This window comes from Ahrensia kielensis DSM 5890 (assembly GCF_000374465.1).
Taxonomy (GTDB): Bacteria; Pseudomonadota; Alphaproteobacteria; order Rhizobiales; family Rhizobiaceae; genus Ahrensia; species Ahrensia kielensis.
This window is the reverse complement of record NZ_KB894528.1, coordinates 978120-1093141: the sequence shown is the minus strand read 5'-3', so window position 1 is coordinate 1093141 and position 115022 is coordinate 978120. Positions and strand designations below refer to the sequence as shown.

Below are 115022 nucleotides of genomic sequence, written 5' to 3'. Positions count from 1 at the left end.
CGGTGGATGGAGTGTATCCACGAAGAGCATGAAAAAGGGTGCACAATGCCCGTAGTTCCCAAAATGGAGAGACCGCCCTTTATACCAAGGCGCGGGTTCCACGTTTTTTGCGCAAGTGCTTCGCCGCCCGGAATAGAAACGGTAATTTTGAAGTTCGGCGCAACGCTTTGCTCGGCGCAAATTTCGTGCACAATATTGGTCATGAGTTGGCGTGGTACGGGGTTAATCGCTGCTTGCCCGACAGGCAAAGGCAGGCCTTCAAGCGTAATTGTGCCCACACCTTCGCCTGCTGCAAACACGATGCCTATCTCTGATGGCTCAACTGTAACGCATATCATCGCGCCATGGGTAATGTCTGGATCATCGCCTGCGTCTTTAATGATTGCGGCTTGTGCAAAGTTACGCTCAAGTTTCTCTGTGGCGAGAGCAAAAGCAGGTTGTTCACCCTTGGGCAATGTGATTGAAACTGGATCAGGAAACTTGCCAGTGAGCAAAGCGGTCAACGCAGCTTTTGTTGCAGCCGTTGCGCACGCGCCTGTTGTCCAGCCGCGTCGCAAAGGACCGTCGGGTTTTCGCAAACCGGCATCCGGTTCATCTGCTTGTGGCATATTGTTCATAAGCGTTTTATACTCTGATGAGAGACTTACCGAAAGGTGTTTTAGACAATGTCGTTACAAGCCAATATAAGCGATGCACTGCGTGATCGTCTGCCTAATTTTGAGGCGGGACATGTTTGGCTTGTGGGCGCAGGGCCAGGCGATCCGGGGTTGTTGACGCTTCATGCTGCAAATGCTCTTAGCCAAGCTGATGTCGTGATCTATGATGCGTTGGTAAATGAGGAATGTTTAAAACTTGCCTCAAGCGATGCGCAATTGGAATATGCGGGTAAACGCGGCGGAAAACCTTCGCCAAAGCAGCGCGATATTTCGCTCAAGCTTGTTGAATATGCTCAAGCGGGTAAACGCGTTCTGCGTTTAAAAGGCGGTGATCCTTTTGTATTTGGGCGCGGCGGCGAAGAAGCGTTGACGCTTGTTGAACATGGTATTCCATTTCGAATCGTGCCGGGCATTACGGCGGGCATTGGCGGGCTTGCTTACGCAGGCATTCCGGTCACGCACCGTGAAACCAACCATAATGTGACATTTTTGACGGGGCACGATGCTACAGGCATTATGCCAGATGCAATTGATTGGGCTGGCGTTGCGCGTGGCTCCAAGGTCATCGTGATGTATATGGCGATGAAACATATTGATGTCATTGCAAAGCGTTTAATTGCTGAAGGGCGGTCAGCGGATGAGCCGATTGCCTTTGTTTGCGATGCTTCAACCGACAAGCAAAGTGTTTTAGAATCAACGCTTGGCAATGCTGCTAAAGATGTGGAAGCATCTGGTCTCAAGCCGCCGGCTATCGTTGTTGTTGGCGAGGTTGTTCGCCTTCGTAAAGGGCTTGATTGGAAAGGGGCATTGGAAGAGGGGCGCACGCTTGTGCCTGACCCGCTTGGTACTCGCGCTCAAGGTCAATCTGCATGAACGGTTTTATGATCGCTGCGCCGCATTCCGGTTCTGGAAAAACAACGGTGACGCTTGGTCTTTTGCGTGCGCTGCGCACTGCAGGCGTTGCCGTGGCACCTGCCAAGGCTGGTCCTGATTATATTGATCCGGCATTTCACGCTTTTGCCAGCGGCGAGCTATGTTTTAATCTTGACCCTTGGGCGATGCGCGATGATTTGATTGATGATCTTGCGCATAAGCATGGTGAAAATCGTCTGCTCATCGTTGAGGCGATGATGGGGCTTTTTGACGGTGCGGCTGATGGAACAGGAAGCGCTGCCGATCTTGCTGAACAGCTTGGGTTGCCGATTGTGTTTGTGGTTGATTGTGCGCGTATGGCGCAATCGATTTCTGCTCTTGTATCGGGCTATTTGAACTATCGGCCCTCACTTCGGTTTGCAGGAATTGTTTTAAACCGCGTTGGCAGTGCGCGTCACGAACAGATGCTGCGCGCTGCACTTGAACCGCTTGATGTTCCTATCCTCGGCGTTGTGATGCAGGATGCAGATTTGGCGCTGCCAAGTCGTCATTTGGGGTTGGTGCAAGCACGTGAGCATAAAAGCTTGGAAGGTTTTTTGAATAAAGCCGGTGAGATTATGGGCCAAAGCCTTGATCTTGATGCTTTGACGAAGCTCGATGCACAGCTCATCACCATTGCGCGGCCGCAATTATTGCCGCCGCTTGGGCAACATATTGCGATTGCTGTCGATGATGCTTTTGCCTTTTGCTATCCGCATATGGTGCAGGGGTGGCGTTCGGCTGGTGCAGAGATTTCTTATTTTTCACCACTTGCCGATGAAGGGCCGGAACGTGAAGCCGATGCTATTTTTCTGCCCGGCGGATATCCTGAACTATACGCAGCGCAGCTTGCCGCGACGAAGCATTTTAAACGGGCATTGCGCAATGCTGCCGACCGTAAGATTCCGATCTATGGCGAATGTGGTGGCTATATGGTGCTTGGAGAAGCGATTATAGATGCCGATGGCAAAAGCCACGATATGCTGGGGCTGTTGCCGTTGAAAACAAGTTTTGAAACACGCAAGCGCCACCTTGGATATCGCAAACTCAAGCCGCTTGATGGATCACCTTGGCAGTTTGATCTTAAAGGCCATGAATTTCATTATTCCACTGAAATTAAGCGCGGTGTTGGTGAGCCGCTTTTTGCGATGCGTGATGCGCTGGGCAATGATCTCGGCGAGGCGGGTTTACGGGTTGGCTCTGTTGCTGGCTCCTACTGCCACGTGATTGATCGGGCTTCTTGATGACTAAAGTTCAGCATGGCGGCGGCATTGATCGTGCAATAGCGCTTTATGGCGGGCATAAATCTGAATGGCTTGATCTGTCTACAGGGATCAATCCTACGCCTTACCCCATTCCTGATATGCCGAATGATGTTTGGCACCGCTTGCCAGACGAGAGCCTTTTAGAGGCATGCCTGATGGCTGCACGCAGCTATTATAAAGTGCCTGAAGACGCAGCTATCGTTGCGGCGCCCGGTACGCAAGCGATTATCCAACGACTGCCTGAATTGCTGCCTACGCCAGATATTGCCATCGTATCGCCAACCTATAACGAATATGAGCGCTGCTATACTAATGCGGGCGCGCAAGTGCACAAGGCAGCTGATTTTGATGCGGCGTTGAAAGCATCAAATGTAGTTGTGGTCGGCAATCCTAATAATCCTGACGGGCGTAGTGTTGGTGCAGATAAAGTAAAGCAAGGTGCTCTCTCGGGCGCACAAATTATCGTTGATGAAGCTTTTGCTGATGTCGCTCCAGATTGTTCGCTTGTGGGTGAGGCAGGCGGCTCCGGTTTGCTCGTGCTAAAATCATTCGGCAAGTTTTTCGGGCTTGCTGGTTTGCGTCTTGGGTTTGCGATTGGTGAGACAGCTAAAATTGATGCTTTGCGTATGTCGCTAGGTCCGTGGGCGGTGTCCGGCCCAGCGCTTTTTATAGGCGAAAAGGCCATGCGCGATAGTGTGTGGATTAATGAAGCGCGTTCGACCTTAAGTGCAAATCGCAAGCGGCTTGAGGCGATGCTAAGCGCCTATGATTTTGCAATCGAAGGCTCTACAGATTTGTTTGTTACGGCCTCACGTTCTGATTCAAGTGATGTTGCTAAGGTGCTGGCGCAGAATCATATTCTGGTGCGCGAGTTTGACTATGCGCCGGAATGGATACGTTTTGGATTTCCACCTCATAATAATGACTTTGCTCGTTTGGAAGCAGCGCTTACGCAAGCAGATTAAGAGAGCAGAAGCACGAAATGATATTGGGAACTTCAACATTTTTGATCTTGCTCATCGCGCTGATCATTGATCGTTTTGTCGGCGATCCTGACTGGCTGTGGCAGCGTTTTACCCATCCTGTTGTTGCTTTTGGCGCCGCGATTTCATGGGCGAATAAACGCTATAATCGGTTCACGCTTTCTGCCCTAGACAAAGAAAAGCGTGGCTTTGTTGTTATCGGTTTTTTGATGATTGCATCTGTCATAAGCGGGTGGATCATGTCTGAATTATTGCTTCGCTTGGGTGCTTTGGGGCTGGTTCTCGAGGCGATCACCGTGGCGATTTTTCTAGCGCAAAAGAGCTTGTCAGACCATGTTGGTTTGGTTGCCAAAGGGCTTCGAAAAAACGGATTAGCGGGCGGACGTTTGGCCGTTTCTATGATTGTTGGGCGCGATCCTCAGACCTTAGATGAGCCTGCCGTTTGCCGTGCTGCGATCGAGAGCTTGGCAGAAAATGCATCGGACGGTGTTGTTGCACCTGCGTTCTGGTACGCGATATTTGGCCTGCCAGGATTGCTTGCTTACAAAATGTTGAACACCGCAGATTCCATGATTGGCCATTTGAATGATCAATATCGCGATTTTGGCCGCGCATCGGCAAAACTGGATGATCTGGCAAATTATGTGCCTGCGCGATTAACCGGTGGGTTGATCGTCCTTGCTTCAACACCGCCGCGCTGGATTTTTAACCTCAAAACGATGCTTCGGGATGCATCGCTGCACCGTTCACCGAATGCGGGTTGGCCAGAAAGTGCGATGGCAGCAGCGACTGATTTAGCGCTCGGTGGCCCACGTATTTACGCAGGCGACATTGCTGACGAACCCTTCATGAATGATAGCGGCAACAAAAGCGCTTCAGCAGGTGACATTGAACGCGCCATTGTTATTTATTGGCGTGCGATGCTTATCGGGACAATTTTATTGGCGGGGCTCGTGCTCATTCAACACTTAATTGTTGGCTGAGCGCCGTTCTATTGCCTGTTGTAAATCGGGCGTTGCATCAACAAGCATCTGCGCTGCCTGTGTTTGTGGATTGTCGAGAATATCGGCTGTGCGGCCTTGTTCAACAATTTTTCCTTCGTCCATCACCATAACTTCATGAGTAATAGCGCGAGCAACACTCAAATCATGGGTGATGAACAAAAACGCGATGCCAAGATCGTCATTGAGCTTTGCTAGCAAATCCAACACTTGCGCACGGATTGAGACATCAAGAGCTGACACGGGCTCATCTGCGACTATGAGTTTTGGCCGTGTGATGAGCGCACGGGCAATAGCGATGCGCTGGCGCTGGCCGCCGGAAAATTCATGCGGATATTTTTTCATCGCATCAGCCTGCAGGCCAACTTCTGTAAGCGCACCTGCAATGCGTTCACGTTTTTGATTTCTTGTGAGATTCTCATCTTCAAGAAACAATGGTTCTGCAACCAGCCATTCCACGGTTTTTCTGGGATTAAACGAGCCGTAAGGGTCTTGGAAAACAACTTGCATATGACGCCGGCTGGCGCGCATAGCGTTGTCATCAAGATCGGTGGTTACCTTGCCATCAAATTGTATCGCTCCGTTTGTTGGCTTGCTGAGGCCCAATATCATGCGCGCGAGCGTAGACTTGCCGCAACCAGAACGACCGACCAATCCAACTGAACGTCCATTCGCAATGGAGAATGAAACATTGTTGACGGCGGTGAAATCTGGCGCGCGTGAAACGAAACCTGTTCTGCGCCCATTATAGGTTTTGTTGAGCTCGTTGATTTGGAGCAGGGGCTCTGCGGCCGGTTTTTGTGCGCGGTTTTGCCAAGCTGGAATATGGACAGAGGCTTTTGCAAGCTGCGCAGTGTAGGGATGTTTTTGCTCTTTGAGAACTTGAACGGTTGGCCCAGTTTCTTCCACCACGCCTTTACGCATAACAGTAATGTCGTCGGCAACATCGGCAACGACACCCAAATCATGACTGATCAAAATGAGCGCCATATCATTATCAGCAACCAGCTCTTTAAGCAGGTCCAATATCTGTGCTTGCAGCACAACATCAAGGGCTGTGGTCGGTTCATCCGCAATCAGCAGCTTAGGGTTCAGCGCTGTGGCGATGGCGATCACAACGCGCTGGCGCTGCCCGCCAGATAGTTCGTGCGGATATCGATCAAGCGGGTATTTCGATGAAGGTAATCCTACGCGGTCGAGCATATGACGCGCACGTTCTTCGGCCTCGGCACGCGATACATTTGTGTGCCAGCGGATACCTTCGCTGATTTGTTCACCGATCGTTTTAACCGGATTGAGCGCTGTCATGGGTTCTTGAAATACCATGCCAATTTCGTTTCCACGCAACGAGCACATGGACTTTTCGCTCATATTTAAGAGATCTTTGCCATCGAACTCTATCAGCCCGCCGAGTTTGCAGACTTTAGGTAAAAGCTGCATCACTGACAGTGCGGTGAGTGATTTTCCAGAGCCACTTTCACCAACAATGCCAACAATTTGTTTGCGCTCTACCTGCAAATCAATGTCGTGCAAAATCTTAGTTTCAGCGACTTTTAGGCTTAGATCTTTGATTTTTAAAAGAGGTGAAGCCATGTTAGCGCTCCCGCTGTAATCTTGGATCAAGCAGGTCGCGAAGACCATCCCCAAGCAGGTTCAATCCAAGGACTGTCACAATGATAGCCACGCCGGGAATAATCGCCATATGAGGGGCAATTGACATCATCGTTTGCGCTTCATTGAGCATACGCCCCCAAGACACATCCGGTGGTTGTGTGCCCAATCCGACATAAGACAGGCCAGCTTCTGCCAAGATGCCAAGCGAGAATTGGATGGTGCCCTGAACAACCAAAATATTTGTAATGTTTGGCAGGATATGTTCGCGGGTAATGCGTACAGCGCCTTTGCCAGAAGCGCGCGCTGCTAAAATATATTCACGTGACCAGATGGAGAGCGCTGCACCGCGTGCTACGCGGGCAAAGACGGGAATATTAAATATACCGATTGCGATGATGGCATTGGTGGCACTGGGGCCAAAAATCGCAGTAATCATAACGGCTGACAACAGCGCAGGAAAAGCAAAGATAATATCTGATGAGCGCATCAGTAATTCATCAACAAAACCGCGCTTGGCAGCTGCCCAGCATCCCAACGGAACGCCGATTAATATGCCAATGCCGACAGCAAAAAAGGCAACAGCAATGGAGTTACGCGCACCCACCATAACCATAGAAAATATATCGCGTCCAAAATGATCTGTGCCGAGAAGGTAAGTGAGGTTCGGCGCTTTAAGGCGGTCAGCTATGATGAGCTTAGTTGTGTCAAACGGCGTCCAGACAAAGGATATTAGCGCGATTGCGAGAATAAATCCGGTCAAGAAAATGCCGACCAAAAAGTTTTTATTGCGCAGGGCGTTTTTCAAAATGTGCGCCAGCCTTCAGCTTCAGCGTTGTGTACTTGATCATTCATCGATCATCCCTCCCGTCTTAGGCGCGGATCTGCCCAAGCATAGGCAAGATCGACAAGAAAATTGATGAGAATGACGGAGGCAACAAGCAGAACAACAACGGACTGCACCACCATCAAATCAAGGCGCTGAATTGATTGAAACACAAGACGTCCCAATCCAGGTAGATAGAATACATTTTCAATAATGATCGTTCCGGCGAGGAGGAACGCAAATTGTAACCCCAAAATGGTCAAAACAGGAATAAGTGCATTGCGTAGTGCATGGTGCCATAGCACGTGTTGTGCTGTCAGCCCTTTTGCACGCGCTGTCCTAATGTAATCCTCTGCCATTGTGTCTAGCAGTGCAGAGCGCGTTACCCTTGATAGAATAGCCGCCTGCGGCAAGGCGAGGGCTATTGCGGGCAGTAGCAATGATTTTAGTGCTGGCCAAAGCCCTGTGTCCCATCCTGGAAAGCCACCAGCGGGCACAAGCCGGAATGAAATCGCAAAAATATAAACCAGCAAAATCGCGAACCAAAAATTGGGAATAGCAATGCCCACTTGGGTGATTGCCATCGCGGTTGTATCTGTTGCGGTGCCGCGCCGTGACGCAGTGAAAATGCCAACCGGAATTGCGATCACAGTCGAAAGTGTCAACGCTATGAGAGCCAATGGAAGGGATACAACAACACGCTCAGCGATGAGGCTGCCGACTGCAGCGCCATAAGTATATGAGTAGCCGAAATCACCAACCATCATACCGCTCATCCAATTTAAGTACCGTTGAAGAAGCGGAACATCGAGACCGAGCTGACTGCGAAGCGCCGCTATTGAATCGTCTGTTGCATTAATGCCGAGCATTAATTGTGCCGGATCACCGGGAATAACTTGCAGCATTGCAAAGATGATTACACTCGCCACCCAAAGTGTGAGCAAGACGATTAGCAATCTTCGCACGATGTAATAGGCCATGGTCAATCCAATGCAGAAAGGAACACACGATGATTGGGAGGATACATTGCTGCACCCTCCCAGTGAGTGGACATCATTCGGACCAGCTAACGCCTGTCACGTCATTTGCTTGAACCGGTGAGTTTTCCCATAGGCCGTTCAATTTAGCGTCCCAAACGCCATTCTTAGCCAATTGGAAAAGATAAACATTTACAGCATCATCGGTGATGATCTGCTGAGCCTGACGGTATAAATCAAAACGTGCTTCTTCTTCAGCTGTGACGTTCAGCTTAGCAATGAGTGCTTTGAAATCAGGGTTTTCATATTGGAAATAATAGTCATCGCGGGCATAGATATCGATGTCATTGGGTTCGGTATGTGACACGATAGTCAGATCGTAGTCCTTGCCTTTGAAAACCTGCTCCAGCCACTGACCCCATTCCAGCGGAATGATTTCCAAATCAATGCCAACTTCACGTAATTGAGAGGCAATGATTTCGCCGCCGCGACGTGCATAAGATGGTGGTGGCAATTTTAGCGTTGCTTTTATACCGTCTGCAAATCCAGCCTCGGCAAGCATCGCTTTTGCTTTTTCTGGATTATATTCATAGGTCTCTGACAACTCTACATAAGCAGGGTTGTGCGGCGCAAAATGCGTGCCAATCGGCGTGCCCAGACCAAACATTGCACCATCAATAATCGCTTGGCGGTCGATTGCATGTGCCATCGCGCGGCGCACCATTATATTATCAAATGGTGGTTTTTTATTGTTGGTCGAAAGGATCGTTTCACCTTCGGTCGAGCCTATGGCAACGATAAAGCGCGGATCTGCCTCAAACTGCGCGATAGCTTCTGGCGCAGGCAAATTTGGAAATGCTTGAACATCGCCGGCCAAAAGCGCTGCAGTGGCAGCAGCAGGATCAGGAATAAAACGGAAAGTTACTTTGTCGAGTTTTGCCTGCTCGCCCCAATAATTTTCGTTACGCGAAAGAGTAATTGCTGAGCCGCGCTGCCAGTTATCTAGTTTAAACGGGCCAGTACCTACAGGGTTTTCTTTATTGGTATCTGCGCTTTCAGGCGCAACAATTACAGCGTCGCCCCAGCCCATATTATAAAGAAATGCGCCAGAAGGTTCTGATAATGTTACAACAACTGTTGTCTCGCCCGTCGCTTCAACTTTTTCGATTGCTGAAAAAAGTGCCTTTTGAGCGTTTGTTGAATCTTCAGCGCGTGCACGATCAAGCGAGAACACCACATCAGAGGCATCAAGTGTCGTGCCGTCGTGGAACGTTGCACCTTCACGCAATTCAAATGCATAGGACAAACCATCTTCAGAAATTGTCCACTTTTTAGCGAGCCCTGCCGTTATTGCACCATCAGGACCAATACGGGTCAGGCCTTCAAAAACATTGGCATAGACAACTTCGTCAATGGCTGCAGCGGCTTCTGCTGTTGGATCAAGACCTGGCGGCTCTAGCACCATGCCAATGGTCAAATCCATGCGGGCTGCAAGTGCAGAAGATGAGAATAGGATGGCGGCTAATCCACCGAGTAAGATAGGACGTAAAGTCATTGAAATTCCCCCGTTAATTAAAAAAAGTCTAAGCAGGAAGGCCCAGCTTTGAAAAGGCTTGTCTTTTATTTTAACCAATAAGCCCCGTCTTTATGCAACTAATCATGGATTATTTTGTTATATATAGTCTGATTAAGAAACCTAGGAGGGGATTATGTTTTCAATTTATTCAATATCATCCGTGTGGCTGGCAATTATTCTTGGCGGCATTATCGGCTGCGTAGCGACCGCATTTGTTGCTAATGCGCTTAAAGGTGTTCCGGTTAAAGCGGTTGCAGGAAACTGGGCAAAACATGTTTGGTCGATCATATTTATGGTTCCTGTACCATTGTTAATAGGCTTGCCTGCCGGATGGATCATTGCATTCTTATGGTTGGTTTTAGCGCCTACAATTGCTTCGAAAATATATTTTGGCCCAAAAGATCTTCCTTTTATAACGCTTTGTACATTTCATGCCGGTTTTGCTGTTGCGGGATTGATTATCTACGCGCTCCTATCCCGCACTCTTTAAAGTTTATGTGATAAAAGCACGTGGACTGCATTCGCCATAACTTTAGCGGATTGCACCATGTCCTCGATGCCAATCCATTCGTCTGGCTGGTGCGCTAGATCAATCACACCTGGCCCATAAGCAATGCAGTCATGCAAGTGACCAATGCGAGCAATGTGTTTTTGATCATATGTGCCCGGTGAGATGACATAGTCTGGTTCTTTGCCAAACTCATCGCGGATTGCGTCTGCAACAGCCCGTACAACAGGCGCATCACGGTCTGTCATTGTTGGTTCAACAGACCAGAGTTCGCGCAATGAATAATCGAATTTAGGGCGGCTCAATTTTAGCTGATCAAGTATGCTGACAACTTCATTGCGAACGTCTTCGACGTTTTCTTCCAATAGATAACGGCGGTCGATGGTCATCTTACAGCTGTCGGGAACATTGGGTGAGGGTAAGCCAGTAAAGCCATCCGTCTGCCCGCCCTGAATACCATTGATATTCATTGTCGATTTACGAGCACCTTCAGGGACCACAGGCATTTCAGTTTGTTTTTGTGCAAGTGCTGGAAAGAGATCTTGCTCAAAACGCTCCATTACAGCGCCCATATGGCGCACGGCGCAATCGCCCAGAAACGGCATTGACCCGTGTGCGATATGACCGTGCGTCTCAATTTCTGCCCACCATACACCGCGGTGTCCAAGGCAAATACGGTCTTTGTTGAGTGGTTCAGGAATGATGACGTGATCAACGCGCGGCTTTGAAAACATGCCTTTTTCAGCCAGATAGGCGACACCGCCAAAGCCGCCGGATTCTTCATCTACCGTGCCAGAAATTTCGATTGCACCTGAAAAATCAGGAAAGCACCATATATAGGCTTCGGCAGCGATAATAGAGGTCGCCAAGCCCCCCTTCATATCACAAGTGCCGCGCCCAATGATTTTCCCATCATGAACGGCTGCGCCGAAAGGATCAAAAGTCCAGCCAAATCCTGGCGGAACAACATCGATATGGGAGTTGAAGTGAACGGTTTTTCCCGGACGTTTGCCTTCGCGTCTACACACCACATTGATGCGGGGATATGTATCGGTATGGCCTGGATAATCGACGGCTGTGAAAAACTCACAATGAAAACCGGATCGTTTCATCCGCTTTGCAATATATTCGACACACGGCCGATAAGCATCACCGGGAGGATTGATCGTCGGAAAACGAACCAAGTCTTGAGTTAGGGCGACTAAGTCATCGCGTGAATCATTTATATATTTTGAAAGATGCTGTAACATAAATATATACTGCCTAATGTTTAATATTGTGCAAGTAAAAAAGCGAAAGAAAAGATGGCGTTAACGATTTAATTAGCTTTTTTTGACCTTTTTAAAAATCTGACGTAACGTAATTTTGGGGAAGGTTAAGTTCGTTTAGGAGAGTTAAATGGGGAAGTTATTAGGCGCAATTACATTGTCGATTGCAATCGTTTTATCGGGTGTCAGCACATCCTTGGCTGCGAAGTTGGTTGCCTATGTAGATATTTCAAGTCAGACGATGACGGTGAAAAAGAATGGCAAAACCATGCACCGCTGGAAGGTCTCCACGGGCAGGAAAGGTTATAGAACGCCGCACGGTACTTATAGTCCGAAGCGCATGCATAAAATGTGGTACTCGCGAAAATATGACAACTCGCCGATGCCATATTCAATCTTTTTTCGCGGCGGGTATGCAATTCACGGCACGAATTATGTGAGCCGATTGGGCCGCGTGGCATCGCATGGCTGTGTTCGCCTAAAAACCGCCAATGCAAAACGGCTTTATGATCTGACACGTCAAGTTGGCGCTCGTAATATGCGCGTTGTTATCAAGCATTAATATTGGTTGTGGCGGTCTGATGTTGAGTGACCGCTCGCCCTATATTATTTGCTTGGATTTTCAGAATTGCTAATCCAGCGCCGGTGCAACCACATCCATTGTTCCGGCGTTTCGCGGACCCAGCGCTCAACAACGTCGTTGAGCATTTGGGCTGATTGAGCAACATCAACTTCATTATTGTCGTCGCGTGGCAAAACCAGTTCTTCTTCTAAGATCAAGCGGAAGCGGCCACCGGGAAGCCGGATGCAGCGGGCAGGGTATACGGGCACATTAAACTGGCGCGCAAGTTTTGGTAGCAATGGGTTCGTGCGCACTGGGCGGCCGAAAAACTCACTGACAATGCCGCGCGCGAATTTTTGATCAACCAAAACGCCAACCGATTGGCCGTTATCGAGCGCACGCGCAAGTCCCCAAGCAGCACCGGCCTTTGATGGCACAAGGTGCCCCATTTCAGTGGTGCGTGATGCGAGCAAACGTTCTGCAATATATGGATTGTTCGGCGGTCTAAACAGGGCTGTTACTTCAAGACCATAGGTTGCGGCACAAATTGGAAGAAGTTCGAAATTGCCGACATGACCGGTAAAGAAGATGCACGGCTTGCCTTCGGCATGAAGGCGGCGAAAAATATCTTCGCCCTCAACTTCGACAAGACCGACTTTATCTGAGTCAGGGTCATAATCAAAAAGCTGATCTAGATAGATATATTCGGAAATTAGGCGTCCAATATTGCGCCACATACCGCGTGCGATTTTTTTTATTTCTGCATTGTCCTTTTCAGGAAAGGCTTGAGTGAGATTTTCGATCACCATTTTATGACGTGGCAGGAAAGGCCCGATGAACTGCAATAGCTTTGCGTTGAGTGTCATTGCCGATTTCATTGGCAATAAACGCAGCGCGCCAAGCATTGCAAAAGACACTTTTGCCTCAAGCCAATAGCGCACATGCTTTAGCTTTGTTTTGGCTTTGAATATCTGGATTTTCCAGCTCATGAGTACTTATCAGGAAACGCGTAGAATAATTTTGCCAAACACATCGCGTGTTTCCATACGCTCAAGTGCTTTGCCAATGCCTGCAAAATCAACTTCAGTGTCGATAACAGGATGCACGATACCGCGTGCCATTTTCTGCATAGCATCTTCCATATTGCGCATATTACAGCCGAAAGACCCGATAAGGCGCAATTGCTGCTGGAAAAGCATCATAAGGTTCATGGATGTGGAGACGCCTGATGTTGAGCCGCAAGTGACAAGTCTGCCGCCGCGCTTCATGCAAAGCATTGAGCCTGCCCAAGTGTCTGCGCCCACATGTTCGAACACGACATCGACGCCTTTTTTCTTCGTCAGCTTGCGTACAACGCCTTCAAACCGGTCTTCGCGGTAATTGATAACGTGATCAGCGCCGAGGGTTTTTGCTGGTTCTATTTTCGCGTCAGAGCCAACGGTTGTGATGACTGTGCAACCCATCTTTTTGGCAAGCTGAATTGCTGCTGAGCCAATGCCAGAGCCGCCAGCATGGACAAGAACTGTTTCACCCGGTTCAAGTTTAGCATTGTCAAAAAGCATGTGCTCGACGGTGCCAAAAGTAATGGGTGAGACAGCTGCGCCAATTTCATCAACGCCGGGAGGGGCAGCGACAAGATTGCGCGCTGGCATATTGACCAATTCCTGCGCAAAGCCATCTAAGTGGAAGCCATGCACGCCGCCAACATGTTCGCAGTGATTGTCGCGGCCTTCTTTACATGCGCGGCAAAGGCCGCAGGTGCGTGCACCAAAGATGGAGACAAGCTGGCCTGGCAAAAAGTTAGAGACGCCTGGGCCAACAGATTCAACAATGGCAGAGGCTTCTGCGCCAACGGTGAGGGGCAATTTGCGTTTTGCAAAAGCCATGCCGCGCCATCCCCACACATCAATATGGTTTAGTGCTACCGCTTTAATACGTAGTTGAACTTCTCCCAGACCCGGTGCATCCGGTTCCGGTACTTCAACAAGTTCAAGTTTACGGTCTTCGACAAGCTGTAGCGCGCGCATTAGCCACCTATTATTGTTTAACTGTTTGACGAAAGGCTCTAAGCGGGTTCGCGCCCGATGACAAGGCAGGCATTTTGTCCACCAAACCCAAATGAGTTGGACAATACGCGTTTCACATCAGCATCGCGCTTCTCATTTGGCACCGCATCCACCTCAAGAGCCGGATCTGGATTGAGATAGTTTATGGTTGGCGGAAGAACGCCGTTGCGAATTGTGAGCAGTGAAAATACGGCTTCAATTGCGCCTGCGGCTGTCAATGTATGGCCAATCATCGATTTATTGGAGGATATTGGTGTCCCGCCAAGTCTATGGCCAAAAATGGATGTGAGTGACATGCACTCCATCTTGTCATTTTCGGGCGTGGATGTGCCATGCGCATTGATATAGTCAATTTCGTCTGGCGTTACGCCTGCATCGTCAAGGGCGGCAAGAACGGCAGCAATGGCTGGTGATCCATCTGGTTTTGAGCGCGTGCGGTGGAAATCGTCGGCGCATTCGCCGCAACCTTCCATAATGCCCAGAATTTTTGCGCCGCGTGCTGTGGCAGCTTCTAGTGTTTCAAGAACCAGTGCGCCTGCACCTTCTGCCATGATGAAACCATCGCGGTCTTTCGAGAAGGGCTTGGAGGCTTTTTCTGGCTCGTCATTTTGCGTTGAAAGCGCTGAAAGCAGCGAGAAACGAATAAGTGCTTCGGCTGTCACAGAACCATCAGTGCCAATGGCAATGGCGCGATCAGTCTCGCCGCGGCGAAGGGCTTCAACGCCTGTTTGAATAGCCGTCGCGCCCGAAGCGCATGCTGTTGACAATGTGACAGGAAGGCCGCGTGAACCAATACGATCTTGCAGGCGGCGCGCTGTTGCCGCAAATTTAACCGATGCTGAGAACGAAGGATGCTTACTTGATTTTGCTGCGAGAAGCAGGCGATCATAGCTTTGAACACTCGGTGTAAGCTCAGCGCCTTCAGCGTTTAATTGAAAGCGATGTTGCCATTCAAGTTCAACGGGCGGTGCGGCAAGGAAAAGTTGGCCGCCAAAATCGCTTGTCGAAATGCCCGCTTCGTCTATGGCTTCAATGGCTGCAGCTTCCGCCAATGTATAGGTGAGGGCGGCAGAGCCTTCTTCGGGTGCTGTCATAAAATCGACAGTACCAGCGATAGTTGTTCGCAAGTGATCTTGCGGGAAGCGGGTAATTTTGTGGATGCCTGAAACGCCGCTTGTAAGCTTGTCCCAGTTATCTTTTTTACCGCGTCCAAGTGAGGAAACAACGCCAACGCCAGTTATAGCAATGATTGGGCGACCATTTTTATCGGTGAACTTTGACATTATGCTTTGCCTCCGTTCGCAGGTGTTAGAAAAGCTGCGCCTTCTGCGTCTTCATATCCAAGACTTAGAACGCCAACACGCTCTGGCTTTTGACTGATGGCAACCTCAAAGCGGCTATCCATTTGTTCAATTGGTTTTTCGTGATGCAGGCTCAAAGCGGCCAATGCGATGGCGAAGGGAAATTGCACTTCGCGCATATGACCAACGGCTGAAGCAACGCCGCGTACTGGCACGGCTTTAAGTGATGAATTTAGAAATTCTTTTTCAATTTCAGTGCGTTGCTTTGCGCCAGATGCTGCTGAAATGATGTAGCTTGCATTTGCTAGTTTTGTCGCACTGCTAATTCCGCTTAAGCGTTCAGCGGTTGCAGTTTGATCCGATTTACCTTGATCGGCCTCAACGCTTTCAAGTGTCGCATAAATACGAGCGCCGCGCGCTTCGGCATGGCTACGTGATTCCAAAACGAGAAAAGTGCCGCCTGAACCGGTTATAAGGCCGCCGCCATCACTGTCTTCACGTTGCCAAACAGACGTCCAGCCATCGCGCTTTAAATGATGCTCGATTTCATATCCAAGCAACATATCTGGATGTTCAGCGTTGAACGAAGCGCCAACAAGCGCGTGTGTGCTCTGACCTGAGCGAATACGGGCCGCAGCAGTGCGCACGGCAGAAATGCCCGCGCCCTCCTCGCCCATGAAAGTGCGTGAGGAGCCTGTTACTTTATGCACAATAGAAATGTTGCCAGCTAACAGATTGGAAAGCTGGGCTAGAAACAATGTTGGACGTAGCTCTGTCGTCAATTTTTCATTGACGATGATCGACGTGTCCGTTTCACCTTTGCTTGCTTCTGCAAGGATCATTGTGTCGACATCAACGTCGCGCTCACCGCCTGCGGCCGCAACGATCATATCCATAGTCGACGTAAATTCGAGGCTGTCCTTTAGGCCAGCATCATCAAGCGCCAAACCGGCAGTGTAGGTGCCGATACGTTGCCACGCCTCCATCTGGCGTTGATCGCGCCTAGAGATTTGCTCTGCCCAATCGATTTCGGGCAGAGGATGCACGGTGTAGGGCGAAAATTTTTCACTATCAAATACAGGCGCAGCGCCCGATGAAAAATTGTCCCAGTTTTGCTGAGCGCCTACACCCAGTGCCGAAACCATTCCGATACCGGTAATTACAACGTCACGACCGTCCATGTTCTGTTCGTTCATGGTTGACCCTCCGACTATCGAATTTTCATTTCAAGTAAATAAATTTTGTCAATTAAGCAGATTTTGCCGCGACGAGTTCGTCAATTTTACCGCAAAGATTCTTCAACACGAAATATTCTTCGGTTGGAACTTTGCCGTCGTTGACATCCTGCGTCCACTTTTCAAGCGGGATTTTAATGCCAAATTCTTTGTCGATAGCAAAAACGATATCAAGGAAATCAAGGCTATCAATGCCAAGATCATCAATCGTGTGGCTTTCTTCTGTAATTGTCTCGCGGTCAATTTCACTTGTATCCGCAATAATGTCTGCCACTTTGTTAAACGTGTCTGCCACGGTGTTATCCTTCTGATTTCATATGCACCGCGAATAATTCCCGCGCGCCTACTTATTGTTTTGGTTGCCGCGTATCTAAACGGTTTCGCGCGCAAGTAAAAGACTCAAGACGACTTTCTGGTCGATCAATCCAAAGTTCATTGACGCATCTAATGATTGCCTTACAAGGATGCAATTAAAATAATCTGCAAAAATGCCTTATCTGGCGGGAGAAAATGCTATGTCTACCGGTAATCAGTTCCTTCGCGAAGAAAATTACATCGATGGCGCTTGGCTTGCTGCTGATAGTGGGCAAACCATTGCTGTGAATAATCCAGCAACTGGTGCGACCATTGGAACTGTGCCGAATTGTTCGACGGCAGAGACTGAGCGCGCGATTGATGCGGCCGCCGAAGCCTTTAAGACTTGGCGTAAAACCACTGCGCTAGAACGTGCCAATATTTTGCTGAAAATGCATGATCTGGTTTTGGAAAACCAAGAAGCATTGGCACAATTATTGACGATGGAGCAGGGTAAGCCAATTGCAGAAGCACGGGCTGAAGTTGGTGGTTCTGCTGCTTATTTGCGTTGGTTTGCAGAAGAAGGTCGCCGTGTTTATGGAGATCTTGTGCCCAGCCCGATTGCTTCGCGCCGTTTAATGGTGATGAAGGAGCCTGTGGGGGTTGTTGCCGCGATTACGCCTTGGAATTTTCCATCGTCGATGATTCCGCGCAAGCTTGGACCGGCATTGGCCGCTGGCTGCACGATCATCATTAAACCATCAGAATTTACCCCCTATTCTGGTATCGCTTGGGGGCTGATTGCAGAGCAGGCGGGTGTTCCTGCTGGTGTTGTCAATATTCTGACTGGCGATGCTGCCGCTATCGGCAAGGCACTATGTGCAAGCGAAGCCGTGCGTAAGATCAGCTTTACGGGCTCGACTCGCGTTGGCAAAATATTGCTTTCTCAATCTGCAGATACGGTCAAAAAAGTGTCGATGGAGCTTGGCGGTAATGCGCCCTTTATCGTGTTTGATGATGCGGACATTGATGCCGCGATCACAGGTGCGATTGCTGCAAAATTCAGAAATGCAGGGCAAACATGTGTTTGTACCAACCGTTTTTACGTTCAGGCAGGCATATATGACAGCTTCGTCAAGAAGTTGACTGAGGCAGCTGGTGCGATGAAAGTTGGCGAAGGCAATGAGGATGGTGTGGTTCAAGGACCACTCATCAATGATGCAGCACTTGCTAAAGTTGAAGAGCTGGTTGGAGATGCCGTTGAAAAGGGTGGTGACATCACCGTTGGCGGTAAACGTCATGAACTTGGCCAAACATTCTTCCAGCCGACCGTGATTGCCAATGCAACGCAAAATATGCGGTTTTCAAAAGAAGAGATTTTTGGCCCTGTAGCGCCCGTATTCAAATTTGAGAAAGAAGAAGAAGCGGTTGCAATGGCCAATGATACTATTTTCGGTCTTGCGAGCTTTGTTTATACGCAAAATCTTGGGCGTGCATGGCGCATGATGGAAGAACTCAAATACGGCCTCGTTGGCATCAATGAAGGTGTAATTGCTACGCCAGAAGCACCATTTGGTGGGTTAAAACAATCTGGCCTTGGTAAAGAGGGCGGCCATCAGGGCATTGATGATTATCTTGATGTTAAATATGTCGCTGTTGGCGGTTTGGGAATGTAATGGTTGAGACAACAAATATAGAAGACTGGGGAATGACAAAGAGTGGTTCTCCTGTCAAAAAAATCGCATTGCATAATGGCGCTCTTACCGCGTCAATAATCACTTATGGCGCAGTGGTTCAGGATTTGCGGCTCCAAGGGCACAATTCACCGCTCGTTCTTGGTTTTGATAGGCTTGAGGCTTATGAAAATAACCGTGCTTATTTTGGTGCAATTGTAGGGCGCTGCGCAAACCGAGTGTCAAATGGCACGTGCACAATTGCGGGCACTGAGTATCAACTGGAACGCGCTGAAGGAGACGTACATCATTTGCATGGCGGTCCTAATGGTTTTTATAGCAAATGTTGGGACATTGTTGAGGTCAGCGAAAGTGCCGTCAAACTCCAGCTTGTAAGTGAAGACGGAGAGGCGGGCTACCCAGGAAAACTTATTGCAACGTGCACTTATCGTTTAACTGATGACAATGCGCTGAGTATTAAACTTGAGGCGCAAAGCGACAAAGCAACGCTCTGCAATCTTACTAATCACAGCTATTTCAATCTGGAAGATGGTGGCAGTAATGATGTTAGTTTGCACCGTTTAAGGGTGGATGCAGATCGCTACCTTGTGGCAGACGAAACAATCGTGCCAACAGGTGAGATCGCTGACGTCAGCCAGACTTTATATGATTTTCGTGTGTTGCGTCCGATTGGCGACTTTAAAAATTATGATCATAATTATTGTCTTGCCGACACGCGCCGCCCGCTGACTGAAGTTGCGCGCGTGTCTGCGCCTTCTTCCGGCGTGGAAATGGATGTTTTAACAACAGAGCCGGGTGTTCATTTTTATGCAAGTGGGGGCTTAGCTGTTTTAGATGCTGGTTTGGACGGCCGTGCTTATAAGCTGGGCTCAGGTATATGCCTTGAAACACAAATTTGGCCAGACGCTATAAATAATGCTGCTTTTCCCACATCTGTGTTGATGCCTAATGAGGTGCTTACTCAGCATACAATATATAGGTTTTCTAAGGTGAGCTAAGAAGTGAAGTCAATTCTGGCTTGGTTTATTCAACTTGGTGCGACTTCATCGCTGGTGTTGATCGGTTGACCATAAAATATGTTTCATTTACTCCACTTTCCAGCGAGAAATTATAGTTCTTCAATTTAAGTTGGTACTCAGTTGGGTCGTTTTTCATTTAAAGCCGCTGTCGGCCTGTTTGCCGGACTTTGCTTAGTACCGATTGTAGCTGTCGCCATTTCAGCGTTAACGGGTACATTTGATACATGGGCTGGGCTGGCAACCACCGTCATGCCGCGCTTTATTTGGGCAACGGTTCAGCTTATCTTTTTCGTCGGCCTTGGTTCTGCGGTTATCGGCACGTCAACGGCGTGGCTTGTTACAACCTGCCAATTCCCCGGCCGCAGACTGTTTGAGTTTTTATTGGCTTTGCCGCTTGCGTTTCCCGCTTATGTTTTGGCTTACGCCTATACGGATTTATTGGACCATCCCGGTGCCGTACAGTCCTTGCTGCGTGATATTACCGGATGGGGGCCGCGCGATTATTGGTTTCCTGAAGTACGCTCTTTGGGCGGTGCAGCGCTTATGTTGATGTTTGTGCTGTATCCTTACGTGTATTTGCTCGCACGCGCTGCATTTTTGCGTCAATCGCCGACGGCATATCTTGCCGCGCGAACACTTGGCCATAGACCATGGTCTGCGTTTTTACGTGTTAGTTTGCCTGTTGCGCGCCCAGCCATCGCTGGCGGCGTTATTCTGGTTTTGATGGAAACTGTCGCTGATTTTGGCACTGTTGCGCATTTCGGTGTGCAAACATTTGCGACAGGTATCTATCAAGCATGGTTTTCGATTGGTGATCGGTCTGCTGCTGCTCAGCTGGCATTTTGTCTTTTGATTGTTGCTCTATTTTTGGTCTTTCTGGAGAAAGCGCAACGCGGTGCTGCAAAACATCATGAGGCAGGCAAACGTGTTGAGGCCATGGCGCCGCATCACTTGAAGGGCTGGCAGTCTTTCTTTGCTTTTGTCATCTGTGTGGCACCGATTCTTTTTGGTTTTCTCATTCCGTTGATCGTTTTGACACAAATGGCGATTGAGTCAGGCCAAAACCCATTCACATCGCGCTATGTGCATTTCATTGCCAATTCGCTCACCGTATCGTCAATTGCAGCGGTGTTTACAGTCATTGGTGCTGTTTTGGTTGGTTATTGGTCGCGGCTTTATCCAAGCCGCTGGGCCGAGCGGTCCAAAATGCTGGCAGGGCTTGGCTATGCCATTCCAGGCGGCGTGATTGCGGTTGGCTTGCTCGTGCCGATGGCTGCTTTCGACAATGCGCTTGATGCATTCTTGCGGGAGAAATTTGATATTTCCAGCGGCTTGTTGCTCTCAGGTTCAATCATCATTTTGATTTTCGCCTATGCCGTGCGGTTTATGGCGGCGGCGCTTTCTGCTTTTGATACGGGCATGAGCGCGATTAAACCGAATGTTGATGCGGTAGCGCGCTCACTAGGCGCAAATAGTATGCGCATGTTCTTGAAGGTGCATCTGCCGCTTATGCGTGCCAGCCTTCTGACCGGTTTGTTGATCGTCTTTGTTGATACAATGAAGGAATTGCCCGCAACGCTTATTTTGCGGCCTTTCAATTTTGACACACTGGCTGTGCAGGCCTACCGACTTGCTTCTGATGAGCGTCTTGCGCAAGCCGCTGTCCCATCGCTGATCATTGTCGCGTTTGGGCTGCTGCCCGTTATCATTTTATGTTTCACAATTGCGGGTTCTCGGCCACGCCACCACAGTGAAATTTCACTGCCGATTGTGGGCAAGGCAAACAAAAAGCCCGCGACCGAGGCCGCGGGCTAAAGCTAGCTTAATTGAAGGGTGCCACCTTCGAATTTGGCGTGCTTATTTGTAACCGACAGTGTTGTAGATTTCTTGTGCTTTGGCTTGGTTCGTGCCGAGCTCAGACAGGTTCAACTCATCGGCTTTGAACTCACCTAGTTTTATAACAGAGGCTGATTTTTCAACGCCATCGACAACTGGAAATTCATCATTGCCTGCAGCGAAATAATGCTGTGCTGAATCAGATGCGAGATATTCCAAGAATTTCACCGCATTTTCTTTGTTCGGCGCATTCTTCAAAAGGCCAGCTGCAGAAACATTCACATGTGTGCCGTTGCCGTCTTGATCGGGGAAAACCCAACCGATCTGGTCGATGTCAGCAGAAAGGTCTTTTACTTCAGTGCGCATAGCACGTGCGAAGTAATAAGAGTTAGCTACAGCGATATCACATTCACCTGAAACAAGACCACGAAGCTGATCTGTGTCACCGCCTTGAGGCTCACGCGCTAGATTGTCTTTAAGACCTTGAGCAAACTGCGTTGCTACTTCTGCACCATCATGGGCAATGCGCGATGCCAAAAGTGACAACATGTAGATATTAGACGATGAACGTGTGCAAATTTGACCTTTATATTTTGGGTCAGCCAAGTCAGCATAAGTCTGTGGTGGTTCTGAAACGCGATCTTTCGAATAGAAAATCATGCGTGCACGTGTTGAAAAGCCAAACCAATGGTTTTCAGGGTGCTGAAGTGCTGCTGGAATGCGTTTTTCAAGCTCTTCGCTTTCAACGGCTGCAAAAAGATCAGCTGATTCTGCGCGCCAGATACGGCCTGCATCAACAGTCAAAAGAACATCTGCAGGACTATTTGCACCTTCGCTTTTCAAGCGTTCAATCAACTCGTCAGCATTGCCTTCAATACGGTTGATCTTAATGCCTGTCTGCTCTTCGAAGTCGCCATATAGCTTCTCGTCAGTGTCGTAATGGCGCGACGAGTACAGATTTAACTCGCCATCTGCGAATGCCATCTGGGCGGTCCCTGTAAGGGCGGTTGCCGCAGTGAGTGCGATGAGCGCGGCTTTAGCTAAAGTCATGACTGTTCCTTTTAACTTGATTTATTTTGTCATGTTTTATTGTCGACCCAATTGCGTGTCAATAAGGTCAAGAATAAAACTTGACGAAAGAAGTAAGTTTTTCTGGAAACTTATGCTTCGGGTTGCTATTTAAGTTGTGGAGACCATTTTAATGAAGCTTACAAAACAAACTGATTACGCATTTCGCATATTGATGTTTTGCGCATCGAGTGGCGGTCGGCTGAGCCGTATCGCTGATATTAGCCGCGTTTATGGTGCGTCTGAGCCATTTCTGTTTAAGATTTTACAACCGCTTGTTTCAGCGGGAATCATCGAAACAGTCAGAGGGCGAAATGGCGGTATTCGGTTGGCAAGACCTGCTTCTGAAATTAAACTGGGTGAAATTGCGCGTCTTACCGAAGAAAATTTCACAATTGCTGAATGCTTTGAACGCGAAGATACAGATTGTCCGCTCATTGATAATTGCCGTTTAACATCTGCTTTGCGTGAAGCAATGAACGCCTTCATGGCGGTTCTAGATAAGTATTCGGTCGATGATTTGGCCAAGCCAAGCGCTGCGGTTATTACATTGCTGGCGATGATGGACGAAAAGCCACAGGCAAGCCAATAGTCTTGACGATTAGCTCATAAAATTTCAAACGATTTATGTTTAGAGCTTGTAGCATTGTGCACCTTTTGTATGTACGCATTATTGTTCGTGCAAATTTAGGGTGCCGATGTTGTTAGAAAACGTATGCGCGCGTTAAGCATGGAAGTACTTTGCTGCGTTGTTTGAAGTTTGGGAGAAAAGTATGGGCGAGTATATTCTAGCCATTGATCAGGGTACGACATCGTCACGCGCGATTGTTTTCAATAAAGACCAAAGCATTGCCGGTGTAAGCCAAAAAGAATTCACGCAGCATTTTCCAAAATCTGGATGGGTTGAACACGATCTGGAAGACATTTGGGAAGGTGTCGTCGAGGTGTGTCACACCGCGATGAAAAACGCGAAAATTGACGCTTCAGACATCGCTGCAATCGGTATCACTAACCAACGCGAAACCGTTGCGATGTGGGATAAGAAAACCGGCAAGCCAGTTCATAAAGCAATTGTTTGGCAAGATCGCAGAACCGCAGATATGTGCGATGATCTGAAAAAAATAGGGCACGAACAAACATTTACAAAGAAAACAGGCTTGTTGCTTGATCCTTATTTCTCAGCCACCAAAGTGGCTTGGATGCTCGATCATGTGCGTGGACTGCGCAAGAAAGCAGAAAATGGTTCTGTTTTATTCGGCACAATTGATAGTTTTCTGATTTGGCGGCTCACAGGCGGTGATCGCCATGTGACAGATGCAACCAATGCTGCTCGCACAATGATGTTTAATATTCGCACCCATAAATGGGACACTAAGCTGCTCGAAATTCTCAATATCCCTGCTGCTATTTTGCCTGAGGTGTTGGATTGCCAGGCAGATTTTGGCACCGCGCATGCGGATATTTTAGGCGCTGATATTCCGATTTATGGTGTTGCTGGTGACCAACAGGCCGCGACCATTGGCCAAGCGTGCTTTGAACCGGGAATGTTTAAATCTACCTATGGAACAGGTTGCTTTGCACTGCTTAACACAGGCACAGACGCAGTAACGTCCAAGAACCGTTTGTTGACAACCATCGCCTATCGTTTGGATGGCAAAACGACCTATGCATTGGAAGGCTCGATCTTCATGGCAGGCGCCTCTGTGCAGTGGCTGCGTGACGGTTTGCAAATTATTGACGAGGCCAATGCCAGCGGCAAGCTGGCTGCCGAGGCTGATCCTGAACAAGAAGTTTACCTTGTACCTGCCTTTGTTGGCCTTGGCGCACCGCATTGGGATGCTGATGCACGCGGTGCAATGTTTGGCCTGACCCGTGCGACAACGGCCAAAGAGATTTCCAAAGCGACGTTGGAAGCTGTTTGTTATCAAACGGCTGACCTTTTGAACGCTATGCAGAAAGACTGGAAGGGCGCTAAAGCTGCCAAGACAACGTTGCGTGTTGATGGCGGAATGGCGATGTCGGATTGGACTATGCAGCGCTTGTCAGACCTTTTGAATGCGCCTGTTGATCGCCCGATGGTGCTGGAAACAACGGCGCTCGGTGTTGCTTGGCTCGCCGGTTCGCGTGCAGGCATTTGGCCTAATCAAAAAGGTTTTGCAAAAACGTGGAAACGCGATCAACGCTTTAAACCAAAAATGAAAGAAGCCGAACGCACGCGCAAATTGGCAGGCTGGAAAGATGCGGTCGCACGCACTTTGACGGTTCGATAATGGCGCGGGTTACACTTTTGGGAACAAAGGGCGGTCCGGCGATTTACCCCACTGAAAATTTGCGCCTTCCTGCATCATCTTTGCTGGAAATGGGCGGGCAGGCGATTGTTGTTGATTGTGGGCTCGGCGTTACACGCGGCGTTGTTAACGCAGGCCACTCGCTGAAATCGCTTAGCACAATTGTAATTACGCATTTGCACTCAGATCATTATCTTGAGCTTGGCCCTTTGCTTCACACGGCTTGGACTGCAGGATTGCAGACACCTGTAGCCATTTGGGGCCCAAAGGGCATTGATACTTATTGGCAGGCGTTTTTAACGTCGATGGCCTTTGATATTAATCTGCGCATTGAGGATGAGGGCCGTGTCGATTTGGCGTCCTTGGTCACGATCCATGAGCTTGCTGAAGGCGAGATTGTGCTTGGTGATCTGTCTATGCGTAGCATTTTAAACTGTCATCCGCCGATTGAAGAGAGCTACGCTTTGCGGTTTTCAGATGGCAGTAAGTCTATTGTTTTGTCAGGAGATACGGCGCCATTTCAAGCATTTAATGCCTTTGTTGATGGCGCTGATGTGCTGGTTCATGAAGCGATGATGAGCGAAGGTGTTGAGCGCCTTGCAGCGCGGGTCGGCAATGGTGCGCGCCTAAAAGAGCACTTGTTTGCCAGCCACACGGATGCATCCGATGTGGGCAAGCTTGCGAAAGATTGTCAGGTGCAAGTGCTTGCACTTAATCATCTTGTGCCTGTCGATGATGCTCTGATCACGGATGAAACATGGATAGAGGCTGTGCGGTCATCTGGTTATGGCGGTGATCTACACATTGGCCAAGACGGACTGGTTATCGATTTTTGAAATATAAGCTCCTGCCACACCGTGTCATGAGCTCTGTTTCATTTTGTTGAGGTCTGCTGGGTGCTCTGATAAAGCGTGCGCATAGAGTTCAAATATGCGGCATGAGTCGCACTGTTTCTGGATAATAAATATGTTTCGTTTTGCCGTCATCTTGGGATTGCTTTCGGCTGTTGGGCCTTTAGCAATTGATATGTATCTGCCTGCGCTGCCTTTAATTGAAGCGGGGCTGGGCGCTGATGTGACGGCCGTGCAGGCATCACTAACCGTTTATTTTATCGCTTTTGGTGTGGCTCAACTGTTCTTCGGCCCTTATTCTGACCAAGTTGGCCGGAAGAAACCTCTTTACATTGGGCTGGCTATTTTTGCCATTGGATCAATCGGCTGCGCTCTTGCGCCAACGATTGGCTGGCTGCTGGCTGGGCGCTTTGTGCAAGGTATTGGCGGTGCTGTTGTTATGGTTGTGCCGCGCGCTATTATTCGCGACCAATATACAGGCACCCAAGCAACGCGCCTCATGGCATTGATCATGATGGTGATCAGCGTATCGCCTATGCTTGCGCCCTTGGCTGGTAGTGTCCTTATGGAGGTCGCATCGTGGCGCGGCATTTTCTGGGCGCTTGCTGTGCTTACCCTTGCAAGCCTTGCACTGACGCTTTTTGCGCTGCCCGAGACGCTTGCTCACGACAATAAAGTGCCTGTAAATGTTACCTCACTGATGCGCGGCTGTGGTATTCTTCTGCGCGATAAAAAGTTTATGGGGCTGACATTTATTGGTGGCTTTGGCATGGCGAGTTTTTTCGTTTTTCTTGCCAATGCTGCATTCGTTTATACGTCTGAGTTTGGTCTTTCGCCTGTTCAGTTTAGTCTTGCTTTTGCGGTCAACGCTCTTGGCTTTTTTAGTAGTTCTCAGCTTGCGGCTAATCTTGGCGAAAAGTTTGGCATGGAGAAAGTTGTTGCAACGGCGACGTTCGGGTTCTTGGTATTTACCGGTCTCTTGTTAGGCTTGGTACTTGCTGGATTTGGTACATTGCCAGTTATCGTGGGCGTATTGTTTCTTGCCAATGCCTGTCTTGGCCTTGTGGTGCCATCGACAATGGTAATGGCGCTGGACGATCATGGCGATATGGCTGGGTTGGCATCGTCGCTTGGTGGTACCTTGCAGATGGTTGCTGGCGGCCTCATGGTCGTGCTTGCTTCACCGTTCTTCGACAATACGGCATTGCCAATGGTGGCTGCTATTACGGTTTGCGCCGTAGTGGCCTTCGTTCTCACACGTCTTGTACTCAATAAGAGCGATATTGCCGTCACGCCGGTTTGAGTAAACCGGTGCTTAGTTTGAAAACAACAGATAAAACATCATCACCCCTAAGAGGGTGATGAGAGGTGAGAAATAACGCAAGTTAAAAGCGGCGAACGGTTCTTCGGAATTTATGCGCCGTGCGATTGGTAGTAGGCCGCCAAGACCGCGTATTATAAAAATTGCGGTTAGAACAAACATCCCCGCGGTTACAATCCAGTTGGGTATTGGGTGTGGTATCCAGTTCAGCCATAGCATAGGCCAGATCGCAGCACCCCATATGCCAACAGACACCAAAGCGGTAACCCAGCGTGGGGGCATAACTTATATGCCCGTTGAACCAATAACAGTTTGGGGAAGGGTTTTCTCGTTTGTACCGGGCCAAAGGCCGCCCAAGGCCCAATAGATATGAATAAGCGCGGTGATTGCTAAGACGACAAAGATGAAAAGGGCTAGAATTGTGGTCATTATTGCTCTTCAGAAATCACTGCTACGTTCGTAATCACCTTAACTTAGGTTTTTGGGACCATGTTGTCTCTTAGATAAAGTGCCGCAAGGGCTATGCTGTGCCAGCAAGCCTGAATTAAATGTTCTTATGGCAACAAAAAATCCGGCATCGAACTATTCATTCAACACCGGATTTGTAACTGTCTTGATTAAATAATTTGATTAAAGGCCGAATACTTTGCGCAGTTCATTGTCGCGCGTTGTGCCTTTAGTTGCGAAATGTTGTTCAGGCATGCTCGCAATTTCTTTTGCTAAACGTGCGCGACCGAATGTTTCTGCTGCACCGAGAAAGTAATTACCGATATTCTTAAAGCGTGATTGTGAAGACATTTTCTTCTCCTTGGGTTGAGTAGAAGATACTCTCTTTTGTGCGGCGCACAATCGCTTTTTAGGGATATCAGCTATGCAATAACGGATAGGTTGCAGGCAGTATTTGTAAACAAGTCTTCATTTCAGCGCGTTTATACTTCGTGAAGGAACGTCCTTTGAACTTGTGAGTTCTATTTAAAATGAAATAGGCAAGGGATCCGAAATGACTTTAAGAGCAATCATTGTAATTCTTACTGTGTTCACACCGATTCTTGTTCACGCGCAGGGAATTTCTGAAACCTCTGTCGTGGGTAAGGAAATGACGGTTAGAACTGTCGATAGTAATGTGGCAGCCGATGCGTTCACGGATTTCACCAAAGATTCTAGAAATACTGCCAATGAGATACGTGTCCTTACCGCGCCGCAGGAAGTTCAAATTGTGAAACTTGGTGAGCGGCGCGTTGTCGGCGATGAAAAAATCGAAGAAGCCATGCGCGAAGAACGTGAGAATATTGAGGAATTACGCAGTGCAATTCAGATCAATGCAATCCTGATGGACGTTCTCGACACGCAAAAGATCGGCATTCCTCAGGTTGTTGGTGCGAAGTTTACGGGCGACAAGAAAATCGAAATTTACGCTTTTGCGGCGCATGATGAGTAATTTACCGATCTACGATCATTTGTTGTAATTCACCTGTACGTTTTTTTGTCATGCCCGCGAGGCAAGTGTTTCGGATAAGCGGTTGAATTGATCCGCCAGCATATTGTGCTGCTTCTGCAGCACATTGCCCGTCGCGATAATCAATCCAAGCGCGTTGTGCTTTTAGCAAATTGTCGGCTGCGCTTGGCTCATCCGGCGCGAATTCTTTATTGCTTTCATCAATGGATTTCACAGCCGCGCGTACCGTAGACCAAGCTTCATTGAGGGCATTGTCCGCTTCTTTAAATTCCAAGCCAGAGCAATGGTTCATGTCGAACTGCGTCTCGGCGTTATCGCAGTCAACATCTTGGCTTAATGCTGGTGTGATGGTGTTCATGAGTGCCAATAGGGCTGCCGTGAGGATAGTTCGGATCATAATTCCCACTCCATTAAATGACGAGCCATATGTGGCCTAAAGCTTAATCCAGTCGTTTAAATCAGCTTTGCGAATATCCCTTAATAATTCAATAAAGCCTGATGTCTGGTGCGCTGCTGCTGCTCTGCCTTTTTGTACTGTGGCTGCGGCGGCATTACCCACCACGCCATGTTCGTTCAAATCGCCTGCCAACCAAGCAAAACCATGTGGGCTTTGAGGCGCGAGATGCGTGAATGTTTCGCGAGCAAGTTTTGTGTTGGACTGGAAATTCTGTGCCTTAGCCATATCAACCATTGATGGCTGGAAGGCGAGCATGAGCGATGTTTCATAATCGCCGCCATGAATGCCCTGTTTCATTTCTTCATCTGTAAACAGATCATCTGGCACGCCAAAGCGTCCCCATGATGTTTTGACAACCAGCATGTCGTAGCGTTTGCGTAGCTCTAATGCGGCGATTGACATGGCTGGTTCATTGCCGCCGTGCGAATTGACAAGTACGAGTTTTTTTATGCCGTAGCTGTTTGCTTCTTCTCCGCGCTTAACGATGATGTCGACCATTTGCTGGGATGAAAGAGATTGTGTGGCGGTGAAGCGGCTATGTTCGTCTGATGCGCCAACACGTTCAACGGGAAAAATACGCACATCCAGATCATGGGTAAGCTGCTCGACGACGAGATTCAGCATGCCATCCATAATGTCTGAATCCGTGGTGATTGGCAGGTGAGGGCCATGCTGCTCAGTGGCACCAAGAGGCAGGATTGCGGTAACATTGCTCGCATCAATCCTTGAGAAGTCTTCCGGCGAAAAATCGCTCCACCAAATCTTGCGTGTCATGACAAATCCTGTTTGCGTACTTTGTGTCACGGGTGAAACGATTAGCCAAGTCGCAGGGTTGAATTTTGAGGCGAGAAAGCGCACATCACACTTTCAAATTCTGGATGGAATGCTTTCATGACGATTTCAAACGAAAAAACGCCGATCACCGTGCTTACTGGTTATTTAGGTGCTGGTAAAACAACTCTTCTTAATCGCATTTTGACGGAAAATCACGGCAAGAAATATGCTGTTATCGTCAATGAGTTTGGCGAAATCGGTATCGACAATGATTTGGTTGTTGATGCGGATGAAGAAATTTTCGAAATGAATAATGGTTGTATTTGCTGCACTGTGCGCGGCGATCTCATCCGTATTCTTGCTGGTCTTATGAAGCGCACCCGCGATTTTGATGGTATTCTTGTTGAAACAACTGGTTTGGCGGACCCAGGGCCGGTTGCGCAAACGTTTTTCGTAGACGAAGATATTGCGGCTAAAACCAAACTTGATGCGATTATCACGGTTGTTGATGCGAAACATTTATTCTTAGAGATTGACCGCGCACCTGAAGCGCAGGAGCAGATTGCTTTTGCTGATATTGTTGTGCTCAACAAAATCGATACGGTATCAGATGATGATTTGCGGACGGTTGAAGCGCGTATTCGGCGCATTAATCCAACATGCCGTATAGAGCGTGCCGAGCGTTGCAACGTGCCGATAGACCATCTTCTCGGCCAGAACGCTTTTGCGCTTGATCGCATCTTGGATGATGATGCAGACTTCTTGCAAAAAGACTTTGATGATCACGATGGGCATGATCATGAACATTGTGACCATGACCACGGAAAATGTGATCATGATCATGCGGATCACGATCACGGTCATCTGGATGCAAGCCGTCATGATGATCATGTTTCTAGTTTTTCTTTCATGACACGCGACAAAATTGATCCTGAAAAATTCTTCCCTTGGATACAAATGATCGGGCAAGAATTCGGTATTGATATGCTGCGTATGAAGGGTATTTTGGATATCAAAGACGATAATCGCCGCTATGTTGCGCAAGCTGTGCACATGATGCTCGAGGGTGATTTTCAACGTGAATGGCGCGAAGGCGAAGATCGCTATAGCCGTATCGTCTTTATTGGCCGTAATTTGCCACGCGATATCATTGAAGATGGCTTCATGAAGACGAGAGTGACTGCGTAATGGATCCGTTCGACGCAGCAGGCGCTGTTCTTCATTATAGATTTGAAGCGCAAGCAACGGCTTGTGCCTTTATTGGTTCTGTGTTGGCTGTTGCAGGCGGCGATGGCGCTGTGCGGCTTTGTGCGGTGGATGGCAGTTCGAAGAAGATAAGCCTGCACGACGGTGCAATTTTAAGTATGGCGTCCAATGCTAAAGGCGATGCGCTTTACACCGCTGGCGATGATGGCAACCTAAAGCGCTTGGGTGCAGACGGTGCGATAAGCGATATCCATACGGGCCGAAAATGGGTGGATTGTGTTTCGTGTTCGCAACGCGGCCATGTTGCATGGTCTTGCGGCAAAACCATTTATCTTGCCAAAGAAGGTGAAGAGCCTGTTGAAATTACGGCCCCATCATCTGTCAGTGCATTGGCCTTTTCACCAGATGGAAAATGGCTCGGTGCGGCAGTCTATGGCGGCGCATTGCTAATTTCACCCAATAAGCCTGAAACAACCAAGTTTTTGGAATGGAAGGGTTCGCACGTTGCTATTGGATTTTCCACAGATGGCCGTTTTTGCGTAACGGCGATGCTTGAAAATTCGCTTCACATTTGGAAAATCGCGACACCTGAAAAGCATGGCAATATGGGCGGTTATCCTGCCAAGCCGGTTTCATTTGACTGGATGGCAGATGGACGCAGTATGTTGACTGCGGGCGCTGATGTTTTGGTCACGTGGCCGTTCACGGGTAGCGATGGACCTATTGGCCAGAATGCAGCGGTGTTTGAGGGCGGTGTCGGTATTGTTCGTTCTGTGCGCGCGCGTCCAAGTTCGCGGCAGGTTTTGATTGGTTATGCTGCTGGCGGCGTCGCGTTGTTTGACCGTAAAGACGACAGCTATGGCTATATCGCGGAGGCCGATGGTTCGCCGGTGATTGACGTGCGCTTTTCACCCGATGGTCGTATGGCTGGTTTTATACGTGAAAATGGCACGGCAGGATTGCTGGATATGGGCAAGCCCTAAGCTTAAAATTGCCATGCGTAATTTGAATTTTATATTGAAGACAAAATATAGCGCATCCGCGCTGAAAGGATGATCATGCAATTTGCCACTGTAAACGATGTGACACTTCATTATCAGGAGATTGGTGGACCAACTGGAACACCGACATTGGTGTTTATCAATTCGCTGGGGAGTGATTTTCGTATCTGGCGCGATGTGATTGTGCGCTTTGTCGGCGAAGTGTCTATCATGACATATGACAAGCGTGGCCATGGTCTAAGCAATATTGGCGATACGCCTTATACGATAGAAGATCATGCAGAAGATTTGATCGCACTGCTTGATCACCTTGGGAAAAAGGATGTTGTGCTGGTCGGCTTATCGGTTGGCGGTTTGATTGCCCAAGCTGTCTATAAAATGCGTCCAGACCTCGTTGAGGCGCTAGTGCTATGTGATACGGCAGCCAAAATTGGCACCGCTGAAATGTGGCAGGAACGTATCGATTCAATTGAAGAAAAAGGTATGGTAGAACTGGCTGAGGCGACAATGCTGCGTTGGTTTACGTCTGCATACCGCCAAAAGAACCGCGATGATGTTGCCGGCTATCGCAACATGTTGGCGCGTCAGCCGCAGGACGGCTATTTGGGTACCTGCATGGCCATTCGTGACGCCGATTATACGGCGGATGCCAAGGTCATAACAGCGCCAACGATGTGTATTGTCGGGCTTAATGATGTGGTGACAACGCCAGAACATGTCTATGAATTGTCAATGCATATTGATGGCAGCCGCTATGAAGAGATTTCAGGCGCAGGGCACTTGCCATGTATCGAGAAGCCGCAGGATTTTGCTATTCTCCTCAAGGATTTCTTGAAAGAGCTAAAAGAAGAGACAAGTGATTCAGCACCTGATGGTGTTTCTGTTCACTGATCGCTCATTGAGTTGAAGACTCTAGAGCCATCTTTTTAAGCTCAGCCATTGCATCTTGTGCGCGGTTTGAGGGTACGAATAGATGGTCATGATAAAACGCTGAAACAGGATTAACACCCATGTTCAGCGCGGCGAGGCGGGGTGTGATTTTCGCTAAAAAACCGACCGCATCTAGCGATGAGTGAATGTTGAGTGTGATCATTCGGCAGGGGAAATCAAATTTGAATTTTTGCGCTTCTGCGTCTTCGCGCTTTAAGATCAGCGTTGTGCCTTCCTCTTCTGTGAAAAGCATAAGGGGCGCCGTTTCCATATAGTCGATCGGCTCGTTTGTGGTTGCAAATACAAATTCGCCATCACGCAAGACCGGCTGCATGGAGGCGATCAATGTCTTTAAATTGGTTTCACCAGTCACAAACTTACTCCTTAAAATTTGTCAATCGCTGGATATTTGCTGCGTCCAATGGTCTGATTGTACGATGTGCAATTGAGTGACATTGTTTAGTCCCTACTTATTGATGTGTCCAACCTTGGAGCCAAAGCTATGAATGGATTGAAACAGTTTATTGGAGCTGCCGCACTTTGTTTTGTTGCAGGCCAAACATTTGCCGTAGAAGGCGATGCGGATGCAGGTGCAAAGGTTTTTAAAAAATGTGCTGCTTGTCACAAAGTTGATGAAGCTAAAAATAAAGTCGGCCCTCATCTTGTTGGCATTGTCGACCGGACCGTAGCTTCTGTTGAAGGCTATAAATATTCAAGTGCGATGACAGCATTTGGTGAAGGCGAAAAGACGTGGGATGAAGCAATGCTGAGAGAATATTTGGCCAATCCGCGTGCAGCCGTAAAAGGAACACGTATGGCTTTTGTCGGTTTGAAAAAAGAAGAAGATCTCGACAATATTATTGCTTATTTGAAGACATTTCCCGCCGAGTAAAGCACGAACAATGATTAAAAAAACGCGCCGATATTTTGGCGCGTTTTTTATTTTTATAACTGTGCTAGATTTAACCTAGCTCGGGAATGTGAAGACCGCACCGTCTTTAATGCCGTCAGGCCAGCGCTGGGTAATCGTTTTAAGCCGTGTATAGAACCGCACGCCTTCTGCGCCATAAATATCATGATCGCCAAAGAGTGAACGCTTCCAGCCGCCGAAGGAATGATAGGCAACGGGCACAGGTATCGGCACATTCACGCCGACCATGCCGACTTCAATACGGTCGCAGAAATCACGTGCCGTATCGCCATCGCGTGTGAAAATGGCAGTGCCATTGCCGTATTCATGGACGTTAATCATATCCACGGCTTCTTGATAGCTTTGCGCGCGCACAACAGACAGAACAGGGCCGAAAATTTCGTCCTTATAGATGCTCATATCGGTTGTCACTTTATCGAACAGTGCGCCGCCGACAAAGTAGCCGTCCTCATAGCCTTGCAGCGAGAAACCGCGACCATCGACGACGAGTTCCGCACCTTCTTCAACGCCTTTATCCATATAGCCCAAGATGCGCTGTTGAGCATCCTTGGTAACAACCGGTCCCATATCTGCGTCGGCATCAGTTGCCGGACCGATTTTAAGGCTCTCAATGCGTGGCTTTAGTTCTGCAACCAATGCGTCCGCAGTTTTATCACCGACAGGCACGGCAACGGAGATCGCCATGCAGCGTTCACCAGCTGAGCCGTAACCTGCGCCCATGAGCGCATCAGCGGCTTTCTTGATGTCCGCATCCGGCATGATAACCATGTGGTTTTTTGCACCGCCCAGCGCTTGAACACGTTTGCCGTGCTTTGTGCCTGTTGAATAAACATATTCAGCAATTGGGGTTGAGCCGACAAATGAAACAGCCTTGATGTCTGGATGTTCTAGAATCGCGTCGACACATTCTTTGTCGCCGTGGACAACATTTAAAACACCGTCCGGAAAGCCAGCTTTTTTGAACAGGTCATAGATAAACATAACCGCAGATGGGTCACGTTCGGACGGCTTTAAAATGAAAGTGTTTCCGCAAGCGATGGCAACCGGATACATCCACAATGGCACCATAGCAGGAAAGTTAAACGGTGTGATGCCAGCGACAACACCAAGCGGCTGACGGTCTGCAATCGTGTCGATGCTTGGGCCAACATTGCGTGAAAATTCGCCTTTCAACATAGACGGCATTCCGCAAGCAAAATCCACAACTTCGATACCGCGTGCAACTTCGCCAAGTGCATCATCATGCGTTTTGCCATGTTCGCGTGAAATCTCCCGCGCAATATCATCAGCGTGTTCGTCTAAAAGCTGTTTGAACTTGAACATGAATTTTGCGCGCTTAAGCGGCGGTAAATTACCCCATGCTGGTGCGGCAGCTTTTGCCGCTGCAACCGCGCTATCTAACTCTTGGCGGCTGGAGAGGGGCAGGGTTCCTATCGCTTCTCCCGTCGCAGGGTTAAATATGTTTTGGCTGCGCGATGAATTTGAAGATATTAGCTCACCGTTGATTGCATTTTGGATGGTGTACATGGCGTCCCTTTTCGCGTGCATTTTGATTTGTTGATCTCAGGCTAATCGGTTTTGATTTGCAACACTAGATTTTTTGACCGTGCGGTAAAAATAATTTTGAACATCAATGATATGATCGCCTATTTTAGGCGTAACTAATCACAAAATTACGGCAAATAAAAACCCGCCTGTTAAAGGCGGGTTTCTGAAAGACAGTTTGTGTTTAGGATTTTTTCGGGAAAGACCCGTCTCCTTTACCTGACATGCCGCCAGATACCTCTTCTGTTGATTCATCGGCTAATTCCTCCGGCAATAGAAGGTTTAGAACGATTGCAATAAAGGCCGCAGGCAAGATGCCTGATGTTGCCAATACTTTGAGTGTTGAAGGCAGATATTGTAGGGCGCCTGGCTCTAGTTGCAGGCCGAGGCCCAGTGAAATCGCAATCGCGAAAATCACCATATTACGGCGGTTCCAGTTCACATCTGAAAGCATGGACATACCAGCAGCAACAACCATGCCGAACATAACAATCACACCGCCGCCCAGCACTTCAATTGGCACCGTTGCAATAATTGCACCGATTTTTGGTACAAGACCGCAAAGGATCAAGAAGATCGCGCCAATGGTCACCACATGACGGCTCATAACGCCGGTCATCGCGATCAAGCCAACATTTTGAGAAAACGATGTGTTGGGTAGGGCGCCGAATAGACCAGATACGGCTGTTCCCAAGCCATCTGCAAATGTCGCGCCTTGGATTTCCTTGTCAGTTGCTTCGCGCCCTGCGCCACCTTTGGTAATGCCTGATACGTCGCCTACGGTTTCAACGGCTGACACAAAGGACATGAGGCAGAAGCCGATAATTGCTGCCACAGAGAATTCGATGCCGAAGTGGAACGGATTTGGCAGTGCAAATGGTGCAGCGCTTGCCACATTGTTGAAGTTCACCATGCCGAGCGCAAATGCCACGATATAACCTGCAATAAGGCCCAAAAGAACAGCTGAAATGGACAGCATACCCTTTGTAAAGAATTTCAAACCAAGTGTTACGAGAATTACGACGCTTGCGACAAACCAGTTGATGCCTGAGCCATATTCAGGTGTGCCGATGGCAGGCACACCGCCAGCTGCATATTGAATGCCGACTTGCACAAGTGCCAAACCGATCATTGTAACAACAAGACCAGTTACGAGCGGCGGTAGCGCAAAACGAATTTTGCCAATGAACAATCCCAGACAAGCATGGAAGAGGCCACCGACTACGATGCCGCCCATCAATACGGCAACGGCATCAACGCCTTTGCCAGCAACCAGTGGGATCATGATTGGAATGAATGCAAATGATGTGCCTTGAACGATAGGCAGTTTTGCGCCGACAGGACCAACTCCGATTGTCTGGATGAGCGTTGCAATCCCTGCAAAGAACATCGACATCTGGATCATGTAGATCATTTGCGGAAAGTCTGGCGAGTTGGAGCCAAAGCCAAAACCGGCCGCACCGCAAACAATGATCGCTGGCGTAACGTTTGAAACAAACATGGCCAAAACATGCTGGATACCCAGCGGAATTGCTTTGGCAAGCGGTGGTGTGTAGTTCGGATCTCGCAGTTGTTCCTGCGTTCCAATCGAGTGGTCAGTCATGTCATTATTCCCCAATAAGTTTACATTTCAGTCCCTCTTACCAATTGCTTGGCAATTATTTTTGGTTCATCGAACCAGTATTCTTGTAAATTATCACCTGCTGAAACACGGTCGATCACGGCGAATTGGCCGGGTGCTGACAGTGGTGTCAGCACACCATGCCACGTGTTTCGGTGAAAATTGATTGCTTGTCCGGGCTTGGTGATAAATGCATGTACCTTGCCGGGTGTATCGTCGTTACCTTCTGCAACGATTACTAAAAACGGGTTTTGATGCAGCGGAATGAAGGCCTGCGTACATAAAGGATGTCGTTCAACCATCTCTAGCGCGTAGGGCAGTGAGCGCGGCTCCGCGTTAAACAGGCTCAAACCGCCTTTACAATTGGGACCAAAATCAAAATGGGCGCGATCATGATAGCGCCCACACAGACCTTGATTGATAATTTTGTCCGGCTCACCCGATATGTCCACAAGGTCGCCAAATGGTGCAAAAGCATCATGTGTAATGTCTTGTATGAGGACCGCTTCGCTCATTATTTGAGCCTCAGTGAAGGGTGGCGGTTAACATCTTTATAGAGCAGATAGCGGAACCGTCCCGGACCGCCTGCATAACAAGCCTGCGGACAAAAAGCGCGCAGCCACATGAAGTCGCCAGCTTCAACCTCTACCCAGTCCCGATTGAGTTTATAAACCGCTTTGCCCTCAAGCACATAAAGGCCGTGCTCCATGATATGGGTTTCTTCAAACGGGATTAAGCCGCCTGGTTCAAAGTTGACGATGTTAACATGCATGTCATGGCGCAAATCATCAGGTTCAACGAAACGGGTTGTTGACCAGGCACCATTGGTGTCTGGCATGACAGAAGGTTCGACGTTTTTTTCATTGGTGATGAACGCTTCTGGGGCTTCAATGCCTTCAACAGGCTCATAAGCTTTGCGGACCCAATGAAATGTCGTTTGGCTGCCTGACGCGTTCCTTAATGTCCATTTTGTATGGGCAGGAATATAGGCATAGCCGCCTTCATCAAGATCGTGAACATCGCCCTCAATGCTTACTTGCAATTTGCCTTTAACAACAAACAAAACGGCTTGTGCACTAACGTCTGGTTCCGGTTTATCACTGCCGCCATTGGGTTCAATTTCCACGATATATTGTGCAAATGTTTCCGCAAATCCGCTCATTGGGCGCGCGATAATCCATGCGCGTGTGCCAGTGAAATGCGGCAGGGCACTTGTCACAATATCGCGCATAACGCCTTTGGGAATAACCGCGTAAGCTTCGGTGAAGATTGCGCGGCCGGTCATCAATTCTGACTGTGCAGGAAGTCCTGCAATCGGAGTTGCAAAGCTCATGGTAATATATCCTTCAAGCGTAGAAGCGCGATACGTTCGACTTGTTTGCAGGCCGTCTCGAATTCCCGATCGCGTTTATTTTCAACACGTTGTTTGAAGCTGCTGAGAATTTGATTCTTGTCGAGGCCTTTGACCGCAATGATGAAAGGGAAGCCAAACTTCTCTGTATATTTGTCATTAAGCCGTGTGAAAGTTGCGTGCTCTTCTTGCGTCAAAGCATCCAGCCCAGCGCTTGCTTGTTCTGCGCTCGACTCTGCCGTTAGGCGTTTTGCTGCGGCAAGTTTTCCAGCAAGATCAGGGTGCGCTTTTAAAACGTCCAAGCGTTCGTTTTCACTTGCTGATCTGAATTTGCGTGTGAGTGCGCTGTGTAGTCCAATTGCTGTATTATGTGCAGGACTAAGTTCATCATCGAAGGCGCGTTCTGCTATCCAAGGCGAGTGTTCAAAAATTGATCCATAATGATCTATGAACTCTTGCCGGGACATATGTGTTGGGCGTGACATGTGATGTTCAGGCGCATGATTATTGTGCCAGTGGTCGGCAATCTCGATACGTTTGGCAAACCAAACATCTGCATGGCTTTTAGCATATTCGATAAAGCGGCGCAGAGCTTGGATGCGGCCTGGACGTCCGAGCAAGCGGCAATGTATGCCAATGGACATCATTTTCGCCTGACCTAATTCGCCTTCGGCATAAAGGGCGTCAAAGCTGTCTTTTAAATAGCTGAAGAACTGATCGCCTGAATTAAAACCCTGCGGTGTTGCAAAGCGCATATCATTGGCATCAAGCGTGTAAGGTATAATCAGTTGGTGGCCGCTATCATGTTCATACCAATAGGGTAGGTCGTCAGCATAGCTGTCTGAAACATAGGCAAATCCACCTTCTTCCGCAACGATGTCCACGGTGTTGACCGAACAACGGCCCGTATACCAGCCTGTTGGCCGCACACCGGTAACTTCCTCATGCAATGCGATGGCCTTGTGCATATCTGCACGCTCATCGTCTATTGTGTAATCTTTATACTCGATCCATTTGAGACCGTGGGAAGCGATTTCCCATCCTGCGGATTGCATTGCAGCAACCTGTTCAGGTGCGCGCGCAAGAGCCGTTGCCACGCCGTAAACGGTGACTGGAATATCCATCTCAGTGAAAAGACGGTGCAAACGCCAAAAGCCTGCACGCGCGCCATATTCATAGATCGATTCCATGTTCCAGTGGCGCTGGCCTTCCCAAGCTGATGCGCCAACGATTTCGGAAAGGAATGCTTCGGAGGCTTTGTCGCCATGAAGGATGTTATTTTCGCCGCCTTCTTCGTAATTAATTACGAACTGGACAGCGATTTTAGCGCCGCCGGGCCATTTTGGGTCCGGTGGGTTTGCGCCATATCCGCCCATATCGCGTGGATAACGGTTCATTCTTGTGCCTCCATACTTTTTTGTAACGCAAAACAATCAATAGGATTATCAAATAAATCCATAAAGACTATTTGCGTTTGTGCTGCATTGCGTTTTTCATTTATTGAGTAGAACACTATATGGGCATCGACCAAGTGGAGAGTTTTATGGCTGACGGTTTTTTGACGACACATGTTCTTGATACAGCGCGGGGGCTGCCTGCGGCCGGAATTGAAATCACGCTTTATCGTGTGTCGGAAGGTAGCCGCACCAAATTGGTGTCGATGGTGACAAATGATGATGGTCGTACCGATTCGCCAATTTTGCCGAAAGAGAAATTCCAAACGGGGCAATATGAGCTGGTCTTTAAAGCCGGTGATTATCTTCGTGCGCATGGTTTGGTAGACAGGGACGCAGAAAATCTGTTTCTGGATGAAGTGCCGATCCGGTTTGGTGTCGATGATGAAACATCGCACTATCATGTGCCTTTGCTGATCTCACCCTATGGTTTTTCGACCTATCGCGGCAGTTAAGCTAGCTACGTTTTTTAAGCTCTTGGCTGCATCTTTCTGACATGTAGTCGATGAACAGCCTAATTTTTGGATCTTGATAACGGCGATGCGGATAAAGGCAGCTAAGCTGCACTGGCGTTGGCGGCGTATCGGTGCACACTTCAACCAGAGCGCCGCTTTTTAAGTGCTCAATAACTTCGAAGCGTGGTTTGTTGATAATGCCACGCCCATCCAGTGCCCATTGGGTCAACACATCACCATCGTCGGATTCAAACGGGCCTTTCACATCATATTCTTTAAATGAATTGTCGGTTTTAAGCGTCCAGCGGAATTCTGCGGTTCCAGGAAAACGCAAGAGCAAGCAATGATGTTTGTTTTTAACGAGCTCGCTTCCATTCATCGGTGTGCCCATTATTGACAAATAATCGGGAGAACCACACAAAACGCGTTCGCAATCGGCAATAATACGGCGTTTTAGATTAGAATCTGGCAATTTGTGCATGGAAAATGCGACATCAATGCCCTCGGCTGTAATATCAATGAAGCGGTCTGACAAACGAAGACGCACATCAATGAGGGGGTATTTTTCTTTGAAATAAGGAACATGCGGCGCAATGAACCTGCGCCCAACGCCAAGCGGTGCACCAACAAAGATTGAACCGCGCGGATTATTGGAGATTTCTGCAATCGCAGCTTCCGAACGCTCTATTGTTTCTAAAATTTGCGTTGCACCGTCGTAAAATACTTTGCCGTGTTCTGTTGGTTGCAGTCGGCGCGTTGTCCTGTTGAAAAGCCGCACATTTAAATGGCGCTCCAATTCGGCAATACGGCTGGAGGAAACGGCCGGAGACACACGCTGATCGCGTGCTGCGGCCGACATTGACCCCAATTCAAAAACGCGCACAAACATGCGTATATTTTCAACGTAACTCATATTGTCTTGTATGATTGTTTTGCTTTGTTTGAAAGTGTTTGCTTATACCAATGCTTTTGCAAGATAATTAATGACGCTAAGCTTAGCGCAGTTTTGGAGGGGATTCGAATGTATGATCTAACTGTTGCTATGGAATGGCTGGAGTTTGCTGTGCGCTGGACGCATGTCATTACGGCCATGGCTTGGATCGGCTCGTCGTTTTATTTCATTGCATTGGACCTTGGCCTGAACCGCAATATAGCTGGCCCCGCCGATGGTGAGGAATGGCAGGTGCATGGCGGTGGTTTTTATCACATTCAAAAATATTTGATTGCACCTGAAGCCATGCCGGAGCACCTGACGTGGTTTAAATGGGAAAGCTATATGACGTGGCTGTCGGGTTTCTTCCTGCTTTGCTTAGTCTATTATCTTGGTGCTGATCTTTATTTGGTTGACCCGAGTGTCGCAGATATCTCCACATTATCAGCGGTAGCGATCTCAATGGCGTCGATTGCCTTTGGCTGGATTGCCTATGATTTTTTGTGCAAATCAAAGCTTGGCGAAAGCCCAACGGTGCTTATGTTGCTGCTTTATGCGCTGCTCGTATGCATGGCTTATGGCTATACGCAGGTGTTTTCTGGCCGTGCGGCGCTGCTGCATTTGGGTGCGTTTACCGCGACCATTATGAGCGCGAATGTGTTCTTTATCATTATGCCGAACCAGCGCATTGTTGTGGCAGACTTAAAAGAGGGCCGCACACCTGACGCAAAATATGGGAAGATCGCCAAGTTACGCTCGACGCATAATAATTATCTGACCTTGCCAGTCATTTTCTTCATGTTGTCAAACCATTATCCGCTTGCCTTTGCTACCGAATATAATTGGATCATTGCAAGCTTGGTGTTTTTGATGGGCGTTACTATTCGCCATTATTTTAACTCAAAGCACGCACGCAACGGCAACCCAACTTGGACTTGGCTTGCGACGTTAATCTTGTTCTTGATTGTGGCTTGGCTCTCGACTGCTCCGCTTTACATGAATGAAAAAACAAGCTCAGCAGAAACGATCACACCAGTGCAGCAGTCGCTTATTCAATCTGATGGTTTTGAAAATGTTGCGACGATTGTGCAAGGGCGCTGCGCTATGTGTCACGCCGATGATCCAAGTTGGGAGGGGATTGCGTGGCCACCCAAAGGGGTGCGGTTGGAAACGCACCAGCAAATCGCGCAACATGCCGAGGCAATCTTTATTCAATCAGGTGTAACGCATGCTATGCCGCCGGCAAATGTCTCGCAGATTACGGATGAAGAACGTGCGCAATTGGTGGCTTGGTATCGTGAAAACCGATGAAATATACGCCTCAAAATCCTGCGCCCTCAGATGCAGCAGAGCGTAAAGCCGTAAAGCCAGTAATCTGCTATCCGGTTAATAGTTTGCCAGCCTATGACGCAAGTGTGTTTGCACTTGCGCGTGAGAGCATGCAGCTTATCGATGAAGTGATTATTCCGCCGCGCGATGCAAAAGTTTTTGATGTGCCAGCGGGCCATTTTTTGCGCATAGTCTGTCCAGAAGGACCGCAAGTCGGTGATTTGAACCTTTGGAACGCGCACAACCTGAATGAAAGGTTCTTTTCAGGCAAAACCCGTGCGCTCCATGGAACGCATGTTTCTACTGGCGATCATTTATGGAGTAATCTTCCATATTTTCGCCCTCTCGCCACCGTTACTTGGGATACGCTTGATTGGTATGGATGGGATGCATTTGGCGGCGGTGTTCACGATGTTATCGGTACACGCTGCGATCCTTACACGAACCGATTGCTTTCGGGCGGCGACTATCATTATTGCTGTCATTCAAATCTCACGCGGGCGTTGGCTGCTGATACAGGCATGTCGCTTGATGAAGCCGAGCCTTATGTTCATGACGTTTTGAATGTCTTTATGTGCACAGGTTTTACGCGCGATACGAAGCAATATTTTATGAAAGCTAGCCCTGTACGTACAGGCGACTATTTGGAAATGTTCGCGCAAATTGATTTAAAAGGCGGGCTGTCGGCGTGCCCTGGCGGTGATTGCGGCTCTAAACATTCCAGCGAAGAAGCGGTTTGTGCGCCATTGAAAGTGGAGATTTATAAGCCTGCTGAAGGCAGTTTAGGCAATTGGACTGCGCCTGATATATCTGCCTATAGCCGAACGCATGGTTTAAAATAAACGCCCAAAGGCTGGGCGTTTAGGTTCTAGAACATTTTGCAGGGCCGTTTGTCACGGAAAAGCTCTAGTAATATAAGCTAACGGCGTGTTTTGCTTCTGCAAAAAACAACCAGCGCTCAGCAAATAGGCCAATTATCATGCTGATGGCAGCGATGAGCAAAAAGAACACTGGCGTTATAAATAGCGCAAATGTGCACATGATGACTGGTATTATGCCGCCTAAAATATAAGCGATAGCGCGTAGTTTAAGCGCATGTTTGCGCCCAATTTGGTGCACCATTTCATGGGTAAGATAGTTCTCGCCAGAATGTGGTTTTTCGAGCAGGCGCACCTTGCCGAGATGCCCAAGGCCGGTCGCCGTTCCAGTGTTGGAGCCTGTCTGCGAAAATCCGATTGTGTCTGCACGGCGCCACCAGACGGACTTGATAATCCACGCAATGCCGAGCGCGATCACGATGATTGTCGGTGTTGGCAGCCCAAGAATCAAAGTTGCCTTGCCGATCATGCCAGCCAATAAAAGTCCGGACGCAATGGAAAAGGCGAGATAGCAAAATGGCGTAAGTTTAGAATGCCAATTTGGCACCGTTTTAAGCTGCGCGTAGATCATCGATGTTGCATAAACCGTGAGCAGGGAGCCTGCCGCGACAGCCCAGCCTAATGGCGCGATGCGCTGGCCTGTAAACATCCAGATCAATGCGTAAACCGCAAATAGCAATAAGGTAATAATTGCGATGACACCTTCGCGCGATAACCACGATGAGCGCCATTGTGAAAGAGCACGCCACGCTCGTTCTGGATGTCCTAGGTGAAATGTCGAGGACAGCAAGCCTGCAACGGCTAGTCCGCCGCCGAGTAGGTAAGATAAAAACGCCGCGACTATGCCATTGTGCATTGGAAAACCAAGGCCAATCATGGTCATCAGGCCAAAGCCTGCACCGGATGTGACGGTAAAGAAAATAACAGATATTGCCGGATGCATTGGTTTTCTCCTTAGCCGAGCTTTTCAAGTGCACGGTCAAGCCAGCCAAGCAAGCCTTCGCCAGCTTTTGGCACGAATGCGGGTGCGATTTCAGTTGTCTCTTCTGGGCGGGACTTCTTGCGCGGCGGCAAATATTGATTGACCGGTTTGGTGCCCATTTCTGGCATTAGATCATAACCGCCTCGTTCTCGTGTCATTGTTGAGACGTTGGAATTTGGGTCGGCAAAATCACCAAAATGGCGCGCATTTGCAGGGCAGGTGCGAACACAAGCAGGTGTGCGGTCGATTTCTGGGATATTGTCATTGTAAATTCTGTCGACGCAGAGCGTGCATTTTTTCATGACATTTTCGACAGGGTCCATTTCGCGTGCGCCATAAGGACATGCCCAAGCGCAAAGGCTGCAACCAATGCACATGCTTTCATCGACTAGCACAATGCCGTCTTCACTGCGTTTATAAGATGCGCCGGTCGGGCATACGGTTACGCAAGGCGCATCTTCGCAGTGCAGGCAGGATTTTGGAAAATGAACGATTTGCGCAGGCGCATCATCGGGCGTGACTTCAAAGGTGTGAATACGGTTGAGCCAAGCACCGCTTGGATTGTCGCCATAAGCATCAACATCACCTAAAGGCGCGCCATAGCCGCCCGTGTTCCACTCTTTGCAATTGACCACGCAGGCATGGCAGCCAACGCAAACATCTAAGTCGATCACAAGGCCAAGTTTTTTATTTGTTTGTGCGGGAAGTAGTGTCATTTCGTCCACTCCTTACCATATTCCACGGTCTGGTCGGGCGTACCAACCGGATTGTTTTGTGCGTCAACTTGCGGCTGACTGACTTCGTCTTCTGCGGGTGCTTTTTCCACGCGCACCCGCAAATCAAACCACGCTGCTTGCCCTGTGATTGGGTCGGAGTTTGACCAGCGATGACCGTCACCTTTTGGCGGCAAAAGTTCATTTATGATGTGGTTCAAAAGGAACCCTTTTTCAGTTTCTGGTGCTTTGGCAGACAGCGCCCAAGCGCCTTTGCGTTTGCCGATCGCGTTCCACGTCCACAGGGTTTTTCCGTTCACTGCATTCATGCGCTTAACTGGCACTTTGATCTTGCCATGGTGCGAAATGATATAGGCCCAATCATCGTCTTTCAGGCCCACTTCATCGCAAATTTCGCCCGGAATGAACATCGGGTTGTGCCCATGGATTTGGCGAAGCCAAGCATTTTGCGAGCCCCATGAATGATACATAGCGGCTGGGCGCTGCGTGAGTGCATGATAGGGGAACTGGCTTAGATCAATGCTTGCGCCCTCGAACGGCGGATACCATGAAGGCAGCGGGTCAAAACAGTTTAGAATACGCTCGCGGTGCGTTTCGGGCGGCTGTGGTTCGGCCTTGCCTTCTGCGCACAACTGAAACTTGCGCATTGGTTCGAGATAAAGTTGGAACACATTTTCGACAGGCGCATCCTGCAAGCCCATTTCGATTGCCCAGTTTTGCCAAGCGGCATTGGCATGTTTGAAATAAAGTGCTTCGGCAGGGACATGCGTTTCTGAAAAGCCACCATTTTTGATATAAGTATCAATCTGGTTCGGGTTCGGCTCGCCGCGTCCGGTTTTAGAACCATCCTTGCCGCGCCACCCAAGAAGAGGGCCAACGCCGGGTTTTCGTTCATGGTTTTGAATATAGTCCGCGTAGTCTTTGAATTTTGGCGTACCGTCCTCATTGGTCATGGCTGGCAAGCCGAGGCGTGCACCAAGATCAAGCAGTACAGATTGGAAACCGCGCACATCGCGGTCCGGTTCGATCACTGGCCAGCGGATAGCATCACAGAGCGCTTCGGGTTCTGAGATCGGACGGTCAAGCGCCGAGATCGCATCATGGCGTTCAAGATAGGTTGTGTCTGGCAAAATGAGGTCTGCAAAGGCGACCATTTCCGATGAGTAAGCATCTGAGTAAATCAGTTTTGGGATGATGTATTCGCCGTTTTCATCCTTGTCTGTCAGCATCTTCATGACACCGGATGAGTTCATGGAAGAGTTCCATGACATGTTGGCCATATACATAAAAAGAACATCAATGCCGTATGGATCACGCGCATGGGCATTGGCAATTACCATATGCATCAGGCCGTGGGACGACATTGGTGCATCCCATGAAAAGGCTTTGTCGATGCGCTGCGGTGTTACGCCGTCTTCTTCCAACAAAAGACCTTCTGGTCCGCGCATAAAGCCAAGCTGCGGGCCTTTAAGCGGAGTGTTGGGAATATTGCCGCCATGTGGAGCGGGCTGCGCTGAAACTGGACGTGGATAAGGCGGTTTGAAGCGGAATCCGCCCGGGCTATCGATTGAACCAATCAAGATTTGTAGCAGATGTATTGAGCGGCATGTCTGAAAGCCATTGGAGTGTGCAGAAATGCCGCGCATGGCATGAAAAGCAACCGGACGGCCGATCATTTTTTCATGCCTTTCGCCTTTCATGTCTGTCCAAGGCTGGTCGATGATGACTTCTTTTTCAAAGGCGGCATGGGCAATTTCAGCTGCAATGCGCCGCGTTTGTGATGCCGGAACACCTGTCTCTTCGGCAACATTTTCAGGTGTATAGCGGTCATCAAGATATTTATTGGCAAGAAGTGTGAAAGACGGGACAGCCTTGCGCCCATTTTTGAGGTTCACTTCACCTTGAAGGTCAGGTTTTACGCCTTTCGCATTATAGGCGACCGTTTTGCCCGTTTTGCGGTCAAGAACTTGGGCATTGCCGTCTTTATCGCGTAAAAACAGGCCGTGATCTTTTGCATCTGGATCGTCAATCACCAGCCACGGCGCATTGGTGTAGCGGATGAGATAATCCACATCGATCCGGCCCGCTTTGAGCAATTCATGCACAATTGATAAGACGAAAAGGCCGTCGGTTCCTGGTGTTATGCCGACCCATTCATCTGCAATGGCGTTGTAGCCAGTGCGCACCGGGTTTACGCCAATGATTTTTTTGCCGCGTGATTTGAGCTTTGAAAGACCAAGTTTGATCGGGTTGGAATCATGATCTTCGGCAACGCCAAAAATCATAAAGAGTTCAGTTTTTCCCCAGTCTGGTGCGCCAAATTCCCAAAATGCACCGCCAAATGTATAGATACCGCCCGCGGCCATGTTTACCGAACAAAAGCCGCCATGGGCTGCAAAATTAGGTGTGCCAAAATTTTGCGCCCACCAGCCGGTGAGTGATTGGCTCTGATCGCGTCCTGTAAAGAACGCTAGCTTTTTCGGGTTTTTTTCACGAATAGGCTTTAGCCAACTTGTTGCGAGCTCCAGCGCTTCATCCCAAGAAATTTCTTCGAATTTTCCTTCGCCGCGTTCGCCAATCCGTTTCATCGGTGATTTCAGGCGGGCAGGAGAATAATGCTGCATAATACCCGCTGAGCCCTTCGCGCAAAGCACACCCTTATTGATCGGGTGGTCACGATTGCCTTCGATGTAGCGTATCTTTGGTTTGCCATCTGCATCGTTTCGCAAGTGGACGTTAATGCCGCAGCGACATGCACACATATAGCAGGTTGTTTTGCGTATCTCGTCAGAGACATGCGGAGATGTATTTACGCGCTGGCTGTCCGTAGTCAAAGACAGGTTCCTCCCGATAAAAATGCCCACCCTCTTCTTAGGGCGGGCATGTGAGGCATGATAGTGCCAGTTTTTTGTGTTCTTGAGACAGAAGGTCTCACAATTGTCAATTTATCAACCCCGACCTTTCCAAGGCACAAGATATTTTTCGGCCATACGCATAAGCATATCGATACCAAAGCCGATTATACCAATTAAGATAATGCCGAGTAAAACAATGTCGGTGTTTTGAAATTTAGATGCGACCATGATCATCATGCCTGCACCTTTTTCTGCCGCAACCAATTCGGCAGCAACAACGGTTCCCCAACAAACGCCCATAGCAACGCGTGCGCCAGTGAAAATTTCCGGTAGCGAGTTTGGAATGATGACATAGCGCATGATCTGCCATTTTGATGCGCCCAATGAATAGGCGGCATGGACTTTTGAAATGTTCACGCCAGAAACACCTGCGCGTGCTGCAATCGCCATAATCCAAAGCGCTGCCAAAAACAGCAATATGATTTTGCCAACCTCGCCAATGCCCGCCCAAATGATTACAAGCGGGATTAGTGCGAGCGGTGGAACTGGTCGCATGAATTCCACGATAGGATCAAACCAACCACGGAACCAGTTTGACAGGCCCATTGCATAGCCGAGTGGAATGCCAACAATTGCACCAAGCAAAAAGCCTGCAACCACACGGAATAGCGACCAACCTAAATGGCCGTATAAAGATGTGCCACGAAAACCTTCGCTTGCCAGTTTGATGGTTCTGTCCACCACGGTCTCTGGTGCTGGCAGATAAAGCGGTTCCATTTGCCAGCCGTTATAGGGTTTGAAATTAGGCGTTCCTTTGTCGGATATAGTCACCGAACCGCCTGTTACATTGACTGTGTCGCCCGGATTTACACTTTGGCCGTTGATGGCCGTAACCTGCGAGCCGTCAGATTTGCTGATGTCATCATTTTTATCCCATGGCACCAGTTTGCTGCGCCATTGAGCAACTGAAATAATATCATTTTTCGCAAAGCCGTCACCGCCTGTAGGTTCGTCCAAAGTTGGATTTTCTTCGCGCGGGTGAACAATAACAGTTACAGTTGCTGTATCGCTCTGACCGTTTGCCTCTGCTGTATAGTCAAAAGACGTTTCGCCGATAAACGGCCCTGGGGCGTGTAAAAAACTTGGCAAGAGTGACGAGCCGGTAAACATGCCCCACAATAGGAAAATTGTTAAAATGGATATGATGCCGGCTGCGCGGTTAGGGCGCACGGCACTCTCATCGCCAAAGGTAACGGTTTTGAGTGAGGTGTAATCACGTGTTGTTCGTGAAGCGATCCTTGTGATGATAAAAAAAGCGGCGACAAAAATACCGACATAGATTGCAAGAACTATCAATCCGCTCATGCGCTTTCCTCCGTACGGCCCATAATCTCTTCTTCCATGTCCCAGATCATTGAGAGAATTTCTTCGCGTTTAGGGCCAAAATCTGGGTGCTTTTTTACTTCGCGCAAATCAGCATCCACGCCCAGTTCAGCGAAAGGCAAATTATATTCTTTGTGGATACGTCCGGGGCGCGGGGCCATGACAATCAGGCGCTCACCAAGGAGCAGTGCCTCTTCAACAGAATGCGTGATGAGGATGATTGTTTTGCCAGTTTCTTTCCAGAGCTTGAGAACAAGGCTCTGCATTTTTTCGCGTGTCAAAGCATCTAGTGCACCCAGTGGTTCATCCATCAAGATGACATCGGGATCATTGGCAAGACAACGCGCAAGAGCCACACGTTGCTGCATGCCGCCGGACAATTCGTAAACTGCCTTTTCTTTAAAATCACCCAAGCCAACAACATTCAGCAGGTGATCTACTGTTTGTTTCTTTTCGGCTTTGGGCATCTTTTTCATGGAGGGGCCGAACCCAACATTTTCGCGCACGCTCATCCATTCAAATAAAGCGCCTTGTTGGAAAACCATGCCGCGTTCAGCATCTGGTCCTTTGATCTGATGGCCATTAAGTGTCATCACACCACCTGTCGGAGCAAGAAAGCCAGCGACAATATTAAGAAGAGTGGTTTTGCCACATCCAGATGGTCCAAGAATACTTAACAGCTCTCCGCTTTTTAGATCGATAGAAACATTTTTGAGCGCTTGAACCACCCCGCCATTAGGCAAATCAAAGCGCATCGAAATATTATCAATAGAAAGTTCTGACATTTCCCTCTTTCCGTCTGCTCTGGCAAACTGAAATTCCGATTGCGGTAAAAAGGTCCGGCTGTGTGCCGGACCTTAATGGTGGGTTTTACATTTTACTTGCAGCTTGCAATGGCGCAATGTTCACGGCGCCTTCATAGCTGTCGAGAGCTTTGTCGATGCTGCCCGCTTCGACAAATACATCCGCCACACCTTTCATGAAGGTTGCGGCGTTTCCACCGAGCCATTTTTCAGAAGTCTGTTCTTCTAGGCTCAGAAACTTCATTGTTGAAATGGAAGCTTTGGTCGCGTCTAAATCCATGCCGGATTGTTCAGCGATTACTTGCAGCATTTCATCGCTTTGATTTGCATTCCATTCCGCATTTGCTGCGGCTGTTACGGATAGGAATTTTGCAACAATATCGCCATTTTCAGCAACATATGCTGCTGGCGCTGTTGTCACATCAAAGACAAGGATGCCCAGATCTTCTTTTTCTGCGCCTGTGAGAAGCACATTGCCGTGTTCTTTCATACTTGTCAGGCCGCCGCCATAACCGCATGCCAAATCAACATCGCCTTGGCTAAGGGCAACGGCTCCATCAGGTGGTGACATATCTACAATTTCAAGTGATGAAAGCTCGACACCGAAGTGGTCCATTTGGCGCAGGAAACCGTAATGTGCGGCGGTGCCTAAAGGTACAGCAACTTTTTTGCCTGCAAGTTCGGAAGCGGAATCTTTGTCAATTTCAAGCGCTGAAGATACGACACAATTATCGTTATCTGAATAGCTAACGGCTACATCGAGAACCTGAATGTCCTGACCGCCAGATGCTGCGACGACAAATGGTGGAACGCCTTGGCTGATGGAAAATTGTACATCGCCAGATGCCATTGCTGCTGACATTGCTGTGCCCGTTTCAAATGCACGAAAATTGACTTTCATGCCGAGTGCTTCGTCATATTTTCCTGCGGCTTTAGCTGCAAGAAATGGCATCGGCCACTGCTCGAAATAGGCAACTGTAATTTCTGAATCGCTGGCGGCGTGTGCACCTGTTGCTGCAACGATTGCAGCTGTGCCCGCTGCTAGGCTGGTAATGAATTTTCTTAAAGTCATTTAAAGTCCTCCAAATTGCCGGTTTCCCGTGCTGAATGTCGCTTTGTGAAACAAACGACAATTATTGTGACGCGGTAAATGCCGTGATTTATCGCTCATCCCATTTCTTGGCCTATTTGGGCCAGAGACTTTACTCAGCACACTCTGGTTTCGAGTGTGGACCTAGCGCCAATAATTATAGCTGCATGAGTCCAGTAAGCAGAATGCAGCATGAATTTTCGCGTCTCTGATTACTCGTACAATTTAATGCACAAAACTTAGTGTTTGTGCCTGTTTATTCAGCAGCAAAAGTTGTGATGGTCGCACTTTGTGTTGCTTCAATCGGTGTTGAGCCGAGCACTTTTGTTGCCCGTTTTGCCAAGAGCTTTATACCTTCTTCGATTCTCTCATCTGGGATGGAGGAGAAACCAAGGCGAAAATAATTCTTATGGTTCTTGCTATCGGCGAAGAATATATCGCCGGGCTCAATTAGAATACTATCTTTGATCGCTTCGACAGCGAGCTGTGTTGCGTCAAATCCACGTGGCCCTTGAACCCAGAAGGAGGTTCCGCCAAAAGCTGGCATATGTGACCAACCGGGGAAATAATCAGCGAGCGCAAGGCTCATGATTTCCCAGCGTTTTAAATAGGTACGATGTAGACGGTTTATGAGCGCGTCATGACCACCAAGTGACAAAAACAATGCAACAACGCGCTGGTTGTTGCCGGGCGGGTGGCGCAGCATTAAGCGCCGCAATGCTCTAACCTCAGCAATCACATCTGCAGAAGCAACGACAAAGCCCATGCGAAGCCCCGGCATCATTGATTTAGACAGGCTGCCTACATGCAAAACGCGCCCGCTGGTGTCGAGACTTTTTAGCGCCGGTGTCGGTTCGCCGCGATAATTGGTTTCATACTCATAATCATCTTCGATGATGAGTGCATCGTTTTCATTGGCCCATGCCAACAGCTCACGTCGCCGCCTCATGCTCATGGTTACATTTGTCGGAAACTGATGACTTGGGGTGACAAAAACAACCTTTGCATCGCCCAAATGATCAACACAAATGCCTTCATCATCGACGGGAATACGGCGTACATCATTTGTGCGCAGTTCAAACATGTTGCGAATATCAGGATAGCCCGGGTCTTCAACTGCAACGGGCGTGTCCTCACGCACAAAAAGATGGGCAAGAAGGAAGAGGGCATTCTGCGCGCCCATGGTAATTAATATTTCGTCTGAACGTGCCATCACGCCGCGCCGCGTTAAAACACGCTGCTGAATTTGTTCAACAAGCATCGGGTCATCTGCGCTGAACCGATCATCTGTCCATGCATCGAGCCATTTGAGACTCATTGTTTGGCGCATACAATCGCGCCATGCACTGATCGGGAAAAGCTTTGGATCTACCTGCCCATAGATAAATGGATATTTGTAGTCGTGCCAGTTTTCAGGCTTTGAAATATTGAGTTGAGCGGCAGGACGCAGACGTAACTTATCGTCCCAGTTGACGGGGGTGAGCGCATCTGAGGTTTGTTGGGCTGTATTTTGTGTTTTGTGTTTGGGGGCGGCTTGAACATCGGGTGCTACATAAAAGCCAGAACGCTCCCGAGCGACGAGAAATCCGTCTGCTGCAAGCGCTTGATAGGCGAGCATAACAGTGTTGCGCGATACTTTAAGACGCTTTGCCATGGCCCGTGTTGAAGGCACAGGTGAATTTGCGGGCAATTGTCCTGCGATCATTGCCGATACAAGCATCTCACGTATCTGAGATTGCAAAGACATCGAGTCTTGGCGTTCAACATGAAATAGACTGTATCTCATTTTCGGCACCTTTCTAACGTCATTACTATGCGTAAATCTGGCCCAGTTATCAATAGATACTGGCCCTATTTAGATATTTAATGAAACTATTTGTCCCATTTATTGATTGGAATAAAGCCTTTAGCGGCTGTGAATAAGTGATTTGAAATTTTTGTTGCATTTTTCTGATTAAATGAAATTATTGTCAAATATTTCATTTAAGGCAATAGACATGATTGATGATTCCAAACTGACGCCTGAAATTGATGCGGATGTTCGGCTGCACATTGGGGATGATGTGCGTGCATTACGAAAAGCACGCAGCATGACAATTACAGAACTTGCTGAAAAACTGGGGCGCTCGATTGGCTGGGTTAGTCAGGTGGAGCGCGGACAAACCAATCCAAGCATTCCTGATATTCGTTCTCTGGCAGAGATTTTTGAAATACCAGTCTCGTTTTTATTCAGAAACGAATTAGCTGATGATGCCGAGCGTGGTTTTGTGGTTCGTAAAGACGCACGGGCATCATTCGGCAATCGCCAAGATGGTTTGGTTGAACAGCTTCTGTCTCCCGACCTGTCAGGCGATTTTGAAATTATTCATTCGACTTTTGAACCCCATAGCCAAAGCGCTTGGATCAAGGCGCGACCAACACAAGAAGCCGGTTATCTGATGTCAGGCACACTGACACTACGATTTAAAGATCGTTCTTTTGTGCTCAATGCGGGCGACAGTTTTCAGTTTCAAAATGAAAAATATCAATGGTCCAATGATGGTGATGAACCAGCCGTTGCCGTGTGGGTGATATCGCCGCCGGTTTACTGATGTCGCTTGGCTGAATTTTTGGAGAATAACATGAGTAAATTTCCTTCTACTGCGCGTGTGGTTATTATTGGCGGCGGAGTCATCGGTGTTTCTACGCTTTACCATTTGGGAAAAGCTGGATGGAAAGATTGCGTCTTGCTTGAAAAGAACGAGCTTACTGCTGGCTCGACGTGGCATGCAGCCGGTAATTGCCCAAACTTTGCGCCTAATTGGGCTGTGATGAATATGCAGCGTTATGGCTTGGCGATGTACCGCACGCTTGCAGATGATGTTGATTATCCGATGAATTATCATGTGACAGGCGCACTGCGTCTTGCGCACAGCAAAGAACGCATGATGGAGTTTGAGAAGGTTGCCGCACAGGCGCGCCATCAAGGATTAGAAATGGACATATGCACACCGCAAGAATTGCAAGCGCATAATCCATTTATGGAAATTCATGATCTTGCTGGTGGCCTTTGGGATCCATTGGATGGCGATATTGATCCAGCTCAACTCACACAAGCGCTGGCAAAAGGTGCACGCCAGATGGGCGGTAATATTCAACGCTTTTGCCCAGCAACGGGTGTCTCGCGTGATGGTGATGAGTGGATTGTCCATACTGATAAGGGCGATATTCGCTGTGAGTATGTTGTCAATGCTGGTGGATATTATGCGCAGCGCATCGGCGAGTGGTTCAAGCCATTTGGCGGTCGTACTGTTCCGCAAATTGTAATGAGCCATCAATATTTTCTAACCGGTGAAATTCCCGAGATTGAAGCTTGGACAAAAGAAAATGGCCGCAAAACGCCGATGATCCGCGATGTGGATTCATCCTATTACCTGCGGCAAGACAAGAACGGCCTTAATCTTGGTCCGTATGAGCGCAATTGCAAAGCGCATTGGATTACGCCTGAAGACCCCATGCCGGATGACTTTTCTTTTCAGCTCTATCCTGATGATTTGGAGCGTCTGGAATGGTATATTGAAGATGCAATGGGGCGTGTGCCTGCGCTTGGCACGGCTGGTGTTGAACGCGTGATCAATGGACCAATTCCTTATGCGCCAGACGGTTTGCCGATGATTGGTCCTATGCCTGGTGTTAAAAATTCATTTGAAGCGCATTCATTTACATTTGGCATCGCGCAGGGCGGCGGTGCGGGCAAAGTCATGGCAGAATGGATTGTCCACGGCGAAACTGAAAATGACATGTGGTCGGTTGACCCGCGACGCTACACTGCGCACGCCGATCAGGATTTTTGTCTTCAAAAAGCGCTGGAAACTTATGGCCATGAATATGCGATGCATTTTCCACATCATGAATGGCCCGCAGCGCGTAATAAAAAACTCTCTCCAGTCCATGAAAAAATCGTCGCCGCTGGTGGTCAAATGGGCGCGTATAATGGTTGGGAAAGGGCTAATTGGTTTGCCAAAGATGGTGATGATGTCAGCGAAGAAGCTACGCAAACTTGGTCACGAAGCGGGCCTTGGGAAGAACGCATAAGACAAGAAGTGGAAGCTGTACGCGACCATGTTGGTGTTTTGGATTTGCCGGGTTTTTCTCGCTTTCATCTTTCTGGCGAGGGTGCCGCAGAGTATTTGCGCACTATGATCGCTGGCGCATTGCCAAAAGCTGGTCGTATGACACTTGGCTATTTTCCTGATAGCCGCGGCCGCATTTTGACTGAGATGTCTATCATCCGTCACGATGAAGATGATTTTACGCTCATTACCGCAGCGCCTGCACAATGGCATGATTTTGAAGTTCTGAATAAGGATTTGCCTGCTTCTTTAAAACTCATCGATCTAACAGATGAATTTTCAACGCTGATTGTGACGGGGCCTAAGTCTCGTGCACTCTTTGAAGAAGTCGGCACGGATGCCGACCTAACGCTCGGTTGGTTGACGCATCAAAATGCGGAAGTTGCAGGTGTGAATTGTAAACTGGCCCGCGTTTCGTTTGCAGGAGAACTGGGCTGGGAAATCCATGCGCGTATAGCACATGTTCCAGCGCTTTATGATGCTGTCCTTGCTGCGGGTGCGATACCCTTTGGTATGTATGCGCTTGGCTCAATGCGGCTGGAGAAAGGCTACCGTGCTTGGAAGGGTGATTTATCGACGGATTATTCGTTGGTGGAAGGTGGGTTGGAGCGCTTTATCCGCATCGACAAACCGCAAGATTTCCCAGGTAAAGCAATTTTGAAGACAGAGCTTGAGAACGGTCCAACTAAACGCTTTGTGACAATGTCAGTGAATGCTGGTGATTACGATGCGCCTTCTATGTCGAGTATTTTTCACGAGGGCAAAATTGTCGGCGAGGTAACGTCGGGTGGATTTGGCTATCGCACCAATACGTCGATTGCGCTGGGCGTCGTGCGTGCAGATTTAACAAAACCGGGCACAAAGCTTCAGATCGATATTTTCGGTAAAAAATATAAAGCTGAAGTTCAACCTGATTGGCCCCTGTGGGACCCTAAAAACGAGCGGCTGCGCGCATAAAGCGACCGTAGTTTCACAATTTCCAAAGTCATTATTTCAGGATTAAGCCCATGACTGACAAGAAAACCCCGCCTTCAACAGCGCGTGCCGTTATTATTGGCGGTGGCATCGCAGGGTGCTCCGTTGCGTATCATCTCGCCAAGCTTGGCTGGAAAGACATTGTGTTGCTTGAGCGCAAGCAACTCACATCGGGTACGACATGGCATGCAGCAGGTTTGATTGCGCAGCTTCGTTCATCTAAAAATATGACGCGGCTCGCCAAATATAGTCAGGAGCTCTATGGCAAGCTGGAAGAAGAGACAGGTGTTGCGACCGGTTTTCGGCGATGCGGTTCGATTACCGTTGCTTTGACGGAGGAACGTCTTGAGGAAATTACCCGCCAAGCATCAATGGCACGCGCCTTTGGTGTTGAGGTCGAGGAGATTACACCAGCGCAAGTTAAAGAGCGTTATCCGCATATCAATTTGGATGGTGTGAAGGGCGGGGTTTATTTGCCGAAAGATGGGCAGGGCGATCCTGCCAATATTACGTTAGCCCTTGCCAAAGGTGCCAAAATGAATGGCGCGCAAATATTTGAGCGTATGAAAGTCACAGACATTCACACTGTCGGCGATCAGGTGAGCGGCGTTTCATGGCAACGCGATGGCACCGATGAAAGCGGCACAATTGAAGCTGATTTTGTGGTAAACTGCGGTGGTATGTGGGCGCGAGAAGTCGGTGCGATGGCACAGGTTGATGTGCCGCTCCATGCCTGCGAACATTTCTACATCGTGACGGAAAGCATACCGGACCTGAAACAAATGCCGGTCCTGCGCGTGCCCGATGAATGTGCCTATTACAAAGAGGATGCTGGTAAAATTTTACTGGGTGCCTTTGAGCCTGAATCAAAGCCTTGGGGCATGGATGGTATCCGCCAAGATTTTGAGTTTGATCAATTGCCAGAAGACTTTGACCATTTTGAACCGATACTCGAAATGGCGGTGGAGCGCGTTCCCGCGCTTGCCGAAACAGGCATCCATACTTTCTTTAATGGGCCAGAGAGTTTTACACCTGATGATGCTTATTACTTAGGAGAAGCGCCAAACTTAAAAAACTTTTTTGTCATGGCAGGTTTCAATTCCATTGGTATTCAGTCCTCTGGTGGTGCGGGATGGGCACTTGCCGAATGGATGGATAAAGGCTTGCCGCCATTTGATCTTGGTGATGTTGATATTCGCCGTATGCAGCCGTTTCAAAATAATAAAACGTACCTCTTTGAGCGTTCAAAAGAGACCTTGGGACTGCTTTATGCAGACCATTTCCCACACCGTCAGATGGCCACGGCGCGCGGTGTTCGGCGTTCTCCATTCCATGCGCATTTAAAAGAGCAAGGCGCGGTATTTGGTGAAGTTGCTGGTTGGGAGCGGGCAAACTGGTTTGTGAATGAAAATCAGGAGCCTGAATATAAATATTCATGGAAGCGGCAGAACTGGTTTCAAAATGCCGCCGATGAGCACCGTGCCGCGCGTGAGAATGTCGGCATGTATGACATGACATCATTTGGCAAAATACGCGTGGAAGGGCGGGACGCCTGTGCGTTCTTAAACTATATTTGCGGCAACGATGTTGACGTGCCCGTTGGCAAAATTATCTACACGCAGTTTCTAAATGAGCGCGGCTGTATAGAGGCGGATGTTACCGTTACGCGGTTGGCAGAAAACAGCTATATTGTTGTGACCCCTGCAGCGACTGTTCAACGTGAAATGCACTGGATGCGCCGCTACTTGGGTGATTTTCAAGCGCTGATCTTTGACGCCACATCTGCCGAGGCCGTGCTTGCTGTGATGGGACCGAATTCTCGCCAGCTATTGGAACGTGTATCTGGCCATGATTGGACGAATGATAATCATCCGTTCGGCCAAGCTAAGAATATCGAGATTGGCATGGGGTTAGCGCGTGCACACCGTGTCACTTATGTGGGCGAACTTGGTTGGGAACTTTATATTTCAACCGATATGGCCGCGCATGTGTTTGAGACGATTTTTGATGCTGGCCAAGATATGAAGCTGAAGCTCTGCGGGATGCACATGATGGATTCATTGCGTATTGAAAAAGCGTTCCGACATTTTGGACATGACATTACTGGCGAGGACCACGTGCTGGAGGCTGGCCTTGGTTTTGCTGTGAAAACGGCAAAAGAAGATTTTGTGGGCCGCGATGCCGTTTTGCGCAAAAAAGAAGAGGGCTTGAATATGCGTCTTGTGCAGTTTGCGCTAAAAGACCCGCAGCCGCTTATGTATCACCATGAGCCCATCATTCGTGATGGTGAGATCGTATCCTATATTACATCTGCTAATTACGGACATACGATTGGCGCTGCTATTGGTCTTGGTTACGTGCCGTGCAAAGGGGAGGCCGCGGCCGATATGCTGGCGTCGAAATTTGAAATTGAGATTGCAGGTGAGCGGTTCGAAGCAGAAGCTTCATTGAGGCCGATGTATGATCCGAAATCTGAACGCGTGAAGGTGTGATAAACTGATTCAAGTGTTTGGCTTAACGCCTTGGCATTGAATCATTTTACCTGTGCGGCGGTGATGGCAATCATGTCTGTCACATCCTGTGCAGAGCAGCCGCGTGATAGGTCATTGGCGGGCTTTTTAAGGCCCTGAAGGATAGGGCCGATTGCCTGCGCACCGCCAATGCGCTGGGCAATTTTGTAACCGATATTGCCCGCATTAAGATTGGGGAAAACGAATATGTTTGCATCGCCTTGCACGGTATCATCCGGTGCTTTTATCTGCGCGACAGAAGGCACAAAGGCTGCATCAAATTGCAGCTCGCCTGAGACTGTTAAGTCTGGTTCTTTTTCGCGAATTAGCTTTGTAGCCTTTTGAACCTTGCTAACTTTTTCATGACGTGCGCTGCCCAATGTTGAAAAAGATAACATGCCAATTTTAGGCTCGCGCCCTGTGAGTGATTTGTATGAGCGAGCAGATGCGATCGCGATTTCTGAAAGCTGAACAGCATCAGGTTCAATCGTAAGGCCGCAATCAGCAAATACGAATACCCCTTTTTTCGTATGATATTGCTCATTCATAACCATTAGAAAAAAGCTAGAAACCAATGCAGCATCAGGCGATTTTTTGATGATTTGTATGGCTGCGCGTACTGTGTTGGCGGTTGTGGTAACGGCACCAGAAACGGTGCCATCCGCATCGCCAAGGCGCACCATCATTGCGGCAAAGTTAAGCGGCTTTCTCATGCTCTCATGGGCAAATTCTTTTGTTACGCCATTTTCTTTTCGTAGCTCATAATAACCGCTGGCATAGGCTTCATGGTGTTGTGTATCCGCCGGATCAATCAGATTGAAATCTGATGGGGTGTAGCCGCGCGATTGAATAGCGTTCGCAACCTCAACTTTATTGCCAAGTAGAGTAATGGCCGCAAGGTTTTGTTTAATGGCCTCGGCAGCGCCATCAATAATACGTGGATCATAGCCCTCGCTAAGCACAATATGGCGACGCACTTTTTTTGCAGTGGCATAGATGGACTTTAGCGGATCAAGCATGGTTTCTCTCACGTCATATAAACGCTCTGCTAATGTTGGAATCACTGGCAGAGCGTAACTTTAATCATCCATTTATGTCATTTGACAGTCCGAACAGATCTTTAACCTTATTCAGCAGCTTGTTGAGGGCGCATATCGTTTGGATCAATGCCTGCAACTGTGACAGGTTTCTTCATTGCATCGCGGCGGAACGGTTCACCCAGCTCCTGATTTAAAACAACTTCGATGAAAGTTGTTTCGTTTCGCTTCATTTGGCCTTCAACGGCTTCGTCCAGCGCTCTTGTCAGATCTTCCATCGAGGTGACTTGCACGCCTTTGACGCCGCAAGCTTCTGCGATTCTAGCATATTCCACACCGAGATTTAGCTCTGTGCCCACGAAATTATCGTCAAACCACAATGTAGTGTTGCGTTTTTCAGCGCCCCATTGATAGTTGCGGAAGATCACCATGGTGATCGGTTTCCAGTCATTACGGCCACAAGCGGTCATCTCGTTCATAGAGATGCCAAATGCACCATCGCCAGCAAATCCGATTACGGGTGTGTCTGGGTTAGCGATTTTAGCGCCTAGGATGGCTGGAAAACCGTATCCACAAGGGCCAAAGAGGCCGGGTGCTAGATATTTTCGGCCCTTTTCAAATGTTGGATAAGCGTTGCCGATCGCACAATTGTTGCCAATATCAGACGAAATGATTACATCTTTTGGCATTGCTGCCTGAATTGCGCGCCATGCCATGCGTGGTGACATGCGTTCTGGTTCACGATCACGCGCACGTTCGTTCCATGTTGTGCCCGGATCGTCATCTTCGTGGTCCATTGATGAAAGCTGTTGCAGCCAAGCAGATTTTGTTTGCGCAATAAGCGCTTCGCGGTCTTTGCGGCCGTCATCGCCAGCGCTTGAAGATAGTTTTTCCAGAATTTGCTCAGCGACAAGTTTTGCGTCGCCTTGTATGCCGACAGACACTTTTTTCGTCAGGCCAATACGGTCTGAATTCATATCAACCTGTATGATTTTTGCGTCTTTTGGCCAGTAATCAATGCCGTAACCTGGCAGTGTTGAGAATGGATTGAGGCGTGTGCCAAGGCACAGAACAACATCTGCTTTGGCAATCAACTCCATTGCTGCTTTTGAGCCATTATAGCCAAGGGGGCCGGCGGAGAGTGGGTGTGAGCCGGGGAAGGCATCATTGTGCTGATAACCGCAGCAGACCGGCGAAGAAAGCTTTTCAGCAAGTTCGGCGGATACAGGAATAGCGCCAGATAAAACAACACCAGCGCCGTTCAAAATAACCGGAAACTTGGCTTCTGAAAGCAGTTTGGCAGCTTCGGTAATTGCTTGCTCGCCGCCGCGAGGGCGCTCAAGGCGAACGATCTGCGGCAATTCAATATCAATCACTTGTGTCCAGTAATCACGGGGCACATTGATTTGCGCAGGGGCTGATCCGCGCCAAGCTTTTTCGATCACGCGGTTAAGCACTTCGGCCATACGGGAGGGATCGCGCACCTCTTCTTGATAGCAAACCATATCTTCGAACAATTTCATCTGTTCGATTTCTTGAAATCCGCCTTGGCCAATCGTTTTATTGGCAGCTTGCGGTGTAACCAGAAGCAATGGGGTGTGATTCCAATAGGCTGTTTTGACAGGCGTTACAAAGTTGGTAATGCCGGGGCCGTTTTGCGCGATCATCATCGACATTTTACCGGAAGAGCGCGTGTAGCCATCTGCGATCATGCCTGCATTGGTTTCATGGGCGCAGTCCCAGAATTTAATGCCCGCTTTGGGAAATAGATCTGAAATTGCCATCATGGCAGAACCGATGATGCCGAATGCATTTTCAATGCCATGCATTTGCAAGACTTTTACAAAGGCTTCTTCCGTTGTCATCTTCATATTATGTACCCTCCACAGTGGTTACAGATAAATCGCGCCGTTGAGATGAACCTTGTTCGCTCAACATTCTCATTCTTGCGTAGTATAAGGGCTTGCATCATCTTCAGTGCCAGATTTTATGGTTCATTGGGCCAGTTGAGTTTTGATGCTGTTTAATGAGCAAAAATGGTCAAACACGGCCCTGATTAAAATATGCTGATATAGTGGCTTAACATATACAGCGGACACGCTCGTTCGTTGCGGACAACTCACACCAATGCATTGCTAAGCTTGACAATTGTTGCAGTGCGAAGTCAAACACTACAAGAAGCCGCCTTTTGAGAGCGGCATTTGTGGAGGTTTTGATGAAGAAGATTTATCCGAATGCGACATCTGCTTTGGAAGGCTTGTTGCATGATGGAATGTTCATTGCTGCTGGTGGCTTTGGCTTATGCGGTATTCCTGAATTGTTGCTCCAAGCAATCAAAGAAGCTGGAACCAAAGACTTAACTTTTGCATCCAATAATGCAGGTGTTGATGAGTTTGGGATTGGTATTCTTCTTCAAACCAAACAGGTGAAGAAAATGATTTCGTCCTATGTGGGCGAAAACGCTGAATTCATGCGCCAATATCTCTCTGGCGAGCTTGAATTGGAATTTAATCCGCAAGGAACTTTGGCAGAGCGTATGCGTGCCGGCGGCTGCGGTATCCCTGGTTTTTACACCAAGACTGGCGTTGGTACTGTGATTGCCGAAGGCAAAGAACACAAAGATTTCAATGGTCAAACCTACATCATGGAAGAGGGCATCTTTGCTGATCTTTCTATCGTAAAAGCTTGGAAGGCTGATGAAACGGGCAATGCGATTTTCCGCAAAACAGCGCGTAACTTCAACCCACCAGCTGCTATGTGCGGCAAAACTTGCGTGATGGAAGTAGAAGAGATTGTGCCTGTGGGCACGCTTGACCCGGACCATATTCATTTACCGGGCATTTATGTGCATCGCCTTTTCCAAGGTGAGCATGAAAAACGCATCGAACAACGCACAGTGCGGGAGGCTTGATCAATGGCTTGGGACAGAAATCAAATGGCTGCACGGGCAGCTAAAGAGCTTCAAGACGGCACTTATGTTAATCTGGGTATCGGTATTCCGACCATGGTTGCCAATTACATTCCAGATGGTGTGGAAGTTACACTTCAATCAGAAAACGGCATGCTTGGCATGGGACCGTTTCCGACCGAAGAAAATATCGATCCTGATCTTATCAATGCGGGTAAGCAGACAATTACGGAACTGCCGCATACGGCATATTTTGATAGTGCGACATCGTTTGGTATGATCCGCGGCGGTAAAATTGCTATGGCGATTTTGGGCGCTATGGAAGTTGCCGAGAATGGCGATTTGGCCAATTGGATGATCCCGGGCAAGCTTGTAAAAGGCATGGGCGGCGCAATGGACCTTGTTGCCGGTGTTGGCCGCGTTGTTGTTGTGATGGATCATACCAATAAGCATGGCGATTCAAAACTGCTCAAAGAGTGCTCATTGCCGCTAACAGGACAGGGTGTTGTTGACCGTATCATTACCAATCTTGGCGTGCTTGATGTTGTTGATGGTGGCTTAAAAATCATTGAAACTGCTGACGGTGTGAGTGAAGATGAGCTTCGTGCAGCAACGCAGGCAAATATTGTCAATTGATGATAAACTTTGTTTGTGCGCTGAACTTATTTGTTAATTTTAGCGCACAAGCGCGGAGCAATTGTTTTGAGTAATATACGCCGAACAGCCACTAGCCTTGCCAAGCTTATGGCTGTTCTGGGTGGTTTGCTGCTCATTTTCCTCATTGTAATGACATGTGTCAGTATTGTTGGACGCGGCTTCAACACGATTGGCAACATGTCTTTCGTGAAGGATAATATGTCCTCAATTGCTGGATTTCTGCAACAGTTTGCGCCGATAACAGGTGACTTTGAGCTTGTTGAAATATCAATGGCTCTGGCGATATTTCTATTTCTTCCTTGGTGCCAGCTTAACCGTGGTCATGCATCTGTCGATCTGTTCACGCAGCGTCTTTTAAGCTCGCGCGGCAATGAATATCTTGCGCTGATCTGGGAGTTTTTGCTTGTTGTAATAACAGTTGTTATCACTTGGCGGCTCTACGCAGGTATGCGCGATAAGATGCTTTATAATGAGACAACATTTCTGTTAACATGGCCGGTCTGGTGGGGGTACGCCGCATGCTTCATCGCAGGCCTGTTTGCTGTTGTCGTGGGCTTTATGAGTTTGATTATTCATTGGTCAGAGCGCAAAGAAACGATACATTCATCTGAACAGGTTGGCCCATGAGTAACTTTGATATTGGGCTCATTTCACTGCCTGTACTGATCCTTCTTATCTTCATCCGTATGCCGATTGGTGTCGCGATGATTGTTTGCGGTCTTGGTGGTACAGCGCTGGTGTTTGGCGATTGGACTGTCGTTTTGGCAAAGATGAAGTCCGAAACCTATTCCACATTTTCCAGCCATTCCTTGTCGATTGTGCCCTTGTTTTTGTTGATGGGACAGTTTGCATCGCTTGGCGGCATGTCCCAATCCTTGTTTCGCGCAGCTGAAGCATTCTTGGGCCACCGCAAAGGCGGGGTTGCGATGGCTTCTGTTGGTGCTTCGGCTGGGTTCGGCGCGATTTGTGGCTCGTCCTTGGCAACAGCTGCAACAATGGGGCAGGTGGCACTGCCGGAGCTTCGCCGCGCAGGCTATGAAGGTGGATTTGCAACTGCAACACTTGCCGCAGGCGGCACGCTTGGCATTTTGATACCGCCTTCTGTTGTTCTCGTCATCTATGCTATTTTGACAGAGCAAAATATCGCAAAATTGTTCATGGCTGCCTTTATTCCAGGCTTGCTCGCGGCGATTGGTTATATGTTGACCATTGCCATTTATGTCCGCGTTTTCCCCGGTAGTGAGCAGATTAAAAGCCGTATGCCCTATAGCGAACGGCTGACAGCGCTTTTAGCTGTATGGCCGGTATTGCTCGTGTTTTTTCTGGTTGTTGGCGGCATTTACTTCGGCTGGTTTACACCAACTGAAGCGGCTGCAATCGGTGCGGCTGGAACAGGGCTTATAGCCTTGTTTAGCCGCTCTCTTACACGTGATAATTTTGTTGATGCCTTGCTATCAACAGCATCCAATACGGCGATGATTTTCTTAATCGTGCTTGGTGCGAGCTATTATAATGGTTTTCTAGCGCTCACGCAGGTGCCGCAAGAAATGTCGCAATATGTTGTTGCTTTGGGCTTAAGCCCTTGGGTTGTTTTAACCGTTATTCTTTTGGTTTATCTCGTTTTTGGCTGCATTATGGATAGTCTTTCTATGATTTTGCTGACGATTCCGATTTTCTTTCCAATTATTTCTGGTCTTGATTTTGGATTGTCGCCAGAAGAAACAGCGCTTTGGTTCGGTATTTTGGTGCTTATTGTGGTTGAGGTCGGGCTTATCACGCCGCCTGTAGGCATGAACCTGTTCATCATCAATTCGATGGATAAGGAAACGCGGTTGGGGGCCACCTATAAGGCTATTATGCCCTTTATTGCGTCGGACATTTTGCGCACAATTATTCTTGTAATGTTCCCAAGCCTAACGCTTTATCTGGTGCGACTTTTCTACTGATGTTGCACAAGCTGCTTTATTCATCAGTGCTTTGCGCATGACGCGTCATGTTGCCGATTCAGTATTGTTCTTTTGCTGAAAATGAGACTTTTTGCCTCGATTCACCGCTTCAGTCATGCTTATGTTACTGAGAACAAGGAGTATAATTGATGACAGATGAAAGCCGAATTCCAACGAATTTAAGAACTTTATTGATACTTGAAATCGTGGGTAATTCAGACAAAGCACTGTCACCAACTGAAATTAATCAACATATCGGTTTGCCAAAACAAACAATGCATCGGCTTTGCGCGACATTGGTGGAAGAGGGTTTTTTAATATATGAGCCAAGCGGCAAGCGTTTAAGGCCAGCGCGGCGTTTGCGTTCGTTGGGCGTGGGCATGTTATATGCTTCGCATATTCATATTGGCCGTCGGCAAATATTAAAGAACGTCGCACAAACGCTTGGAGAAACGGTCAATTTTGTTGTGCCATCCGATGATGGCATGACCTATCTTGATCGGGTTGAAACCGACTGGCCAATTCGCGTTCAGCTTCCGGTGGGAACTCATGTTCCTTTTCATTGTACAGCCAGTGGCAAAGTTTTTTTGGCGTCGCTTGCACCAGCTATGCGCGAACGGCTCGTTCGCTCTCTTCAGCTTAAACCCTATACAAGCAACACGTTTGAAAATGCAGACAAGCTTCTTGAGAGCTTAGAGACGATTGTCAGCCAAGGTTATGCGATTGATGACCAAGAATTCATGGATGGAATGGTTGCGATTGCAGTGCCTATTTTTGATGAGAAAAAGCGTTTTCTTGCAGCACTCGCTACGCATGGTCCAACGGTTCGTCTTGATCCTGAAATTCTAGTTCAGCACAAAACACTTTTATCAAATGCTGCACGGCAATTGGCGCGTGCACTGGTTGATGAATGAGTTGGCAGATTTCAGATAATTGGTCGTTGTGCGTTTTTCAGCGCGCTAAAATATACCGAAACAAATGGATTGTTCTGGAAGAAGTGAAGCGCAAGAACGCTTGAGGTTCGGATAAACTAGACTTCTGACGTTGCAGGCTGGTTTGTTACAAGAAACCCGCCTGATTGGCGCGCCCATAGCTGTGCATAGAGGCCGTCGCTTTCAATCAATTCATCATGTGTGCCTTGCTCGACAATCATGCCCTTATCCATAACGACAAGGCGGTCCATCGCGGCTATTGTAGAAAGACGGTGGGCAACGGCTATCGTGGTTTTGCCCTCCATCAAATTGGTAAGGTTTTTCTGAATCGCTGCTTCTGCCTCAGAATCAAGCGCGGAGGTTGCCTCATCTAAAGCCAAAATCGGGGCATCTTTTAACAAAACACGAGCGATAGAAACGCGTTGGCGCTGTCCACCGGATAGCTTTATGCCTTTTTCGCCGACATGGGCATCATAACCTTGACGATCATCACTGTCTGTGAGTCCTTGAATAAAAATGTCTGCTTGCGCTAATTTTGCTGCGTGCTCAATTTGTGCATCGCTGGCGGTTGGATCACCATATCGAATGTTGTCGCGAATGGAGCGATGCAACAAAGATACATCTTGTGTCACGACCCCAATTTGGCGTCTAAGCGATGCTTGTGTCACGTCACGTACATCCTGACCGTCAATTTGAATGCTGCCAGCATCAACATCACGCAACCGCAGAAGCAGCGCTATGAGTGTTGATTTACCCGCGCCAGACAGGCCAACAATACCAACTTTTTCACCAGCTTTAATATGGAGATCCAGTTTGCGCAGCACCGGCTTTGCCGCATCTCCATAGGAAAAATCAACGCTGTTAAACGTAATCTCTCCAGCACGTACATCAAGGCTTGGTGCCTTTGTTTTGTCTGTGATTTTAGGCTGGCTGGTAATGACTGGCATTGCATCTTTTATTGTGCCGAGCGCCCGCGTAATGCCCTGACCAAGGCCGATGAAAGCATTGGATGAATCTGATAGCGACCGAGATACAGTCACCGCGGCGACAAACTCACCAAGCGACACAAACCCGTCCACCAACCCCCAAATGCCAATAGAGAATATTGAAACCACGAGGGCAACATTGAGTAAGTTGACGCTTGTATCTGTGGCGATGTATGCGCGGTTTTCGCTGTGCTGTGTGTCAATTGTCTCACCAATGACTTTGCGAATAGCACCAGCTTCTGAATCTTCAGCTGCAAAGAGTTTCACCATCGCGATATTGCTGTAGATGTCAGTCATTGCGCCTGTAGCTTTGGAACGTGCACCGGCAACATGTTTGGAGCGCTGCATGTAAAGTGGCATCACATAATAGGCGAGTATACTATTGGCTATGATCCAAAAAAGAACAGGCATTGCAAGCTGCCAAGACAATGCGAGCAACAGTGCAAACGAGCCAAAAAATTGAATGCCAACATAGGGAATAGTGCTCATTGAAAGCATCATAATGCGCTGTGACGCGCTTGTTACTTGCGCGATACGGGAAGCGACTTGCCCTGCGAACAAATCCTCAAAGAATGACATATCTTGGTTTTCGACAGCCTTGTGCGCTTGCCAACGCAGCGCCGCTGGCATCAAGGTTTCCACTGTTTGATACATATATGTTTCTGCGACAAACCGTATGGCCGGATTGAACACAGCAAGCGTGATCAAAATTAAAAGTAGTAATACCCAATTTTGATCTAGAAAAAGCGATGCACCTTGCGCAGATACGCCATCAACAATGAATGCCATAGCCCAGATGAGAAGCAGAGACACTGACGCAGAAATAATCGACAAAATACCGACAGCAATCAGCACGGCACGGAACATTTTTGCAAAATGCCAGACCAATTTTAGTGGTCCGTCATCCGGCATTGGCAGCACTGGTAAATCCAGTGGGGCAATCAGTTTTTCGAATGGTCCAAATATACGGTCAGCAATTGTCATCTAAGACATATAGCTACAAAAATTGTCACCGCCATATAATACAAGAATTATTCTGCTGATTGCGTTTTGGCGGGTTGAACATTCGCGGAAGATGCTTCTGATTTCGCCTCGTTCATTTGCTCTAATATTTCTTCAGGTACGGGCTTTGGCTGTGCTTCACACTCGAAGAAAATGCGTTTTGTGCATGTCGCACAAATTGATTTATCCAATGTGGGAACAACGCCGGCAATCGCATCACCTTTCGACAGGTGAATAAACTCGCGGCCTAATTCCTTGATAACTTTAAAACGCGCTAGCTTAGAAATTGTCTTGGGTGTTTTTGTTTGTAGGTGGAATGAACCGCCGCGCTTACGTCTGCGATTAGCCTCTTCTATCAACAGGTCGGCACCGGGCATATCGATTTCACCGATGCCTTTCACTATGAAGATCATACTGGTTTGATCTTTGCGCTCGATTTCAAAGCGTCTGAATTGCTTGCGTAGATATTCAACCGATCCGAAATAGAGCGGGCCATCCAAACGCGCAATCATGAGCTGCGGGCATTCGGGCAGTGTTTCGTTGCCACTGCCGATGCCTGAGCCAGAGAATGTGCGTCGTTTAGAGTTAGGATCGGGTACGCCGATACCAATTGATGGCTTTGATGTTGAATTCAAAAACAAGCCAAGTGACAAAAGCACGCCAGCATAGATCGCAAATTCAAGATTAATAAGGATTGCCGAGAAGAATGTGATGCCAGCAATGACAGCCTCTGAGGCGGAGGTGCTGAATATATGCTTGATTTCTTGAAGATCCACCAAGCGCCATGCGACAAGAATGATAACGCCAGCCATTGCCGGAATAGGCACATATGCAAACCAAGGGGCGACAAGCAGGAGTATGATGAACAGGAAAATAGCAGAGAAAATTGTTGCTAAAGGTGTTTGGGCACCTGCTTCATAGTTCACACCAGAACGAGTGAATGATGCTGAACCTGGGTAGCATTGGAAGAAACTGCCGACGATGTTTGATGCGCCTTGGCCCAAAAATTCACGATTATTGTCAACCATCTGACCTGATTTCAAGCCGATGGCACGCGCCACTGACATAGCTTCCAAAAGGCCAACCATTGCGATCGCGAATGCGGCTGAAGACAGATCGCGTAGGGAGCTCAATGAAAAGTCAGGGAGTACAAATTTTGGTATAACCGTTTCAATTGCGCCAACGGTTGCAACAGAAGTCGATTGTCCAGAAAGCCAAATGCTTATGCCTGTCGCAGCTGCTAATGCAATGAGATAGTTTGGCCATAAGGGTCGCCATTTTTTTATCGCTATACCGATAAAAAATGCGAAAGCAGCAATGCCGACGGAATAGGGGTTCACCTCTGGGAATTTTTCATAAATGCCGACGGTGAACTCAACCAACTCGTCAGGGCGTGGTATCTCAACACCCAAGGCATGGCGTACTTGGCTAAGAGCAATCAAAAGCGCTGCCCCGGTCATAAAGCCAGTCATGACGGAATGGGAAACAAAATCCACCATGCCGCCGAGGCGGGCTATACCAAGCGCGAACTGATAAATACCAACCAGAAAGGCGAGCGTAATTGCAGCGCTGATATAGCTGTCTGTACCGGGCTGGAAGCTGCCGACAAGAGACACAAAGACCAGCGCGGAAATTGGCGTAGTTGGCCCAGAAACAGCATGCAAGCTTGACCCGCATAACGCAGCGACAATAGCAGTGACAATTGCTGCATAAAATCCATATTCAGGTGGCAGGCCAGCAATAGCTGCGAAGGCAACGGCTTGAGGCAAGACGAGGGTTGCACCGGTAAGGCCAGCAATAAGGTCACTGCGCAGCGTATCTTTGCTGATCGTTTTGATCCACGGCGGCATGTAAAACAGTTCGTTCAAGTAGCCCTGAAATTGACGACCACGTTCTCGCCACGGGTGGGCTTCTTCACTCATTTTACTGTCCTGACCGAGTGGATGATCCCGCATTTCCAATACGCACAGCAGCACAATGGCTTTTTAGCCATATGCTGTATGATCGGAAATTGTTCATTCCACTACCAATTAATTTATTTGACTTGTACAGTCTGTTTGCCTGCGCATAAAATGCGCGACCCACCAATTGGCAAAACTGTCAGTACGAGCCAAAGCTCAAAAATAAAATTTATACGGGCATTTCTAATGCGTACGTAACTGAATGTCGTTATCTACTTGTAATGATGTGTCGTATAGGACCAGTTAGGTCCATGACGCAAACCGGATGATCTTACTTTGTGTCAATATTGCGAATTACCCGTTGATAAGCGCACATTTTCTCTAAATCTTAGTTTAGTGCCAGATCTTATTTAGGAAATAGCCATGACCTCTCTGCAAATTCATCAGTTTGATTATTATAAAGACAATTATGGCGTGCTGATTCACGATCCTGAAAGTGGGGATACAGTTGCTATCGATGCAGGTGATGCCGATCCTTACTTGAATGCGGCTAAGTCCAAAGGGTGGAACATCACCCAGATTTGGATCACGCACCATCACTGGGATCACACTGATGGTTTGGCAAAACTTAAGCAGGAAACAAAAGCAAAAGTCTTTGGACCAAGTAAGCAAAGCACAGCGATTGTCGGATTAGACGTTCTTCTGAATGAGGGCGATGAAATCGAGTTTGCGAACCGAAAGATCGAAATTCTTGAAACGCCTGGGCATACGCTGGACATGATCAATTTCTATCTGCCCGATGATGACATCATCTTTGTCGGCGATACATTGTTTGCGCTGGGGTGCGGGCGTCTTCTTGAAGGTACGCCGTCAATGATGTGGAGCAGCTTGCAAAAACTAGCCAAGTTACCCGCAAAAACGACTGTGTATTGCAGCCATGAATATTCCCTTGCGAACGCGACATTCGCACTAAGTGTCGATCCGGAGAATGAAGGGCTTAAAGAACGCGCTGAAGAAGTCGCAAAGCTACGTGAAAAGGGCAAGCCGACCGTTCCTTTTACATTGGAAACGGAGCTGGCGACCAATCCATTTTTGCGCCCTGATGATGAGAAAATCCGTTCCACTTTAGGAATGGAAAATCAAAGTGACGAGGCGGTATTTACTGAAATTCGCAAGCGCAAAGATAATTTCTAACGCGCTATAAGCTTTTGCTGAATTGCTTTAGATGCAACGCCCTCCATCAACTTCCATACATACACCAGTCACCATGCTGGATTCATCCGAACAAAGATAAATTGCGGCATTGGCCATATCTTCTGGTGTTGAAAAACGTCCCATAGGAATCGTGGAGAGAAATTTAGCACGCATTTCAGGGGTGTCTTCACCCATGAAGGTTTTGAGTAGCGGTGTTTCACCGGCAACGGGATTGATCGCGTTCACTCTTATGCCTTCAGGCGCGAGCTCTATCGCCATGCTTTTGGTGGCGTTGTTCATCCAGCCTTTGGATGCGTTGTACCAGCTGAGGCGCGGGCGCGGGCTAACGGCGGCTGTTGATGCTACGTTGAGAATTGCGCTTGCTTGGTTTTTCCTCATGTGCGGTACAATGTGCTTAGCCGTTAGGAAAACAGACTTGCAGTTGACGGCAAACACCTTGTCGAAATCTTGTTCGGTAATTTCATCCAAAGGTGCGGGCAGGTGGGTGGTGCCTGCGTTGTTGACCAATACGTCGATTTTTCCATAGGTTTCGAGTGTTGCTTCTACCATTGCTGCAACGCTTTGATCATCGGCAACATTGGTTTTAATTGCACGCGCACTTTGGCCAAGTTCACCGGCCAGCTCATTTGCCAAATCGATATTGAGATCGGCAATCATTATTTGCGCCCCTTCGGATGCAAATTTTCGTGCAATACCAGCGCCAAAACCTGATGCTCCACCGGTAATGATCGCGACTTTATTCTTCATTCGCATGGGTAATTCCTATCCGTGACGTGCTGCGACTGTTTTTAATGTTGAAAATCCATATAGGGCTTCAAACCCTTTTTCACGGCCATGGCCTGAAAGGCCTGATCCGCCAAAGGGTAATTCTACGCCGCCGCCAGCACCATAATTATTCAAGAAGACTTGGCCGCTGCGCAAGCGTTTGGCAAGGCGCATTTGGCGCGCACCATTTTCGCTCCAGACAGAAGAAACAAGCCCGAAATCTGTGCCATTGGCTATCGCGACCGCTTCTTCTTCGTCTTGAAACGGAATTATAACTTGCACAGGTCCGAATATTTCCTCCTGTGCCAGAACATGTTCTGACGATGCTCCAGACAATAATGTTGGTGCGATATAAGCGCCGCCTTGAGGAGCGTCTTCGACTATCTTGCCTTTTCCTATGATTTCCAGATCGCCTGCTTTTTGAAGATACCCCTCAACGATTGATTTTTGGCGCGCAGAGATGACTGGGCCAAGATCAAGGTCTGCCATAGCTGGGCCAACTCTCAATGCAGAGTAACGTTTTGCCATTCTTGAAGCGACTTCATCATATAGGCTTTGATGCACTAAAATACGTGAAGAAGCTGAACAGGTTTGGCCTGCATTTTGGATGCCTGCATTAACGAGAAAAGGCAGTGCTGCATCAAGGTCTGCATCTTCAAAGACGAGCTGGGGTGATTTGCCACCCAGCTCCAATGTCACTGGTATAACATTTTGTGCAGCGGTTGCCTGAATTGCGCGGCCAGTAGGCACCGAACCGGTAAAGGAAATGTGGTGAACACCTTTATGACTGCTGAGTGCTGCACCTGCCTCGCTGCCACGGCCGGGAACGACATTGAGTGCGCCTGCGGGAAGGCCAACCTGTCTTGCAAGATCAGCAAATGCCAGTGCTGTTAAACATGCTTCTTCTGCTGGCTTTAATACGCAGGCATTTCCCATTGCTAAGGCTGCGCCTACTGATCTGCCGATGATCTGCATAGGGTAATTCCACGGAATAATATGTCCCGTTACACCATGGGGTTCACGTAGCGTATAAACAGTATATCCATCTAGATAAGGGATGGTTGTGCCATGAATTTTATCAACAGCGCCGCCATAAAATTCTAAATAACGCGCCAGTGCCAACACATCTGCACGTGCTTGGCTAAGAGGCTTACCAACGTCCAAAGCTTCAAGCTTAGCCAGTCGTTCAGTGTTCTCAAGAATCAAAGCACTTAGCTTAAAGAGAAAACGTCCGCGCTCTGGTGCTGTCAGTTTCCCCCATTCACCATCAAGGGCAGACTGTGCAGCAGTAACGGCATCATTGATGTCAGCAGAAGATCCTGCAGCTATATCGCAAATTACCGTACCATCAGAAGGGTTGATGAGATTAATCGTTTCACTGCTATGGGATTGACGCCATGCGCCGCCAATAAAACATCTATTAGTTTCAAACCAAGTATCAGGCTGGCTCATTTGTTTCTCCATTTCAGTTTTAATCTTGCATGTAATTTATATGATGCAAAGTGTACTTATTATTCATGCCCAAAAATATTGTAAATATTTCTAATAGCCAATTTGTACATGTCATGAAAACCTAATTGTTTTTTCCATCTTTTTGGTGTTATTGAGAGTCGATATACTTGTATACAAGAGGCGTTATGACAATCGATAAAGACCAAAATCGTAGAAGGGTAGTCATTATTGGCGGAGGCATGGTCGCTAAGACGCATCTTTTAGCTTTGGCCGATCTTGCTAGTAAAGTTGACGTTGCGGGTATTTTGACACGCAGCAAAGATTCTGCACAAAAATTTGCAGATTCGACGCAGAATGTACTCGGCTACAAAATTCACCCCTATGATCGTATCGAAGAGATTTGCTCCGATGCATCTATAGACTTTGCTATTGTTTTAACGCCGCCAAATGCGCGCGAAGAAATCATTGGCGAGCTGGCCCAGGCAGGCAAGCATATTTTGATGGAAAAGCCGGTCGAGCGCACAAGCGTCGCTGCGGCTGGCCTTGTTGATCTGTGCGAAACGCAAAATGTTACGCTCGGTATTGTTTTTCAGCACCGCGTAAGAGAATCCTCAACCAAGTTAAAAACTTTGATGGATGCGAACGCGTTTGGTGCGCTGCATATTGTGGAAGCGCGTATTCCGTGGTGGCGTGAACAATCCTATTATGATGAGCCGGGACGCGGAACTTATGCGCGTGATGGCGGGGGTGTTTTAATTAGTCAGGCAATTCATGCGCTGGATCTTATGCTGAGTTTGACCGGTAAAGCAAAATCAGTTCAGGCAATGGCGCGAACAAGTGCCTTGCATGAGATGGAAGCAGAAGACCATGTGTCTGCCGGTGTCGAATATGAAAATGGTGCGATAGGTTCAATCCTTGCGAGCACGGCACTTTATCCTGGTGATGCGGAATCATTGTCTTTTCAATTTGAAAAAGCAGCGGTTTCTTTGCAGTCCGGTCTGCTTTCAATCAAGTGGCGTGATGGACGCGAGGAAGTGATTGGCGAAGCTGGTGGTACTGGCGGCGGAGCGGACCCGATGGCGTTCACGCATGATTGGCACCGCGGTATTATTGAAGATTTTGTCGATTCATTGAATGAGGGGCGAGCCCCCATTTGTCCTGGACGCGAAGCGCTAAGCGTTCACAATCTCATTGATGCGATCGTTCAATCATCGACTGAAAAATGCGCTGTCACTGTTCAAGATAACAACTAACAACATTTTATAGGAGCCGTTCCGTTGGCTAAAACGATCAAATTTGCTGCAATGGGTCTCGATCACCGTCATATTTACGGCATGTCACAAAACATGATGAATGTTGGTGCTGAATTTGTCGGTTGGTGGACGGATGGAAATCCAGAAACTCTAGACGGGTTTGAAAAGCGCTTTCCAGATGCCGTGCGTCTTAGTGACCGCAATGCAATTCTTGAGAACCCAGACATTGATCTGGTTTTGATCGCAGCAGTTCCATCTGATCGTGCGGCACTTGCCATTGAAGCGATGGAAGCTGGCAAGGATGTCATGGTCGATAAACCTGGCTGTACGACTATGGAACAGCTGGAAGCCATTAAAGCATGTGTCGCGCGCACAGGCCGTATTTGGTCGGTCAATTATTCAGAGCGTTTTGAAGTTGCGTGCGTTACCAAAGCTGCAGAACTGGTTGCTGAAGGTGCGATTGGCAAAGTGGTGCAAACCATCGGCATGGGGCCGCACCGTTTGAACCGTGATATTCGGCCTGATTGGTTCTTCGACAAACAAAAATATGGCGGCATCATTTGCGATATAGCTTCGCACCAGATCGATCAGTTCTTGTTCTTTACTGGTTCTACTGATGCAAAAGTGACAATGGCGAGTGCAGCCAATTATGCAAATCCAACTGATAAAGGATTGCAGGATTTTGGTGAAGTTGCACTGCGCAGCGACCAAGGCCACGGCTATATTCGTGTGGATTGGTATAATCCTGATGGATTGCCGACATGGGGTGATGGGCGCCTGACCATTCTTGGCACAGAGGGCTATATTGAATTGCGCAAATATGTTGATGTGGCGCGCAGCGAAGGCACAGATCATGTCTATCTCGTGAACAAGGATCGCTGTGAGTATATTGATGCTTCAGATGCAGGATATCCATATTTCTCTCGTTTGGTTGCAGACATTGAAAACCGTACTGAAACAGCCATGAGCCAAGCGCATTGTTTCAAGGTCATGGAACTGGGTTTAAAAGCTCAAGCAATGGCGGATGCTACTCAATGAGTAAGGTTCTCAAAGTAGCAATTATAGGCGCTGGAATTGGGCGTGAGCATCTTGCTGGTTATCGTGCTTTGCCGGACCGTTTTCAGGTCAGCGATATTTGTGATATTGATGAAGCGCGCGCGAGAGAGATTTCGGGGGGCGACACTGCCATTTCTGTTACCTCAGATTTTGATTCACTTTTAATACGTGAAGATATTGATTTAATTGATATTTGTCTGCCGCCGCATCTGCACTTTGATATGTCGATGAAGGCACTTGCAGCGGGTAAGCATGTGGTGTGCGAAAAACCGCTTGTTAATTCTCTAAGAGAGGCAGATTTGCTTGCAGCGCAGGCAGCTAAATATGGCAAAATGCTTTTTCCGGTTTTCCAATATCGTTTTGGGCCTGCGATTTCAAAGCTTAAAGCTTTGATTGAGCTTGCAGGCAAACCGCTGGTTGCCAGTATTGAAACTCATTGGAACAGGGAAGCCGATTACTATGCCAACCCTTGGCGCGGCACATGGAAAGGCGAGCGGGGCGGCGCTATTCTTGGCCATGCCATTCATAATCATGATCTTCTTTGTGCAATCTTCGGCGGTGTGAAAAAGGTGAATGCTTTCGTTGATACGCGGGTTAATGACATTGAGGTTGAAGACTGTGCGTCCATTTCATTTGTTATGGAGAGCGGTGCTTTAGCAACGAGCTCAATCACGCTTGGTGCAGCAAAGGATACTTCAAGATTAAGGTTTGTGTTTGAAAACCTAACGGCGACAAGTGGTACATCGCCTTATAATCCAGCTGAAGATGAATGGACTTTCGAAGCTCGTGGACGTGTGACACAAGATCAAGTTGATGCAATAGTATCAAAGGTTGATTTTGTGCATTCAGGCTTTGCTGGTTTCTTTGAAGCACTGGCAGATTGCCTTCAAAATGATGGTAAAAATGCAGTAATTATCGAAGATGGCATAAGGTCACTTGAAATTGTATCAATGATGTATCAATCTGCTCGAAGCTGCGCGATAGTGCAGGCACCGATTACAGAAGGCGATGCCTTCTATGATGGATGGGCGCCAACGATTACAAGCTAATCTTGGCACTCGAATAGACACAAAGGGAGGAACCAGATGTCTATGAATTCAATGAAACTATTGCTCGCATCAGCGACTGCAATATCCGGCCTTGCGATGAGTGCGGGCACGGCTTTTGCGCAAGAAATTACGTATATGTGTTCCAGCGATGGAACAGAGTGCGCTACAGCACGCGAGATTTTTGACCGTTTCCAAGAGGAAAATCCTGGAGTTACAGTCAAAATCGATGAAGTGCCATATAAAGCAATTGTTGAAAGCCTGCCTGTACAGCTTGCCGCTGGTGATGCGCCGGATATGGCGAAAGTTACAGACCTTGGTGGTTTGTCTGAATATTATCTCGACCTTTCTCCATATGTTGATGCAGCCTATTGGGAGAAGAATTTTGGCGGCACGCTAGATTGGTACCGTAAAGGCCCAGAAGACAAAGGCATTTATGGTCTGCACTCACAGCTGACAATTACAGGCGCATATATCAACAAAACGCTTTTTGAACAGGCTGAAGTGGAAGTGCCTGGTCCAGATGCAACTTGGGAGGACTGGGCAGCTGCAACACGCGATGTTGCAAAGAAAACTGAAACACAGTTTCCTATGGCAATGGACCGTTCTGGCCACCGCATAGCGGGGCCTGCAATTTCTGATGGTGCTAAGCTTCTTGATGAAAATGGCGTTGGTATTCTCGTTGATGAAGGCTTCACAACCTATGTGAAGAAGTTCGTTGAGTGGAATAATGACGGCACAATGGCGCGTGATGTATGGGCCAGCACTGGCGGTTCAGCTTATCAAGCTGCGGATAAAGAGTTCATCAATGGACAGTTGGTGTATTATTATTCTGGTAGCTGGCAAGTTGCTAAAATGGACGAACAAATTGGCGATGCGTTTGACTGGGAAGTCGTTGGCACACCATGTGGCGTTGGCGGATGTACAGGCATGCCGGGTGGAGCTGGTATCGTTGGTTTTGCTTCAACTGAGCATCCTGAATTGGTCGCGAAGGCAATTGATTATCTTGCCCAAGAAGCCAACTATGCAGAAATGACTGCTAAGACGAAAAACATTCCTGCACATGCGGCTGTTGCTGCAAAAGGCGTCGAGTATTCGGATGCATCACCTGCAGCTGCTGCAGCTCTTAATGCTTGGAGCGCGCAAGTTTCCAAGATTTCGCCTGTTGCCTATGCTTATCAAGGCTACAAGAACAACCGCGCAATGTTCAACATTTCAGTTGAACGTATCACGCAGGCAATTGTTGGCGAGCTCACAGTGGAAGAAGCTATGGATCGTGCAAAAGAAGACCTAAAACAGGCTCTTGCTGAAACCAAGTAACACTATTGTGCCGCCGATATTAATGATATCGGCGGCACATAAATATATTGCAAACAGTTCGACGGGAGGGAACTAGATGCTCGCAGTGCTAAATCCGCTCATGCGCTTGATCGAAGTTCCGATGAAGTGGATGCAGGATATATTGGGTTTAAAAAATCCTGCTTGGTTGTTTCTTCTACCGAATCTTATTTTATTTGGGCTATTTGCCTTTTTGCCCGTCATAATCAATTTCGTTTATTCCTTTACTGGTAGTGATGGCATTCTGCTTGCCGATCGCCCTTATGTGGGAAGCCGTAATTTCGATTATCTGTTGGATTGCAGTAGTTATCTTGATCCAAATTCTTGTCGCGATGACTTCTTCTGGCGCGCTGTTCACAATACGATTTTATTTGTGATCTTGCAGGTTGGGTTAATGGTCGGATTTTCGCTGCTGACCGCAATTGTTCTTAACCGCAAAATTCGTGCGCGCGGGTTCTTTCGCAGCGTTTTCTTCTTTCCTGTGCTTCTATCACCTGTTGTGGTGGCGCTTATCTGGAAATGGATTTTGCAGCGGGAAGGCGTTTTGAACGCTTGGCTTGAAGCCGTAGGGCTTGATAGTTTTAACTGGCTGCTTGACCCAAGTTGGGCCTTTGGCTGGTCTGTGTTCTTGTCCATCTGGGCGCATATGGGCTTTTACACTCTAATCTTGCTGGCTGGCTTGCAAGCGATTCCGCGCGATGTATATGAAGCGGCGATGATGGATCGCGCGTCGCCTTGGCGGGTGTTCAGGCGCATTACGCTGCCGCTTTTAATGCCGACCATGCTTGTTGTACTGGTTCTGGCGCTGATTAAGGGCGTGCAGACTTTTGACGAGATTTTTGCCTTCACAGGTGGTGGTCCGGGTTCTGCGACCACATTTATCATTCAATATATTTATAATACGGGCTTTGCTGGAACGCCGCGCTTGTTTGGTTTGGCATCGGCTGCATCAATCATGTTGGCGATAGTGCTGGTAATTCTCACATTTGCGCAACTCTGGGCAAACAGGAAGAACGTTGATGGCTAATCCTGTTAAATTTCTTACACGAACACGCGGTAACGGTTTAGGTGGTCTGCACTGGACCGATTGGCTGTCTTACTTTTATCTGTTCTGCGGTGTTTTGTTGATGTTCCTGCCTGTTATTTGGCTTGGTTTCTCATCTTTTAAGACGGAGGCTGATTTGTTGCGCTTTCCGCCGCGGTTGTTGCCTATGGCGCAAGAAACAATCGTCGTTGATGGATATGATGATCCATTGCCGCTTTACCGTATTAAAGGCGGTGAGCATGAAGGCAAAACCCTCGCTCAAATTCGGCGTATTGGTATTATTGCTCAGATGGTTGATCCGGCGGTGCCTGATGAGCGTTTGAAGATCAATATCAAAGAGCGCGAACCTATCGAAAGTTTCCGCCTGGCTACGGAAAACTATACGGAGCTTTTTGAGAAGTTTAATTTCGGTCGTTATTTGTGGAACAGCGTGTTTATCACGGCGACGGCGACGATTATCATGCTGATTGTCAACTCCATGGCGGCGTTTGCTCTTTCCAAATATCAGTTCAAAGGCCGAACCGTTGTGTTGGCACTTGTGATTGGCACGCTCATGATTCCGCAGACCGTGGTTTTGGTGCCGTTGTTTTTGATCTCTAAAGAGCTTTATCTAACGGATAGTCTTTGGGGGGTTATTATTCCAGGCGCAGCTACGCCAACTGGTGTGTTTTTACTGCGCCAATATATGCTGACCATTCCTGATGAAATTCTTGATGCAGCGCGCATGGATAAAGCCAGTGAGTGGAAGATCTTCTGGCGCATAATTTTGCCGCTTAGTGCGCCAGCAATTGCAGTATTGGCCATTCTAGCCATTATGTGGCGTTGGAACGATTTCTTGTGGCCTTTGATCGTTTTGTCAGACAGCAATAATTTCACACTACAATTGGCACTGAATGCGTTTCAGGGGGATCTGAATACGCAATGGAGTAATCTGCTTGCCATGACAATGTTGGTGCTGTTGCCTATCGCAATTGTGTTCGCCTTTTTACAAAAATATATCGCGACGGGAATCGCGTCCACCGGGGGTAAATAAATGTCTCATCTGGTTCTGAGTAATGTGCGCAAATCTTATGGCGCAGCAGATGTGATCAAAGGTGTCGATCTGAGTATAGAGCAGGGCGAGTTCTGTGTATTTGTTGGGCCTTCGGGTTGCGGGAAATCGACTTTGTTGCGGATGATATCAGGTTTGGAGCCAATTACTGGCGGTACAATTTCGATTGGCGGCCAAGTGGTGAACAATATTCCTGCTGCCGACCGTGGGCTGGCAATGGTGTTCCAATCATATGCTCTTTACCCGCATATGTCGGTGCGCGAAAATCTCTCCTTTGGTCTTGAGAATGTTCGAACACCAAAACCGGAAATTGAGAAAAAAGTCGGTGAAGTTGCAACCATGTTGCAAATTAGCGAATTGCTGGATCGAAAGCCGAAAGATTTGTCTGGTGGGCAGCGGCAACGTGTTGCTATCGGGCGCGCTGTTGTGCGCGAACCATCAATTTTCCTCTTTGACGAGCCATTATCAAACCTTGATGCCGAATTGCGTGTTGATATGCGCGGCGAAATTTCGGCTCTCCACAAGCGTCTTGGCAATACGATGATTTATGTCACGCATGACCAAGTTGAAGCGATGACGATGGCTGATAAGATCGCTGTTCTGCGCTTAGGGCTTGTCGAGCAATATGGTGCACCGCTCGAAATTTATAATAATCCAGCCAATATGTTTATAGCCGGCTTTATCGGTTCGCCTAAAATGAATTTTCTAACGGGTGAGGTGACGGGTGTTACGGCTGGTAAGATTTCTTTCCAACCGACTGACGGTAAAGCGATCAAGCTTGATGCAAAGCGTTTTGATGTAAAAGCTGGCGACAAGGTAACGATTGGTTTTCGCCCTAACCATTTGACTGTTGGCACCAAAGCAAAGTCAGATATTGTCGTGAAAGTGCGCAATACGGAGCAGCTTGGCGGCGAATCCTTTATTTACACTTTTGCAGCTGATGGAACGCCAGTAACAATTCATTTGAACGGACAAACATCAATTGAAGCTGATAAGGATGTTGGCATTATTCTGGATCAAAACGAGTTCCATCTCTTTGATACAAACAGCGGCGTGACACTGAAAAAGTAACCGCATCAATATTTGACGTGCGAACTGCACAATAGGAGTTGGCTGTAGGCGGACTGTGTTGTAGCGGTTGTTATGGTAGTGAATCGCTGCTGTTTAACCAACACGAAAACACGAAACCATGATGTCTGCCGCTAAAATTGATCTGGCCCGCGAGATGATTTGCGGTGTTACTTCAGCCGATAAGTCTACTGCAATTACCTATCGGCATTTGGTGAGGTCAGCTTTACCGGACAATATTCGGAGCGGTCAGCAATCTGTCCTTTTCGCCGCAGCCAATGAGCGATTTGGCGAATTGCTTGCGGCAATAACTGTTGAAAACCATAAAGCTATTCAGGACAGTAGAGACGCGTCTTTGGCCGCTCTTAGTGAGTTAGAAAAACTATTTTCTTAAGTTTTAGCCTGTTGATTCACGCGAAATTGCGCTCAATCTGTGAAGAAAATTAAATAATCTCAATTGAAAAATGATGCCGTTGGTCTGCTTTTGTTTTAATTGTTGAGAGCTTAATTTATTGATTTTACATGATAAATTATATTTATTTGGTGCTTCGGGCACTCTGCTTGAACGCAGAGTTTAGAATCGTTTTAAACTTGAGTGTTTGACACATGTTTTTTGACATGTTTAATCGGACAAAATTAGTCAGGTTATATGGCGGTTCTGCAAATGCAGGGACAAACACACACTATTGCACATCGATATCTCAGCCGTCCGCCAGAGCGGTTAGTGTTGGAGGGCTATCGACATTGGACAGAGAGCGTCGTGACGCAATCACCTGTTCCTATGGACGCGGCGAATGATCTGTACCGCGAAATTCTTGGTGCGCAATTTTCGCGTCCAGCTTTTGTGGCAATGGCAGATTTTCTTCATACGTTAGGGCTATGTGCAAAATGCCCGCTTCATATGTTTGCAACCAATACGCCGAATATCTGCACGGATGAGACAATGATACTTGGTCTTATCTCCGGTATTCAAAACGGCGATGATGAGGCTGTAGAGCTTTGTCTTAGTGCGCTTAGCTGTCCGACACGCTGCGACGAAGTTGTTATGGCAGCGGGTTCTTTCGCGCTCATTTTGAAAGGCGCAGCAAAGATATTGATGCCAATCCCTTCAGAAGTTCTCACATCGATTTTAAACCATCACGCAAAAACAGCAGCGCATCGTTTTAACGATGTGTCGCCACCGACTTTTCACTAAAAGGAACGACTAATGAAACGCTCGATTACCGGAATTGCAATGCTTGCAGCTTCCACGGCACTCTTCACTTCGACAGCATTTGCAGAAGTGACAGCAGAAGCAGTTACCAAGACTTACGCTGATATTGCTTTGGCGAAGTTTGAAGATTCTCTCGCAACAGCAAAGAAACTGGACGCAGCGATTGATGCACTTGTTGCGGAACCATCAGAAGCAAACCTTGCTGCGGCAAAAGAAGCTTGGCTGGCCGCACGTGTTCCTTATCAACAAACGGAAGTTTACCGTTTTGGAAACGCGATTGTTGATGACTGGGAAGGCCGTGTGAATGCTTGGCCGCTTGATGAAGGTCTGATTGACTATGTCGACGCTTCATACGGCGCTGAAAACGATGAAAATGCGCTTTATGCTGCAAATGTAATCGCGAATAAATCAATTGCTATTAACGGCGAGACCATTGACGCATCAACGATCACACCTGAATTTTTGTCTTCGACATTGCAGGAAGCCGGCGAAGTGGAAGCCAATGTCGCGACTGGTTATCACGCGATTGAATTTCTTCTCTGGGGTCAAGATCTTAACGGTAATGATGCGGGCGCCGGTGCGCGCTCATGGACTGATTATGCGTCAGGCGATGAATGTACGAATGGTAATTGTGACCGCCGCGGCGAATATTTAGCGGCTGCATCTGATCTGCTTGTTGCGGACCTTGAAGAGATGGTTGCCAACTGGACAACGGAAGGTGAGGCGCGCGCAACACTTACTGAAAACCCTGAAAATGCGCTTTCTGTTATTCTAACAGGCATGGGTTCATTATCTTACGGTGAGCTTGCTGGTGAGCGTATGAAGCTCGGTCTGCTTTTGGGCGACCCTGAAGAAGAGCATGATTGTTTTTCTGATAATACGCACAACTCTCACCTGTATGATGCGGTTGGTATTCAGAATGTGTACAATGGCAGCTATACACGTGTTGATGGATCAAAAGTAGAAGGTCCGTCTATATCTGAGCTCGTTGCCGCTAAAGACGCAAGTGTTGATGCTGAGCTGAAAGAAAAACTCAGCAAAACTGTATCGCTTATGCAGACAATGGCGAAACGTGCCGAAAACGGTGAAGCCTATGACCAGATGATTAGTGAAGGTAATACCGAAGGCAATGCAGCTGTTCAGGCTGCGATTGATGGTTTGGTTTCTCAGACACGCTCAATTGAACGTGCGGTTGCAGCGCTTGAACTTGGCGAACTTGAGATTGAAGGTTCAGATAGCCTCGATAGCCCAGACGCTGTTTTCCAATAGGATCTGATCAATCATGATCGTATGTAGTTGTAACTACATTTCAAAAAATGACATTGAGGGAGTCGTTCGCGGCTTCCTTGATGATGATGCATGGCAGTTAATTACGGTTGGCAAGGTGTATCATGCTTTGCAAAAGCGCGGTAAATGCTGTGGATGTTTTCCCAATGCGATTGGCGTGATTGTTGAAGTGAGTGCGCAGTGGCACCGTGAGCAACAATCGCCAGAAGCCGAGATAATTTGCCTGCTTGATCGTATTAAGCACGAGCACGATCGCTTCGAAACTTTCAAATTAATAAACCAAAAAAGCAAAATGCAACATTTTGCGGCCTGACATTCTCGTTGGATTTGGCGTAAGCTATTCAGGACATTTTTCAAATAAGGAGTGGCCTGATGAAGGGCAATGAAAAAGTAATTGAGCGTTTGAATGAAGCGCTTTTTTTAGAGCTTGGTGCGGTGAACCAATATTGGCTTCATTATCGTTTGCTTGATGATTGGGGTTTTAAAAAACTTGCCAATAAAGAGCGCGCAGAAAGCATTGAAGAAATGAACCATGCCGACAAGCTGGTTGAGCGTATTATCTTTTTGGAAGGTTTCCCAAATTTGCAGTCTGTTGCGCCATTGCGCATTGGGCAAAATGTCAAAGAAGTGCTTGAATCTGACCTTGCAGGTGAGAAAGAAGCTTGGGCAAGCTACACAAAGTCTCGTGAAATTTGCGAAGAAGCTGGCGACTATGTTTCCAAAAACCTGTTTGAAGAACTCATTGCCGATGAAGAAGGTCATATTGACTTTATCGAAACGCAACTCGATTTGATGAGCAAAATTGGCGAAGAGAAGTATGGGCTTCTTAATGCTGTTTCTGCGGATGAGGCTGAGTAAAATTGTTACTAAAACGCTTCCGAATTGGATTGTGCTGTATACTTGTCGGCATGCCTGTATCTGCACAAAGTGCTGATTATGATTTTTCTTCAACTGTGCGTGACGATCTTTCAGATAAAGATCTTCAACGGGTTGAGAAAATTACAAAGCCGACTTTAGACTTTTCAAAAGCGGAGCGTTTTGAAACCAATCAAGGCGGCGCGGCAACGTCAACGAAAGTTGCAAACCGCGACGCCTTTTCACAATTTTCATCCAATCTAACTTTTGAGGATGAGCAAACCTTCAAACTTGGCAATGCGCTGTTTCGAAAATTGTGGGTGTCATCGCCTTCATCGACACAAGCATCGGATGGTTTGGGGCCGCTTTTTAATGCGCGTGCATGCCAGAGTTGCCACTTAAAAGATGGTCGCGGGCATCCACCCGAAGGCGATGATGATGCAACGTCTATGTTTTTGCGCCTTGGCAAATCAGGCAGCACTGCAGAAGAAATAGAAGCGCTGAATAATTATGTTTCTGCGACCATTCCTGATCCTGTCTATGGTGGGCAGTTGCAAGATTTGGCAGTGCCAGGTCTTACAGCTGAAGGCCATATGGTCATCGACTATCAAGAGCAGTTGGTGCAGCTTAAAGATGGCACCGAAGTCTCACTTCGAATGCCAACCTATTCTGTTTCCGATCTTGGCTATGGTCCGATGCATAAGGATACGACTTTATCGCCGCGGATCGCTCCGCCAATGATAGGGCTTGGGCTGCTTGAGGCCATTCACCCTGCTGATATTATCAAAAATGCGGACCCTGAAGATCTGGATGGCGATGGCATATCCGGAAAATACGCGATTGCGCGAATGCCGGTCACGGGTGAGCTAACATTAGGCCGCTTTGGCTGGAAGGCAGAAAATCCGACTGTGCGCCATCAGTCTGCATCAGCATTTGCGGGCGATATAGGAATTTCATCGCCTGATGTTGATAAACCTTTTGGTGATTGCACACAGCGCCAGCAAGCCTGTTTGGCTATGGCAACAGGTGTGCAAAAACGGCTCGGGAATACCGAAGCACCTGACCCTGTTCTCGAGCTTGTGACGTTTTATTCAAAGAACTTAGCAGTACCTGCACGCCGCGATGTGGAAGATCAGGGCGTCTTGCGCGGCAAAGAGCTGTTTTATGGTTCTGGCTGTGCTTCATGCCACCGACCTAAATTTGTAACGCGCCGTGATACGGATGACAAAGCGCAAGTTTTTCAATTGATCTGGCCATATACAGACATGTTGCTTCACGATATGGGCGAGGGGCTTGCGGACGGACAGCAGGTTGGCGTTGCGAATGGACGTGAATGGCGTACGCCGCCGCTATGGGGGCTTGGCCTAACGGAAACCGTAAACGGCCACACATTCTTTTTGCATGATGGGCGGGCACGAAATTTAACTGAAGCGATCATGTGGCATGGCGGTGAGGCAGAAAATGCCAAGCAAGCATTTGCCGATATGAATAAAACCGATAGGCAAGCACTTATCGGATTTTTGGAGAGCCTTTAATATGCGTATTGCGTTTACCGGGTTGATCGTCGCTGTCGCTCTTTTAACAGGCACAGTGCAGGGGGCTTTTGCCCGCGATGCGAATGATATCGTGCGTGATGTGATTGCCGATTACATTAGGCCAGCGACAACGGCACTGAAAGCACGCGCAAATACCATGCATGCTGCCGCCAATGTGCTTTGCGAAAAGCCTAACGCAGTTGCGCTTAATACTGCCAGAGATGAGTTTAGTGCGCTTGTTAAAGATTGGGGGCAGGTGGAATTGCTGCGCCTTGGTCCGCTCGCGCAGGATAACAGGTTGGAACGCATGTTGTTTTGGCCGGATCGTCGTGGACGTGGCTTAAAGCAGGTGCGCTTTATTGTGCGCAGCGGTGATGAAACGGCACTTGATGCTGCAGGCTTGTCTGAAAAAAGCGTGGCTGTGCAAGGACTGCTCGCGCTTGAGTTTATTCTTTTTGGCGATGACAGTGCAGCGTTGACCTCTAACGCTGGCGCGGTACGATGCCAATATATGCAGGCAATTACAGAGAATATCGCTAATGTGACGGGGGAGATTGAGGCGGCATGGTATGATGACGGCCCGCAGGCGATCTCAACGCTTTGGCAAAATCCGTCTGACACCAATCCGCTTTTCCGTGATGACCGCGAGCAACTATCTGCCTTGTTTAAGATTGTCGGCGGCGGGTTAGAGATTGTTAGCGTACAACGCATTCAACCATTTTTAGATGATGGTTTTGACAGCGCTAAACCAAAGTCAGCTCTGTTTTGGCGTTCCGATAATGCGGTCAATATTATCGCGTCAAACTTTGCAGGTTTAAATGCGATTATGCGTGCAGCTGATTTAACCGGAGCGTTAGAAGGCGATGTAACCAGGACGGCCGACAGCGTGTTTTTTGAGTTTGATAATGCAGCGCGGACTTTAAAAGCGATCAACAAACCCACGGCTGATATCGCTGTTAATGCGGATGATTATGATAAGTTTAGCTATGTGAATATTGTCGGCAGAAGCATCGAAACAATCCTGCGGGAACAATTGTCGCCTGCGTTCAATCTTTCTTCTGGGTTCTCTTCGTTGGACGGGGATTAAGGATAAATGCATAAGCCGTTGCTGATTGATCGCAGAACTTTTCTCGCCTCGACAGGTGCAGCTTTTCTTAGCTGTATGAGTGACGCCCAAGCGCGGGCTATTCAACAAACAGACGCTATCTTTGCATCAGCTTATAAAGCTCCTGACGGCCGCTATGGTATTGCGACTTTGTCTGAGCGCGGCGAGTTGTTGCATAGCTATGTTTTGCCTGAACGGGGACACGATACAGTTTGGCGCGCAGATGGTGGTCAATTGATTGCATTTGCTAGACGACCGGGAACATTTGCTGCTGTAATCGACCCTAGTGGCCAAAGCGCGCCCACGATGATTAACGCTGTTGAGGGGCGCCATTTTTATGGTCATGGTGTTTATTCGCCCGATGGCGCATTTGTCTTTGCAACAGAAAATGATTTTGACAATGCGCGTGGTGTGATCGGTATTTACAATACACGCGACGGCTTCAAGCGTGTTGGCGAGTTTGATGCACATGGCATTGGCCCGCACGACATGGAACTTTTGCCCGATGGGCGCACATTGGTTGTTGCTAATGGCGGTATTGAAACCCATCCGGATTTTCCGCGAGCGAAGCTAAACATTGCTTCTATGAAGCCAAATTTGACCTTTCTTGATAGTGTGACAGGTAAGCTAATTGGTTCATTTGAGTTGCCTAAAGATCAACATAAGTTGTCAATTCGGCATATGGCGTTGATGGGAGATAATGTCTGGTTTGCCTGCCAAAATGAAGGAGACCTTGTCGCTACTACACCGCTTGTTGGGCAAGTTTCTTTAGAGAGTGGCACGATTGATATGGCTGAAATTCCTGAGGATGTGGGCATGAATTTGCGCGGCTATGTGGGGTCAATTGCTGCAAATGAGCAGGGCAACGAAATTGCGTTCACATCACCGCGAGGCGGCATATTGGTGCGCTATGATACGCGCACCAAAAAGGTTGCAGGCATTAAGCGCAGTGATGAGATTTGCGGCGTTGCGGCCTCTGGCAAGAGCTTTGCTTGGTCAAATGGCGAGGGTGCCTTTAATGTTACGAAACATTTTATGCTTTGGGATAACCATATCAGTGTTTCTAAACCTGCTAGCGCACACAAGAGCTAAACAAGCGCTACTTTCGCTATAATTAGCTCGTGATCTGAAAGCGCCGTACCTTCCGTGTCCAATGCTAGCACAATGTCAGATTTCAGCTTTGCAACGCCGCGATGGGCGAACCAATCCAGCTTCATCGTGCGTTCTGGAAACCTTGTCAGGCGGCTCTTGCGCGTCGTGTCTCCGTCAGCATTGCCTTCCCATGAAAAGCCTTGTCGTTCAGCGGCTTGAAACAATGTTTCCTCTCGCCAGTCATGGCTTGGGATATTGTTTCCCGTGTTCAAATCCCCACCAATGATTACGGGTAGGCCAGCAGCAAAACTATCGACAGCGGCGATGATACGGTCGATTTGTGATTGGCGTATGCTGATGCTTCCGGCGCTCTCCAAATGTGTTGATATGGCGCAAATATCACCAACCTGTGTTGGAATAATTGCGGCGACTGCGACCCGGCCTCCAATGCGCGGCTGGTTTGTATCCGTATCGTCGGAGGCACAAAACCAATGGCCATGATAGTCAAGACGGATTTGCAATATACGCTTGGGCTTTACCTTGCTTAAAATCGCATTGCCATGCCAGCCATGTGTGTTTTGTTCATCTTTAACAAATTCAAGCTCGGGTCCGCTGCCAAGGCCGAGTTCATGAAACTCGACGCAATAAGCATAGCCCATTTGCATGAGTGCGGCGAGATCACGCGTTGTATGGCGCTGGCCAGTACGCGCCATGCCATTGTCCATTTCAGAGAGCAGGACGATGTCTGGTGAATGTTTGCGGAGTAGTTCAGCGCTGCCTTCTACATCAATGCAGCGCTCCATATTCCATGCGGCAATGGTCAAATCTAATGGCAGTTCTTTATCGCCAATATCTGCCCAATTGTTTTCTATCAATGACAGGGCTTCAACTTGATCCATTAAATCGCGATGATTGCTGGCCGTGCGTTGAGCCGTAGAAATGTTCTTGCGCAGTTGAGCCGGTACATCCGGCAATTTTTCAGAGCTATGTTCACTATAAAGCTTCATTTAGCTGAGCCTTTTGCCAGTAGCTGTGTCGAAAAGATGAAGCATGTCGGGAGAAATGGTTGCATAGAGATCGCCTGTCGGCACTTCGTCCTCTTGATGCAGATTGATAACGAATGGCTTGTCGCCCAAGCGTCCATGCACCAAACGCGCTGCTCCAAGTTCTTCTGTAAAATCATGCACGAAAGGCTGTGTGATACCGTTTGCCTTTGTGGTCAGTTTGACCTTTTCAGGGCGCACGCCAACAGAAACATTGGATGATGCATCCAATTTATGATCGCTTTTAAGCAATCCAATACCGTCGATTTCAATGCCGCCTGTAGCAACTTTCCCTTCCATGAGGTTCATGGCAGGAGCGCCCATGAAGGTTGCGACGAATACGCTGGCTGGGCGGTGATAAATTTCGTCTGGCGTGCCGATTTGCTCGATATTGCCGCCATTGAGAACGACGATGCGGTCTGCCATGGTCATTGCCTCCACCTGATCGTGGGTTACATAAACAGATGTCGTGCCCAATTGGCGTTGTAGTTTGCGAATTTCAATGCGCATCTGGTTGCGCAATTTCGCGTCAAGGTTTGAGAGCGGCTCATCAAAAAGGAACAAAGCAGGCTCACGCACGATGGCGCGACCCATCGCAACACGCTGGCGCTGACCGCCTGAAAGTTGACTTGGGCGGCGATCAAGATGTTCTTCAAGGTTGAGAAGTCTTGCAGCTTCACGCACACTTTTTTCGATGCTTTCCTTGCTGTTTTTGCGGTTCCGCAGACCATAAGCCATATTGTTATAGACCGTCATATGCGGATAGAGCGCATAGTTTTGAAACACCATGGCAATGTCCCGATCAGCAGGATCAAGATCGTTGACCTGTTTGTCGCCAATTATCAAATCACCGGAGGTGATTTCCTCCAGTCCTGCAATCATGCGCAATAGCGTTGATTTTCCGCAGCCGGAAGGGCCGACAAGAACGATGAATTCTCCGTCCGCAATTTCGATGTCAGCACCATGAACGGCCTGAAATCCATTTGGGTAGATTTTTTGCAAAGCTTTGAGCGATACGATTGCCATAATTGTGACTCTCTATTTGTCAGATTCGGTCAGCCCTTTGACGAACCAAGATTGGAAGAAAATTACGATAAGAACAGGGGGCAGCATGGTGATTGTCGTCAGAGCAAAACCGACGGTGAACTCAGGCACACTGCTGCTATCTGTGAATGATTGAATGATGTTTTTAATGCCGCGCACGAGCGTGAACATGCCCTCATCTGTCGTAATCAGCGTTGGCCACAGATATTGGTTCCAACCGTAAACAAACATGATGATAAACAGCGCAGCGATCATGGTTTTTGATAGTGGAACAAGAATGTCGATGAAAAACTTCACAGGGCCAGCGCCATCAATACGGGCTGCTTCGACAAGTTCTTCTGGTACTGAACGAAAAAACTGACGGAAGAAAAACGTGCCTGTTGCAGATGCAATGAGAGGGACAATCAAGCCTGTATATGTGTTGCCAAGCCCAAGGCCTTGTACAACTTCGTAAGACGGTAATATGCGCACTTCGAGCGGCAACAAAAGTGTTGTGAAAATGATCCAGAAGCTGAGCGTTGCAAACCGAAAGCGGAAATAGACAATAGCGTAGGCCGCCATCATGGAAATGACGATTTTTCCGATAGCAAATCCAAAACCCAAAATGAGTGAATTGGTGAGCATCGACACACCGTCAATTGCTCCGGTGAAGCCGCTGGTCTCAAACATTGCGCGTTCGTAGTTTTCAAAAAATTGGTCACTCCAGCCAAACTGCAAACCTGACTTCGCGAATGCTAAATTATCATAGCTGGAAGTCATAAAAGTTAGCACGACTGGAAACAGCATAAAGAGCGCACCGAGAACCAAGATAAGGTGATCGATTAGCGTTTCGCGTTTTACCCGAAAGCGCTTTTTTACTTTTACAGCTGTTACGGCTGGCGGCGTTGAAAATGTATCTGTTACGGTCATGATGTGTGCCTTACGTGTAATGGATTCTGCGTTCGATCAGGCGGAACTGAAAAATAGTCAGTGCCAGAACGAGCAGCATAAGAATGACCGATTGCGCCGATGAGCCGCCAAGATCGCCGCCGCGGAAACCATCGACATAGACTTTGTAAGTGAGCGTCATCGGGTTGTTGCCAGGCTCGCTGCGCAACATCACGTCAATCACGCCAAATGTATCAAACATTGCATAGGTGATATTGGTGATCAGCAAGAAGAATGCTGTCGGTGCGAGGAGCGGGAATGTGATTGTCCAGAAGCGGCCTGAAGATGAGCGGTTATCGATCATCGCGGCTTCGCGAATTGAGCGCGGCACAGACTGCAAACCGGACAGGAAGAAGATGAAATTGATTGGAACTTGTTTCCAAATCGACACAGCGATGAGCGCGAAACCTGTGTCGTAATAATTTACGCCAATAACAAACTCATGGCCGAAAAAACCAAATAGCTGCGTAATCAGGCCGTGCCCTTGATAGAAAAGGCTCACGCCTAAAATTCCTGCAACGGGCGGGGCAACGGCATAAACCCACATAAGCAATGTTTTATAGGTCGAAGCGCCGCGTATAACTTTGTCAGCTTTTACAGCGAACAGAAGTCCAAATGCCAGCGAGAAAAATGTCACACTAACGGTGAATACCAATGTGAAAATGCTGATCCGTAAATATTCACTGTTTTGGAAAAGCGTGAGGTAATTTTCAAAACCAACGAATGTGCCAGTGAAACCAAACGGATCTTGTAGGTAGAAAGACGATTCTAAAGCTTCGAATGCGGGCCAATAGAAAAATACGAAAATAATACTTACCTGCGGCAATAAAAGCAGAACAGGCATCCAGGGACTTGAAAAAGCAGCGCGTTTCAATTGGCCAACTCCAAAATGGAAAACGGCCCGGACGTATCCGGGCCGAATGTTAGGTTAAAGATTAGCCTTGAGTTTTGGCAAAACGAGCAAGAAGTGCGTTTGACTCTTTTTCGATTGTTGCGAAGGCATCTTCAACGGATGTTTCACCGGTTAGGATGCGGCCATACTCGCGGTTCATCACGTCACGGATCTGAACGTAAAAGCCCATGCGGTAGCCTTTAGTCCATTCGCCAGCAGGCAATTGAAGCTGTTGAATGCCAACTTCTGCGGCCGGAGATTCTTTGTAGTAGCCGTCTTCTTTTGCAAGCTCATAAGCTGCTTCTGTAACCGGCACATAGCCAGTTTCTTTATGCCACATATACTGAACTTCAGGTGATGTTAGATATTGGAAGAATTCTGCTGTTGCTTTGTTTTCTTCAGCAGATTTACCAGCCATTGCGAATAGTGCCGCACCGCCAATGAATGTCTGTTTTGGTTCTTTTGTTACGCCTTCCCAGTATGGAAGAAGTGTTGCTGAGAACTTGAAGCCAACTTTTTCTTTAAGGCCGCCAAATGAGCCTGAAGAACCGAGCCATATAGCCACTTTTTCTTCTTCAAATGGGTTCTGGTTGTCGCCCCAGCCTGTGCCGTACCATTCAAATAGGCCTGCATCTTTCCACTCTTTAAGAGCTGTAAAATGCGCTTTGATTTCAGGTGTGTTGACTTTGATTTCCGTTACACCTTCATCATAACCATTGTTGTTGGTTGCGAATTCAAGATTGTGACGAGAGAAGAAGTTTTCTGTGAAAATCCATGGCAGGTGCGACTGTGCTAACGGGATGTAGCCAGCTTCTTTGAGCGCTGGTGCCGTTGTCTCTGCAAATTCTTCCCATGTTTTCGGTGCGCTAACGCCAGCTTTTGCAAGCGCTTCTTCATTGAAGTACATGATTGGTGTTGATGAATTGAACGGCATGCCGATCATTTTGCCATTCGCATCAGCATAGAAGTAACGAACGCCTGCGATATAGTCGTTGATATCGAACTTAACGCCGTTTTCGTTCAAAAGGTCTTCAACAGGCACTGTTGCGCCTTTAGCACCAATAACAGTCGCAGCGCCGGCATCAAAAACCTGAAGGATGTTCGGGTGTTCACCAGCGCGGAATGAAGCGATGCCAGCTGTTAGGGCTTCTTCATATGTGCCTTTGAAAACGGGTGTGATTTTGTATTCGTCTTGGCTCGCGTTGAAATCGGTTGCGATCTTATTGACTGTTTCGCCAAGCTGGCCGCCCATAGCGTGCCACCAAGTGATGTTTGTTTCTGCAAATGCAGTTGTTGAGAACATTGTCGCGGCAAGACCGGCTGCCAGTAATTTACGGAGGGACATAATAGCTTCCTTAAAGATTGGAGAACCCGTTCGGGGTGGGCGCTATTTATGAAGACTCCGTGACAGTTGGATGTAGCTTTTATGACATTTGAGTGAATGCTCGTGTGGATTTCTTGAATTCAAATGCGCTAGCCATTTTTTTTAGCTAGCGCATTGTTGGTTTTTTAAAAACGGTTTACCGGCATTTTAAGGTAGTGGTTTCCATCATTTTCGCGAGCGGGAAATTTTCCTGCACATAGGTTTACTTGCAAAGCTGCAAGCATTCTATCGGGTAAGGGCAGGGTCGTATCGCGCTTTTCTCGCTTGGCAATCCATTCACCCCGATCTGTGCCGCTTTTAACATGTATATTACTAGCGAGATGTTCGCTAATTGTCGCTTCCCATTGCGGCTCTTGGCGTTCATCATTGGTGTAATCGTGACCGATAAACAGGCGCACATCATCGCCCAGTGCAAAAATAGCCTGAATAGAATCCCAAAGTTCAGAAGCTGAACCACCTGGAAAATCACAGCGCGATGTTCCACGGTCAGGCTGCATCAATGTGTCATGCACCAGCGCACAATCATCGCCAACGACATAGGAGATGGAGCCGAGCGTATGACCTGTCGACAACATTACCTGCACGTCTAGCTCACCTATCGTAAACGTATCACCATCATTAAATAGATGTGCGTAATGTTCATCCACTTTCAAGCCATCGGGCTCATTATAATAATCGCGCCAAAGTTCTGCGATTTTTCGTGTCTTGGCACCAATAGCGTTGGGCACATTATAATGCTGCGCAAGCAATGATGAGGCGGTGAGGTGGTCGGCGTGGGGATGCGTATCAAGCACCCATTCCACTTTGTAGCCTTCGCGCTCAACCAGAGCGACGATCTGGTCAAAGGCGATTTTGTCGGTTGCAAAACTCTTTGGATCAAAGCCTTGAACGATGTCGACCAGAGCGCATTTCTTCGTCGTCGGGCAGGCCACCACATATTGCGCAGAACCCGTTGGGGGATCATAAATTCCCCAAACCTCGGGTGATTTTGGACCATTCGATTTTGAAAAGCGCTCTACGCGATTGTCATTCGAGTTACTCATGTTGATTACTTTCCTGCCGTTTATTCTATTTTGTCATCATATTCTTGATTGGCTGGCCTATTAAAAAGCCAATTAGCATGGCGGGCAAAAAGGCCAAGGTTCCTGTTGCCATAAGTGGCAGGGCTGTCCATGCAGGGCCGGGGCAAAATCCACCGATACCCCAGCCTACACCAAATAAGGCTGCACCCATCAAAAGCGGCTTGTCGACCGCAGTGCTTAAAGGAAGCTGAAAATCGGTCATTAGAATAGGATGATCGCGCTGCAAAACAATGCGGTAGCCAATAAAAGTAACGAGTGTTGCGCCGCCCATGACAAAGGCAAGCGATGGGTCCCATGTGCCAAATACATCCAGAAAATTGATCACTTTGGCAGGGTTAGACATGCCTGAGATTACCAGACCAATGCCGAAAACAAGACCGGAGAGAAAACCAAATATAATGCGCATTGATCAGCTCCAAACGTGACGTAGAAGGAAAACAGTGGCAGCTGCAAACAACATAAAAGTTGCAACGGCTGCGAGCGAGCGGGTCGATAATCTTGCTAGGCCGCAAACACCGTGGCCGGATGTGCAGCCGGAACCGATGGTTGTGCCAATGCCGACCAGCAAACCAGCCAGCGCCATGCCAAGCACATTGTCCGATACAGTTTGCTGAATATCGCCAGTAAAGAGCGACACCAGCAAGGGGGCAATGATAAGACCCGCGATAAAGGCTATACGCCAGTCCCAATCTGCGGCTTTTGTTTGCGAGGGTATGATAAGGCTCAAAGCGCCTGTGGTTACGCCAGTAATGCCAGCGATACGCCCGAACAAAACCATGACCATAACCGCGGAAATTCCAATTAAGACACCACCTAGAAGCGATGCCCATGGGGTGAATTCAGTAATGACACTGGGTAACATGTTCGACTCCGAGCTTTATTTTACAATGGATATCGTATATTAGGAAAATGTATATAAGGCAATGGTAATATAAAGATGCTAAACATTCAACGTGATGAAATTGAAATTTTAAAATCGCGCGCCGATGAGGTTGCGGGCATTTTATCGTTGATGGCTAATTCTAAACGACTGCTTATTCTTTGTTTTCTAGCTGACGGTGAAGCCTCGGTGGGTAAAATTCAAGATACGCTTGGTATTGGGCAGTCGTCTCTCAGTCAGCATCTTACGAAGTTACGAGAAGGAAATGTGGTCGCAACACGCCGCGATGCGCAAACAATCTATTATCGTCTTGCCGATGAGCGGATCGTCGCAATGATGAACGCGTTGTGCGACACCTTTGTCAAAGGAGGCTGAACTAAAGTTCAGCCCACCAATTTGTTTTTGTGCTGATTTGCAATTAGTTTTCTGCCTGTAGGCACCAAAACTCCTGCTGCACCTGTCAGTGCATCTTTTTGTAACTCTAAGCCAAGAAAACGATCTTTCTCATAGGGGCCGGGCATAGATAGCTGTTGTGTGAGGCCAGCAGAAAAACCAAACCGCTCATAATAAGCAGCATCACCGACGAGCAAAATTGCACCATGACCAAGCTCGGTTGCCTTGCTTATTGCAGCTTTCATGAGTGCAGAGCCAACGCCTGATGATTTTGATGCATCATCTACTGCAAGTGGGCCAAGCAGCAAGCCGTGTTTGCCGTTTTCGGATGCTACATCCCATAGGCGGACTGTGCCAATCAATGAACCGAATTCATTGCGTGCAACAAGCGCCAAGCCGCGAGAAGGCATGTAGCCACGGCGCAAAGCATTGGAGCTTTTCTTGCGCCAGTTTGGTGCCATGACACGGTCGAGCAATGCGTTACGCGCGCGGCCTTCGCCGTTTTGCTCAGCGCCAATCGTGAAATTGCTTTCGGCATCGGCCGAAACAGACATGAAATTCATTGAGATATACCCCAAACGCTTTGGTAATCGGTGCTGACACTGACGCCAGCACCGATTCCGGCTGGAGGCCGATTTAGATGACGTAAGATTTCAATGGTTCAAAACCATTGAACGCTACAGCGGAGTATGTCGTTGTATAGGCACCGGTACCTTCAATGAAAATTTCATCGCCAATGCTCAAAGTAACCGGCATTGGATAAGCGTTTTTCTCATAAAGAACATCAGCTGAATCGCAGGTCGGGCCCGCTAAAACACAGGGTGTTTTATCAGCGCCATCGCGCGATGTTTTGATGTCATAACGAATGGCTTCGTCCATTGTTTCTGCAAGGCCGCCAAATTTACCAATGTCGAGATAGACCCAGCGCACATTGTCATTTGCAGATTTGTTAGAGATCAGCACAACTTCTGATTTGATAACGCCTGCATTGCCAACCATACCGCGGCCAGGCTCGATGATTGTCTCTGGCATATGATTGCCAAAATGTTTTGAAAGCGCATCGAAGATAGCCGAGCCATAGGCTTCTGCTGTTGGTATGTCTTTCAAATAGCGCGTTGGAAAACCACCGCCCATATTGACCATTTTCAACTGTACGCCAGCTTTAGCCATCGCATCGAAAATCGTGCGTGCATGCGAAAGAGGTAAGTCCCAAGCGTCAACTGTCGTCATTTGAGAGCCGACATGGAATGAAATGCCATGTGCAACGAGGCCAAGCGCAACGGCGTGTTTAAGCACATCTGTTGCCATTTCAGGCACGCAGCCAAATTTGCGAGAAAGCGGCCATTCAGCGCCTTCGCCATCTGTCAGAATGCGGCAGAATACACGTGAGCCAGGTGCAGCGCGGGCAATTTTTTCAACTTCTACTTCGCAGTCAACGGCAAACATGGAAACGCCATGCGCAAAAGCTGCAGCAATATCGCGCTCTTTTTTAATTGTGTTGCCGTATGAAATACGGTCAGGCGTCGCACCAGCTTCAAGTGCCATTTCGATTTCAACAACAGAAGCGCAATCGAATGAAGAGCCCATATCAGCAAGGAGGCGCAGGATTTCTGGCGCAGGGTTTGCTTTAACCGCATAGAAGATTTTAGATAGCGGAAGCGCGCGGCGGAATTTTGTGAAGTTGTCGGCGACAACATCAAGGTCAACAACCAAGCATGGTGTTGCAGGGTTACGTGTGTTGAAGAAGTCGATAATACGTGCAGTTGCCATTAGGCCAATCCTCAAAATCAAATACCGGATTTTCCGGCGTCAGAACGATGTCGCTTGAAAAGAAGGCAAGAATGCACCTTACGATGAACAAGCAGCGAGATTGTGATCCTTGTGGAGTGGATCGGTTCTGCCTTTGATTGGGGATTGCTCCGCCGCACATCTGGCAATGAAAGTGGTGTCTCGAAAACCCCGGCGTTTGGACCGCCAGACGAGTAAACTTGGGCTTCAAACCCTGAGACCCTCACCGTCGTTGCTTTACGATATCCACGTATCAAGGGTTGGCCTTTGATACGTCCGGAGGGGTTAGCTCCGGTTACCTTGCCGTGCTCTTCACCATATCGAAGAGTCGGCGGATACCTATAGGCACGTGCGACTATGGGTGCGCGTCTAATACGCCGTTTTTATATGATTGCAAGTGGATTTTTTACTGTCGGTCCTCAAAGCTTCATATTTTTTATTCAATGCCAAAATGAATTGGTTTCGTTGCCTTATTTTGCAGCTTGCAGCTCATGAATAAATATTTGCACATTCATATTGTGGGTTTGGTTTCTGTGAAGAAAAATTATATTTTACCTATAGACAAATAATTATTACCTATATATTGAATTTATATGACTTGTGATAATGAATGGATTTTTAAAACAGCTGATCGTCTCTGCGATTTATACGCGCAGGAGTTCGGTGGGAAAAAATCTGGGCGATATAGAATCCCAGTAAAACTCTTGCGGGAAATAACGGGAAGGCGGCGTCTATACGAAGATGATATTCGTGAGATCGGGCGTGCTGTTGCCGAGCGTGGTTTTGTATTGATTGATATGGATAGTTTTTACGTGATTATGAGTGCAAATACCTTTGTGAACTATCGCCGCGCGAATGAGGATTTTCTTTGATAAAGGCTCCAGCGCAGTCACGTTCAGAGCCTCCTGTCCGCTGCGTCGGGTGGCGAGAAGTCGTCGAGCTGCCAGATCTCGATATAAAGAAACTTCGCGCAAAAATTGATAGTGGTGCGCGGACATCGGCAATTCATGCCGAAAACCAAGAGATATTTTATCGCGATGACGTTAAATGGGTGCGCTTCAGTTTCCCTTCGCCCGATAGCAAAGGGCGTAAAATACTTGAGGCTGTTGTTTCTGATGAGCGCAAAATTAAGAATACAGGCGGTGTGCCTGAACAGCGCGTAATCATTAGAACAAATTTGATGGTAGGGAGTTATCGCGCCAAGGTCGATATCTCTCTCGCTGACCGAAAGAATATGGAGTTTGATCTGATTTTGGGTCGAACTGCCTTACGTGTGTTGCGCCTCATGATTAACCCAAGTCGTTCTTTTTTAATGGGTGATCCTGTTTCTAAAGTGACACAAAAACATGCTGTAAACCAATAGCAACGTGGCGGTTTTCGCCTTCCTATTACATTTTAAACAAAGGAAAAGTCGATGAAGATTGCGATGTTAGCTCGAAATGCAAAGCTTTATTCTCACAAGCGGTTGAAAGAAGCTGCAGAAGAGCGTGGCCACACGCTCGATATAATCAATACGCTTCGATGCACGATGAACATCGCGTCTCGACGTCCTGATATTTATTATGAAGGCGAAAAACTCACTGGGTATGATGCAGTCATTCCGCGTATTGGCGCTTCAGTGACGTTTTATGGTCTTGCCGTATTGCGTCAGTTTGAGATGGCGGGTGTTTATCCGCTCAACGAGTCTGTTGCTATCGGCCGTTCACGCGACAAACTGCGCTCAACGCAAATTTTGGCCCGTGATGGTATTGGTTTGCCAGTCACCACATTTGCCCATGATCCTAAGCAAACCGAAGAAGTGCTTAAAATGGCGGGCGGTGCGCCGCTTGTCATCAAGCTTCTTGAAGGCACGCAAGGCCTTGGCGTCGTTCTTGCCGATACTGATCGCTCGGCAAAATCAGTTATTGAAGCGTTCCGCAGCGCCAATGTGAACATTCTTGTGCAGGAGTTCATTAAAGAAGCGGGCGGCACAGATATTCGCGCATTGGTCGTTGGCGGCAAAGTTGTTGCAGCGATGCAGCGCACCGGCGGCGAGGGCGAGTTTCGCTCGAACCTTCATCGCGGCGGCACTGCTAAAATGATAAAAATCTCGTCGGAGGAACGCTCAACGGCTGTTCGCTCTGCAAAGGCAATGGGCTTGAATGTATGCGGTGTGGATATGCTGCGTGCAAACCATGGTCCCGTCGTTATGGAGGTGAATTCTTCACCTGGATTGGAAGGCGTAGAAAGAGCGACAGAAATCGATATCGCAGGAAAGATCATCGATTTTCTCGTGGCAAGCGCTGCAAAGGGCAGCACGAAAACTAAAGGTAAGGGATAATGGCAGCGCGCGCACCTTTTTCTATTGGTGAATTTGAAATTGAAGCTGGTGCGCAACGCACGATTGACCTGCCGGTAAGTGTTCTTTCGGATCATACGCCAGTCACCATGTCTGTTCATGTGGTTCACGGTGAAAAACCGGGCCCGACACTCTTCATCAGTGCGGCTATTCATGGTGATGAGGTGATTGGCGTGGAGATTGTTCGCCGCGTTCTACAGTCCAAAAGTCTGAGCAAGCTACGTGGTACTTTATTGGCGATCCCAATTGTCAATGCGTTTGGCTTTATGAACCATTCACGTTACCTGCCTGACCGCCGTGATTTAAACCGCTCGTTTCCTGGTAGTCCAAAGGGCTCTTTGGCTGGGCGGCTGGCACATCTTTTTGAAACGGAAATTCTAGACCGTTCAGATGTTGGTATTGATCTGCATTCAGCCGCTATTCACCGCACGAACCTGCCGCAAATACGCGTATCGCCAAGTGGTGCGCGAACGTCAGAACTTGCGAATGCTTTTGGCGCGCCGCTGGTTCTAATGTCCAAAGTAAGGGATGGTTCTTTGCGCGGTGTGGCGCAGAAAAAAGGCGTGGACGTTCTACTTTATGAAGCAGGCGAAGGCCTTCGCTTTGATGAGTTTTCTGTGCGTGTCGGCGTGTCCGGCATCTTACGCGTCATGCACACTTTGGGCATGATTGGCGCAAAAGGGGTGCCTAAATCGCGCACGACATCCATGCAGTCTTCACACAGCGTGTGGGAAAGATCACCTGCAGGGGGGCTGCTGCGTTGTTTCGTCGGCACTGGAGAAAACGTCAGCAAAGGCCAAGTGCTGGGCATTGTTTCCAGTCCGTTTGGTGATTTCGAAGAAAATGTAATCGCAACGCATGGCGGCCTGATTATCGGCAGAACGAACCTTCCTATCGTAAATGAAGGAGACGGCCTCTTTCATATCGCAACCATTCGTCAGAATATTTCGGCAGAAACGAAAATTGAAAATATAGCAGCCGAGCTGGAAGATAGTATTATGGCTGACGAAGACGAGATTATTTAGCTTCACATTAAGGGGATAGAAAAAGCGTTGCATATTTCTGGGTAAAATTTATGCTTATGTGATGCTACCGTCTTTAAACGTAAACGCATGGTGTTTCCCATAAGCTACCCCAAAAGGTACATAATAGACCCAATGAGAGTTAATGAGACTGTTCGTGATCGTGTTCAAGATACTGTAATATCAAATGTTTATGACGCTAAAAAACATTTAGTTTTTTCAATTGCCCCCATGATGGACTGGACGGATCGGCATTGTCGTTTTTTCCATCGCCAATTGACCAAACATGCTTTGCTTTACACGGAAATGGTTGTGGCGGACGCGGTCATTCATGGTAATCGTGAGCGGTTGCTAGGTTTTGATGCGGTTGAACATCCGGTCGCTGTTCAAATTGGCGGCAGTGAGCCGCAGAAGATGGCCGAGGCTGCACGCATATGCGCTGATTATGGCTATGCCGAAGTCAATATGAATGTGGGCTGCCCATCGGACCGTGTTCAGTCTGGTACATTCGGCGCTTGCCTGATGCGTGAACCGGACCTTGTCGCGCGATGTGTTGACGCGATGAAAGAAGCTGTCGATATTCCTGTGACGGTAAAATGCCGTATTGGTGTTGATGATCAAGACACACAAAAAGCGCTGGATGATGTTGCTCAAAAATCATGGGATGCAGGTTGTGATGGGCTTTGGGTTCATGCCCGAAAAGCTTGGCTGCAAGGTTTAAGTCCGAAAGAAAACCGCGATGTGCCGCCTTTAGATTATGCGCGTGTGCTACAGCTCAAGGCAAAAAATCCGAGTCGTTTCATTGGTTTGAACGGTGGTCTTGAGAATGTGATTCATGGTTTGGATGCTGCGAAGGGGGAAGGGATTACGCTTGACGGCATTATGCTTGGCCGTGCCGCTTATCAAAATCCGCTGTGCCTGTCGCACGTCGATCCGCTGGTTTATGGCGAGGAGAACGCAAGCTTTGATGCTGGCGAGCTCATCGATGCGATGTGTGATTACATTGATGCTCAAATCGCAAGCGATAGCGGTATTCGTGTGAATCACATCACGCGGCATATGGTGGGCCTCTTTCCGGGCGTAGCTGGTGCGCGGCGTTTCAGACAAATTTTGTCCAATGAATCGGTTAAGCCTAATGCTTCAAGCCAAGTATTGCGCGATGCGTTTGATATCGTCAGGGATGGGCTTGGCAAAGATAGTGACAATGCACTAGACCCTTCTCAGGCGGCGTAAGCTAAACGCCTGAGATCGGAGGCGTTTTGGCTGAGTTGGATTGGACACTTATCGCTGGTTTGGCCAGTGTTGTTGCGGCTTCCGGTGTCGTTGCCGGATTTCTAGCTGGTTTGTTCGGCATTGGCGGCGGCGCTATTCTGGTTCCGGTGTTTTTCTTTGCATTTGGCGTGGCCGGTATCGACGATGCTGTGCGTATGCACCTTGCGATTGGTACATCGCTCGCAATCATTGTTCCCACATCTCTGCGATCATTTTCGGCCCACTATAAAAAGGGCGCGGTCGCAATGGATGTGTTTAAATCATTCATCATATGGGTTCCCATTGGCGTGCTTTTGGGAACCTTGGTCATTGCCAGTATTTCCTCAACAGAGCTGCGCGTGGTGTTTGCAGGCATTGCCACAATTGTTGGTTTGCGGCTTATTTTTCACCGTGAAAGCTGGCAGCTTGGAAGCGATATTCCAACGGGTCCTATTCGCTGGATTGCCGGTGTTGTGATCGGTGCTCTTTCGATGCTGATGGGCATTGGTGGTGGTGTATTAAACAATACGTTTATGACCTTATATGGCAGATCCATTCACCAAGCTGTTGCCACATCTGCCGGTACAGGCGTTTTAATTTCAGTGCCTGGCCTGTTTGGCGCGATTTGGGCCGGGTGGGGGCAGGCAGGATTACCGCCATTTTCTACCGGTTATGTGAATTGGATCGGCGTTGCGCTGATCATTCCCATTACGCTTTATATGGCACCGCTTGGTGCAAATGTTGCGCACCGCTTAAAGAAGAGACATCTTGAGGTGGGCTTTGGGGTGTTCTTGCTGATCGTAGCTGCACGCTTCGTATATAGCGTAACTTAACTGCTTTTGTTGCTGTTTTTCATGGCGCGGCGCTTTGTGACGCGGCGTGGCCGTGTTTCGATTTTAGCAACGCGTGCAGGTAGCTCTTGCATCAGTTCTTTACGGCGCTCATCTGAATACACTGTCCATGCAGCGATTTCATCGCGCGTGCGCCCGCAGCCATAACAATGGCCCGTGTTCATATCAATTGAGCATAAAAGGATGCAGGGCGATTCCATTAGTCTTCACTTTAGTTCTGTTATGTTTGTTAGATAGTGATTGCATAGGTGCTGGCAAGGCCAACGAGCATGGTAATCTCTACCAATTGTTGACACGCACCGAGTGTATCGCCGGTTTGTCCGCCAATCATTTTCATACATAGTTTTTGAAATCCAATCATAATCATCACTGAAAGTACGATTGCGATTGTTGCGGATATAAATCCGGTCCCTAAAACGCCGAATATCAAAGCGCTGCCTAAGCCCATAACGGCTGCTATGGAGACGGCGTTTTCATGCGGTTTTCCTAGTTGGCCGGACACGCCATCAATACGTGCTGGAGGAAGATCAGACCACATCCATACCATTGCGCCGCGCGAGGCGGCGTTCGCGGCAATCATCGCAAAGCATGCGGCAATAACGCCTGAGGCTTGTAGGATTGCCGTGAGAGCAAGAACACGCAGGAGCAGCGAAGATATAACGGCAATGACGCCATAGGTGCCGAGGCGCGAATCTTTCATAATTTCAAGTCGGCGCTCTTTGGTTGCGCCGCCGCCAAACCCATCGGCGATATCTCCCAAGCCGTCTTCATGTAATGCGCCCGTCAAAATGATGACTACGATTATTGCAATGGCGGATGAAAGCGCCGCGGGCAGATGCAATATGTGGGTGATAATAAAAGCTACGCTACCCAGCAAGCCGATTACAATTCCAGCTGCCGGAAAGTATCCCGCATTTTGAATTGTTTCGTTATGCGCATCATCATCATCATCATTGAAATAAGTATTTGGCACGGGCAGGCGGGTCAAAAAAGCAAGAGCGCGGGCTGTTTCTGCGATGGGTGAGTTCAATTTCATCTTTCCTGCGACATTCTTGGAACAATTGGGGGTTTAGTTGAGTAACGCTATAGGCTAATCGAAGAGCAATAACCACACTTTCAAAATGGATGGCTTTCGTGACTACTGGATTACCTTTTGATGATTTTCGTGCGCTTGTTCGCGATTTGCCAAAGCCAGCGTTTGAGGCAGCAGAAGCTGTGCGCCAGCGCGATGCCACTTTGACCAAGCCTGCCGGATCGCTTGGCCGTCTTGAAGAGCTTGCTGTATGGCTTGCTGCATGGACAGGCCGTGCGCCAGCGGTCACCAGACCACTTGTGGCTGTGTTTGCTGGCAATCACGGTGTTACGGCGCAGGGCATATCGCCATTTCCATCTAGCGTGACTGCACAAATGGTTGAAAACTTTGCAGCAGGCGGTGCCGCAATCAATCAGATTTGTATTGCCCATGATCTTGGTCTTAAAGTTTTTGACTTGGCGTTAGATTTGCCAACGGCTGACATCACGCAAGAAGCGGCAATGGACGAGCGCACATGTGCTGCAACAATGGCGTTTGGCATGGAGAGCATTGCAGGCGGCACTGATCTTTTATGTATTGGCGAGATGGGTATCGGCAACACAACTATCGCAGCGGCCATCTATTATGCGCTATATGGCGGCAAGGCAGAAGACTGGGTTGGCGCAGGTACAGGCCACAGCCCTGAAGGGATTGCATTAAAAGCAGATGTTATTCGCAAGGCTGTTGAACTTCACAAAGACCATTTGAAAGATCCATTCGAAGTATTGCGCCGTTTGGGAGGCCGCGAAATTGCAGCGATGGCTGGTGCAATTCTAGCTGCGCGCGTTGAGAGTATCCCAGTTATTATTGATGGCTTTGTTGCCACTTCTGCAGCAGCTATTTTGCATGCTGCATCGCCTGATGCATTAGACCATTGCCAGATTGGGCATGTTTCAGCCGAACAAGCCCATAGAACAGTTGTTGAGAAGCTTGGCAAAAAGCCAATCCTCGATCTTGATATGCGCTTGGGCGAGGGGACTGGCGCAGCATTGGCCGCGGGTATCGTTAAAGCTGCAGCACTATGCCATAGCGGAATGGCAACATTTGAGCAGGCAGGCGTTAGCGACAAGGCGTAAATGGCAGTTGAATGCCTATAATCAACTAAGCGATTGAGCGCTGTTGGCTTCGTTTATCGTGAAGCCCATGGCGTTTTGACTTTTGCTGATTTTCTATTGGCTCTGCCGGCAATTCATTTAAAACGCGGGAACGGGGAAGGATCGCAATCGCTTTTGTGCCTTCACGCAATTTCGAACGCAATTCCAGTTTACCGCCATGCATTGAGAGCAATGCTTGCACAATTGGAAGGCCGAGACCTGTGCCTTGTTCTGCGCTTTTGATCGCGATGGAACCTTGTCCAAATGCAGACAGAACGATTGGGATTTCTTCTTCTGGGATGCCAGGGCCATTGTCGACAACGGACATGTATTGGCCGCCGGATTCGGTCCAGCCGACGAGTAGTTTAATCGTCCCACCTGACGGTGTGAATTTAACAGCATTTGAAAGCGTGTTGAGCAGAACTTGGCGCATTGCGCGTTCATCAGCCAGCACGCGCGGCAAACCTTCTTGGAAATTGGGTTCGATTTTAATGTTCTTTTGATCGGCTTTCATCTGAATCAAAGCCATGCAATCTTCTGCAATATCGGTCAGGCGCAGGGTTTCTTCTTTGATCTCATATTTGCCTGCTTCGACACGGCTTAAGTCTAGAATTTCGTTGATGAGGTTTAAAAGATGCTCACCTGAACTGTGAATGTCCTTTGCGTAAGTCTTGTAGGTGTCGTTTCCAAGTGGGCCCAAAATTTCTGCGCTCATGGTTTCGGAAAAACCTAAGATCGCATTAAGCGGTGTGCGTAGCTCATGGCTCATGGATGCAAGAAAACGCGATTTGGCCAAATTGGCTTCTTCAGCGCGGCGGCGCGCTTCATCGGAAATTGATTTTGCCATCTCCAATTCGGCCACCAAAGAGTGGTTTTCATTTTGATAGGCGAGACCGGATTTGGATGATTTTTCAAGGCGCACAGCAACGAAAGTGAAGAATAACAAACCGGCGAAAACCAATGCTGTTGCCAACATTCCCGTCTGTTGCATACCGTATTGTGCACCAAATGCCACAACCGGAATGGCGAATGAGATAACGATGGTGATTGGCAGTGTGTAGCAAATTGTTGCTGTTGCCGATGTCGCCATAAGCAAAAGAATTGCTTTATAAAATATGGCAGGTTCAGCGCCGCAAGACGCACATGGTATGATTGTTAATACAGCCCAAGATAGACCCACAAACAAATGACCTAGGAGAAAAATACGTGTCCAGAGTTTGCGAGTGTCTTTTTTCCCTGTTTTCAAGAAACGGCGTGATAGCAATGCCATGGCTGTGTAGATCAGGCATGAAAGTGTAGCCCAAACAAATATCTCAGGCCCAAATCCAATTGCGAAACCTGCAAAAGATGCCAGTACGACCAACAGCGGAACCGCAACGACTGAAGAAACGATCGCATGCGCGTGGAGCTTCAAGAGTTCTAACGAGTATTCCGGTGATACCATGCTTTGTTTTGCGAGCCGTTCGCGGCTTTTTTGCACTGTGTTTCGCAAGTCACGGTTGCGCACAGTCTTGCGACGGTCAACAATGGTTTTATCGGGAAGATTTTCCGTGGAAATCATTTCAACAACACAACAAACACATTCAAAAAAGCGAACACTCGCGAACGACGATGCCGCCGCGTAGAACCCAATTTATACTTTCTAATGGGTTAACAAGTCCCTTCTATTCTCAGGATTTACAATTTGAGTAAGCGATATAGAAAAAGTAAAAAATGGCGCGTATTCGGATATTTGCGGCTTATCTTGTTGTTTGCCGTCGTCGCTTTTGCTGCCAGCTGGCTTGAACATCAAAGCCGAGAGCGCCTAACCGCTGATTTTAAAGTCGTTGATGGCGATAGTTTGAAGAACGGCGATGAGCGGATACGGTTGGTGGGAATTGATGCCCCAGAGATTAAGCAAATATGCGGTTCACCAAAGGGAGATTATCGCTGCGGTATCGAAGCGCGGGATTTTTTGCGCGCTCTTGCCAGTCGGGGCGCGCCTGAATGTTACGTTGAGGGCAAAGATAAATATGGCCGCTTCTTAGCTGAATGCTTTGTCGGAAAAACCAGTCTCAATGCACAATTAGTGGCCGCTGGATGGGCCGTTTCCTATGGTAGTTATGGTTGGCAAGAACGTTTGGCGCGGCATGAAAAACGTGGACTTTGGCAAGGCGAATTTGACCGGCCACAAGACTGGCGCGCGACACACAGCGCTTTAATAGACAGTCCTTCTGGCCGTATTTGGCATGGGCTCTGGCGTAGGTTAAGCTATTGGTTTTTACCCGAGGAAAGTAACATATGAGCATTGATGCGACAGACCATACGCTTTTTGATGGTGGGCGTGCGCCCAACCCACGCCGCGTTGCGATTTATTTGGCAGAGCGCGATATCAACGTAACGGTCAAGCCTGTTGATATGGGTGCTTTGGAGCATAAAAGTGATTCAATATCTGCGCTCAACCCACTGAAACAATTGCCTTTGTTGCAATTGCCGGATGGCGATGTGATCACTGAGTCCATCGCCATTTGCTGCTACTTTGATGCCCTTTATCCCGATGGGGCTCTTTTCGGTAAAGGCCCGAAAGAGGTGGCTGTTTTTGAAATGTGGCAACGCCGCATTGAACTTCAGCTCCTCTATCCCGTCGCACAAGCCTTTCGCCATATCCATCCGGGTATGAAGGACTGGGAAGTGCCTCAAGTTCCAGAATGGGGAGAAGTCAATAAAGCCAAAGCGGTTCGATTTTCCAAATTACTGAATGAACATCTTGCCGATAATGAATTCATTTGCGGCGATGATTTTACGGTTGCGGACATAACCGGCATTATTGCTGTGGATTTTTCAAAACCTGCACGCATCGCTTATGATGAAAACTTACCGCATTTCAGTCGGTGGATTGAGGTTGTGCGATCAAGGCCAAGTTATAGCCGATGAGCGTGAGCACATTAAGCACTGCAATTAAAGCCTGCCGTATATGTGTAGAAGAACCTATCGGCGCACCACTGCCGCATGAGCCAAATCCGGTTTGCATTATATCGAGCAAGGCGCGCATTTGTATATGCGGGCAGGCACCGGGCATGCGTGTTCATAAATCCGGCAAACCGTTCACAGACCCTTCTGGCGAGCGTCTGCGCGATTGGATGGGCATTGATGCGCAAGATTTTTATGATGCTAATAAGCTTGCGATTGTGCCGATGGGGTTTTGCTTTCCGGGCTATGACGCAAAGGGCGACGATCTGCCGCCGCGCAAAGAATGCCGAATGCACTGGCATGACCGTGTCTTTTCGGAAATGCCGCAGATCGAACTTATCTTGGTTGTTGGCCAATATGCGCAAGCCTATCATTTGGGCGCGAAACGTAAATCCAACATGACAAAAACCGTGCAGGCGTGGCGCGACTATATTGATGAAAAGCCTGCCATATTACCTCTACCCCATCCTTCATGGCGTAATTCAGGATGGCTCAAGCGCAACCCTTGGTTTGCGGAAGATGTGTTGCCTGTACTAAAGAAACGCGTTCAAGACTTGCTTTGACTGCTCATTGTGGTACGGAATTAAATTCTAACGCGTGCATTTTCTGCATCGCATTTTAGAAAGTCATACCGTATGGACCGTTTAGATAGAAAAATTTTGAAACTTGTGCAGGAGGATGCCACATCTTCTGTAGCTGATATTGCGAAAGCTGTTGGCTTGTCCACTACGCCGTGCTGGCGCCGAATTCAAAAGCTTGAAGATGAAGGCGTTATTCGCAAACGCGTTGCGCTTCTTGATCCTAAGGCTATCAATGCCCGTGTAACCGTTTTCGTATCAATTCGTACAAACACGCATTCTGTTGAATGGCTCAAACGCTTTTCAGAGGTGATTAGCGAGTTTCATGAAGTTGTCGAGTTTTACCGTATGAGCGGTGAGGTTGATTACCTTCTGCGCGTTGTCGTTCCTGATATTGCGGCCTTCGATGCATTCTATCAGCGCTTGATTACCAAGATTGAAATTCGTGATGTGTCGTCTGCCTTTGCTATGGAGCAGATCAAATACACAACAGAAATGCCGCTTGATTATATGGTGATCGACAAGGCTTAACGTTTTAGGTGGCGTGTGAGGCGCAGCTCCAACCCATTCCAAATATTGCGTAAGACTTCGACGATAACGAAATAAAATACCGCCGCCCAGATATACATTTGGAAATCAAAGGTACGTGAATAGGCGCGGCGGGTCTCGCCCATCAAGTCAAAAACGGTCACTAGCGCAACGATGGCAGAGCCTTTGACCATGAGGATGATTTCATTGCCATAGGGGCGCAGTGCGACAATCAAAGCCTGCGGCAAAATGATTTTCTGGAATGTTTTCCAGCGCGGTATGCCGAGCGAATCTGCTCCCTCCCACTGGCCTTTAGGCACGCTTTGAATGGCGCCTCGCAAAATTTCAGCTTGGTAGGCTGCCGTATTAAGTGTGAAGGCCAAAATAGCGCAGTTCCACGCATCACGGAAGAATATCCAGATGCCTAACGCGTCCAATTCTGCCCGAAAGGTGCCTAGACCATAATAAATTAGGAACACTTGAACGAGTAACGGTGTGCCACGGAAAATATAGACATAGGAAAACGAGAGTGCACCGATGATCTTATTTTTCGACAATCTACCGAAGGCAATCGGCAATGAAATTATTGCGCCTAGTGCAATAGAAACAGCGACTAGCGTGAGGGTAGTTTGCAATCCGGTCCAATATTTTATGCCGTATTTATCAAACTTTTCCGGGTCCCATGACGTAAAAAGAAACCAGATTAATCCAATGCCTGCTGCTGTCCAAAACAGCATGAGGATGTTTCCGCTTATGCGTGCGCTATTCCATTGTCTTGGTGGGCGCGGCGGCGGGGCCTGATCGGGCAGTATTTCTGTGGCTACGAATTTCATCGGGCATCACCTTTTTCGCTAAAGGCTTCAATGCGTGAAATCACAATCGATGATAGAAGCGCCAGAACAAAAAATAGTAGAAAAGACACGCCATAGAACAAGAAAGCGTGTTTGGTAACGCGCGCTGCAATGCCGGTTTGCCTTACGATGTCTGCTAGCCCGATAGCTGAAACAAGCGCGGTGTCTTTTAAGAGCAGCATCCATAAATTTGCTAGGCCAGGAAGTGCAATGCGAACAAGCTGCGGGAAGATTATCAACCGCATGACGACCGATTTTCGCACGCCTAAGGCAAATCCACCTTCATATTGTCCAAGTGGAATAGCGCGAAATGCGGATAAAAATACTTCTGATGCATAGGACGAGAAAACCAAACCCAAAGCAATCATGCCTGCGACGAACGAATTAAATTCGAACGATATGTCCAGATCAAGAATGACAATGATTTTTTGTATGGCGATCTGCATGCCAAAGTAGACGAGGAACAATGTTAGAAGTTCCGGCAGCCCACGAAAGATCGTTGTGTAAATATCGGCTGCAGTTCTCAGCGACCATTCTTGGCTTTGTTTAGCCAATGCTACAAAGAAACCGATCAGCAGTCCAAATGGAAGCGTGGCCAAAGCAAGCGTTATTGTTATTAAAACACCTGAGGCGATTTCATCACCCCAGCCCAGATCTCCAAAGGAGAGTAACTCCCAACTCGTCAAATCCCAGTCCCTTCGACTTGTTGATGTGACAACGGCGGAAGTTCATACAACTCCCGCCGCTCTCTTAATTAAAGCGAATAATTAGTCGCCGTAAACGTCGAAATCAAAATACTTTGTGTTGATTTCTTCATATTTTCCAGATTCGCGGATCGCAATAATGGCTGCATTGAATTTTTCACGCAGTTCTTCTTCGCCTTTGCGGATCGCAATACCTGCGCCTTCGCCATTGATCGCCAAGTCTGGTGTCAAAGTGCCAAGCAATTTACAGCATGCGCCGTCTTCTGTTGCGAGCCAGTCAGAAAGAACAACAACATCGTCGATCACGCCATCGATACGGCCGCTGGCAATATCAAGTTTGTATTCGTCTGGTGTCGGGTAAAGTTTCAGTTCAGCAGAACCTAGTTTTTCTTCAGCATAGTTAGAATGCGTTGTTGAAGATTGAGCACCAAGTGTTTTGCCTGCAAGGGCTGCATCTGTTGCTTCTGCAATGTCAGAGTCTTTTGGTACGGCAATTGCTGGCGGTGTGTTGTAGTATTTGTTTGTGAAGTCGACCTGCTCTTTACGCTCGTCTGTGATTGACATAGACGCGATGATTGCATCGAACTTGCCAGCAAGAAGGGCAGGGATGATGCCATCCCAATCGCTTGTTACAAATTCACATTCTGCTTTCATTTCTTCACAAAGAGCTTTTGCAATGTCGATATCAAATCCAACCAAAGAGCCGTCTGCTTCAAGGCTGTTAAATGGAGGGTAGGCGCCTTCAGTACCGATTTTTATTTTCATAGCGTGGCTTTCTGCCTGCGCTGCGCCGACTGAAAGCGCGACTGCTGCAACAGATGCCAGAATTGTTTTTGTAAAACGCATTTTTCTTCCCTTGTAGTTTGTGCACTGCTGTTTTCGCAGTGTCATTTAAACCCAATGTTTTAGGTGCCTGATCTTCCCACTAGTTTACATTGAAATGCAACAAGAAATCGGAGTAGCTGACAAAAAATGGGTGTACCGATTATTTGCCGCCGTTCAGTGGTTTTAACATGCGCAAAGTATTGCCATTTTTATTAATAATGGCATGGCGCGCAAAGCTTGCCAAATGAAGTAAAAATAATGGCAATAGGGCTGTTGCACAGAACAAATGTACCTGCTGCGTCATCTCCAATGCCGCTTGGTTGCCTGAATAAGATGCTGTCCAGCTGACCAGATTGAAAAAGTTATACGCAGCGCCAGAGAGCAACGGCATTATAAGTCCGGTAACTGCGAGCAGAAAAATCGCGGCCAATAAGCCGATAATAATTAAGCGCTCAAGAAAACTAATTGTCGGGTGTTGATTGGGCGTACGTGGAAACCCGCGCGAAAGGCGAAAAACAACGCGCCATATTAACGGCAGTGCGAGTAGCAGGCCAAAGCTCAAATGAATAGAAGGTAAATCAAGTTGCTGCGTGGCAACCATAATGAGAATTGCAAGCACGCTAAGCCAATGGTTGATCACAGAAAGCAGTGAATAGTTCGCCGCCGGATCTGCTTTTTCATTTGGTACATCATGCGGCAATATTGTTTCGGTCATTTATTTAATCTGCACTCAACTTGGTTTGAAGGCATGAAATGGTACAAAACGCACCCGATCGCCTTTGTTGATCTTGTTTACCTCTTCAGGAATTTCGATCAAGCCGGTTGCTTTGCGCAGACCCGTTATCAGCCCTGAACCGTCACGATCAAACTTTACTGCAATGGTGTTTCCATTTTCATCTTCTTGCAGCCAACCGCGCAAAAATTCGCGTCGGTCAGTCTTCTTCTTTCTGATTTCAAAGTCAGCTGCTACCGATATGCCTTGCGGCTGCTTGATAGGGATACCTAGCAGTTTTGCTATGACAGGATAAACATAAAGATTGGCGCAAACCATAGATGCGACTGGATTACCGGGCAGGCCAACGACAACACAATTGTTGATTTGTCCAAACATCATGGGGCGGCCCGGTTTAATCGCGATTTGCCAAAGGTGCCGCTTGCCCAAATTGCTTAGCACATTGAGCATATGATCTTCGTCACCGCGTGATGCGCCGCCACTTGTGAGAATCAAATCATGATTTTGAGCAGCATCGCGCATGGCTTGTGTGATTGCCGCTTCATTGTCTGGCAATATGCCCAAATCGCTGATTGTCACCATTGGGCTGGCAAGTAGCGCTTTCAGCATCGGCCTGTTGGCGTCATAAACTTTGCCGACTGTGAAAGGTTGCGACGCATCAAGTATTTCATTGCCAGTCGATAGAATTGCGATGCGTAATTTTTTGCGTAGTTTGATTTGTGTCATTCCAATAGAGGCGAGCGTTGCAATTTTCGCTGGCGTTAAAAGCTCTGCCTGATTGATAATGCATGTTTCAGCCTTGAGGTCTTCACCTGCTTTGCGGCAATTGGCGCCCAATTTTAAGCCTGACGGAATAAAGATTTTCCCATCTTCTGTGATTTCGCAATCTTCTTGCATGGCCACCGTATCGGCGTTTTGTGGCATGATTGCGCCAGTGAATATGCGCGCACATTCACCTTTTTTCAACGTAACCTCATGGCTATCACCAGCAGCGATTAGCGCGCCGAGCGATAATTTTCCTTCGTATGAAATATAGTCTGCATGAGAAAAGGCGTAGCCGTCCACGGCTGTATTATCGGTATAAGGTAGATTGCGCGGCGCGATCACATCTTGCGCGATGATACGTCCGTAAGCATCATCTAATGATAGTTCTTCGTCATCGACGACCAAGTTTAAACTATGATCAATCGTATCTAAAACTTCGGCATGTTTCATCCTGTCTTTGTCGTGCAAAAAGCAATCATCAAGCAATTGGCGCGCGGTGCTCATGAATGTGGCTCTAAATTGAGATGCTGAGCAATAAAGTCTGCGATCTGTTTGATGTCATTACGCTCAAAACGGGGAAGATCGCTGTCGATCTCGATATCTAGTTCGGCAGCGATAGCGACGACATTGTTGATGTGCCCCATAAGCTTTGCCTGCTCGGCAGAAGCGATCAAAAGCATCTTGGGATGTCCTTCACTTTTAAAGCCTTCAGCCAAAATCAGATCCGCATCTGCCATATGTGTGATGAGAGTTTGTAGGTTAGGCTCGTCTTCATTGGCGCTTATTTCATGCATGAGCGCCCAGCGTTTTGCGCTGGAAATCACGACTTCCTTTGCGCCTGAAATTCGATGCTTGTCAGTATCTGTGCCCGGTTGATCAAGGTCAAATTCATGATGTGCATGCTTGACGGAGGAGACGCTTAGCTTGCGTGATGTGAACTCGGCGATCAACGAAGCCGTGAGCGTTGTTTTGCCGGAGTTCTTAAAACCTGAAATACCAAAAAGCGGCTTCGTCATGCTTGCTGCTCCTGATAGATTTTCTGAGCGATTTCCAAATCTTCCGGTGTGTTAATGTTGAAGAACGGATCGCTATCTTGTTTAAACGGAAAATCGACAAAGACATGCGGGTGCGAACGAACCCACGCCATCACTTTTAAAATGCCAGTGTCACTCAACCATTTTTCAAGATCGTTGCATAAAGATACTGGCCACAAAGCGAAAACGGGGTGATTAAAGCCTCCTGATTTTGCCATAATAATGGTTTCGGCATCTGGCGCATTTGCTGCAAGCTCGGCGGTCAAGTTATCTGGAAAAAACGGCGAGTCGCTTGCAATCGTCACAATATGTGTTGTGGAGGGGCGGTTTTCACGCACCCATTGCATCGATGCTAATAGCCCTGCGAG

At 48.1% G+C, this 115022-nt stretch carries 114 protein-coding genes (2 of these 114 cut by a window edge); 57 read left to right on the top strand and 57 right to left on the bottom strand.

Features of this window, described 5'->3' with window-relative positions; translation table 11 throughout:
• Positions 1 to 608, bottom strand: partial view of a cobalt-precorrin-5B (C(1))-methyltransferase gene (locus C504_RS0105505; protein WP_018688313.1) — the 5' portion only. The gene continues 523 nt to the left of window position 1, outside the view; 608 of the gene's 1131 nt are visible here — the first part of the coding sequence; the start codon lies at positions 606 to 608; the stop codon falls past the left edge of the window.
• Between the two features lie 57 nt (positions 609 to 665).
• Between C504_RS0105505 and cobA the strand changes: the two genes are divergently transcribed.
• Genes cobA through cbiB form a run of 4 tightly spaced genes read left to right on the top strand, consistent with a single transcriptional unit; the run spans position 666 to position 4799 of the window.
• On the top strand, positions 666 to 1529 hold the full coding sequence (cobA, locus tag C504_RS0105500) for a uroporphyrinogen-III C-methyltransferase (RefSeq protein ID WP_018688312.1): 864 nt from the start codon (positions 666 to 668) through the stop codon (positions 1527 to 1529).
• Positions 1526 to 2812: a cobyrinic acid a,c-diamide synthase CobB gene (locus tag C504_RS0105495; protein WP_026317250.1), complete on the top strand. Its 1287-nt coding sequence runs from the start codon at positions 1526 to 1528 to the stop codon at positions 2810 to 2812. Before cobA ends, C504_RS0105495 begins: the two co-directional genes overlap by 4 nt.
• On the top strand, positions 2812 to 3798 hold the full coding sequence (cobD, locus tag C504_RS0105490) for a threonine-phosphate decarboxylase CobD (protein WP_018688310.1): 987 nt from the start codon (positions 2812 to 2814) through the stop codon (positions 3796 to 3798). The genes C504_RS0105495 and cobD overlap by 1 nt, the downstream gene beginning before the upstream one ends.
• 23 nt (positions 3799 to 3821) lie before the next feature.
• Positions 3822 to 4799 (top strand): adenosylcobinamide-phosphate synthase CbiB, encoded by a 978-nt coding sequence (gene cbiB, locus C504_RS0105485; RefSeq protein WP_026317249.1) that lies wholly within the window; start codon positions 3822 to 3824, stop codon positions 4797 to 4799.
• Here cbiB and C504_RS0105480 read toward each other — a convergent pair.
• The 4 genes from C504_RS0105480 to C504_RS0105465 all read right to left on the bottom strand — a co-directional run bounded on the left by C504_RS0105480 (position 4785) and on the right by C504_RS0105465 (position 9786).
• Positions 4785 to 6410, bottom strand: a complete 1626-nt coding sequence (locus tag C504_RS0105480) for an ABC transporter ATP-binding protein (protein WP_018688308.1) — start codon at positions 6408 to 6410, stop codon at positions 4785 to 4787. The two genes, cbiB and C504_RS0105480, sit on opposite strands and share 15 nt — an antisense overlap.
• Position 6411: 1 nt before the next feature.
• Positions 6412 to 7236 (bottom strand): ABC transporter permease, encoded by an 825-nt coding sequence (locus C504_RS0105475; RefSeq protein WP_018688307.1) that lies wholly within the window; start codon positions 7234 to 7236, stop codon positions 6412 to 6414.
• A 50-nt stretch (positions 7237 to 7286) separates the two neighbouring features.
• The gene (locus C504_RS0105470; protein ID WP_018688306.1) at positions 7287 to 8234 is read right to left on the bottom strand and encodes an ABC transporter permease; all 948 of its coding nucleotides are present in this window, start codon (positions 8232 to 8234) and stop codon (positions 7287 to 7289) included.
• 73 nt (positions 8235 to 8307) lie between these two features.
• Positions 8308 to 9786 (bottom strand): ABC transporter substrate-binding protein, encoded by a 1479-nt coding sequence (locus C504_RS0105465; protein WP_026317247.1) that lies wholly within the window; start codon positions 9784 to 9786, stop codon positions 8308 to 8310.
• A gap of 154 nt (positions 9787 to 9940) precedes the next feature.
• Between C504_RS0105465 and C504_RS0105460 the strand changes: the two genes are divergently transcribed.
• Complete coding sequence (locus C504_RS0105460; RefSeq protein WP_018688303.1) at positions 9941 to 10297, top strand: hypothetical protein; 357 nt, start codon at positions 9941 to 9943, stop codon at positions 10295 to 10297.
• On the opposite strand, the gene C504_RS0105455 is transcribed toward C504_RS0105460, so the two are convergent.
• Positions 10294 to 11565, bottom strand: coding sequence for an acetylornithine deacetylase/succinyl-diaminopimelate desuccinylase family protein (locus tag C504_RS0105455; protein WP_018688302.1), 1272 nt, complete (start codon positions 11563 to 11565; stop codon positions 10294 to 10296). The two genes, C504_RS0105460 and C504_RS0105455, sit on opposite strands and share 4 nt — an antisense overlap.
• Before the next feature lie 148 nt (positions 11566 to 11713).
• On the opposite strand from C504_RS0105455, the gene C504_RS0105450 reads away from it, so the two are divergent.
• On the top strand, positions 11714 to 12145 hold the full coding sequence (locus C504_RS0105450) for a L,D-transpeptidase (protein ID WP_018688301.1): 432 nt from the start codon (positions 11714 to 11716) through the stop codon (positions 12143 to 12145).
• Between the two features lie 44 nt (positions 12146 to 12189).
• Here C504_RS0105450 and C504_RS0105445 read toward each other — a convergent pair whose 3' ends face one another.
• From C504_RS0105445 to C504_RS0105425, 5 genes are read right to left on the bottom strand one after another with little or no spacing between them, the layout of a single operon-like run.
• Positions 12190 to 13134, bottom strand: a complete 945-nt coding sequence (locus tag C504_RS0105445; protein WP_018688300.1) for a lipid A biosynthesis lauroyl acyltransferase — start codon at positions 13132 to 13134, stop codon at positions 12190 to 12192.
• A 9-nt stretch (positions 13135 to 13143) separates the two neighbouring features.
• Positions 13144 to 14172 (bottom strand): zinc-binding dehydrogenase, encoded by a 1029-nt coding sequence (locus C504_RS0105440; protein WP_018688299.1) that lies wholly within the window; start codon positions 14170 to 14172, stop codon positions 13144 to 13146.
• 38 nt (positions 14173 to 14210) lie between these two features.
• A complete protein-coding gene (locus C504_RS0105435; RefSeq protein ID WP_018688298.1) occupies positions 14211 to 15494 on the bottom strand; it encodes a beta-ketoacyl-ACP synthase in 1284 nt (427 codons plus the stop codon).
• Positions 15494 to 16708: a beta-ketoacyl-ACP synthase gene (locus C504_RS0105430; protein WP_018688297.1), complete on the bottom strand. Its 1215-nt coding sequence runs from the start codon at positions 16706 to 16708 to the stop codon at positions 15494 to 15496. Before C504_RS0105430 ends, C504_RS0105435 begins: the two co-directional genes overlap by 1 nt.
• A 52-nt stretch (positions 16709 to 16760) precedes the next feature.
• Positions 16761 to 17042 (bottom strand): acyl carrier protein, encoded by a 282-nt coding sequence (locus tag C504_RS0105425; RefSeq protein WP_018688296.1) that lies wholly within the window; start codon positions 17040 to 17042, stop codon positions 16761 to 16763.
• Between the two features lie 220 nt (positions 17043 to 17262).
• Between C504_RS0105425 and C504_RS0105420 the strand changes: the two genes are divergently transcribed.
• The 3 genes from C504_RS0105420 to C504_RS0105410 all read left to right on the top strand — a co-directional run bounded on the left by C504_RS0105420 (position 17263) and on the right by C504_RS0105410 (position 21569).
• A complete protein-coding gene (locus tag C504_RS0105420; RefSeq protein WP_018688295.1) occupies positions 17263 to 18717 on the top strand; it encodes an NAD-dependent succinate-semialdehyde dehydrogenase in 1455 nt (484 codons plus the stop codon).
• Positions 18717 to 19733, top strand: a complete 1017-nt coding sequence (locus C504_RS0105415; RefSeq protein WP_018688294.1) for an aldose epimerase family protein — start codon at positions 18717 to 18719, stop codon at positions 19731 to 19733. Before C504_RS0105420 ends, C504_RS0105415 begins: the two co-directional genes overlap by 1 nt.
• 141 nt (positions 19734 to 19874) lie before the next feature.
• Entirely contained in the window at positions 19875 to 21569 is a 1695-nt protein-coding gene (locus tag C504_RS0105410; protein ID WP_018688293.1) for an ABC transporter permease, read from the top strand.
• Between the two features lie 42 nt (positions 21570 to 21611).
• Here C504_RS0105410 and C504_RS0105405 read toward each other — a convergent pair whose 3' ends face one another.
• Complete coding sequence (locus C504_RS0105405) at positions 21612 to 22640, bottom strand: Fe(3+) ABC transporter substrate-binding protein (RefSeq protein WP_018688292.1); 1029 nt, start codon at positions 22638 to 22640, stop codon at positions 21612 to 21614.
• A gap of 151 nt (positions 22641 to 22791) precedes the next feature.
• On the opposite strand from C504_RS0105405, the gene rirA reads away from it, so the two are divergent.
• From rirA to C504_RS0105385, 4 genes are all read left to right on the top strand, one after another.
• Complete coding sequence (gene rirA / locus C504_RS0105400) at positions 22792 to 23250, top strand: iron-responsive transcriptional regulator RirA (RefSeq protein ID WP_018688291.1); 459 nt, start codon at positions 22792 to 22794, stop codon at positions 23248 to 23250.
• A 181-nt stretch (positions 23251 to 23431) separates the two neighbouring features.
• Complete coding sequence (glpK, locus tag C504_RS0105395) at positions 23432 to 24928, top strand: glycerol kinase GlpK (protein WP_018688290.1); 1497 nt, start codon at positions 23432 to 23434, stop codon at positions 24926 to 24928.
• The gene (locus C504_RS0105390; RefSeq protein ID WP_018688289.1) at positions 24928 to 25782 is read left to right on the top strand and encodes an MBL fold metallo-hydrolase; all 855 of its coding nucleotides are present in this window, start codon (positions 24928 to 24930) and stop codon (positions 25780 to 25782) included. The genes glpK and C504_RS0105390 overlap by 1 nt, the downstream gene beginning before the upstream one ends.
• Positions 25783 to 25912: 130 nt before the next feature.
• Positions 25913 to 27100 (top strand): multidrug effflux MFS transporter, encoded by a 1188-nt coding sequence (locus C504_RS0105385; protein WP_018688288.1) that lies wholly within the window; start codon positions 25913 to 25915, stop codon positions 27098 to 27100.
• Between the two features lie 12 nt (positions 27101 to 27112).
• On the opposite strand, the gene C504_RS0105380 is transcribed toward C504_RS0105385, so the two are convergent.
• From C504_RS0105380 to C504_RS18715, 3 genes are all read right to left on the bottom strand, one after another.
• A complete protein-coding gene (locus tag C504_RS0105380) occupies positions 27113 to 27400 on the bottom strand; it encodes a DUF3995 domain-containing protein (RefSeq protein WP_018688287.1) in 288 nt (95 codons plus the stop codon).
• Positions 27401 to 27403: 3 nt separating this feature from the next.
• Positions 27404 to 27547, bottom strand: a complete 144-nt coding sequence (locus C504_RS18505; RefSeq protein ID WP_018688286.1) for a DUF3995 domain-containing protein — start codon at positions 27545 to 27547, stop codon at positions 27404 to 27406.
• Between the two features lie 201 nt (positions 27548 to 27748).
• Complete coding sequence (locus tag C504_RS18715; protein WP_018688285.1) at positions 27749 to 27916, bottom strand: hypothetical protein; 168 nt, start codon at positions 27914 to 27916, stop codon at positions 27749 to 27751.
• Between the two features lie 202 nt (positions 27917 to 28118).
• Between C504_RS18715 and C504_RS0105365 the strand changes: the two genes are divergently transcribed.
• Complete coding sequence (locus C504_RS0105365) at positions 28119 to 28556, top strand: hypothetical protein (protein WP_018688284.1); 438 nt, start codon at positions 28119 to 28121, stop codon at positions 28554 to 28556.
• 1 nt (position 28557) lies between these two features.
• Here C504_RS0105365 and C504_RS0105360 read toward each other — a convergent pair whose 3' ends face one another.
• Positions 28558 to 28971: a lysozyme inhibitor LprI family protein gene (locus tag C504_RS0105360; RefSeq protein ID WP_018688283.1), complete on the bottom strand. Its 414-nt coding sequence runs from the start codon at positions 28969 to 28971 to the stop codon at positions 28558 to 28560.
• A 36-nt stretch (positions 28972 to 29007) separates the two neighbouring features.
• The gene (locus C504_RS0105355) at positions 29008 to 29805 is read right to left on the bottom strand and encodes a creatininase family protein (protein ID WP_026317244.1); all 798 of its coding nucleotides are present in this window, start codon (positions 29803 to 29805) and stop codon (positions 29008 to 29010) included.
• A 117-nt stretch (positions 29806 to 29922) separates the two neighbouring features.
• Here C504_RS0105355 and C504_RS0105350 point away from each other — a divergent pair, with 117 nt between their 5' ends.
• From C504_RS0105350 to pcaD, 3 genes are all read left to right on the top strand, one after another.
• Positions 29923 to 30993, top strand: a complete 1071-nt coding sequence (locus C504_RS0105350; RefSeq protein WP_018688281.1) for a CobW family GTP-binding protein — start codon at positions 29923 to 29925, stop codon at positions 30991 to 30993.
• The gene (locus tag C504_RS17255) at positions 30993 to 31994 is read left to right on the top strand and encodes a WD40 repeat domain-containing protein (protein ID WP_018688280.1); all 1002 of its coding nucleotides are present in this window, start codon (positions 30993 to 30995) and stop codon (positions 31992 to 31994) included. The genes C504_RS0105350 and C504_RS17255 overlap by 1 nt, the downstream gene beginning before the upstream one ends.
• Positions 31995 to 32069: 75 nt before the next feature.
• On the top strand, positions 32070 to 32903 hold the full coding sequence (gene pcaD / locus C504_RS17250) for a 3-oxoadipate enol-lactonase (protein WP_041951591.1): 834 nt from the start codon (positions 32070 to 32072) through the stop codon (positions 32901 to 32903).
• A 4-nt stretch (positions 32904 to 32907) separates the two neighbouring features.
• Here the strand turns inward: pcaD and C504_RS0105335 are convergent, their stop codons facing one another.
• The gene (locus C504_RS0105335) at positions 32908 to 33315 is read right to left on the bottom strand and encodes an ACT domain-containing protein (protein ID WP_018688278.1); all 408 of its coding nucleotides are present in this window, start codon (positions 33313 to 33315) and stop codon (positions 32908 to 32910) included.
• Positions 33316 to 33444: 129 nt separating this feature from the next.
• On the opposite strand from C504_RS0105335, the gene C504_RS0105330 reads away from it, so the two are divergent.
• Entirely contained in the window at positions 33445 to 33834 is a 390-nt protein-coding gene (locus C504_RS0105330) for a c-type cytochrome (protein WP_018688277.1), read from the top strand.
• Between the two features lie 75 nt (positions 33835 to 33909).
• On the opposite strand, the gene C504_RS0105325 is transcribed toward C504_RS0105330, so the two are convergent.
• From C504_RS0105325 to puuE, 5 genes are all read right to left on the bottom strand, one after another.
• Positions 33910 to 35400: a CoA-acylating methylmalonate-semialdehyde dehydrogenase gene (locus C504_RS0105325; RefSeq protein ID WP_018688276.1), complete on the bottom strand. Its 1491-nt coding sequence runs from the start codon at positions 35398 to 35400 to the stop codon at positions 33910 to 33912.
• A gap of 202 nt (positions 35401 to 35602) precedes the next feature.
• Positions 35603 to 37021, bottom strand: a complete 1419-nt coding sequence (locus C504_RS0105320) for a uracil-xanthine permease family protein (protein ID WP_018688275.1) — start codon at positions 37019 to 37021, stop codon at positions 35603 to 35605.
• A gap of 20 nt (positions 37022 to 37041) precedes the next feature.
• Positions 37042 to 37554, bottom strand: a complete 513-nt coding sequence (locus C504_RS0105315; protein WP_018688274.1) for an ureidoglycolate lyase — start codon at positions 37552 to 37554, stop codon at positions 37042 to 37044.
• Positions 37554 to 38372 carry a bifunctional allantoicase/(S)-ureidoglycine aminohydrolase gene (locus tag C504_RS0105310; RefSeq protein ID WP_018688273.1) on the bottom strand — a complete coding sequence of 273 codons (819 nt, stop codon included), beginning with the start codon at positions 38370 to 38372 and terminating at the stop codon, positions 37554 to 37556. The genes C504_RS0105315 and C504_RS0105310 overlap by 1 nt, the downstream gene beginning before the upstream one ends.
• A complete protein-coding gene (puuE, locus tag C504_RS0105305) occupies positions 38369 to 39787 on the bottom strand; it encodes an allantoinase PuuE (protein ID WP_018688272.1) in 1419 nt (472 codons plus the stop codon). The genes C504_RS0105310 and puuE overlap by 4 nt, the downstream gene beginning before the upstream one ends.
• A gap of 146 nt (positions 39788 to 39933) precedes the next feature.
• Here puuE and uraH point away from each other — a divergent pair, with 146 nt between their 5' ends.
• Positions 39934 to 40299 (top strand): hydroxyisourate hydrolase, encoded by a 366-nt coding sequence (uraH, locus tag C504_RS0105300; protein WP_018688271.1) that lies wholly within the window; start codon positions 39934 to 39936, stop codon positions 40297 to 40299.
• Position 40300: 1 nt separating this feature from the next.
• Here uraH and C504_RS0105295 read toward each other — a convergent pair whose 3' ends face one another.
• Entirely contained in the window at positions 40301 to 41212 is a 912-nt protein-coding gene (locus C504_RS0105295) for a LysR family transcriptional regulator (RefSeq protein ID WP_026317243.1), read from the bottom strand.
• 108 nt (positions 41213 to 41320) lie between these two features.
• On the opposite strand from C504_RS0105295, the gene C504_RS0105290 reads away from it, so the two are divergent.
• Both C504_RS0105290 and C504_RS0105285 read left to right on the top strand, forming a co-directional pair.
• On the top strand, positions 41321 to 42541 hold the full coding sequence (locus C504_RS0105290) for a urate hydroxylase PuuD (RefSeq protein WP_018688269.1): 1221 nt from the start codon (positions 41321 to 41323) through the stop codon (positions 42539 to 42541).
• A complete protein-coding gene (locus tag C504_RS0105285; protein WP_018688268.1) occupies positions 42538 to 43401 on the top strand; it encodes an urea carboxylase-associated family protein in 864 nt (287 codons plus the stop codon). Before C504_RS0105290 ends, C504_RS0105285 begins: the two co-directional genes overlap by 4 nt.
• Positions 43402 to 43465: 64 nt before the next feature.
• Here the strand turns inward: C504_RS0105285 and C504_RS0105280 are convergent, their stop codons facing one another.
• The 7 genes from C504_RS0105280 to pdxR all read right to left on the bottom strand — a co-directional run bounded on the left by C504_RS0105280 (position 43466) and on the right by pdxR (position 53070).
• Positions 43466 to 44380: a dimethyl sulfoxide reductase anchor subunit family protein gene (locus C504_RS0105280; protein WP_018688267.1), complete on the bottom strand. Its 915-nt coding sequence runs from the start codon at positions 44378 to 44380 to the stop codon at positions 43466 to 43468.
• An 11-nt stretch (positions 44381 to 44391) separates the two neighbouring features.
• On the bottom strand, positions 44392 to 45135 hold the full coding sequence (locus C504_RS0105275) for a 4Fe-4S dicluster domain-containing protein (RefSeq protein WP_018688266.1): 744 nt from the start codon (positions 45133 to 45135) through the stop codon (positions 44392 to 44394).
• The gene (locus C504_RS0105270) at positions 45132 to 47987 is read right to left on the bottom strand and encodes a molybdopterin oxidoreductase family protein (RefSeq protein WP_041951498.1); all 2856 of its coding nucleotides are present in this window, start codon (positions 47985 to 47987) and stop codon (positions 45132 to 45134) included. Before C504_RS0105270 ends, C504_RS0105275 begins: the two co-directional genes overlap by 4 nt.
• A 114-nt stretch (positions 47988 to 48101) precedes the next feature.
• Positions 48102 to 49373 (bottom strand): ABC transporter permease, encoded by a 1272-nt coding sequence (locus tag C504_RS0105265; protein WP_018688264.1) that lies wholly within the window; start codon positions 49371 to 49373, stop codon positions 48102 to 48104.
• Positions 49370 to 50176, bottom strand: coding sequence for a taurine ABC transporter ATP-binding protein (locus C504_RS0105260; protein WP_018688263.1), 807 nt, complete (start codon positions 50174 to 50176; stop codon positions 49370 to 49372). Before C504_RS0105260 ends, C504_RS0105265 begins: the two co-directional genes overlap by 4 nt.
• Before the next feature lie 85 nt (positions 50177 to 50261).
• Positions 50262 to 51266, bottom strand: a complete 1005-nt coding sequence (locus C504_RS0105255; protein ID WP_018688262.1) for a taurine ABC transporter substrate-binding protein — start codon at positions 51264 to 51266, stop codon at positions 50262 to 50264.
• A 274-nt stretch (positions 51267 to 51540) separates the two neighbouring features.
• Positions 51541 to 53070 (bottom strand): MocR-like pyridoxine biosynthesis transcription factor PdxR, encoded by a 1530-nt coding sequence (gene pdxR, locus C504_RS17245; RefSeq protein WP_041951497.1) that lies wholly within the window; start codon positions 53068 to 53070, stop codon positions 51541 to 51543.
• Positions 53071 to 53281: 211 nt separating this feature from the next.
• Here pdxR and C504_RS0105240 point away from each other — a divergent pair, with 211 nt between their 5' ends.
• The 3 genes from C504_RS0105240 to C504_RS0105230 are packed head-to-tail and all read left to right on the top strand — an operon-like array spanning position 53282 to position 58863.
• Positions 53282 to 53875, top strand: a complete 594-nt coding sequence (locus C504_RS0105240) for a helix-turn-helix domain-containing protein (protein ID WP_018688259.1) — start codon at positions 53282 to 53284, stop codon at positions 53873 to 53875.
• A 30-nt stretch (positions 53876 to 53905) separates the two neighbouring features.
• Complete coding sequence (locus C504_RS0105235; protein ID WP_018688258.1) at positions 53906 to 56353, top strand: GcvT family protein; 2448 nt, start codon at positions 53906 to 53908, stop codon at positions 56351 to 56353.
• A 50-nt stretch (positions 56354 to 56403) separates the two neighbouring features.
• Positions 56404 to 58863: a GcvT family protein gene (locus tag C504_RS0105230; protein ID WP_018688257.1), complete on the top strand. Its 2460-nt coding sequence runs from the start codon at positions 56404 to 56406 to the stop codon at positions 58861 to 58863.
• Positions 58864 to 58904: 41 nt separating this feature from the next.
• Here C504_RS0105230 and pta read toward each other — a convergent pair whose 3' ends face one another.
• Together pta and xsc are read right to left on the bottom strand one after the other, a co-directional pair.
• Positions 58905 to 59900, bottom strand: a complete 996-nt coding sequence (gene pta / locus C504_RS0105225; RefSeq protein ID WP_018688256.1) for a phosphate acetyltransferase — start codon at positions 59898 to 59900, stop codon at positions 58905 to 58907.
• Positions 59901 to 60007: 107 nt separating this feature from the next.
• Positions 60008 to 61789, bottom strand: coding sequence for a sulfoacetaldehyde acetyltransferase (xsc, locus tag C504_RS0105220; RefSeq protein WP_018688255.1), 1782 nt, complete (start codon positions 61787 to 61789; stop codon positions 60008 to 60010).
• A gap of 344 nt (positions 61790 to 62133) precedes the next feature.
• Here xsc and C504_RS0105215 point away from each other — a divergent pair, with 344 nt between their 5' ends.
• The 5 genes from C504_RS0105215 to C504_RS0105195 all read left to right on the top strand — a co-directional run bounded on the left by C504_RS0105215 (position 62134) and on the right by C504_RS0105195 (position 66343).
• Positions 62134 to 62829 carry a CoA transferase subunit A gene (locus tag C504_RS0105215; protein ID WP_018688254.1) on the top strand — a complete coding sequence of 232 codons (696 nt, stop codon included), beginning with the start codon at positions 62134 to 62136 and terminating at the stop codon, positions 62827 to 62829.
• A gap of 3 nt (positions 62830 to 62832) precedes the next feature.
• Positions 62833 to 63462 (top strand): 3-oxoacid CoA-transferase subunit B, encoded by a 630-nt coding sequence (locus C504_RS0105210; RefSeq protein ID WP_018688253.1) that lies wholly within the window; start codon positions 62833 to 62835, stop codon positions 63460 to 63462.
• A 66-nt stretch (positions 63463 to 63528) separates the two neighbouring features.
• Positions 63529 to 64110, top strand: a complete 582-nt coding sequence (locus C504_RS0105205) for a TRAP transporter small permease (protein WP_211097944.1) — start codon at positions 63529 to 63531, stop codon at positions 64108 to 64110.
• Positions 64107 to 65429: a TRAP transporter large permease gene (locus C504_RS0105200; protein ID WP_018688251.1), complete on the top strand. Its 1323-nt coding sequence runs from the start codon at positions 64107 to 64109 to the stop codon at positions 65427 to 65429. Before C504_RS0105205 ends, C504_RS0105200 begins: the two co-directional genes overlap by 4 nt.
• A 149-nt stretch (positions 65430 to 65578) precedes the next feature.
• Positions 65579 to 66343: an IclR family transcriptional regulator gene (locus C504_RS0105195; RefSeq protein ID WP_018688250.1), complete on the top strand. Its 765-nt coding sequence runs from the start codon at positions 65579 to 65581 to the stop codon at positions 66341 to 66343.
• Positions 66344 to 66459: 116 nt separating this feature from the next.
• Here the strand turns inward: C504_RS0105195 and C504_RS0105190 are convergent, their stop codons facing one another.
• On the bottom strand, positions 66460 to 68331 hold the full coding sequence (locus C504_RS0105190; RefSeq protein ID WP_018688249.1) for an ABC transporter ATP-binding protein: 1872 nt from the start codon (positions 68329 to 68331) through the stop codon (positions 66460 to 66462).
• A gap of 47 nt (positions 68332 to 68378) precedes the next feature.
• Entirely contained in the window at positions 68379 to 70271 is a 1893-nt protein-coding gene (locus C504_RS0105185; protein ID WP_018688248.1) for a SulP family inorganic anion transporter, read from the bottom strand.
• 402 nt (positions 70272 to 70673) lie between these two features.
• Here C504_RS0105185 and gloB point away from each other — a divergent pair, with 402 nt between their 5' ends.
• Complete coding sequence (gene gloB, locus C504_RS0105180; protein WP_018688247.1) at positions 70674 to 71444, top strand: hydroxyacylglutathione hydrolase; 771 nt, start codon at positions 70674 to 70676, stop codon at positions 71442 to 71444.
• Between the two features lie 27 nt (positions 71445 to 71471).
• Here gloB and C504_RS0105175 read toward each other — a convergent pair whose 3' ends face one another.
• Both C504_RS0105175 and C504_RS0105170 read right to left on the bottom strand, forming a co-directional pair.
• Positions 71472 to 72218, bottom strand: a complete 747-nt coding sequence (locus C504_RS0105175; protein ID WP_018688246.1) for an SDR family oxidoreductase — start codon at positions 72216 to 72218, stop codon at positions 71472 to 71474.
• A 9-nt stretch (positions 72219 to 72227) separates the two neighbouring features.
• The gene (locus C504_RS0105170) at positions 72228 to 73682 is read right to left on the bottom strand and encodes an aldehyde dehydrogenase family protein (protein ID WP_018688245.1); all 1455 of its coding nucleotides are present in this window, start codon (positions 73680 to 73682) and stop codon (positions 72228 to 72230) included.
• Positions 73683 to 73867: 185 nt separating this feature from the next.
• Here C504_RS0105170 and C504_RS0105165 point away from each other — a divergent pair, with 185 nt between their 5' ends.
• From C504_RS0105165 to C504_RS0105095, 15 genes are all read left to right on the top strand, one after another.
• Complete coding sequence (locus C504_RS0105165) at positions 73868 to 74935, top strand: Gfo/Idh/MocA family protein (protein ID WP_041951496.1); 1068 nt, start codon at positions 73868 to 73870, stop codon at positions 74933 to 74935.
• A gap of 24 nt (positions 74936 to 74959) precedes the next feature.
• Positions 74960 to 75973 carry a Gfo/Idh/MocA family protein gene (locus C504_RS0105160; RefSeq protein WP_018688243.1) on the top strand — a complete coding sequence of 338 codons (1014 nt, stop codon included), beginning with the start codon at positions 74960 to 74962 and terminating at the stop codon, positions 75971 to 75973.
• Complete coding sequence (locus tag C504_RS0105155) at positions 75970 to 77040, top strand: Gfo/Idh/MocA family protein (RefSeq protein ID WP_018688242.1); 1071 nt, start codon at positions 75970 to 75972, stop codon at positions 77038 to 77040. Before C504_RS0105160 ends, C504_RS0105155 begins: the two co-directional genes overlap by 4 nt.
• 36 nt (positions 77041 to 77076) lie before the next feature.
• Positions 77077 to 78357, top strand: a complete 1281-nt coding sequence (locus C504_RS0105150) for an ABC transporter substrate-binding protein (protein WP_018688241.1) — start codon at positions 77077 to 77079, stop codon at positions 78355 to 78357.
• A gap of 76 nt (positions 78358 to 78433) precedes the next feature.
• Positions 78434 to 79402 (top strand): carbohydrate ABC transporter permease, encoded by a 969-nt coding sequence (locus C504_RS0105145; protein ID WP_018688240.1) that lies wholly within the window; start codon positions 78434 to 78436, stop codon positions 79400 to 79402.
• Complete coding sequence (locus C504_RS0105140; RefSeq protein WP_018688239.1) at positions 79395 to 80453, top strand: carbohydrate ABC transporter permease; 1059 nt, start codon at positions 79395 to 79397, stop codon at positions 80451 to 80453. The genes C504_RS0105145 and C504_RS0105140 overlap by 8 nt, the downstream gene beginning before the upstream one ends.
• Positions 80454 to 81542: an ABC transporter ATP-binding protein gene (locus C504_RS0105135; protein ID WP_018688238.1), complete on the top strand. Its 1089-nt coding sequence runs from the start codon at positions 80454 to 80456 to the stop codon at positions 81540 to 81542.
• Between the two features lie 121 nt (positions 81543 to 81663).
• Complete coding sequence (locus C504_RS0105130; RefSeq protein ID WP_026317238.1) at positions 81664 to 81933, top strand: hypothetical protein; 270 nt, start codon at positions 81664 to 81666, stop codon at positions 81931 to 81933.
• A 270-nt stretch (positions 81934 to 82203) separates the two neighbouring features.
• The gene (locus C504_RS17240) at positions 82204 to 82734 is read left to right on the top strand and encodes a hypothetical protein (protein WP_041951587.1); all 531 of its coding nucleotides are present in this window, start codon (positions 82204 to 82206) and stop codon (positions 82732 to 82734) included.
• Positions 82735 to 82746: 12 nt separating this feature from the next.
• Positions 82747 to 84021: an imelysin family protein gene (locus C504_RS0105120; protein WP_018688235.1), complete on the top strand. Its 1275-nt coding sequence runs from the start codon at positions 82747 to 82749 to the stop codon at positions 84019 to 84021.
• A 13-nt stretch (positions 84022 to 84034) separates the two neighbouring features.
• A complete protein-coding gene (locus C504_RS0105115; RefSeq protein ID WP_018688234.1) occupies positions 84035 to 84352 on the top strand; it encodes a (2Fe-2S)-binding protein in 318 nt (105 codons plus the stop codon).
• Positions 84353 to 84411: 59 nt separating this feature from the next.
• Positions 84412 to 84897 (top strand): bacterioferritin, encoded by a 486-nt coding sequence (gene bfr, locus C504_RS0105110; RefSeq protein WP_018688233.1) that lies wholly within the window; start codon positions 84412 to 84414, stop codon positions 84895 to 84897.
• 50 nt (positions 84898 to 84947) lie between these two features.
• Complete coding sequence (locus C504_RS0105105) at positions 84948 to 86429, top strand: di-heme oxidoreductase family protein (protein ID WP_018688232.1); 1482 nt, start codon at positions 84948 to 84950, stop codon at positions 86427 to 86429.
• Between the two features lies 1 nt (position 86430).
• The gene (locus tag C504_RS17235; RefSeq protein WP_018688231.1) at positions 86431 to 87516 is read left to right on the top strand and encodes an imelysin family protein; all 1086 of its coding nucleotides are present in this window, start codon (positions 86431 to 86433) and stop codon (positions 87514 to 87516) included.
• 6 nt (positions 87517 to 87522) lie between these two features.
• On the top strand, positions 87523 to 88626 hold the full coding sequence (locus C504_RS0105095) for a DUF1513 domain-containing protein (RefSeq protein ID WP_018688230.1): 1104 nt from the start codon (positions 87523 to 87525) through the stop codon (positions 88624 to 88626).
• Here the strand turns inward: C504_RS0105095 and C504_RS0105090 are convergent.
• The 8 genes from C504_RS0105090 to C504_RS0105055 all read right to left on the bottom strand — a co-directional run bounded on the left by C504_RS0105090 (position 88623) and on the right by C504_RS0105055 (position 95860).
• A complete protein-coding gene (locus C504_RS0105090; RefSeq protein ID WP_018688229.1) occupies positions 88623 to 89633 on the bottom strand; it encodes an endonuclease/exonuclease/phosphatase family protein in 1011 nt (336 codons plus the stop codon). The two genes, C504_RS0105095 and C504_RS0105090, sit on opposite strands and share 4 nt — an antisense overlap.
• Positions 89634 to 90695 (bottom strand): sn-glycerol-3-phosphate import ATP-binding protein UgpC, encoded by a 1062-nt coding sequence (locus C504_RS0105085; RefSeq protein ID WP_018688228.1) that lies wholly within the window; start codon positions 90693 to 90695, stop codon positions 89634 to 89636.
• Between the two features lie 12 nt (positions 90696 to 90707).
• Positions 90708 to 91499, bottom strand: a complete 792-nt coding sequence (locus tag C504_RS0105080; protein WP_041951585.1) for an ABC transporter permease subunit — start codon at positions 91497 to 91499, stop codon at positions 90708 to 90710.
• Positions 91500 to 91632: 133 nt separating this feature from the next.
• The gene (locus tag C504_RS0105075) at positions 91633 to 92514 is read right to left on the bottom strand and encodes an ABC transporter permease subunit (RefSeq protein ID WP_018688226.1); all 882 of its coding nucleotides are present in this window, start codon (positions 92512 to 92514) and stop codon (positions 91633 to 91635) included.
• A gap of 61 nt (positions 92515 to 92575) precedes the next feature.
• On the bottom strand, positions 92576 to 93877 hold the full coding sequence (locus C504_RS0105070) for an extracellular solute-binding protein (RefSeq protein WP_018688225.1): 1302 nt from the start codon (positions 93875 to 93877) through the stop codon (positions 92576 to 92578).
• Positions 93878 to 94041: 164 nt separating this feature from the next.
• A complete protein-coding gene (locus C504_RS0105065) occupies positions 94042 to 94959 on the bottom strand; it encodes an MBL fold metallo-hydrolase (RefSeq protein WP_018688224.1) in 918 nt (305 codons plus the stop codon).
• Between the two features lie 25 nt (positions 94960 to 94984).
• Positions 94985 to 95404 carry a DUF6691 family protein gene (locus tag C504_RS0105060; RefSeq protein ID WP_018688223.1) on the bottom strand — a complete coding sequence of 140 codons (420 nt, stop codon included), beginning with the start codon at positions 95402 to 95404 and terminating at the stop codon, positions 94985 to 94987.
• A gap of 3 nt (positions 95405 to 95407) precedes the next feature.
• Positions 95408 to 95860 (bottom strand): YeeE/YedE family protein, encoded by a 453-nt coding sequence (locus C504_RS0105055; protein WP_018688222.1) that lies wholly within the window; start codon positions 95858 to 95860, stop codon positions 95408 to 95410.
• Positions 95861 to 95935: 75 nt separating this feature from the next.
• Here C504_RS0105055 and C504_RS0105050 point away from each other — a divergent pair, with 75 nt between their 5' ends.
• The gene (locus C504_RS0105050) at positions 95936 to 96253 is read left to right on the top strand and encodes an ArsR/SmtB family transcription factor (protein WP_018688221.1); all 318 of its coding nucleotides are present in this window, start codon (positions 95936 to 95938) and stop codon (positions 96251 to 96253) included.
• Positions 96254 to 96261: 8 nt separating this feature from the next.
• On the opposite strand, the gene C504_RS0105045 is transcribed toward C504_RS0105050, so the two are convergent.
• Together C504_RS0105045 and C504_RS0105040 are read right to left on the bottom strand one after the other, a co-directional pair.
• Positions 96262 to 96834, bottom strand: a complete 573-nt coding sequence (locus C504_RS0105045) for a GNAT family N-acetyltransferase (protein WP_018688220.1) — start codon at positions 96832 to 96834, stop codon at positions 96262 to 96264.
• Between the two features lie 73 nt (positions 96835 to 96907).
• A complete protein-coding gene (locus tag C504_RS0105040) occupies positions 96908 to 98041 on the bottom strand; it encodes a type III PLP-dependent enzyme (protein WP_018688219.1) in 1134 nt (377 codons plus the stop codon).
• A gap of 611 nt (positions 98042 to 98652) precedes the next feature.
• Between C504_RS0105040 and C504_RS0105030 the strand changes: the two genes are divergently transcribed.
• The 6 genes from C504_RS0105030 to C504_RS0105005 all read left to right on the top strand — a co-directional run bounded on the left by C504_RS0105030 (position 98653) and on the right by C504_RS0105005 (position 103503).
• On the top strand, positions 98653 to 98931 hold the full coding sequence (locus C504_RS0105030; protein ID WP_018688217.1) for a hypothetical protein: 279 nt from the start codon (positions 98653 to 98655) through the stop codon (positions 98929 to 98931).
• A complete protein-coding gene (locus tag C504_RS0105025; RefSeq protein WP_018688216.1) occupies positions 98928 to 99422 on the top strand; it encodes an ATP-dependent zinc protease family protein in 495 nt (164 codons plus the stop codon). Before C504_RS0105030 ends, C504_RS0105025 begins: the two co-directional genes overlap by 4 nt.
• A gap of 51 nt (positions 99423 to 99473) precedes the next feature.
• Entirely contained in the window at positions 99474 to 100379 is a 906-nt protein-coding gene (gene rimK / locus C504_RS0105020; protein WP_018688215.1) for a 30S ribosomal protein S6--L-glutamate ligase, read from the top strand.
• Positions 100379 to 101422, top strand: a complete 1044-nt coding sequence (locus C504_RS0105015) for a succinylglutamate desuccinylase/aspartoacylase family protein (RefSeq protein WP_018688214.1) — start codon at positions 100379 to 100381, stop codon at positions 101420 to 101422. The genes rimK and C504_RS0105015 overlap by 1 nt, the downstream gene beginning before the upstream one ends.
• Before the next feature lie 132 nt (positions 101423 to 101554).
• Entirely contained in the window at positions 101555 to 102652 is a 1098-nt protein-coding gene (dusA, locus tag C504_RS0105010) for a tRNA dihydrouridine(20/20a) synthase DusA (protein WP_083923129.1), read from the top strand.
• A gap of 26 nt (positions 102653 to 102678) precedes the next feature.
• Positions 102679 to 103503 carry a sulfite exporter TauE/SafE family protein gene (locus C504_RS0105005; RefSeq protein ID WP_018688212.1) on the top strand — a complete coding sequence of 275 codons (825 nt, stop codon included), beginning with the start codon at positions 102679 to 102681 and terminating at the stop codon, positions 103501 to 103503.
• On the opposite strand, the gene C504_RS0105000 is transcribed toward C504_RS0105005, so the two are convergent.
• Both C504_RS0105000 and cobS read right to left on the bottom strand, forming a co-directional pair.
• Complete coding sequence (locus tag C504_RS0105000; RefSeq protein WP_018688211.1) at positions 103500 to 103721, bottom strand: DUF1289 domain-containing protein; 222 nt, start codon at positions 103719 to 103721, stop codon at positions 103500 to 103502. The genes C504_RS0105005 and C504_RS0105000 overlap by 4 nt on opposite strands.
• A 29-nt stretch (positions 103722 to 103750) precedes the next feature.
• Positions 103751 to 104551: an adenosylcobinamide-GDP ribazoletransferase gene (cobS, locus tag C504_RS0104995; protein ID WP_169385083.1), complete on the bottom strand. Its 801-nt coding sequence runs from the start codon at positions 104549 to 104551 to the stop codon at positions 103751 to 103753.
• Positions 104552 to 104646: 95 nt separating this feature from the next.
• On the opposite strand from cobS, the gene cobT reads away from it, so the two are divergent.
• A complete protein-coding gene (cobT, locus tag C504_RS0104990; RefSeq protein WP_018688209.1) occupies positions 104647 to 105669 on the top strand; it encodes a nicotinate-nucleotide--dimethylbenzimidazole phosphoribosyltransferase in 1023 nt (340 codons plus the stop codon).
• A 25-nt stretch (positions 105670 to 105694) separates the two neighbouring features.
• Here the strand turns inward: cobT and C504_RS0104985 are convergent, their stop codons facing one another.
• Positions 105695 to 107248: a sensor histidine kinase gene (locus tag C504_RS0104985; RefSeq protein WP_018688208.1), complete on the bottom strand. Its 1554-nt coding sequence runs from the start codon at positions 107246 to 107248 to the stop codon at positions 105695 to 105697.
• A 123-nt stretch (positions 107249 to 107371) separates the two neighbouring features.
• Between C504_RS0104985 and C504_RS17230 the strand changes: the two genes are divergently transcribed.
• From C504_RS17230 to C504_RS0104965, 4 genes are all read left to right on the top strand, one after another.
• Positions 107372 to 107971 carry a thermonuclease family protein gene (locus tag C504_RS17230; RefSeq protein WP_169385082.1) on the top strand — a complete coding sequence of 200 codons (600 nt, stop codon included), beginning with the start codon at positions 107372 to 107374 and terminating at the stop codon, positions 107969 to 107971.
• Positions 107968 to 108600, top strand: coding sequence for a glutathione S-transferase N-terminal domain-containing protein (locus tag C504_RS0104975; protein WP_018688206.1), 633 nt, complete (start codon positions 107968 to 107970; stop codon positions 108598 to 108600). The genes C504_RS17230 and C504_RS0104975 overlap by 4 nt, the downstream gene beginning before the upstream one ends.
• Positions 108597 to 109199, top strand: coding sequence for a uracil-DNA glycosylase family protein (locus tag C504_RS0104970; protein ID WP_018688205.1), 603 nt, complete (start codon positions 108597 to 108599; stop codon positions 109197 to 109199). The genes C504_RS0104975 and C504_RS0104970 overlap by 4 nt, the downstream gene beginning before the upstream one ends.
• Before the next feature lie 72 nt (positions 109200 to 109271).
• Complete coding sequence (locus C504_RS0104965) at positions 109272 to 109745, top strand: Lrp/AsnC family transcriptional regulator (RefSeq protein WP_018688204.1); 474 nt, start codon at positions 109272 to 109274, stop codon at positions 109743 to 109745.
• On the opposite strand, the gene C504_RS0104960 is transcribed toward C504_RS0104965, so the two are convergent.
• From C504_RS0104960 to mobA, 7 genes are all read right to left on the bottom strand, one after another.
• The gene (locus C504_RS0104960) at positions 109742 to 110575 is read right to left on the bottom strand and encodes an ABC transporter permease (RefSeq protein ID WP_018688203.1); all 834 of its coding nucleotides are present in this window, start codon (positions 110573 to 110575) and stop codon (positions 109742 to 109744) included. The two genes, C504_RS0104965 and C504_RS0104960, sit on opposite strands and share 4 nt — an antisense overlap.
• Positions 110572 to 111279 carry an ABC transporter permease gene (locus tag C504_RS0104955; protein WP_018688202.1) on the bottom strand — a complete coding sequence of 236 codons (708 nt, stop codon included), beginning with the start codon at positions 111277 to 111279 and terminating at the stop codon, positions 110572 to 110574. The genes C504_RS0104960 and C504_RS0104955 overlap by 4 nt, the downstream gene beginning before the upstream one ends.
• Positions 111280 to 111360: 81 nt before the next feature.
• The gene (locus C504_RS0104950) at positions 111361 to 112143 is read right to left on the bottom strand and encodes an ABC transporter substrate-binding protein (protein WP_018688201.1); all 783 of its coding nucleotides are present in this window, start codon (positions 112141 to 112143) and stop codon (positions 111361 to 111363) included.
• 139 nt (positions 112144 to 112282) lie between these two features.
• Positions 112283 to 112837 carry a cytochrome b/b6 domain-containing protein gene (locus C504_RS0104945; protein ID WP_018688200.1) on the bottom strand — a complete coding sequence of 185 codons (555 nt, stop codon included), beginning with the start codon at positions 112835 to 112837 and terminating at the stop codon, positions 112283 to 112285.
• A gap of 15 nt (positions 112838 to 112852) precedes the next feature.
• Complete coding sequence (locus tag C504_RS0104940) at positions 112853 to 114124, bottom strand: molybdopterin molybdotransferase MoeA (RefSeq protein WP_018688199.1); 1272 nt, start codon at positions 114122 to 114124, stop codon at positions 112853 to 112855.
• Positions 114121 to 114636 (bottom strand): molybdopterin-guanine dinucleotide biosynthesis protein B, encoded by a 516-nt coding sequence (gene mobB, locus C504_RS0104935; protein ID WP_018688198.1) that lies wholly within the window; start codon positions 114634 to 114636, stop codon positions 114121 to 114123. Before mobB ends, C504_RS0104940 begins: the two co-directional genes overlap by 4 nt.
• Positions 114633 to 115022: the 3' portion of a molybdenum cofactor guanylyltransferase MobA gene (gene mobA, locus C504_RS0104930; RefSeq protein ID WP_083923138.1), read on the bottom strand. Its footprint extends 237 nt past the window's final position; the window shows 390 of its 627 coding nt (coding positions 238-627); its start codon lies off the right edge, out of view — the gene reads right to left on this strand; it ends in the stop codon at positions 114633 to 114635. The genes mobB and mobA overlap by 4 nt, the downstream gene beginning before the upstream one ends.

Excerpts from the sequence above, each read along its gene's own strand:
- C504_RS0105290 (WP_018688269.1), top strand. The coding sequence starts at position 41,321 with ATGTATGATCTAACTGTTGCTATGGAATGGCTGGAGTTTGCTGTGCGC.
- C504_RS0105155 (WP_018688242.1), top strand. The coding sequence starts at position 75,970 with ATGAGTAAGGTTCTCAAAGTAGCAATTATAGGCGCTGGAATTGGGCGT.
- C504_RS0105455 (WP_018688302.1), bottom strand. The coding sequence starts at position 11,565 with ATGTTACAGCATCTTTCAAAATATATAAATGATTCACGCGATGACTTA.
- C504_RS0105360 (WP_018688283.1), bottom strand. The coding sequence starts at position 28,971 with ATGATCCGAACTATCCTCACGGCAGCCCTATTGGCACTCATGAACACC.
- C504_RS0105135 (WP_018688238.1), top strand. The coding sequence starts at position 80,454 with ATGTCTCATCTGGTTCTGAGTAATGTGCGCAAATCTTATGGCGCAGCA.
- C504_RS0105280 (WP_018688267.1), bottom strand. The coding sequence starts at position 44,380 with ATGCATCCGGCAATATCTGTTATTTTCTTTACCGTCACATCCGGTGCA.
- C504_RS0105445 (WP_018688300.1), bottom strand. The coding sequence starts at position 13,134 with ATGAGCTGGAAAATCCAGATATTCAAAGCCAAAACAAAGCTAAAGCAT.
- C504_RS18505 (WP_018688286.1), bottom strand. The coding sequence starts at position 27,547 with ATGACCACAATTCTAGCCCTTTTCATCTTTGTCGTCTTAGCAATCACC.
- C504_RS0105295 (WP_026317243.1), bottom strand. The coding sequence starts at position 41,212 with ATGAGTTACGTTGAAAATATACGCATGTTTGTGCGCGTTTTTGAATTG.
- C504_RS0105070 (WP_018688225.1), bottom strand. The coding sequence starts at position 93,877 with ATGTCCCTCCGTAAATTACTGGCAGCCGGTCTTGCCGCGACAATGTTC.
- C504_RS0105105 (WP_018688232.1), top strand. The coding sequence starts at position 84,948 with ATGCCTGTATCTGCACAAAGTGCTGATTATGATTTTTCTTCAACTGTG.
- cobT (WP_018688209.1), top strand. The coding sequence starts at position 104,647 with ATGGCTTTCGTGACTACTGGATTACCTTTTGATGATTTTCGTGCGCTT.
- C504_RS0105405 (WP_018688292.1), bottom strand. The coding sequence starts at position 22,640 with ATGACTTTAGCTAAAGCCGCGCTCATCGCACTCACTGCGGCAACCGCC.
- C504_RS0105480 (WP_018688308.1), bottom strand. The coding sequence starts at position 6,410 with ATGGCTTCACCTCTTTTAAAAATCAAAGATCTAAGCCTAAAAGTCGCT.
- C504_RS0105165 (WP_041951496.1), top strand. The coding sequence starts at position 73,868 with ATGACAATCGATAAAGACCAAAATCGTAGAAGGGTAGTCATTATTGGC.
- C504_RS0105000 (WP_018688211.1), bottom strand. The coding sequence starts at position 103,721 with ATGGAATCGCCCTGCATCCTTTTATGCTCAATTGATATGAACACGGGC.
- C504_RS17235 (WP_018688231.1), top strand. The coding sequence starts at position 86,431 with ATGCGTATTGCGTTTACCGGGTTGATCGTCGCTGTCGCTCTTTTAACA.
- gloB (WP_018688247.1), top strand. The coding sequence starts at position 70,674 with ATGACCTCTCTGCAAATTCATCAGTTTGATTATTATAAAGACAATTAT.
- C504_RS0105175 (WP_018688246.1), bottom strand. The coding sequence starts at position 72,218 with ATGCGAATGAAGAATAAAGTCGCGATCATTACCGGTGGAGCATCAGGT.
- C504_RS0105060 (WP_018688223.1), bottom strand. The coding sequence starts at position 95,404 with ATGCGCATTATATTTGGTTTTCTCTCCGGTCTTGTTTTCGGCATTGGT.
- mobB (WP_018688198.1), bottom strand. The coding sequence starts at position 114,636 with ATGACGAAGCCGCTTTTTGGTATTTCAGGTTTTAAGAACTCCGGCAAA.
- rimK (WP_018688215.1), top strand. The coding sequence starts at position 99,474 with ATGAAGATTGCGATGTTAGCTCGAAATGCAAAGCTTTATTCTCACAAG.
- C504_RS0105080 (WP_041951585.1), bottom strand. The coding sequence starts at position 91,499 with ATGCTGTTTCCAGTCGTGCTAACTTTTATGACTTCCAGCTATGATAAT.
- C504_RS17255 (WP_018688280.1), top strand. The coding sequence starts at position 30,993 with ATGGATCCGTTCGACGCAGCAGGCGCTGTTCTTCATTATAGATTTGAA.
- C504_RS0105030 (WP_018688217.1), top strand. The coding sequence starts at position 98,653 with ATGACTTGTGATAATGAATGGATTTTTAAAACAGCTGATCGTCTCTGC.
- C504_RS0105415 (WP_018688294.1), top strand. The coding sequence starts at position 18,717 with ATGGTTGAGACAACAAATATAGAAGACTGGGGAATGACAAAGAGTGGT.
- C504_RS0105285 (WP_018688268.1), top strand. The coding sequence starts at position 42,538 with ATGAAATATACGCCTCAAAATCCTGCGCCCTCAGATGCAGCAGAGCGT.
- C504_RS0105350 (WP_018688281.1), top strand. The coding sequence starts at position 29,923 with ATGACGATTTCAAACGAAAAAACGCCGATCACCGTGCTTACTGGTTAT.
- C504_RS0104945 (WP_018688200.1), bottom strand. The coding sequence starts at position 112,837 with ATGACCGAAACAATATTGCCGCATGATGTACCAAATGAAAAAGCAGAT.
- C504_RS0105260 (WP_018688263.1), bottom strand. The coding sequence starts at position 50,176 with ATGTCAGAACTTTCTATTGATAATATTTCGATGCGCTTTGATTTGCCT.
- C504_RS0104965 (WP_018688204.1), top strand. The coding sequence starts at position 109,272 with ATGGACCGTTTAGATAGAAAAATTTTGAAACTTGTGCAGGAGGATGCC.
- C504_RS0105325 (WP_018688276.1), bottom strand. The coding sequence starts at position 35,400 with ATGTACACCATCCAAAATGCAATCAACGGTGAGCTAATATCTTCAAAT.
- C504_RS0105310 (WP_018688273.1), bottom strand. The coding sequence starts at position 38,372 with ATGAGCTTTGCAACTCCGATTGCAGGACTTCCTGCACAGTCAGAATTG.
- C504_RS0105465 (WP_026317247.1), bottom strand. The coding sequence starts at position 9,786 with ATGACTTTACGTCCTATCTTACTCGGTGGATTAGCCGCCATCCTATTC.
- pta (WP_018688256.1), bottom strand. The coding sequence starts at position 59,900 with ATGCTTGATCCGCTAAAGTCCATCTATGCCACTGCAAAAAAAGTGCGT.
- C504_RS0105015 (WP_018688214.1), top strand. The coding sequence starts at position 100,379 with ATGGCAGCGCGCGCACCTTTTTCTATTGGTGAATTTGAAATTGAAGCT.
- C504_RS0105390 (WP_018688289.1), top strand. The coding sequence starts at position 24,928 with ATGGCGCGGGTTACACTTTTGGGAACAAAGGGCGGTCCGGCGATTTAC.
- C504_RS0105460 (WP_018688303.1), top strand. The coding sequence starts at position 9,941 with ATGTTTTCAATTTATTCAATATCATCCGTGTGGCTGGCAATTATTCTT.
- C504_RS0105435 (WP_018688298.1), bottom strand. The coding sequence starts at position 15,494 with ATGTCAAAGTTCACCGATAAAAATGGTCGCCCAATCATTGCTATAACT.
- C504_RS0105265 (WP_018688264.1), bottom strand. The coding sequence starts at position 49,373 with ATGAGCGGATTGATAGTTCTTGCAATCTATGTCGGTATTTTTGTCGCC.
- C504_RS0105170 (WP_018688245.1), bottom strand. The coding sequence starts at position 73,682 with ATGAGCCAGCCTGATACTTGGTTTGAAACTAATAGATGTTTTATTGGC.
- C504_RS0105150 (WP_018688241.1), top strand. The coding sequence starts at position 77,077 with ATGTCTATGAATTCAATGAAACTATTGCTCGCATCAGCGACTGCAATA.
- C504_RS0105315 (WP_018688274.1), bottom strand. The coding sequence starts at position 37,554 with ATGAGCGAAGCGGTCCTCATACAAGACATTACACATGATGCTTTTGCA.
- C504_RS0105255 (WP_018688262.1), bottom strand. The coding sequence starts at position 51,266 with ATGACTTTAAGAAAATTCATTACCAGCCTAGCAGCGGGCACAGCTGCA.
- C504_RS0105240 (WP_018688259.1), top strand. The coding sequence starts at position 53,282 with ATGATTGATGATTCCAAACTGACGCCTGAAATTGATGCGGATGTTCGG.
- C504_RS0105195 (WP_018688250.1), top strand. The coding sequence starts at position 65,579 with ATGACAGATGAAAGCCGAATTCCAACGAATTTAAGAACTTTATTGATA.
- pcaD (WP_041951591.1), top strand. The coding sequence starts at position 32,070 with ATGCAATTTGCCACTGTAAACGATGTGACACTTCATTATCAGGAGATT.
- dusA (WP_083923129.1), top strand. The coding sequence starts at position 101,555 with ATGAGAGTTAATGAGACTGTTCGTGATCGTGTTCAAGATACTGTAATA.
- glpK (WP_018688290.1), top strand. The coding sequence starts at position 23,432 with ATGGGCGAGTATATTCTAGCCATTGATCAGGGTACGACATCGTCACGC.
- C504_RS0105230 (WP_018688257.1), top strand. The coding sequence starts at position 56,404 with ATGACTGACAAGAAAACCCCGCCTTCAACAGCGCGTGCCGTTATTATT.
- C504_RS0105145 (WP_018688240.1), top strand. The coding sequence starts at position 78,434 with ATGCTCGCAGTGCTAAATCCGCTCATGCGCTTGATCGAAGTTCCGATG.
- C504_RS0105235 (WP_018688258.1), top strand. The coding sequence starts at position 53,906 with ATGAGTAAATTTCCTTCTACTGCGCGTGTGGTTATTATTGGCGGCGGA.
- C504_RS0105470 (WP_018688306.1), bottom strand. The coding sequence starts at position 8,234 with ATGGCCTATTACATCGTGCGAAGATTGCTAATCGTCTTGCTCACACTT.
- pdxR (WP_041951497.1), bottom strand. The coding sequence starts at position 53,070 with ATGAGATACAGTCTATTTCATGTTGAACGCCAAGACTCGATGTCTTTG.
- C504_RS0105085 (WP_018688228.1), bottom strand. The coding sequence starts at position 90,695 with ATGGCAATCGTATCGCTCAAAGCTTTGCAAAAAATCTACCCAAATGGA.
- C504_RS0105045 (WP_018688220.1), bottom strand. The coding sequence starts at position 96,834 with ATGAATTTCATGTCTGTTTCGGCCGATGCCGAAAGCAATTTCACGATT.
- C504_RS0104940 (WP_018688199.1), bottom strand. The coding sequence starts at position 114,124 with ATGAGCACCGCGCGCCAATTGCTTGATGATTGCTTTTTGCACGACAAA.
- C504_RS0105065 (WP_018688224.1), bottom strand. The coding sequence starts at position 94,959 with ATGAGTAACTCGAATGACAATCGCGTAGAGCGCTTTTCAAAATCGAAT.
- C504_RS0105210 (WP_018688253.1), top strand. The coding sequence starts at position 62,833 with ATGGCTTGGGACAGAAATCAAATGGCTGCACGGGCAGCTAAAGAGCTT.
- C504_RS0105050 (WP_018688221.1), top strand. The coding sequence starts at position 95,936 with ATGCTAAACATTCAACGTGATGAAATTGAAATTTTAAAATCGCGCGCC.
- C504_RS0105275 (WP_018688266.1), bottom strand. The coding sequence starts at position 45,135 with ATGACACTACTTCCCGCACAAACAAATAAAAAACTTGGCCTTGTGATC.
- cobA (WP_018688312.1), top strand. The coding sequence starts at position 666 with ATGTCGTTACAAGCCAATATAAGCGATGCACTGCGTGATCGTCTGCCT.
- C504_RS0104950 (WP_018688201.1), bottom strand. The coding sequence starts at position 112,143 with ATGCGTTTTACAAAAACAATTCTGGCATCTGTTGCAGCAGTCGCGCTT.
- cobD (WP_018688310.1), top strand. The coding sequence starts at position 2,812 with ATGACTAAAGTTCAGCATGGCGGCGGCATTGATCGTGCAATAGCGCTT.
- C504_RS0105330 (WP_018688277.1), top strand. The coding sequence starts at position 33,445 with ATGAATGGATTGAAACAGTTTATTGGAGCTGCCGCACTTTGTTTTGTT.
- C504_RS0105215 (WP_018688254.1), top strand. The coding sequence starts at position 62,134 with ATGAAGAAGATTTATCCGAATGCGACATCTGCTTTGGAAGGCTTGTTG.
- C504_RS0105320 (WP_018688275.1), bottom strand. The coding sequence starts at position 37,021 with ATGACTGACCACTCGATTGGAACGCAGGAACAACTGCGAGATCCGAAC.
- C504_RS0105380 (WP_018688287.1), bottom strand. The coding sequence starts at position 27,400 with ATGCCCCCACGCTGGGTTACCGCTTTGGTGTCTGTTGGCATATGGGGT.
- C504_RS0105130 (WP_026317238.1), top strand. The coding sequence starts at position 81,664 with ATGTCTGCCGCTAAAATTGATCTGGCCCGCGAGATGATTTGCGGTGTT.
- C504_RS18715 (WP_018688285.1), bottom strand. The coding sequence starts at position 27,916 with ATGTCTTCACAATCACGCTTTAAGAATATCGGTAATTACTTTCTCGGT.
- puuE (WP_018688272.1), bottom strand. The coding sequence starts at position 39,787 with ATGAACCGTTATCCACGCGATATGGGCGGATATGGCGCAAACCCACCG.
- C504_RS0105365 (WP_018688284.1), top strand. The coding sequence starts at position 28,119 with ATGACTTTAAGAGCAATCATTGTAATTCTTACTGTGTTCACACCGATT.
- C504_RS0105090 (WP_018688229.1), bottom strand. The coding sequence starts at position 89,633 with ATGAAGCTTTATAGTGAACATAGCTCTGAAAAATTGCCGGATGTACCG.
- C504_RS17240 (WP_041951587.1), top strand. The coding sequence starts at position 82,204 with ATGCAGGGACAAACACACACTATTGCACATCGATATCTCAGCCGTCCG.
- C504_RS0105140 (WP_018688239.1), top strand. The coding sequence starts at position 79,395 with ATGGCTAATCCTGTTAAATTTCTTACACGAACACGCGGTAACGGTTTA.
- C504_RS0105385 (WP_018688288.1), top strand. The coding sequence starts at position 25,913 with ATGTTTCGTTTTGCCGTCATCTTGGGATTGCTTTCGGCTGTTGGGCCT.
- C504_RS0105185 (WP_018688248.1), bottom strand. The coding sequence starts at position 70,271 with ATGAGTGAAGAAGCCCACCCGTGGCGAGAACGTGGTCGTCAATTTCAG.
- bfr (WP_018688233.1), top strand. The coding sequence starts at position 84,412 with ATGAAGGGCAATGAAAAAGTAATTGAGCGTTTGAATGAAGCGCTTTTT.
- rirA (WP_018688291.1), top strand. The coding sequence starts at position 22,792 with ATGAAGCTTACAAAACAAACTGATTACGCATTTCGCATATTGATGTTT.
- C504_RS0104975 (WP_018688206.1), top strand. The coding sequence starts at position 107,968 with ATGAGCATTGATGCGACAGACCATACGCTTTTTGATGGTGGGCGTGCG.
- C504_RS0105040 (WP_018688219.1), bottom strand. The coding sequence starts at position 98,041 with ATGGCAACTGCACGTATTATCGACTTCTTCAACACACGTAACCCTGCA.
- C504_RS0105115 (WP_018688234.1), top strand. The coding sequence starts at position 84,035 with ATGATCGTATGTAGTTGTAACTACATTTCAAAAAATGACATTGAGGGA.
- C504_RS0105495 (WP_026317250.1), top strand. The coding sequence starts at position 1,526 with ATGAACGGTTTTATGATCGCTGCGCCGCATTCCGGTTCTGGAAAAACA.
- C504_RS0105355 (WP_026317244.1), bottom strand. The coding sequence starts at position 29,805 with ATGACACGCAAGATTTGGTGGAGCGATTTTTCGCCGGAAGACTTCTCA.
- C504_RS0105095 (WP_018688230.1), top strand. The coding sequence starts at position 87,523 with ATGCATAAGCCGTTGCTGATTGATCGCAGAACTTTTCTCGCCTCGACA.
- C504_RS0105190 (WP_018688249.1), bottom strand. The coding sequence starts at position 68,331 with ATGACAATTGCTGACCGTATATTTGGACCATTCGAAAAACTGATTGCC.
- C504_RS0105055 (WP_018688222.1), bottom strand. The coding sequence starts at position 95,860 with ATGTTACCCAGTGTCATTACTGAATTCACCCCATGGGCATCGCTTCTA.
- uraH (WP_018688271.1), top strand. The coding sequence starts at position 39,934 with ATGGCTGACGGTTTTTTGACGACACATGTTCTTGATACAGCGCGGGGG.
- C504_RS0104985 (WP_018688208.1), bottom strand. The coding sequence starts at position 107,248 with ATGATTTCCACGGAAAATCTTCCCGATAAAACCATTGTTGACCGTCGC.
- C504_RS0104960 (WP_018688203.1), bottom strand. The coding sequence starts at position 110,575 with ATGAAATTCGTAGCCACAGAAATACTGCCCGATCAGGCCCCGCCGCCG.
- C504_RS0105420 (WP_018688295.1), top strand. The coding sequence starts at position 17,263 with ATGTCTACCGGTAATCAGTTCCTTCGCGAAGAAAATTACATCGATGGC.
- C504_RS0105430 (WP_018688297.1), bottom strand. The coding sequence starts at position 16,708 with ATGAACGAACAGAACATGGACGGTCGTGACGTTGTAATTACCGGTATC.
- C504_RS0105200 (WP_018688251.1), top strand. The coding sequence starts at position 64,107 with ATGAGTAACTTTGATATTGGGCTCATTTCACTGCCTGTACTGATCCTT.
- C504_RS0105440 (WP_018688299.1), bottom strand. The coding sequence starts at position 14,172 with ATGCGCGCGCTACAGCTTGTCGAAGACCGTAAACTTGAACTTGTTGAA.
- C504_RS0105450 (WP_018688301.1), top strand. The coding sequence starts at position 11,714 with ATGGGGAAGTTATTAGGCGCAATTACATTGTCGATTGCAATCGTTTTA.
- C504_RS0105120 (WP_018688235.1), top strand. The coding sequence starts at position 82,747 with ATGAAACGCTCGATTACCGGAATTGCAATGCTTGCAGCTTCCACGGCA.
- C504_RS0104970 (WP_018688205.1), top strand. The coding sequence starts at position 108,597 with ATGAGCGTGAGCACATTAAGCACTGCAATTAAAGCCTGCCGTATATGT.
- xsc (WP_018688255.1), bottom strand. The coding sequence starts at position 61,789 with ATGAAGATGACAACGGAAGAAGCCTTTGTAAAAGTCTTGCAAATGCAT.